This is a genomic window from Streptomyces sp. NPDC002640, assembly GCF_053592575.1.
The window spans coordinates 170690-283348 of the sequence record NZ_JBSFVZ010000009.1; the positions used below are offsets into that span (position 1 = coordinate 170690).

A 112659-nucleotide genomic window follows, 5' to 3' on the forward strand; every position below is an offset into this window, starting at 1 on the left:
ATGCGCATCGACCTGGTCTTCGGCAACCAGGCGTTCGCCAAGGCGGCCAAGGACGCCTACGTGGACCGCGAGGAGCGCAAGGGCAAGGGTGCGTCCGACCACGCCCCGGTCGTGGTGGACCTCGACGTCTGACGGTCCGGCGTCCGCGCGCCCCATGGTCAGGGAGCGGGTGCCGGTGCCAGTCTGGAAGGCATGAACATCCCCTTCCTGGACTACTGGCGCAAGAGGCACGGTCCTTCCCGGGGGACGACGGTGCTGGTGGGGGGCGTGCCGCCCTCCGCCGCGGACGGCACGGACACCGGCTCGGGCGGACCGGGGGCGGCGGCCGGAGGCGTCGCCGAACTGCTCGCCGAGTGCGAGCTGCTGCGGGAGCACGCCGCCGGGGAGGGCGTCGTGCTGGACGACTCCCCGGCCTCGCTCGAGGCACTCGACCAGCTCGCCCCGCGGTGGCGGGACGACGAGGAGACGGTCCTGCGCCTGGGCAACGACGCGGGGCTGTACCTGGGGACCGTGGTGGTGCGCACGGTGCCCGGGGCGCTGTGGGAGATCTGGCCGAACGGCCTGCCGGTGGTACGGCTGGCGTCCGGTCGGGAGATCGACGTGGTCACGGCCGGGCGGGCGTGGGCCGCGGACGGGGCGCCGGAACTCTGCCATGTCTACGCGGAGGCGTCGGAGTCCTGACGGGCTCCCCTCTCGCGGCGGGGGCCGGCACCTGTCCGGCCCGGCGCCTGTCCGGTGTCACCGTCGCGCGTCAGTGGTGTGGTCGTGTGGATGCCGGGGTTCCGGGGGGAGTTCCGCCGGGTCGAGGCCGGGGCCCAGGGCGCTGAGGGCGGCCACCGGGTCGGCGTCGGCGGTGCCGCGCGGCCACCAGTCGTCGGCGCCGGGCTCGGACTCGTAGGCGTACCAGAGGTTGTCCTGGCCGAGGCGTATCTGGGCATGGCCCACCGGGTGGGTGAGGCGGTTGCGCCAGGGACGGAACGGCTCCAGGCCGGCGGCCAGCAGCAGAGGACGGGCGCGGTCGAAGCGACCGGCCGGCGGGTCCCACGGTTCCCCCTCGAGCACCACCAGCCCGGCCGGCCCGCCCTGCCGCCACGCGGCGACCGCGCGGGCAAGTTCCACGGGGGTGCGGCCGGCCGCCGCGGCGAGGGACGAGTACAGGGTGCGGGTCGCCGCCGTGAGCCCGGAGCCGGGGCGGGCCGCCGCGATGTGCACCGCGTCCTGCCAGAGCGTCAGCCCGCCGACCGGGTCCGCGCCGGTGGTGAGCAGCGCGTGGGCGCGGACGGCGGCGTGCGTCGCCAACTGGTCCAGGGCGTAGGGGTCCGGGCCGCCGGGGGCGGCGGGGTAGGCGGGCGGCTGCCCGGGGTGCTCGGGCGGCGGCAGCGGGGCCGGCAGCGGCGGAAGTCCCGCGGCCGCGCGGGCGAGGGCGTCCTTGGCGCGCAGTCCCTCCGGCACTCCCCCGTCCCGTCGGCGGGACGCGCGGGCCTCGGCGGCGGCCCGCGCTGCGTGTGCGGCGTTGCGGCGGGAGAGGGCGTCGAGGATTTCCCGCTCGCCCCGGCCGCGCAGCAGGAGCAGCGCGAAGGGGTCGGCGTCGAGGAAACGTGCGGTCTGGTAGCAGAGCGCGGCGGCGTGCTTGCAGGGGCGGCCGGTGTCCGGGCAGCCGCAGAACGGCAGCAGGTCGCCCCGGCGGGGCAGCAGCGGTGCGCCGACGCCTCCGTCGAGCAGCGCCTCGGGCAGCCGGCGGTCCAGCAGGGCGGCGATGTGAGCCGGGCGCTCCGCCACGGCGTCCAGGAACGCCTCCCACTCGGCGTCGTCCAGGGTGCGGACGCGGACCTGGGCGCGGTAGGGACGGGGGCGGCTGCCGTGCACGTAGGCGATGGCCAGTCCGGGGGTGACGGTGATGGCGTCGACCCGGCCGCCCTCGGCGTAGCGCCGGCCGCGGGCCAGCCGGGCGGGGTCCAGCGCGCGCTCGGTGAGCGCGGTCAGCCAGGCGTCGCCCCACGGCGTCTCGGCGAGGGCCGCGCCCTCCTCCCGCGGGGGCAGACGGTCGAACGTCTTGCGGTGGTCGTCGCCGACGCCGCGCGGCCGGGTGGAGGGCGGCGCGGGCGGGTCGTGCGGGAGGGCGTCCTGGACGGGACGGGTCTCGCGGGGCGGCGTGCCGCGGTGCCGGGCGGTGCCGTTCACGTCGGCCGGCTGGGACCGGGCCGCCTCCGACTCGGCCGCCTCGGCGTCGGCCGCATCGGCGTCGGCCGGGGCCGGGCTCCGGTCCGAAGCCGGGCCCCGACCGGCAGCAGGGCTTCGGTCCGCGGCCGGGGCCGGGGCCGGGGCCGCCGCCTTCCGCGCCCACGCCGCGGGGGTGGACGCCCGCGCAGCCGGTGCGGGGTCCGCGTCGTCGCTCTGGTCCGCCACGGCGGGGGCGTCCGCGGAGGGGGCTCCGGCGGGTGCGGTCGCTCCGGGGGCGTGGCCCGGATCGGCGGCGGCGCGGGCCGCGCGGAGCGCCTCGCGGGCGCGTTCCGCGGGGGACGGTTCGTCGGTCCGCGGCGTCGACTGCTCGGTGCTCTCCGCCGGACCCGCGCCTCGGGCGACGCCCGGTGCAGCGTCCGCGTCCGGCGGGGCGGCCCCGGCGTCCTCCTCCGGCCTGGTGCTCCCCGGTTCGGTCTCCGCCACGGGTCCCCGGCGGCGGATGGCGGCGCGGGCGGCGGCGGACGGACGGGCTCCGGCCGGTCCGGCGGCCGACGCGGGGTCCGTGGGCCTGTGCGCGGCAAAGGGGCTGGTGCCGGAGGCCGCCGGGTCGCGCTCGCCAGGCGTGGCGGGGCGCGCCAGGGCGCGAGCCACCCGCAGCGCTCGCCGCGCCGCCTCGGCGGGACTCTCGTTTCCGGCGGGCCCGCCGACGCCGTGAGGCGTGTCGTCTCCGCCCTCGGCTGCCCGGTCGTGCGGCGAGTGTCCGCCGGGGGCCTCCCCCGTGCCCGTGCCGGTCAGCCGCGCGTCCGACACGGTGCCGGTGACACCGCCGTCCTCCCGGCCCGCAGCCTGCGCACCGGCTTCCTCGGAGTCACCGGAGACGGCCCCCGACCCGTCCGCGGTGGAGTCCGGCCGAACCGGCTCACCCGAGCCGGGCCGACCCGCACGGGGCGGTTCCCCTCCCGGGCGATGCTCGTCCGGCCCCCGCGCGGCTTCCGGGGCGGCGGCATCCGGCGCGGCGGCGCCCGGCGCGGCGGCGCCCGGCGCGGCGGCGTCCCGTTCCGGTTTCGCGGGCTGGGGCGGGGTCATGCGGGCCTCCGGAGGGAGACGAGGTCGGTGAGTTCGCGGTCGGTGAGTTCGGTGAGGGCCGCCTCGCCGGAGCCCAGGATCGCGTCCGCGAGCGCCCGCTTCGCCTCCAGCATCTCGGCGATCCGGTCCTCCACCGTGCCCTCGGTGATCAGCCGGTGCACCTGCACCGGCTGGGTCTGCCCGATGCGGTAGGCGCGGTCGGTGGCCTGTTCCTCCACCGCCGGGTTCCACCAGCGGTCGAAGTGCACGACGTGTCCGGCCCGGGTGAGGTTGAGCCCGGTGCCGGCGGCCTTGAGGGAGAGCACCAGCACGGGGGTCGCGCCGTCCTGGAAGCGGTCGACCATGCGCTCGCGCTCGGGGACGGGCGTGCCCCCGTGGAGCATCTCGGCGGGGACGGAACGGGCGGCGAGGTGGTGGGTGATCAGGCGGGCCATGCCGACGTACTGGGTGAAGACCAGCATCGACCCGTCCTCGGCGAGGACCGTGTCCAGGAGCTCGTCGAGCAGGGCGAGCTTCCCGGAACGGTCGGCCCGCGTCCGGTCCGGGGAGAAGCCTTCCTTGAGGTACAGCGCGGGGTGGTCGCAGATCTGCTTGAGCGCGGTCAGCAGCTTCAGGACGAGGCCACGGCGGGCGATGCCCTCGCTGCCCTCGATGACCAGCATGGACTCGCGGACCACCGCCTCGTACAGCGACGCCTGTTCCCTGGTGAGCGGCACCGGGCGGTCCGTCTCCGTCTTCGGCGGGAGTTCCGGCACGATGCCCGGGTCGGACTTGCGGCGTCGCAGCAGGAACGGGCGGACCAGGCGGGCGAGCCGCTCGGCGGCCTCCGGGTCCTCCCCGCCCTCGACGGCGCGGGCGTGCCGGGCGCGGAAGGACTTCAGCGGGCCGAGGAGGCCCGGCGTGGTCCAGTCGAGGAGGGCCCACAGCTCGGAGAGGTTGTTCTCGACCGGGGTGCCGGTGAGGGCGACCCTGGCGGGCGTGGGGATGGTGCGCAGGGCGCGGGCGGTCGCCGAGTACGGGTTCTTGATGTGCTGCGCCTCGTCAGCGACGACCATGCCCCACTCCACTCCGGCCAGTTCCTCGGCGGCGGAGCGCATGGTGCCGTAGGTGGTGAGGACGAAGCCGCCGTCGACGTCGGCGAGGGTGCGGCCCGCGCCGTGGAAGCGGCGGACGGGCACTCCGGGGGCGAACCGCTGGACCTCGCGCTGCCAGTTGCCGAGCAGGGATGCAGGGCAGACCACCAGGGTGGGCCGCCCGGCGGGACCGCGTTCGGCGCGCCGGAGGTGGAGGGCGATCAGGGTGATGGTCTTGCCGAGCCCCATGTCGTCGGCGAGGCAGCCGCCGAGGCCGAGGGAGGTCATCAGGTCGAGCCAGGCCAGGCCCCGGAGCTGGTAGTCGCGCAGCTCGGCCCGCAGGCCGGCCGGCGGGGCCGCGGGCCGTGGCCCGGCGACCAGGCGGTCCCGGAGGGTGGCGAGGGCGCCGGACGGCACCGCCTCGACCGTCTCGCCGTCGACCTCGGCCGCGCCGGTGAGGGCGACGGCGAGGGCGTCGACGGGGTCGAGCAGCCCCAGGTCGCGCTTGCGGGCCTTGCGGACCAGCGCGGGGTCGACGACCACCCACCGGTCGCGCAGGCGCACCACGGGACGGTGGGCCTCGGCGAGGGCGTCCATCTCGGCCTCGGTGAGCGGTTCGCCGCCGAGGGCGAGCTGCCACTCGAAGCGGAGCAGGTCCTCGCTCTCGAAGAAGCCGGTGCCGTCGGTGGCCGAGCCCGGGGCGGAGCGGACCACGGCGGTGGCGGCGAGATCCTGGGCGAGATCGCGCGGCCAGTGGACGGTGACCCCGGCGGCGGCCAGCCGGGTGGCGGCGGCCCCGAGCAGGTCGGCGACCTCCTCCTCGCCGAGCGCCATCACGTCGGGCACGTCCTGTTCGGCGAGGCGTTCCAGCGGGGGCCAGACGCGGGCGGCGCGGCGGACGGCCAGGGCGGCGTCGATCCGGGCGCGGGGACCGAACGCGTCGGGGGCCTGGCCGGCCCAGAGGGCGGCGGCGTCGACCATCAGCGTGGGGTCGGCGAGGCTGTGCACCTGGACGACGGCCGCCCCCGCCCGGCGGGTCACGGCGCCGGCCGCGCCGCCGGTCCCGGCCGGGGCGGTGACGCCGTCGCGGGCGTCCTCGCTGTCGAACAGGCTGAAGGCGGAGAGGTCGAGGCGGAGCGAGATCCGCACGCCGGCGTCCATCCCGGAGGCGACCTCGGCGGCCCACTCGTGGGCACCGGGCAGGTGCTGGGCCTCGGGCGCGGCGAAGGGTCCGCCGACGGCGTGGGGGGCGGCGGGCGTGCGCGGCAGGGCGTCGGCCACGGCGTCCAGGAAGGCGCGGACCAGGGTCTCCGGGCCGGGCAACCGCAGCGGGGCGGGGCCGGGCAGCGGGTGGGCGTGGCCCTCCGGGGGCAGGGCGGCGGCGACCGCGCGCAGGTGCGCGGCGTCCTCCGGGTCCAGCGGGCCGGCCCGCCAGGCGTCGTACCCCTCGGCGGTGAGGCCGGGGAGGAGGCGGCCGCGGGCGACCAGCCGGAGCGCGTGCAGCGCGGCTGCGCCCCAGCAGGCGGTGGCCGGGTGGGCGGTGGGGTCGTGACGGGCACGGACCAGCAGGGGCAGGGCGGCCACGACCGGCAGGACCACCGCGGGGACGGTACGGCGGCGGACGCCCTGGCCGTGCGCCCGCACCACGGTGAGCTCGGTGGTGGTGGAGCCCCCGGGCGGCGGGTGTCCGGCCGGGTCCCAGAAGGCGACGCGGCCCTCGCGGGGAAGGGCGGAGGGGAGGAACACGGCGGCCAGGCGCGCCAGTGCGGTACCGCCGGTGTCGTTCATGCGCCTGTCCTCCTCGTCCTCGCTCGTCACTCCCGACTGTTTTCGACTCTACGTTCGGCTTCCGACAACGGGAGCGGCCGGGGCCTCCCCGGACGGACGGAGGGCCGCCCACGGCCCCGGAACGGGCGGCGAGCGGCCCTCTGCTGCCGACGACGTCGCAGGTCAGGGAGTTGTCCGGGAAACCACGTACACCATCGGGTTAGCCGGGTCCGACATGTTGACGACCACGTTCTGGGTGGGCAGCGGGTTCTCCTGGGTGCGGGTGAGCCCGTACCAGGGACCGGGCCCGCGGAACTCCCACCCGGCGGTGCGCCGGTCGCGCTCGCCGATGGCGATCTCGTCCTTCTTCAGGTCGTCGCGCGTGACGCCCATGGAGCGCAGGAAGGTGTCCAGGCCCGCCTCGGTGGTGAGGAACTGGACGTGCAGCCGGCTGGTGCGCCAGTTGTTGGTCTCGTACTGGGCGACCAGCTCGGCCGGGTGCGGGATGGGCACCTGGTAGATGCGGCGCTGCACCTTGGAGGGCCAGCCCCAGGTGAGGCCGGTGGCGGAGTAGCGCGCCTCCTTGTCCTTGCCGCTGTCCCGGCTCTGGGCTCCGGAGATCACCAGGTAGCCGGCCGGGATGCCGATGAGCAGCACGATGGTCAGCAGCGTCAGCGCACGCCGCCGGATCACCCGGCGCCGGGCCTCCCGGTCGTCGCCGGCCAGCAGCAGGGGGTCCTGGTGGGCGTATTTGCGGGACTGCTCGCCGTTCCCGCCGGGCCCAGGAGGTCGGACGTCGGTCACAGGCCGTCCCCGGAGGTGCGGGCGGCGGGGTCCGGGACGCGCTCGAAGCGCTCGTACCGCTCGGTGCGGCGGCGCTTGGCGCGGCGGAAACGCCGGGCGACCAGGCGGGACAGGTCGGCGGCGCCCACCATGCCGGCCTCGGGGCCGAGCTGGGCGCGCGCGATGCGGGCCTCGGGGCGGTAGCCGCGACCGGTGAGGTGCCGCCGGAAGGCGTCCCGGGCGGGACCGATCAGCAGGTCGTCGGCGGCCGAGACGCCGCCGCCGATCACGAAGCAGGACGGGTCCAGGGCGGCCGCCAGGTTGGCGATGCCGACGCCCAGCCACTGGCCGATGTCCTGGAGCAGTTCGACGCACATGGCGTCGCCCTCGCGGGCCAGCTCGGTGATCATCGGACCGGTGATGGCGGAGATGTCGCCCTTGACGTGCTCGATGATGCCGAACGCGACCGGCGAGTCCGCGGCGGCCAGCTCGCGGGCCTCGCGGACCAGGGCGTTGCCGGAGCTGTACTGCTCCCAGCAGCCGCGGTTGCCGCAGGGGCAGCGGTGGCCGCCGGGGACGACCTGCATGTGGCCGAACTCGCCGGCCACCCCGAACTTGCCGCGCTTGACGCGCCCCTCCTCGAGGATGGCGCCGCCGATGCCGGTGCCGAGCGTGATCATGACGAGGTGGTCCTCGCCCTTGCCGGCGCCGAACCGCCACTCGGCCCAGGCGGCCGCGTTGGCGTCGTTGTCGACCAGCACGGGCACCGCGAGCCGCTCCGCCAGCCGGTCGCGCAGCGGTTCGTTGCGCCAGGACAGGTGCGGGGCGAACAGGACCCGGTTCATGTCGGCGTCGATCCAGCCGGCCGCGCCGATGCCGACGGCGTGCACGTCGTGCCGGTCGGAGAGGTCCAGCACCAGTTCGGCGATGGTGTCCTCGACGACCTTGGGGCTCTTGGACTTGTCCGGGGTCTCGGCCCGGAGCTTCTCCAGGATGTTGCCGTCGGCGTCGACGACGCCGGCCATCACCTTGGTACCGCCGATGTCGATGCCGACCGTGGGCACGCGGGGCGCCGACAGGTGCGAACGGCGCTCCCGGGAACCCACCGTTCTCAGGACGGGGGCACGGCGCGAGCCGATCGGGGCTCCGGCCGTCCTGGCCGGGTTCAGCGCCCGGGGCAGTGCGAGGTCGCGGTAGGTGCTCATCGCGCCGATTCTGCCTCAATCCGGTGAGCCGCCGCATGGCGGCGCCCCACCCGGCCCGTCCGTGCCGTCCGGCCCGTGTGTCCCGCGGCCCGGGCCGGAGCCGTCCCCGCTGTCGTCGCGCTCACGACCGCGGCCGCTCCTCGTCCGCCTCGGTGGCCCCGAGGGGAGCGGCCGGTTCCGCGCGCTCCAACTCGTGGCGCAGGTCGTCCAGCTCGTCCCCGCCGGCCATCTGCCGGGTCAGCTCGTCGAGGGTGATGCCGTCGCGGGTGTGGTGGCCCGCCATGGTGCCCCGCTTGAGCAGGACGAACCGGTCGCCGACCAGGTAGGCGTGGTGCGGGTTGTGGGTGATGAACACAACAGCCAGTCCGGCGTCACGGGCGGCGGCCACGTATTTGAGGACCACACCCGACTGCTTGACGCCCAGGGCGGCGGTCGGCTCGTCGAGGACCAGCACCTTGGCGCCGAAGTACACGGCCCGGGCGATGGCCACGCACTGGCGCTCGCCGCCGGAGAGGGTCCCGATGGGCTGGTCCACGTCGCGCAGGTCGATGCCCATGCGCAGCAGTTCGGCGTGGGTGGTGCGGCGCATGAGGTCGACGTCCATGCGCCGGAACGGGCCGCGGCCCGTGGTGGGCTCCGAGCCGAGGAAGAAGTTCCGCCAGACCGGCATCAGCGGGACGACCGCCAGGTCCTGGTAGACGGTGGCGATCCCGCGGTCCAGTGCCTGGCGCGGGCCGGCCAGGGTGGTCTCCTCGCCGTCGATGCGGAAGGTGCCCGCGTCGTGGCCGTGCAGGCCGGAGATGATCTTGATCAGGGTGGACTTGCCCGCGCCGTTGTCGCCCAGCACGCAGGTGATCTCGCCCGCGTGGGCCTCGAGGGAGACGCCCTCCAGGGCGCGGACGTTGCCGTAGTACTTGCTGACGCGCTCCAGCTCGACCAGCGGGGCCGCCCCGGGGGTCTGCTCGGCGGTCGGTTCGGTCGCCGTGGTCACGTGGTCGCCTCCGCGCGCTTGCGGACCCAGTGGTTGAGCAGGGTCGCCAGGAGCAGCATCGCTCCGAGGAAGAACTTGAACCAGTCGGGGTCCCACTCGGCGAACACGATGCCCTTGCTGGTCATGCCGAAGATGAGCGCGCCGACCGCCGAGCCGACGGCGGAGCCGTAGCCGCCGGTGATCAGGCAGCCGCCGATGACCGCCGCGATGATGTAGATCAGCTCGTTGCCGACGCCCTCGCCGGACTGGACGACGTCGTAGCTGAAGAGCAGGTGCTGGCCGGAGATCCAGGCGGCCAGGCCCACGCCCATGTAGAGGCCGATCTTGGTGGCCCGCACCGGCACGCCCACCGCCCGGGCCGCCGTCTCGTTGCCGCCGACGGCGAAGATCCAGTTGCCCACGCGGGTGCGCAGCAGGATCCAGGAGGCGACGGCGATCAGCAGCAGCCACCAGAGGATCGTGATCTTGAAGTCGATCCCGCCGACGGTGAAGGTGGAGGCGAAGACCGCCTTGGCCTGGTCGAAGCCGTCCATGTCGGCGATCGTCCTGGTGGAGACCGTGCCGCTGATCAGCTTGGTGAAGCCCAGGTTCATGCCGATGAGCATCAGGTAGGTGCCCAGCGTGATGATGAAGCTGGGCAGCTTGGTGCGGGTCAGCATGAACCCGTTGAAGGCCCCGACGCCCAGCGTGACCAGCAGCGAGACGCCGACGCCGACCCAGACGTTGGCCGTCATCCGGTAGCTGAACATCGACGAGATCAGCGCGGACGTGGTGACCAGCACGCCGGCGGAGAGGTCGAACTCGCCGCCGATCATGAGGAGCGCCACGGGCACGGCCATGATGCCGATGGTGGACGCGGCGTACAGGACGGTGCTGAGGCTGGAGCCGCGCAGGAAGCTATCGGCGACGACGGCGAAGAAGACGAAGACGGCGACCGCGCCGACCACCGCGCCCAGCTCGGGTCTGCCGAGCAGCCGTCGCAGGGGCGAGGTGCGCAGCAGCCGTTCGTCCGCCGTGGCGGCCGCGGCCGGTGCGGTGGTGCTCATCGGGTGCCTCGTTCCGCGTACTCGGCCAGCTCGCCGGCCTGCTCCTCGGTGACGATCTGCGGGCCGGTCAGCACGGGCTCGCCACCACCGAGCACGTCGGCGTTGTACTTGTACAGCCACAGCAGGTCGACGGCCTGGTAGCCCTGCAGGTAGGGCTGCTGGTCGACGGCGAAGCCGAGGGTGCCGTCCGCGAGGCCGGCGGCCACCTTGGCGTTGAGGTCGAAGGTGTCGATCTCGGCCTTGCTGCCGGTCTCCTCCTTCGCCTTCGCCGCGGTGTCCGCGAAGGGGGCGCCCAGGGTGACGATCGCGTCGACCTGCTTGTCGGTCTGCAGCTTGGCCCCGATGGACGCCTGCACGTCGGGCATGTTGGTGCCCTCGACGTACAGGTTCTCGACCTTGCCGTCGAAGGTCTCCTTGATGCCGTCGCAGCGCTGCTCGTGGCCGACGTTGCCCTGCTCGTGCAGGATGCAGAGCGCCTTCTTCTTCCCGCGGGCGTTGAGCTCCTCGCCGACGGCGCGGCCGGCCACGGTCTCGTCCTGGCCGATGTGGGTGAGGGCGCCGAAGTCCTTGGAGACGTCCGAACCGGAGTTCACCGTGATCACCGGGATGCCGGCCTTCACGGCGCGGGCCACGGCGGCCTTCATCGCCTCCGGCTTGGCAAGGGTGACGATGATGCCGTCGACCCTCTTGTCCACGGCGGCGTCCACCAACTGGGCCTGCTGCTGCGCCTCGGCGTCGTGGGAGTAGAGGAAGTTGATGTTGTCCTTCACGGCGGCCTGCTCGGCGCCGTTCTGGACGATGTCCCAGAAGGTGTCGCCGTCACCGGAGTGGGTGATCATGGCGAAGGTCCAGCGGGGGGTGTTCACCGCCGCCTTCCCCTGGGCGGCCGAGGCCTTCCGGGCGTCCTCGGCGCGCTTGCCGCCGGTGCTGCTGCAGCCCGCGACCGAGACGCAGAGCGCCCCCGCCACCGCGATACCCACCCAGGTCCGAAACCGTCCCACGAGGCCTGACCTACTTCCTTCTCGGCTTCCGCGGATCCTTTCCGCGCTTCCCGGCTCGGGGGTGACGGCCACCGGCCATCACCCCCGAACGCAGCATTATCGAACATCCGGGGGGCGGGAAGGTCGGCGGGGTGACGCGTGGCGGCGACGACGGACGGGGATGCGAGATGCGTCACTCCGCCCGTCGGAGCCCCGGCTCGCGTGCTCCACGGCGCGCTGCGCGGCCCCCGCACCGGGCGCCTGAGGCCCCGCCGCCCCGCGCGACGGGCGACACGGACCAGCGCCACGAGCCCGACCCGCCGCCACGTGAGGGACGCGACGGCGCGGCCTGCCGCCGCGGGCGCGGGCCCGGTCCGCCGGGCGGTGACCCGCGAGGCCCCGGGCCGCCCGGCGGTTCTCGGCAACCCCGGCCAGCCGGGCAGCCGGGCGGCCGGCCGCGGCGGCGGGTACGTGCGGGGGCGTCGCCCTACCCCGCGCGGTGGCGGGGGGCGGGGTGGTGGCTCGGAGTGGGGCGCGGGCGGCCGGCGGCAGGTAGGTGCTGGTCGACGGCGGGAAGGTGTGCCCCGCCACCACGTTCCGCCCCCCGTCGGGGGGCGAGGGACGCGCCCGGTCGGGGGAAGTGGAACCGCATGTCCGGTCAAACGGACATGCGCTTTGACATCGCGTCAGGCGAAGACCAAGTTGTGTCCTCATGCGCATCGGAGTCATCGGTACGGGACGGATCGGGGCCCTGCACGCCCATGTCCTCAGCCGTCACAGTGAGGTGGGGTCCCTCGTCGTCACCGACACGGACCAGGGCCGGGCCCACGAGATCGGCCAGCGGTTGGGGGCGACGGTGGCGCCCGGTGTGAACGAGGTCTTCAACTGGGGCGTCGACGCGGTGGTGATCACCGCGGCGACCTCGGCGCACTCCGACCTGATCCGGCGCGCGGCCCGCTACGGCCTGCCCGCGTTCTGCGAGAAGCCCATAGCGCTGGACCTGCGCTCCACGCTGGAGGCCATCGCCGACGTGGAGGCGGCGGGCACCGTGCTGCAGATGGGCTTCCAGCGCCGGTTCGACGCCGCCCACGTCGCCGCCCAGGAGGCGGTGTGGAGCGGCCGGCTGGGGCGGCTGCACACGGTGAGGGCGCTGTCGTCCGAGCCCGCGCCGCCGCCCGCCGAGCACCTGGCGCTGTCCGGCGGTCTCTACCGGGACGTGCTGATCCACGACTTCGACACGCTGCGCTGGGTCACCGGCCGGGAGGTGGCCGAGGTGTACGCCGCCGGGTCGGCCGCCGGTCCCGAGATGTTCCGGGCCGCCGGAGAGGTCGACACGGGTGCCGTGCTGATCACCCTGGAGGACGGCACGCTCGCCACCGTGACCGGGACCCGGCTCAACGGCTCGGGCTACGACCAGCGGATGGAGCTGGCCGGGGAGCTGGACCAGATGGTGGTGGGCCTGGACGAGCGGACGCCGTTCTTCTCCGCGGGGCCGGGCGGGCCGGTCGCCGCGGAGAAGCCGTGGTCCGGTTTCCTGGAGCGGTTCGCCCCGGCGTACCAGGCCGAGCTGTACACCTTCCTGGACGTGGTGCGGGGCGCGCGGCCCAACCCGTGCGACGGCCGGCAGGCGCTGGAGGCGCTCAGGATCGCGGAGGCGTGCGAGCTGTCCCGCCGCGAGCGCCGGCCCGTGCACATGGGCGAGATCCCGCAGAGCCTGTACTGACCACCGGGCCGGGCGACGTGCCGGTCGCCCGGCGCACCACCGCGTCCCCGTCGGGTCACCACCGCAGGGGCAGGCTGCGCAGGCCGCGGACGAGCACGCCGGGCAGCCACTCGCCGGGCGGGCCGTCGAGGGCGAGCCCGGGGGCCCGCCGCAGCAGGGAGCCGATGGCGATGCGGGCCTCCAGCCGGGCCAGCGGCGCGCCCAGGCAGAAGTGGATACCGTGCCCGAAGGCCAGGTGGCCCGTGTTCCGGCGGCGTATGTCGAAGCGGTGCGGGTCGGCGTGCCGGGCGGGGTCGCGGTTGGCCGCCGTGAGGCCGATCATCACCTGCTCGCCGCGCTCGACCCGGACGCCGCCCAGCTCCAGCGGCTCGGCGGCGAACCGGAAGGTGGCCGTCTCCACCGGGCCCTCGAAGCGGAGCGTCTCCTCCACGGCGCCGTCCAGCAGCGACATGTCGGCGCGGAGCAGCGCCAGTTGGTCGGGGTGGGTGAGCAGGGCGTGGACCGCGCCGGTGATCAGGTTGACCGTGGTCTCGTGGCCGGCCAGCAGCAGCAGGAAGGACATGCCGACGAGTTCACGCTGCGAGAGGCGGTCGTGGTCCCCCGCGGCCGGGTGGACGAGCCGGCTCAGGAGGTCGTCGCCCGGACCGGCGCACCGCTTGTCCTCCACGAGTTCGGTGAGGTACTCGGTGAACGCCGTGGCCGCCTTCAGCCCGTCGGCGCCGGTGGCGGGGGCGACGGCGTCGGTGGAGATGGCGCGGAACTTCGCGCGCTGTTCCTCGGGGACACCGAGCAGTTCGCAGATCACCGCCATGGGCAGCGGGTAGGAGAGCGACTCGACCAGGTCGCCGCGGCCGGCGGGGAGCATCCGGTCGAGCAGTCCGTCGGTGATCTCCTGGATCCTCGGGCGCAGCGCCTCGACCCGGCGGGGCGTGAACGCCTTGGAGACCAGTTGCCGGAGCCGGGTGTGGTCGGGCGGGTCGGCGAAGAGCAGGTGCTTGCCGATGGGATCCGCCTCGAAGCCGCCGCCCAGCTTCTCCGGGTCCTTGGCGAGGCGCGGGTCGCCGAGCGCGGCGCGCGCCTCCTGATGGCCGACGACCAGCCAGGTCTCGTACTCGTCGGGCGGGGGCAGCAGCACCCGGTGCACCGGCCCGTCGCGCCTCAGCTCCGCGTAGACCGGATGCGGGTCCGCGCGGAAGCCGTCGCCGTACCGCCGTAGGTCCACCACGTCGGCCATGGGATCCCCCTGTCCGTCCCCTGGGGGACGCCCTGTCCCCCACTCCCGCAACGGGCGGGGCGCGCGGCGGGTTCCGGCTCCGGCGTGTCGCGGCCCGGTACCGCCCGGCGGCCGGGCGCCTGGCGGGGCGCCGAGCCCGGCAGGGCGCCTCGCCCCGTTGGCCGCCGAGCCCGGCAGGCCGCCTCGCCCGGCAGGCCGCCTCGCCCGGCAGGCCGCCTCGCCCGGCAGGCCGCCTCGCCCGGCAGGGCGCCTCGCCCGGTGGGGCGCCGAGCCCGGCAGGGCGCCTCGCCCGGTGGGACGCGGAGGCTGGTGAGCCGCCGTCAGCCGCCCAGTTCGCGGAGCCGGACGGTGAGTGCCTGGAGGCCCGCCGGGGTGAGGGCTCCGTGCAGGCGCAGCCGGGAGACGCCCCCGTCGGGGTACACGTCGAGCCGGGCGTGGGTACCGGTGGCGGCCGCGGGCAGCACGAACCGGTGGTTGGTGTCCGGCTGCAGGCGGGTGCGGGGGACGACCTCGGTCCACGCGCCCGCGTCGCCGTCCCTGAGCGACACCGACGCCCAGCCCGCGCTGTTGCCCTTGAGGCAGGCGGTGTCGATCTCGACGGCCGTGACCGAGGCCTGGGCGGCGAGCCGGTAGGTGATCCAGTCGTGGCCGCGGTCGCGTCGCCGCCTGGTCTCCCAGCCCTCGTCCATCCGGGCCGACCGGCCGGGCAGGATGGTGTGCGAGGCCGGGGAGTAGAAGCGGTCCGAGGCGTCCTCCACCGTGCCGCCGTTGGCGAGGGCCACGACGTCCAGGACGCCCAGGGCCGCCGCCCACGCGGGGTCGGGCACCACCTCGCCGTGGACCCGGAGCCGGGCGATGCCCCCGTCCGGGTACTGGCGGACCCTCAGGTGGGTGAGGCGGCGTTCCGCCGTCACCTCGAAGCCGTTGGCCGCGTGTCCACCGACCTCGGTGCGGGGCACCAGCGGAGTCCACTTCACGTCGTCGGCGAGCAGTTCCTCCGGTGACGGCGTGCCCGGAACGGCGGTGCCCTCGACGGAGACCGCCTGGGGGTGGTTGCCGCGGAAGTGGGCGGTGTCGACGACGATGCCGCGCACCACGCCGGGGGCTCCGAGGCGGACGAGCGCCCAGTCGTGGTCGTCGTCGGCCGGCCACGGGTCGGCCGCGGTGGCGCCGCGCCTGCGGCGGGTCTCCCAGCCGTCCATCACCTTGCCCTTGTGGCCGAAGGTCTCCGGCTCGAAGACGGCCGGTCCGGGGAGCAGCAGGTTCTCCCGCGGGGCGAAGAACTCGTCGTTGGCGGCGATCACCGCTCCGCCGAGCCGGCGGTCGGCGAGGTCGGGCAGGGCTGCGAAGGGGAACGGGGCCGTGCGGTGGTCGGCGTACGGGTCGCCGCCGCGGTAGGGCTGGGCGGGGCCGGTGAAGCGGGGGATCGCCGTCACGGGTGGGTGTCCTGCCTTTCGGGGTGGGGCCGGCGGTCCGGCGTGGTCGGCGGGTGGCGTCCCCCGGCCGACGGCGGAAGGGGCCGGCCGGAGGGACGGCCTCGGGAACGGCCGGAGGGATTCGGCCGCAGGGGTCAGCGGTGCAGCAGGCGGCCGGACGGTTCGGTGAACGCGCCGTCCAGGTAGATCCTCCGCCCGCGCAGCCAGGTGGCGCGGACGACGCCCTGGAGGGTGCGGCCCGCGTAGGCGGTGACGGGGTTGCGGTGGTGGAGCCCGGCGGGGTCGACGGTGAACGAGGCGTCCGGGTCGAAGACCACGAGGTCGGCGTCGCGGCCGGGGGCGACGGCGCCCTTCCGGTCCAGCCCGGCGAGGGCGGCGGTGCCCTCGGCCATCCAGCGCACGACGTCCCGCAGGCCGTGTCCGCGGCGGCGGGCCTCGGTCCAGACGGCGGGCAGGCTGAGCTGGAGTCCGGAGATGCCGCCCCAGGCGGTGGCGAAGTCCTTGGTCTTGAGGTCGGCGGTGGACGGGGAGTGGTCGGTGACGACGCAGTCGATCACGCCGTCGACGAGCCCCTTCCAGAGCAGGTCCTGGTTGGCGGCCTCCCGGATGGGCGGGCAGCACTTGAACTCGCTGGCGCCGTCGGGGACTTCCTCGGCGGTCAGGGTGAGGTAGTGCGGGCAGGTCTCGACGGTGACGCGCACGCCGTCGGCCCGCGCCCGCGCGATCAGCGGGAGCGCGTCGCAGGAGGAGAGGTGCAGGATGTGCACCCGCGTGCCGTGCTCCCGTGCCAGGCCGAGGACCAGGGCGATCGCGCCGTCCTCGGCGTGCCGGGGCCGGGAGGCCAGGAAGTCGGCGTACCGGGGGCCGCCGCGCTGGGGGGCCTCGGCGAGGCGGTGGGGATCCTCGGCGTGCAGGATCAGCAGCCCGTCGAACGCGGCGATCTCCGCCATGGCGCGGGCCAGTTGCCGCGCGTCCAGTTCGGGGAACTCCTCGACGCCGGACGGCGAGAGGAAGGCCTTGAACCCGAAGACGCCGGCCTCGTGGAGCGGGCGGAGCCGTCCGCCGTTGTCCGGGACGGCGCCGCCCCAGAACCCCACGTCCACGTGGACCCGGCCGCGCGCCGCGGTCCGCTTGACCTCGAGGTGGTCCGTGGTGGTGGTCGGCGGAAGGGAGTTGAGGGGCATGTCGACCAGGGTGGTGATCCCGCCGGCCGCCGCGGCGCGGGTGGCGGACCGGAAGCCCTCCCAGTGCTCCCTGCCGGGGTCGTTGACGTGGACGTGGGTGTCGACCAGTCCGGGCAGCACCACCAGGTCCCCGACGTCCTCGAGTCCGGCTCCCGCCGGGACGGGGGCGTCGTGGTCGAGGACCGCGTCGATGACGCCCTCGGTGACGACGACGGAGGCGGGGCGGATGCCGCCCGGGGTGACCACGCGGGTGGAGCGCACCACCCGATTCCCGCTGTGATCCGGCAGTTCGGCCTCGGGCACGAGGACGGCCCTCCTCTGGCTTCAACGATTTGTTGAAGGATTCCCCTCTGGCATTCCCGCGTCAAGAGCGACCTGGCCGGACGCCCGTTCGGTCGGCTGGGGCTACGCTTCCCCCGTTCCAGCCTCAGGCCGAAAGGACCACGCCCGTGCCGACGCCCAGCTCCCCGAGTGGATCGGTCCAGTCCCTCGAGCGCGCCTTCGACCTGCTCGAGCGGATGGCGGACGCGGGCGGCGAGGTGGGCCTGAGCGAACTGGCGGCGGGCAGCGGGTTGCCGCTGCCGACCATCCACCGGCTGATGCGCACGCTGGTGACGTGCGGGTACGCCCGCCAGCAGCCGAGCCGCCGCTACGCGCTGGGGCCCCGGCTGATCCGGCTGGGCGAGTCCGCCTCACGGCTGCTGGGGTCGTGGGCGCGGCCGTACCTGGCGCGGCTGGTCGACGAGACCGGCGAGACCGCCAACATGGCGCTGCTGGACGGCGACGAGGCGGTGTACGTGGCGCAGGTCCCGTCCCGGCACTCGATGCGGATGTTCACGGAGGTCGGGCGCCGGGTGCTCCCGCACTCCACCGGCGTGGGCAAGGCGCTGCTGGCGGACTCCTCGCCGGAGGAGGTGCGCGCGTTGCTGGCCCGGACCGGGATGCCGGCGGCCACGGACCGGACCATCACCACGCCGGACGCGTTCCTGGCGGCACTGGAGGAGGTCCGGCGGAACGGGTACGCGGTGGACGACAACGAGCAGGAACTGGGCGTGCGGTGCCTGGCCGTGGTGGTGCCGGGGTCACCGACGCGGGCGGCACTGTCGGTCTCGGGGCCCGCGGGACGGGTCACCGACGAGGCGACGGCGCGGATCGTGCCGGTGCTGCGGGCGGTCGCGGCGGAACTCGGCGAAACCCTCCAGGGCGCCGCCCCCACAGCCTGACGAGCCGCCGCGCTTTCACGGGCCTTGCCTGGCCGGCGCGCGCCAACCCCGGGTGAGCCGCCCGTCTCCGCAGGAGCCGCCCCGGGTGCTCCGTGACGTCCACGCGGCTTCCGATCGCTGGTCACGTCCGCACGACCAATCCGACGGTCACGTCTCCGAGGCCGCGGCCGGACCGCCGCACCCGCACTGCGCGGTGGCCGTCAGTCACTGCCGAGTGGCCAAGTGACGGGCAGTCGATGTCGCACGCACACCGCGGGACAGCCCGGCGAGCAGCACCCCCGCCCGCGGACAGCCCGGCGAGCAGCACTCCCAGCCGCGCCCGCGACCGGGCCCGCGAACCCGCCCCGAGGCCGCGCCGGTGCGGGACGACCGCCCCTCGCGGCAGCCGCAGAACGGGACGGGCCGTCAGACCGCCGGGGCCGGGGAGTCGAACTCCTCCACCGCGCGGCGGACCTCGCCCATCCCGCCGGCCAGCGCGGAGACGGACCCGACCGCTCCGGCGATCAGCAGCAGCGAGCGCCGCAGCCGCGCGGGGTCGGGCAGCGGCTCCGCCGCCAGCGCGGCGAGACCCGCGATCTCCTCCTCGGCCACCGCCCGGTCGGTGAACTCCACCCGGTAGGACGCCAGTTCACGCCCCAGCCGGGCAACCGCGGCCCGCAGGCCCGTCACCCGCGGGTCCTCACCCCGACCTTCGGCCGGCGGACGTTCCAAGCTCCGCAGCACCGCACTCCCCCTCACGTCGTCGGCCGGGCACCGTGTGTCGCACGTCGACTCCCCTGGGAACCAGGGGCACGAGCCGGCTCGCGGATCATGCTCTCCCTCATGCGCAACCCCTCCCGCCCACGGCGCTGGTCGGGCGCTGCGGAGGCGGGGGAGCCAGTAAACGCCACCCCGTGGCGGTCGCGCCACTCCATGGCGACAAATTCCACCCATAGGGTTCACTCCAGGCAACGAAACTGCCGGTCGTCCACAGCCCCACGACGCCGTTCTTCCAGGTCAGGTATGCAGGACCCATGACAACACCTGTGAGGCACGCGACCACCCCCGGGATCGCCGGTCTGCTGCTCGCCGCGGGCGGCGGGCGGCGCCTCGGCGGGCGCCCCAAGGCCCTGCTGGAACACGACGGTGCCCTGCTGGTCGAGCGGGCCTCCGCCGCCCTGCGCACGGGCGGCTGCGCGCGCGTCCACGTGGTGCTCGGCGCCGGCGCCGACCGGGTGCGCGAACGGGCCCGGCTGCCCGGCTGCGTGCTGGTGGACAACCCCGACTGGGAGCGGGGCATGGGCTCCTCGCTGCGGGCTGGTCTGGCCTCGCTGGAGGGCAGCGGGTCCCGGGCCGCGCTGGTGCTGCTGGTGGACCAGCCCGGGATCGGCGAGGAGGCCGTGCGGAGGGTGGCGGAGGCCGGCCTGGCCCGGGGTCCGGACCGTCTTCCCGCCGCCCTGGTGTCGGCGGCGTACGCGGGCGTGCGCGGACATCCGGTGCTGTTCGGCGCCGCGCACTGGCCGGGGATCACCGCGCGTGCGGAGGGCGACCAGGGGGCACGCGGTTACCTGAGGACGCGTCAGGCGGAGATCGCGCTGGTGGAGTGCGCGGACGTGGCCGACCCGTACGACGTCGACACCCCGGCGGATCTGGCCCGTCTGCGCCCGGGGCGTTGAACTCCCCTTTCCACCATGAGGAAACTGGTGTCCACTGTCCAGAAGTACGCGAGCGCCGACGTGGTACGGAGGCGCCGGCGTACGGGTAGTACCGAGTAGCGAAAGTGCCTCTGCTGAAGGAGTCCGCATGTCCGCACCCGCCTCGTCCCCGGCCGTCGTCGTCGACGCCGAGCCCCTGTCGCGGCAGGAGGAGGTCCTGACCGGTGAGGCGCTCGCCTTCGTGGCCGAGCTGCACCGCCGCTTCACCCCGCGACGGGACGAACTTCTCGAGCGCCGTGCGCGGCGCCGGGAAGCGATCGCCCGCAGTGCCGCGCTCGACTTCCTGCCCGAGACGGCGGCGATCCGGGCGGACGACACCTGGCGGGTGGCCCCGTGTCCCGAGGCGCTGCAGGACCGCCGGGTCGAGATCACCGGTCCCACCGACCGCAAGATGACGATCAACGCGCTCAACTCGGGCGCCCGGATCTGGCTCGCCGACTTCGAGGACGCCCTCTCCCCCACCTGGGAGAACGTGCTGCTCGGTCAGCTCAACCTGATCGACGCCTACACGCGGAAGATCGACTTCACCGACCCGGCGTCCGGCAAGTCGTACGCGCTGCGCCCGGACGGGGAACTGGCGACCGTCGTGATGCGGCCGCGCGGCTGGCACCTGGACGAGCGTCACCTGGAGGTCGACGGCGAGAAGGTGCCGGGCGCCCTGGTCGACTTCGGGCTGTACTTCTTCCACAACGCCCGGCGGCTGCTGGACATGGGCAAGGGGCCGTACTTCTACCTGCCCAAGCTGGAGTCGCACCTGGAGGCCCGGCTCTGGAACGACGTGTTCGTCCACGCCCAGGACGCACTGGGCGTTCCGCAGGGCTCGGTGCGGGCGACGGTGCTGATCGAGACGATCACCGCCGCGTACGAGATGGAGGAGATCCTCTACGAGCTGCGCGAGCACGCCTCCGGCCTGAACGCCGGCCGCTGGGACTACCTGTTCTCCATCGTGAAGAACTTCCGTGACTGCGGTCCCGCGTTCGTGCTGCCGGACCGCAACTCGGTCACGATGACGGCCCCGTTCATGCGGGCCTACACCGAGCTGCTGGTCCGCACCTGCCACAAGCGGGGCGCGCACGCCATCGGCGGCATGGCGGCGTTCATCCCGTCGCGGCGGGACGAGGAGGTCAACAAGGTCGCGCTGGAGAAGGTGCGGGCCGACAAGGACCGCGAGGCGGGCGACGGGTTCGACGGCTCGTGGGTCGCGCACCCCGACCTGGTGCCGCTGTGCGAGGCGTCCTTCGACGCGGTGCTGGGCGACCGGCCGCACCAGAAGGACCGGCTGCGCGAGGAAGTGGACGTGCGCGCCGCCGACCTGCTCGCCGTCGACTCGCTGGAGGCGCGGCCCACCTTCGCCGGTCTGGTGAACGCGGTGCAGGTCGGGATGCGGTACATCGAGGCGTGGTTGCGCGGTCTGGGCGCGGTGGCCATCTTCAACCTGATGGAGGACGCGGCCACGGCGGAGATTTCCCGCTCGCAGATCTGGCAGTGGATCAACGCGGGCGTCGAGTTCGAGAACGGCGAGAAGGCCACGCCGGAGCTGGCCCGCCGGGTCGCCGCGGAGGAGCTGGAGAACCTGCGGGCCGAGCTGGGCGAGGAGGCGTTCGCCGCGGGGCGCTGGCAGGAGGCGCACGACCTGCTGCTGAAGGTGGCGCTCGACGAGCGGTACGAGGAGTTCCTCACCCTCCCGGCCTACCGCAGCCTGATGAGCTGACACCGCCGCCGCGGCCCCCCGGGTGGCGGCACCGCCTCCCCGGCCCCGGGTGGCGGCACCGCCCCCGGGGTCAGTCGGTGCCGGCGTCGCCGAGGTGGACGGACCAGTCCTGCGCGGCGGCGGGCTTGCCGTGCAGGTCGGGGACGCGCTGGAGCCAGCCGGGACGGCCCCGGCGGCTCTTCTCGCGGCGGGCGTCCTCCTCCGCGGCGAGTTGCTCGGCGCCGGGGAAGTCGGTCGGCAGCCACGCGGCCGAACAGGCGGCCCTCGCGGCCAGCCAGCCGACGTAGGCCTCCCGGACCGCCTCGGGGGTGTCGAGACCGGCCTCCTCGGTCAGCCACTCGTCGGGGACCTCGGCGACCACTTCGCGCAGCAGCGCCTCGGTGACCCGGGGCGCCAGCTCGGCGTCCGCGGCGCGGGTGTCCGGGGCGTACCGGCCGAGGGCGTGGTGCCGGAAGTCGTACGTCTTGTCGGGCGCGGTGCCGTCCCAGCGGTGGTGGAACACCAGGGCGGCCCCGTGGTCGATCAGCCAGAGGCGGGCCGGGGCGGTGCCGCGGGTGGGCCAGACCATCAGGTTGGAGCTGTGCACCGTGCGGTCGACGTTGGCGGTGAGGGCGTCCAGCCAGACGACCCGTCCGGCCTCCAGCGGATCCACGCGGAAGGTCTCGGCCAGCTCCGGGGTGAGGTCGACGCCGCCGGAGAGGTAGTCCATGCCGAGGTTCAGCCCCGCGCTGGCGTTCAGCAGGTCACGGACCTCCTGGTGGGGTTCGTGCGCGCCGAGCGCGGGGTCGAACTGGGCCCGTACCAGTTCCGGGACCCGCAGTCCGAGGCGCCGGCCCAGTTCGCCGACGATCACCTCGGCGACCAGCGCCTTGCGGCCCTGCGCCGACCCGGTGAACTTCAGGACGTAGGTGCCGAGGTCGTCGGCCTCCACGACGCCGGGCACGGACCCGCCGGAGCGCAGGGGCATGATGTAGCGAGTCGCCACGACGTTTCTCATCAACTTCCAGAGCCCCTACCGGTTACCTACCCTGCGTCCGAGGCTGTTTTTCCGACGGCGCCACCTTGGCGGATCATCCGATCAGCCGTGGGGAGCTTCCGTCCCTCGGGCATGAAGTGAGCATAGTAACCGAGGGTGATCGACGGCGAGGAGTGCGGTGCGGCGACGGCAGCGTGGTGCGCACGGGGAACACGTGTGCACCACGGAAGGCCGCCGGCCGGTCAGGCCGGGGCGAGGGTGAACGACTCCCCGGGGCCGATCGAGGTGCGGTCGGCGATCAGCGGGGAGGCGCCGCCGTCCGCTGCGCCGACGTACCGGTCGTTCGCCCGTGCGCGCAGGCTGACGGTGCCGTCGGCGTTGTCGACCCGGCGGAACGTCTCCCAGCTGCCCGCGCTGGTGCGGTTGGCGATCAGCGGGGAGGCCCCGGCGTTGTCGGCGCAGACGAAGCGGCCGTTGGCGTGGGACCGCAGGGCGACGTCGCCGCCGCAGAGGTCGACGATGTCGAAGGTCTCCCAGACGCCGGCGCCGGTGCGGTTGGCGATCAGCGGGGAGGCCCCGGCGTTCTCGGCGCAGACGTAGCGGTCGTTCACCCGGGCCCGGAGGCGGACGGCGGAGGCGGGCGCGGAGACGGTCCCCGGAGTCAGTTCGAAGCGCTCGACGCGGACGGAGCCGCCGAGCGCGACGGTGGCGTAGTTGAAGATGCCGAAGCGGTAGCCCATGAAGAACTGCCACTCGTTCTTGAGGGTGAGGGCCGGCCCCAGTGGGGAGAAGGTGACGCCGTCGGTGCTGTAGGAGAAGTGTCCCTGGCGCCCGCTGCCCGGACGGATGTCGGCGGTGGCGCGCAGCCAGATCCTGCTGCCCGTGACGGACGCCCCGGCGGCCTCGGCTCCTGTGCTGCTGGTGTTCCAGTTGCTGTCCATGGTGATGCCGTTGACCATCACCACACGGGTCGTGCCGTTGTCGCGCTTGAGACCGATCCAGGCCGAGGAGTCGCGCAGGAGGGCGAGTCCGCTGCGGTCGCCGTCCCGCATGCCGGAGTGGTCGAGGACGATCGTCGCGGTCGAGGTGGGGCCCTGGATGCGGTGGGTGAGCGTGTTGCGGGCGGAGTACAGGTCGAAGGTGGTGGTGGCGGTCCGCAGCGTGAGCCCGCCGCCGACGGTGAACCGGCTGGTGTCCGGGTTGTGGTTCCACTCCCACCGGGGGCCGAGCGCGGGCCCCTGGAAGGTGTCGACGCCGGTGAGCGGCCTGGTCGCGCGGGGCGGGGGCGGCAGTTGGGGGGCGGGGTACGAGGCTCCCCAGGCGCCGTCGACCAGTTGCAGGACGGGCCAGCCGTCGGAGGTCCAGGTGACGGGTGCGAGGGCCGGCACGCGGCCGCCGGGGTAGGCGTCCACGAAGGCCATGTAGTACCACTGGCCCTGCGGGGAGCTGACCAGTCCTCCCTGGTGCGGGACTCCTCCGCCGGGTATCGGCCCCCGCAGGTCCAGCAGCAACTGCTTCATCGTGTGGGGGCCGAACGGACCGGAGTCCGACTTCAGGACGTACTGGCCGTTCGCCGGACGGGTGACGAAGATGTAGTAGCGGCCGTTGATCTTGTAGAAGCGGGCCCCCTCCAGCGTCCCGACGGAGGAGGGGGTGACGAACACCTCCTGTGCCCGGACCTGGCTGCGGGCGTCGCCGGAGAGCTGGGCGACGCTGAGACGGGTGTTGCCGTAGGCCACGTACAGGGTGTCGTCGTCGTCCACGAGCAGCCCCGCGTCGTAGTAGACCTGCGGCAGCTCCGCACGCCGCGTCCACGGACCCTCGACGGTCCTGGCGGTGTACACGTACGTCCGCGCGAAGTCGATCTGACCGATCCAGTAGAAGGTGTCGTCGCTGCGGCGGTGGTTGAGCGAGGACGCCCAGATGCCGCGCACGTATCCGCGGCCGCCGGACAGGTCGTACTTGGCGCCGAAGTCGAGCACCGGCACCGAGTGGCCCGCGAGCTCCCAGTCGACCAGGTTCCACGAGCGCAGGACGGGGGCCCCTGGTGAGTAGTGCATGGTGGACGCCGACATGTAGTAGGTGTCGGCGACCCGGATGATGTCGACGTCCGCGAAGTCCTGCCAGACGACGGGGTTGGTGTAGGCGCCCGCGGCCAGGGCGCTCGCCGCGGGGGTGGCCGCGGCCAGGGCGCTCGCCGCGGGGGTGGCCGCGCCGGGGACGGGAGCCGCCTGGGCGCGGGGCGCGGCAGCGGCGAGGGCGGCGCCGGTGGCCGCCGTGAAGACGGTTCGGCGGCTCAGGGGGTGGTGGAGCCAGGACATGGGGGGGGGTGCTCCTTCGTGACGGTGGGGGCGAGGGGCAGAGGAAGAGCCGGCCGCCTCCCTGCCGGACGGACCGTCCGGCAGGGAGCGTGCACGGGCGACAACGGCGACGGGCGCCGACCGGGGCGGGGGCGGCGTCGGGCCGCGCGCCGCCGGGAGGACCGGTCGGCGCGGGCGCCCCGCGGCGGTCACCTCGTCAGCTGCGGCTCCACTTCTGGTTGCTCTGCCCGTTGCAGGTCCACAGGACGAGCCGGCTTCCGTTGGCCGTGGCGGCCCCCTCGACGTCCAGGCAGAGGCCGGAGAGGGTGTTGCGGATCGACCCGTCGGAGGCCAGGGTCCACTTCTGGTTGTCCTGGCCGTTGCACGGCCAGGTGATCACCCGGGTGCCGTTGGCGGTGCCCCGCTCGTGGGCGTCGAGGCACTTGTCGCCGAACACCCGGATCTCGCCGCCCGCCCACGTCGTCCACAACTGGTTGGCGGCGGAGTGGCAGTCCCAGACGAGGACGGTCGCGCCCGAGGCGGTGGAGGCGTCGTCCACGTCCACGCAGCGGCCGGAGCCGGTGCCGCGCAGCCGCGAGGTCTGGTGGGACAGCGGGGTGCCGCCGGACACCCGGAACACCGCGATGCCGTGGGAGGGGACCGAGGCCGAGATCTGGCCGCCGCTCGTCGAGTTGGCACCGGTCCACAGGTCGGTCAGGGTGAACGAGCTGCCGGACAGCCCGATCTGGGCCGCGGTGGTGCTCACGGTCGCGGTGGAGCCGCCGCGGTTGAACAGCCCCACGGCCACCGAGCCGTCGGACAGCTCCTTCGCGAAGACCTCGGTGTTCCCGTCGTCGCGCACCCGCCGTCCGCCGGCGCCCAGAGGGTCCTGGTCGACCGCGATCAGCCGCGGATTGCGCAGCACGGCGCTGACGTCGGCGGACATAGACCGCACGTCGTTGCCCGCCATCAACGGCGAGCCCATGAGCGCCCACAGCGCGAAGTGCGAGCGCGACTGGTGCAGGGTGAGTCCGGGCCGTCCGACCACCAGCATGTCCGGGTCGTTCCAGTGCCCGGGGCCGGACTGGGCGGCCAGGGGCGCCGTGACGTCCAGGACGTTGCCCACGCCCATCGGGTAGCTGTTGGTGTTGCCGTTCTGCCAGATGTCCAGCAGGTCCTCGGTGGTGCGCCACATGTCGGCGACCTGGCCCCAGTTGTACTTGTCGCCGGTGATGGCGTGGTAGCTGTTGGGGTTGACGCTGTAGACGATCGGACGCCCCGTGGCGCGCAGCGCGTCACGCATGATGCCGAACCGGGCGACCTGCTCGTCGCGGGTGCCGTTGCCGGAGCACCAGTCGTACTTGAGGTAGTCCACACCCCAGGAGGCGAAGGTGCGGGCGTCCTGTGCCTCGTGGCCGAGGCTTCCGGTGGCTCCGGGGAAGGCGCCGCTGCCCTGGGCGCAGGTCTTCTCGTTCGGCGCCTGGTAGATGCCGAACTTCAGGCCCAGGGAGTGGATGTGGTCCCCGAGCGCCTTCATGCCACTGGGGAACTTGGTGGGGTGGGCGCGCAGGTTGCCCTGGGCGTCACGCTGCGGGTCGAACCAGCAGTCGTCGACGACCACGTACTGGTAGCCCGCGGCCCGCATCCCGGAGGAGACCATCGCCTCGGCGGCCTGGCGGACCTGTGTCTCGGTGATCTGGCAGCCGAAGCTGTTCCAGCTGTTCCACCCCATGGGCGGCGTGAGGGCCGGGCTGCCGGGTGCGGCGGCCTGCACCTCGGGCGCGGCCTGCGCCTCGGGCGCCTGGAGCGTGGCCACCAGGAGAGCCGGCACCGCGGCCGCGGCGGTGAGGAGGCATGACAGTCGCCTGGGTAATCGTGCGGTCATCGTCGTCCCTTCGACATCGGGTTCAGGCTGCGTTCGGGCCAGCAGATCGTGGAGGATCGGCGGGCGGACCTGGATCTCCTGCGAGACGGCCCCGTCCGCCCGGCACCCTCCGGCCCGCGCGCCGGGGAAGGAACCCCGGCCGACATGCGGCCGGGGTTCCTCGACGTGGTGCGCGTCAGCGCTGCAGGGTGAGGATGCCCGGCCGGTACGGGAGGGCGTTGTAGTCGCCTCCCGAGTTCGGGGCCTTGCCCTGGTAGAGGAGCTGGAGGTTGCAGGGGTCGATGGTCATGGTCTGGTCGGGGTTGTTGCGGACCAGGTCACCGTGGCTGATGTCGTTGGTCCAGGTGGCGCCGCTGTTGGCCTTGCCCGCGAACGGGTTGCTCTCACTGGCCGCCTGCGGTGTCCAGGAGCCGTTCAGGCTGGAGGACGTGAACGAGCGGAAGTAGCGGCCGTTGGCGCCCATCGCCTCGACGATCATGAGGTACTGGTTCTGGCCCTGGACCTTGTAGACCTGGACGGCCTCGAACAGGTTGGCCTTGGTGTCGCTCATGATGGTCGTGTACGACGAGCCGAAGCTGCTGGGGAAGTTCCCGATCGGCATGCTCGCCCGGTAGATCTTCCCGTTGTCACCGGCGAAGAACAGGTACATGTTCTGGCCGTCCGCGATCAGCGTCTGGTCGATCGGACCCGTGTCCGAACCGGAGATGCTGCCGGTGAACAGCGGCTGCGGGGAGGACCAGCCGTTGGCGTTGGTGGGGTCGCTCGAGGTGCGGTACATGAAGGCCGCCGGGCCCCACTGGTAGGCGAGCACCCAGATGTTCTTCGGCGCGAAGTAGAAGAGCGTCGGCGCGACCGCGGCCTGGCTCATCCCGTTCTGGCCGGTCGAGGCCATGTCGGACCAGTTGGTGAACGGCGTGAACGCCATCGAGCCGTAGGAGGAGCCCGTCGAGTAGGACCCGTAGACCAGGTACTTGCCGTTGTGCTTGACGGCGGAGAAGTCCTTCAGCGACACCCAGCCGCTCTTCGGCTGCGCCAGCGCACCCGTGGAGGACCACCGGTACGTCGACGGGAGGGAACACGAGCCCGAAGGCGGAGGCGTGGTCGGGGTCGGCCCGCCGCCACCGGTCAGACCGCTCCACTTCTGGTTGTTGCTGCCGGTGCACGTCCACAGCTGCACCCGAGTGCCGTTGGCCGTGCCGTTGTCCTTCGCGTCCAGGCACAGTCCTGACTGCACGCCGACGATCGTGCCGTCGGAGTTCACCCGCCACTGCTGGTTGGCGCCGCCGCTGCACGCATAGATCTGCAGCTGGACACCGGCCGTGGTCGAGTGCCCCGGAACGTCCAGGCACCGGCCGAGGACGGTCAGCTGGTTGCTGTCCGTCAGCGTCCACTGCTGGTTGGACTGCCCGTTGCAGTCGTAGATCTGCAGGTACGTGCCGTTGGCGGTGTTGGAGTTGGGCAGGTCGAGACAGCGGCCGGAGGCGGCGTGACGCAAGGCGCCGCTACTGGCCGCCTGGGCCGGTTCGGCCACCAGCATCGCCGCCAGCGCGGCGAGCACCGCGACCGCGGCGGAGAACACCGCGGACAGATGCCTGCGGTGGAGATTCTCTCTGCGCATGAGGACTTCCTCGTCTTGGGCAAAGGGTTCCGGCCCGACCCGTGGGGACCGTCCGGACTGTCGGTGTGACGCTGTGCGTCCACGGACCGTTCGCACTCGACGCACACCGTGCCCCACCTCCGGAAGGAGGTCGAGTGCCATCGAGCGAGAGGGAACGGATGGGACTGTGACGCTGTCGATTGTTACCGCTAACACCACGGGGAGGCCAGGCTCGTGCAACGGAAATCACCGCCGGGCCGACGAAGACGGCCGGACGACCGTCGGGGGTGAGGGTCGGTGGATCACGCCCGCGCGCGTGCCCCCGGCGTGCCGCAGCACGGCACTGAACAGCGGTTTGTCGATCTTTCAGGGCATCCGGCAACGTGCCGGACGGATGACTGCGGGGATACGGACCGACCACGGGTGAGCACGTCGCACACGCCGCTCGGCCGGCCCGGGTCGCTTCCACCCCGGCCGCACGCCTCGGCGAGCAGGGCGACGGGTACAAGCCACGGGCCGAGTTGTTATCGCTAACACCGAATGCGCACGTCCCCGGGCTCCCGCCCTGGGCGTCGCGCTCCCGGCATCGCCGTCAGGCGCTGGCGCGGACGACCAGCCGGGTGGGCAGGATCAGCGCGGTGGGATCCTGCCCGTTGACGAGGGCGGCGAGCATGCGCGCCATCTCCCGGCCGAGGGCCTGTATGGGCTGGTGCACGGTGGTGAGCGGCGGGTCCGACATCCGCGCGACGGCCAGGTCGTCGAAGCCCACCACGGCGACGTCGTCCGGGACTCTCCGGCCGGCCTCGCGCAGCGCGCGCAGCGCTCCCACTCCCATGTTGTCGTTGGCGGCGAACACCGCGTCGACGTCGGGGTGTTCGGCGAGCAGCTCGGACATGGCGGCGGCCCCGCCGCTCTCGGTGAAGTCCCCCTCCCGGGGCGGGAACGGGTCGAGTCCGGCCGCCAGCACGGCGTCCCGGTACCCGCGGTACCGGGCGCGTCCGGCCTCGGTGTCCAGCCGGCCGCAGAGGGCGGCCACGCGCGTGCGACCGCGCGAGATCAGGTACTCGGTCGCCTCGCGCGCACCCCCCGCGTTGTCGACGTCCACGTACCAGCGCGGCACCGAGCCGACCGGCCGGCCGCCGAACACGACGGGCATCGTCGCCCTCTCGGCCATCCGGGCAAGCGGGTCGTCCTGGCGCAGCGCCATCAGCATCACGCCGTCCGCGCCGTTGGACCGGAGGAGTTCCTCCACCCTCCTGCGACCCCGGTCGGACGCGGCCAGACACAGCATCAGGTGCAGGTCCGCCTCCTCCAGGGCGGCCGACGCGCCGACGATCACCTGGGCGAAGAACGGGTCCGCGAAGATCGACGGGTCCTCCCCGGAGACGACCAGGGCGGCCGCGCCCGTCTGCCGGGTGGCCAGCGCCCGAGCTGTCGAGTTGGGCACGTACCCGAGGCGGCGCACGGCCCGTTCGACCGCCTCGCGTTTGACGCGGGCGACGTGCGGGGCGTTGTTGAGGGCGCGGGAGGCCACCGAGCGTGACACGCCTGCCAGTTCGGCCACCTCGTCGAGCGTCGGCTGCCGGCGGGGCGCATCCTGTGCCATGAAACGCGTTCCTCTCCTGTCGACCGGACGGCACCATCCTCACCCATGGCGCCGCTCCCCCGGAGGGGCGGGGCCGTGGACCGGGGGACGACGTCACGGGCACCGCCAGGAGAGCTCCGCGATCGGACTCCGAGATCGGGCCGGGATCGGACTCCGCGATCGGGCTGGGATCGGACTCCGCGATCGGGCTGGGATCGCTTCCAGTCAAACGCGGCCCGTTCCCGTCGGTTCGACGACCGGGCTCACCCGGAGCCTTGACAGCGAAAGCGGAACGCCACAACCTTACCGATGGCATCCCTGAACTCAGGGCTGGAAGCGGTTCCAGTTTGGGAGCGCTCCCTCGAGGTCAGTTCGAGTTCCTGCCCGTGTCGTCCCTCCGAAGGACGGCATCGCACGGGGACGTCGCACCGCCCGCACTTCCTTCAGCGCGTCGCCCGCTCGGGACGAGGTCCGGCGGCGCGTCATCGCCAGGAAACCGAGGTACCCACATGCGCCGCAATGTCCGCACCCTGCTGGCAGCGCTCTGCGCCCTGCCGCTCGCGTTCACCGCCGCCCCGTCCGCCCACGCCGCCGACCCGACCACCATGACCAGCGGGTTCTACGTGGACCCCGACTCCAGCGCCAAGCGGTGGGCCGCCGCGAACCCCGGCGACGGCCGGGCCGCGGCGATCAACTCCTCGATAGCCAACACGCCCATGGCCCGCTGGTTCGGCTCGTGGAGCGGCACCATCGGCACGGCCACCGGGGCGTACGCGGGTGCCGCGGACAGCAGGGACAAGCTGCCCGTCATGGTCGCCTACAACATCTACCACCGCGACTACTGCGGCGGACACTCCGCGGGCGGAGCCTCCTCGCCGTCCGCCTACGCGAGCTGGGTGGCCCAGTTCGCCGGAGGGATCGGCAGTCGTCCCGCCGTCGTCATCCTGGAGCCGGACTCCCTCGGGGACTACGGGTGCATGAACCAGGCGCAGATCGACGAGCGCGAGGCCATGCTCACCGGCGCCCTCTCGGAGTTCAGCCGCCAGGCCCCCAACACCTGGGTGTACATGGACGCCGGCAACCCGGGCTGGGCCGACGCGGCCACCATGGCCCGCCGTCTCCACGAGGCCGGCCTCCGGCAGGCCCACGGATTCTCGCTGAACGTCTCCAACTACTTCACCACGCAGCAGAACACGGCCTACGGCAACGCGATCAACAGCGCGCTGAGCTCCCGCTACGGCTACACCAAGCCGTTCGTGGTGGACACCAGCCGCAACGGCAACGGCTCCAACGGCCAGTGGTGCAATCCCTCCGGCCGCCGGATCGGCACGCCCACCCAGCTGGGCGGGGGCGCCGAGATGCTGCTGTGGATCAAGACGCCGGGTGAGTCCGACGGCAACTGCGGCGTCGGAGGCGGCTCTTCGGCCGGCCAGTTCCTCCCCGAGGTCGCCTACAAGATGATCTACGGCTACTGAGCACGGGGGACGCGGCGCGGCCGGCCCCGCCGACGGCGCGTCCCTCGTTCCTCCCCCCTCACACCCCTCACCCCTCTCCCCCGATGACCACCCTGGAGGCACATCCATGGGCTCCTCAGCCCTTCCCGGACTCCCTGTCCGACGGAAGATCCGCAGCCTGTTACTGGCCCTGCTCGTCGGCGCCGTCGGCCTGGCCACCGCACTGGTCGGGCCGCCGACCGCGAGCGCCGCCGAGAGCACGCTCGGCGCCGCCGCGGCGCAGAGCGGCCGGTACTTCGGCACCGCGATCGCCTCGGGCAGGCTCGGCGACTCGGCGTACACGACGATCGCGAACCGCGAGTTCAACTCGGTGACGGCCGAGAACGAGATGAAGATCGACGCGACCCAGCCGCAGCGGGGTCAGTTCAACTTCACCTCCGCCGACCGCGTCTTCAACTGGGCGGTGCAGAACGGCAAGCAGGTGCGCGGCCACACCCTGGCCTGGCACTCCCAGCAGCCCGCCTGGATGCAGGGCCTCAGCGGCAGCACGCTGCGCCAGGCGATGATCGACCACATCAACGGCGTGATGGGCCACTACAAGGGCAAGATCGCCCAGTGGGACGTCGTGAACGAGGCTTTCCAGGACGGCAGTTCCGGAGCCCGGCGCGACTCCAACCTGCAGCGCACCGGCAACGACTGGATCGAGGTCGCCTTCCGCACCGCACGCGCCGCCGACCCGGCCGCCAAGCTCTGCTACAACGACTACAACGTCGAGAACTGGACCTGGGCCAAGACCCAGGCCATGTACAACATGGTCCGCGACTTCAAGCAGCGCGGCGTGCCGATCGACTGCGTCGGCTTCCAGGCCCACTTCAACAGCGGCAGCCCCTACAACAGCAACTTCCGCACCACGCTGCAGAACTTCGCCGCCCTCGGCGTCGACGTGGCCGTCACCGAGCTCGACATCCAGGGCGCCTCCGCCACGACCTACGCCAACGTGGTCAACGACTGCCTGGCCGTGCCGCGCTGCCTCGGCATCACCGTGTGGGGCGTGCGCGACAGCGACTCCTGGCGGTCCGGGGACACTCCGCTGCTGTTCAACAACGACGGCAGCAAGAAGCCCGCGTACACCGCGGTCCTCAACGCCCTCAACAACGCCTCGTCCGACCCCGGCCCCACGCCGACCCCGACTCCGCCCTCCGGTGCCGGTCAGATCAAGGGCGTGGGCTCGGGCCGCTGCCTGGACGTGCCCAACGCCACCACCACGGACGGGACCCAGGTCCAGCTGTGGGACTGCAACAACGGCTCCAACCAGCAGTGGTCGTTCACCGCGGCGGGTGAGCTCAGGGTCTACGGCAACAAGTGCCTGGACGCCGGAGGCACCGGCAACGGCACCCGGGTCCAGATCTACAGCTGCTGGGGCGGCGACAACCAGAAGTGGCGCCTGAACTCCGACGGTTCGATCGTCGGCGTCCAGTCCGGCCTCTGCCTCGACGCCGTCGGAGCCGGCACCGCCAACGGCACCCTGATCCAGCTCTACTCCTGCTCGAACGGCAGCAACCAGCGCTGGACCCGCACCTGACGGACCCGTCTCGGGGAGTTCCACCGGTGCCCTCGGCCGCGATCGCGGCCGAGGGCACCGAGGCAGCGGTGGATGCCGCCCCCTCTTCGAGGCGGGTTCGACGCCCGGCAGCCGGTTCGACCGCACCCGCGCCGGTCAGGCCAGCGGGTCGTGGCCCCAGTTCATGAGCGAGTGCCTCCAGCGGCTGTCGCGCACGTCGCCCGAGGGCCGCTGGGCGAGGTGCCGCCGGACGTATCCGACCACCTTCCGCATGTGCGCGTAGTCGTCGTCGGAGAGGTCGCCCTTCTTGGCGCCCAGGATCTCCACGATCCGGCGGCCCGAGGCGTGGCCGGTGGACTCGCCGCCGTCCTTGTGCTGCCCGGCCTCCTGCGACTCGGGGGTGGCGAGCCATTTCTCCAGGTCGGCCGGTTTCATGTTCACCACCTCCCGGAAGTCGTCCCAGGTCTCCTTCCGGTCGTCCTCGTCCACGCCGGTCACTTGCCCTTCTTCTTCAGCGCCGACGGCTTGTGCACGGCGGACTTCCCGGACTTCTCGCTGCGGACCTGGTACTGCGGGTCGTCGGAGGAGGCGTCGACGGTGCGTCCGGCCGCCTCGGTCCGTTCGGTGATCTTCTTCTCCACCGTGCCCTCGGTCTCGCTGCCGTGGCTCTTCCAGGCGACCTCGTCGCCCTTCTTCAGCTTCTTGGGCCCGTCGTCCTTGGCCATGGACCGCTCCCTTCGCCGGTGCCGACGCGTCGCGCCTCTCGCGGGCGTCCCTTCCCAGGGTGAGCGCTCCCGCCGCGGGCCGCAGCCCGGACCCGCCGCGGGCCGCACCCCCGGACCGGCCACCCCGGCCACCCCGGCCGCACCGGCCGCACCGGCCGTGCGGCGGTCCCGGCCCTCCTCCCGCGCTCACCGCCCCCCGCGGCGTCCTCGGCCCGCTCCCACCAGCGGGTTCGGCAGCGGCAGGTAGCGGGCGTCCGCGCCGTCCGCCCCGGCCCAGCGCAGCAGCAGGTTGGTCTTGCCGGGCAGCGTGGGCCGGCCGAGCAGCCGCCGGACCTCCGGGATGTCGTGCCGGGCGAGCTCGCGGCGGACCGCGGACCACGGGTCCAGCCCGGGATGCCGTTCCCGGAGGGCCTCGGCCAGTTCGCCCAGATGGTTCACGACCAGGCAGTAGACCAGGCGTTCCCAGCCCGCCTCCCGGGCGGTGGGCGGCACGGTCTTCACCCCCTCGGCGTCGCGGAACAGGGCCCGTACCGGCGTTCCGGTCCGGTCCACGGCGATCAGGCAGTTCTGCAGGTGGGCCTCGAGGACCACCCCGTGCCGGTGGAAGAGGTACAGCGCGGGCGGGACCACGCGGCGGAGGTACGCCGTCCACCAGGTTCCGGGGTCGGTGATCCGGTCGAGCGGGTTGCCGTCGAAGCCCTCGGCGAGGGCCGCGGCCAGCAACGCGGTGGAGCCCTGCGGCAGGTGGGCGGTGAGGCCGTCGCGGACCAGGACGGCCAGTTCCTCGAAGGCGAAGGCCGCCGTCCGGTACCCGCGGTCGCTCAGCCAGGCGGCCCCGGCCGACTCCTCGGCGGGCAGGGCCGCCAGGGCGGTGGTGACGACCTCGTCGGTGCCGCGCAGGCGCAGCAGGTCGTGGCGCCACAGGCGCCGGATGTCGTTGGTGATCCGCACGTCCAGGCTGAACTTGGCGAAGAGGTCCGCCCGCGGCAGGTGGACGGTGCGTACGGCCGCGGTCGGGCCGGCGGACTCGGTGGTCGTCCCCAGGCGCAGCAGCCGGCCGTCGGCGAAGGCCTGGCGGATCTCGGGGTTGCCGGCCACCAGTGCCAGTTGCCACGGGTGGGCGGGCAGCAGCCGGTATCCGGGCGGCGCCTCGCCCAGGCCGTCCAGGGCGGTCGGGTCACCCTCATGGACGACGGTGTCCTCCCGCACCGCGAGCAGGGTCAGCGGGAAGCGGGCGTGTGCCTCCGGCGCGTACGGCAGCCAGGCCGCGGCGGGGCCGCCGCCGCGGGCCTTGGGGGCGGGATGGAAGGGGTGCCCGGTGATCAGGGCCTGTTCGGAGCGCAGGTACGGGTCGTCCGGCGCGGTGGCCGTGGCGCGGGCGGCGAGCAGGGCGGCGACCGCGTCGCGGCTGTCGAGCATCTCGCCGGGCAGTTCGTCGTTGGTGAGGCCGGTGTGCAGGCGCAGTTCCTCGGCGGCGAGTTTGACCAGTTCCGTGTGGTCCAGCCGCCGCCAGCCGTGTTCCCCGCGGACCTCGGGCTCGGCCGGGCGGCGGGTTCCCCGTACGCGCAGCAGTCGTCCGCTGCCCGCGAGCCGGTGGACGTGCCGGCCGGCGTCGTCCTGGTTCCCGCCGTCCTCGGGGTGTGCCACCTCGCGCAGCAGGCAGTTGAGGAGGGGGGTGCCGGCGTAGGCGTCGGCGCTCTCGCCGAGGTCCGCGATGGGGGGCATGTGCGGTGGTGGTCCGTTCGTCCGGCGGCGCGGTCGCGGTCAGTATCTCCGGCATCGGCACGGGGGCGAAGTGGGCCTCGGCGGGAGGGGCGCGGGACGGCCACGTGCGCGGGACGCCCTGGACAAGAGGCGCTCCGGGCTGAAAGATCTTGGTGCGGCTCTCGGAGTCGCGAGAGCCACGACAGGGGCGGGAGGCCGTCGGCCGTCCTCGCCGGAGCGTTCGGACCACCGGCGTGAGGACACCACATGGATCACCGGCACCAGCTCGACTGGAACGACGCCACCTGGCTCAACCCGCCGCCCGCCACCGCCGTGGAGGGCTCGGACCTGGTGGTCACCGCCCGGGAGGGCTCCGACTTCTGGCGCACCACCAGCTACGGCTTCGTCCGCGACGACGGTCACGCGCTGCTCACGGGCTTCCCGGAGGGGGCGGCCGTGGAGGTGACGTTCCTGGCGCGCTTCGACGCGCTGTACGACCAGGCGGGGCTCATGGTCCGGGTGGACGGGAGTACGTGGATCAAGGCGGGCGTGGAGATGAACGACGGTGTCCCGCACCTCGGCGCGGTGGTCACCCGTGGCCTGTCGGACTGGTCCCTGGCGCCGGTGCCCGACTGGCGGGACCGGCCGGTCACCGTCCGGGCCAGCCGGTCGGGTGACGCGGTCACGGTCCGTGCCCGGGTTCCGGAGGAGCCCTGGCGCATGGTCCGCCTCGCGCCGCTGGAGCCCGGTGCGGCGGCCACGGCGGGCCCGTTCTGCTGCTCCCCGCAGCGGGGCGGACTCGAGGTCCGCTTCACCCGCTTCACCCTGGGGCCCGCGGACGCCGGCCTGCACGAGGAGCCCGCCGTCTGACCCGTCCGGGGGAAGTGCGACCGCCCGGGGCGAAGCCCGACCCGTCACGGGCAGTCCGACCCGTCACGGGAAGGGCCGGACTCGACCGCGAGCCCCGAGGAGGCCGTACGTGCCGCGTGCAGCAGGCGAGGAGAACGAGGTCGCGCGCGAGCTGGCGGCCGTGCGCCCGGACCTGGTGGAGCCGTTCCGGGCGGCGCTGCCCGGGGCGCGGGCGGCGGTGCTGTCCCGGCTGTGGCGGGCCCTGGCCTTCGAGCCGCTGCCGTGGGTCACCGGCCGTGAGCACGCCGCGGACGGCCTGACCGTGCGGCTGGCGGACGGCCGGGCCCTGCACGGACCGCCCGCCGACCCGTTCGCGGTGGACGGGACGGTGACGGAGGTCCGGCTCGCGGGCGCGGCGTACCGGGATCCCGCCGCGCTGATGACGGACCTGGGCGTCCCCCACGGCGGCGCGTTCGCCGCCGAGCTGGCGGGCAGTGTGGCCTCGTCGGCCCTCTCGCGCGCCGACGCGGTGCCGCTTCCGGGCCGGGCGGCGTGGGAGTGGGAGCAGCGGGTGGTGGACGGTCACCCGTACCACCCGGGCTGCCGCTCCCGGCCCGGTTTCACGGTGGCCGAGGAGCTGGCCTACGCGCCCGAACACCGGCCGGTGGTGCGGCTGGGTCTGGTGCCGGTGGACCGGGAGGACTGCCTGGTGTCGGGCGACTGGCCGGCCGCCTGGCGCGACGGGGGGCGTCTGCTGCTGCCCGTGCACCCCTGGCAGGCGCGGCACGTCCTGCGGCTGCCGGGCCGGAGGGGGCGGGAGGAGGACGGCGTCGCCGCGCACCCCCTGATGGCGCTGCGCACCCTCGCGGTACCCGGCGGTCCGCAGGTGAAGACGGCCCTCTCCACCCGGCTGACCTCCTCGGTCCGGGACATCTCCCCGGGCTCGGTCGCGTCCTCGGCGGCGGTCTCCGCCTTCGCCGAGTCGCTGACCCCGCGTCTGGACGGCCTGCTCCACGTCACCCGCACCCTGGGAGCCGCCTGCGACGGCACGCCGGATCTCGCGGCGGTGGTGCGGGAGGACCCGGAGACCTGTGCGGGGCCCGGCGAGCGCGTGCTTCCGGTGGCCGCTCTCGGCGCGGCCGGACTGACCTCCTCAGCTGCCTGGCTGGACGGTTTCGCCGCCCTGGCGCTGTCGGTGGGCCTGCGGCTGCTGGAGCTGGGGGTGGCCCTGGAGGCCCACGGCCAGAACCTCCTCGTCGTCCTCGCCGCGGACGGGCGGCCGGCCCGGCTGGTCTACCGGGACCTCGCGGACATCCGGGTGAGTCCCGCCCGCCTGGCCCGGCACGGGCTGCGGCTGCCCGAGGGGGTGCCGGCGCGGATCGTCACCGACGACGCGACGGCCCTGCGCCGCAAGCTCTTCGGGTCGCTGGTCGCGGGGGCGCTGGGGGCGGCGGCGGGTTCGGCGGAGGCCCTGGCCGGGCTGCTGCGGCGGGCGGCGGCGCGGCTGCCGCCCACCGCGGACCGGGAGGCGCTGCTCCGCGATCCGCTGCCGGTCAAGGCGCTGACCCTGATGCGTCTCTCCCCGGACAGGCCGGGCGACCGGTGGGCCGACCTCCCCAACCCGCTGGCCGACACCGGGAGATGACCCCGGCTCCATTGCGGGCCGGTGGGCAGCGGCCGTGGACGGCACGCCGGCCGAACCGCCGATCCCCGGCATCGCCCTGCGCGCGCCCCCCGACGACACGGCCGACCGCCCTCGGAACCGTGGCGCGGACGCGGGGCACGTGCTGCGGGTCCCGCCCCCGCCGCCCCACTGACCTCAGGCCCGTGCCGGCAGCGCCGTCGCGTCCAACTCCCCCCGGGCCAGCGCCAGGCAGGCCTCCGCGTCCAGCGCGAGCCTGTGGTCGGGCTCGACGGGCGCCGGTCCGATGCCGTACACCGGCCCCTCCGTGGCGCCCGCGTACAGGTGGAACTCCCCCTCCTCCAGCGACACCTGGACCACCCCCCGCACTCCCGCGCCCTCCAGCGCGCGCAGCAGGGGCAGCGCGAACCAGTGGGCCCGGATCGCGTCGGTCGGCGCGCGCTCCCCCAGCCCGCCGGTCCCCCACTCCCCCAGGGCGTGCAACACGCCCGTCAACTCACGGCCGCTAGGCGTGAGTTCGTACACCGACGCGTTCCCGGGCGGGGCCAGCCGGCGCCGGACGAGGAGCCCGTCCCGCTCCATGTCCCGCAGCCGCGTGGCCAGCATGTCGGTGCTGACGCCGGGCAGGTCGGCGTGCAGGTCGGTGTAGCGGCGGGGACCGGCGAGCAGCTCCCGGACGATCAGCAGGGTCCACCGGTCGCCCACGAGGTCGAGCGCCCGCGCGGCGGAGCAGTACTGGTCGTAGCTTCGGCGAGGTGACATGACAGGCAGTCTAGACAACAGGTTGGACTTTCCAAGTGCCCGCTTGGTAAAACCAAGCAACACCACGAATCCGAGGGGCACACGATGGAGTTCCGCCAGTCGAGCAAGCTCAGCGAGGTCTGTTACGAGATCCGCGGCCCGGTGATCGAGCACGCCGACGCGCTGGAGGAGGCCGGCCACAGCGTGCTGCGGCTGAACACCGGCAACCCGGCGCTCTTCGGGTTCGAGGCCCCGGAGGAGATCGTCCAGGACATGATCCGGATGCTGCCGCGGGCGCACGGCTACACCGACTCCCGCGGTGTCCTCCCGGCCCGCCGCGCCGTGGCGCAGCGCTACCAGGCCCGTGGTGTCGAGGTCGGCGTGGACGACGTCTTCCTCGGCAACGGCGTCTCCGAGCTGGTCTCCATGGCGGTGCAGGCCCTCGTCGAGAACGGCGACGAGATCCTGATCCCGGCCCCGGACTTCCCGCTCTGGACCGCGGTCACCACGCTGGCCGGCGGCAAGGCCGTGCACTACCTCTGCGACGAGCGCTCCGACTGGTACCCCGACCTCGCCGACATGGCCTCGAAGATCACCGACCGCACCAAGGCCGTCGTGATCATCAACCCCAACAACCCCACCGGCGCCGTGTATCCGAAGGAGATCCTGGAGGGCATCCTCGATCTCGCCCGCCGCCACGGGCTGATGGTGTTCGCCGACGAGATCTACGACGAGATCCTGTACGACGACGCCGTCCACCATCCGGCCGCGGCCCTCGCCCCCGACCTGGTGGTGCTCACCTTCTGCGGGCTCTCCAAGACCTACCGGGTGGCCGGCTTCCGCAGCGGCTGGCTGGTCGTCTCGGGGCCGCGCGAGCACGCCCGTGACTACTTGGAAGGCCTCACGATGCTGGCCTCCATGCGGCTGTGCGCCAACGCGCCCGCCCAGTACGCCATCCAGGCCGCGCTCGGCGGCCGGCAGTCCATCCGTGAACTGACCGCACCGGGCGGCCGGTTGCGCGAGCAGCGGGACCGGGCCTGGGAGCGGCTCAACGAGATCCCCGGCGTCTCCTGCGTGAAGCCCCAAGGCGCCCTCTACGCCTTCCCGCGCATCGACCCGAAGGTCCACCCGATCCTGGACGACGAGAAGTTCGTGCTCGACCTGCTGCTGCGGGAGAAGATCCAGGTCGTGCAGGGAACCGGCTTCAACTGGCCCTCCCCGGACCACTTCCGCATCCTCACCCTCCCGCACGCCGACGTGCTGGACACCGCGATCAGCCGCATCGGCCGTTTCCTGTCCGGGTATCGCCAGTGACCCGGCCCGCGGATGGGTAGCACTCCGGCATGAGCGACCGCCCGCTGCTGCTCCTGGACGTCGACGGCCCCCTCAATCCGTTCGGCGCACGGTTCGCCCGCCATCGGGGCTATGTGACGCACCGGATGCTGCCCGACTGCCGGTCTCCGCTGCCCCACGCGAGCCGGCGGCGGGCGGCGCGGGAGGCCCGGGTGCGGCTCCATCCCGGGCACGGCGCGCGGCTGCTGGCGCTGCCGTACCAGCTGACCTGGGCCACGGCGTGGTGCCGGCAGGCCAATGAACTGGTGGCGCCCGCCATAGGGCTGCCCGGCGACCTGCCGGTGGTCGAGTGGCCGTCGGCCCGCTGCGGGCGGCAGGCCGACGGCGTGCACTGGAAGACCCGGACGCTGCTGGAGTGGGCGGCGGGCCGTCCGTTCGCCTGGGTCGACGACGAACTCACCGGGCGGGACGCCGACCACGTGGCCACCCACCATCCGGGCAGTGCGCTGCTGCTGCGGATAGATCCCCGCAAGGGGCTTCGGGAGCGGGACTTCGGCCAACTCGAGCGCTGGGCGCGGGCCCTGGGCTGACCGCGGGCGCGGCGTGCAGCCGGTCGCCGTCCGCGTGCGGGAGGCGGCGGGCGCCGCGGGGAGCCGTCCGTCGCCCGCGTGCGGGAGCCGCGCGCCGTCTGCGATGCTCGGACCATGGCCGACTTCGACGATCTCCTCACCGAGGGCGCCTCCGTGCCGACCGACGGCTGGGACTTCTCCTGGTTCGAGGGCCGGGCCACCGAGCAGCGGCCCTCCTGGGGGTACGCGCGGCTCCTCGGCGAGCGGATGGCCCGCTCGCGGGCGGCGCTCGACGTGCAGACCGGCGGTGGCGAGGTCCTCGCCTCCGTCCACCGGGCGCCGCCGCTGCTCGCCGCGACCGAGGCCTGGCCGCCGAACGTGGCCATCGCCCGCCGCACCCTGGCGCCGCTCGGCGGGACGGTGGTGCAGGTCGGGGAGAGCGACGGGCTGCCGTTCCGTGACGGCGCCTTCGACCTGGTGGTGAGCCGCCACCCGGTGGTCACCCGCTGGGACGAGGTGCGCCGGGTGCTGCGGCCCGGCGGGGTGTACCTGTCGCAGCAGGTGGGGGCGGCGACGGTGCGGGAGCTGGCCGAGTTCCTGCGGGAGGGACGCCCGGAGGACCGCCCCGCGGGCGCTCGCGGACCGGCGGACCCGCTCACCACCCGCTCCGGGAGCACGCCCCTCGCCACGGTGACCGCGGCCGAGGCGGCCGGCCTGGAGGTGACCGGCCTGCGTCAGGAGGCGCTGCGGATGGAGTTCCACGACGTCGCCGCGGTCGTGCACTTCCTGCGCAAGGTGATCTGGATCGTGCCCGGCTTCACCGTCGAGGAGTACCGCGACCGGCTGGCCGTGCTGCACGACTTCATGGAACGGCACGGCCCCTTCGTCGCGCACTCCCAGCGCCACCTGATCGAGGCGAGGAGGCCGGACCGTGGCTGACCGCGCGGCAGCCGGCCCGACGGCGGCGCAGCGGCGGATCGTCGAGGCGGCGGACCCGGCGACGGGACGTGTGAAGGGCGGTTCCGCCCCACTCGCCGCCCTCGTCCGCCTCGGGCTCGCCTTCCGGCATCCGAGGCCGCCGCACGACTGCTACCTCACCCCGGCGGGCCGCCGCCTGCGCGACGCGGCCACGGCGGAGCGCGCCTCCGAACCCGCCCCGGACCCGGCGCCGCGGGCCGCGGAGCCGCCGGTCGCCAAGCCGCGCGCGGGGGTGTTCGCCGCGCGTCTCGGCGGCGAGAGCGACGCCCCGGCCCGCACGGCCGAGGTCCGCGGCGCCTGGCAGGGGCTGGTGGAGCTCCGGCGGATGACCAACCAGGACGCCGCGGTGGACCGCCCGTGCGCCTGGGAGCGCTCGCACCTGCCCCAGGCGGCGGCGATCGCGCTGGAGGCGGCGGGCTGCCGCCCGGCCGGCCCGAGCACCGACGGCTACCGGGTGGAAACCACACCGCAGCCCGAGGCGGTCGCGGTCCGCGCCCCCGACCCCGGCCTGCTGCGCGCCTGCGAGGACGCCCTGAACGCCTCCGGCTGGCACGCCGGCCCCCACACCGAACCCCGCACCGGCATCCGCTACCTCCTCGCCTCACCCCGCCGCCGGTAGGTCCCGTCCGACGGCGAGGACGGCACGGCGTCCGGCCGAGGCGTTGCCGGCGGCCCCGGGGGCGTGGTCCCGCCGCGGTGGATCCACAGGAGGGCTCCCGCGAGCATCACGGCGCCTCCCAGCAGCCAGGGCAGCGGGCCTGACGGGAGCACACCGATGATCAGGCCGGTGAGGCCTGCCACCAGTTGCAGGGTGAGGGACTGGACGGACAGCGCGGTGGCCCGGCCGGAACGCGCGACACGGCGGTGCAGGAGGTCGTTCTCGTTCGGCCCCGCGGCGCCGAGCCCGAGGTGGACCAGGCCGAAGCCGACGGCCGCGAGGACCAGGGAGCCCACGCCGGCGAACGCCGCGGTGGCGCCGAGCAGCAGCAGGCCGCTCGCGCCCGTCCCGAGGCTCGCCATCACGGCTCGCTCGCCGCTGCCCGCGAGCCGGGCGGTCAGTGGTGCGAGGTGGCTGCCGACCGCCGCGCAGACGAAGCCGGCGCAGGCGAGGGCGGCGAAGAGCACCGCCCCCGAGGCCGACGCGCCCGTGAGGGCCGCGGCACGGCCGGGCGTGAGCAGTTCGACCGCGGCCAGGGCACTGCCGGCGGCTCCCGCGCCGAGGAACACCCGGCGGACCAGTGCGTCGCGGCCCCCGAGACGCAGCCCGCCCGCGACGGTGGCCGGGATGCCGCGGAGTACGTCGCGCAGGGTGGCTGCCGGCCGGGGCGGCTCCGGCAGGGCGGTCAGGACGTACAGCACGAAGGCGATCTCGACCGCCGCGCCGAGCAGGACCGAGAGGGAGAGGGGCAGCACCAGTCCGGAGGTCGACGCGCTCAGGCGGGCGCCGACGCCGGAGCCGAGGTCGAGCAGCCAGGGAAGGGCACCGCCGAGCAGGGTGCCCGTGGCGAGCGCGGCGGACGTCGCGGAGGAGCCGCGGGCCAGTCCGGTGCGTAGTTCGGCGTCGGGGCCGGCGTATGCCTGGACGGTGTCGACGTACCAGGCTTCGGCCGGGCCGCTGGACAGGGCACGGCCCGCGCCCATGAGGGCCATGCCGACACCGAGCAGCCAGGGTGTGGTGCCGAGCCCCACGAGGGTCAGGGCGGCCAGGTTCAGCCCGCCCGCGGCGGCCAGGACCGTGCGGCGTCCGAGGACGTCGGACAGTCCTCCGGTGGGCAGCTCCAGCGCGGCGGCGGTGACGGAGTGCGCGGCGAAGAAGCCCGCGATGACCGCCAGGGTCATGCCGCGCTCGGTGAACAGCAGGATCAGGGGAGCGATGGTCAGTCCCAGCGGCAGCCAGAACAGGACGCAGACCGTGACGTAGCGGCGGCGCGCGGTGCGCGTGTCGGGTGTCCGGGTCATGACGCGCCTGCGCCGACGGCCGCGAGTTCACTCACGTTGCGCGGAGGCTGCGTGAGGGCCTGCGGAGGTGCCGCGTCCCGCTGGGGACCGCCTACGCGTTCGCGCTCTTCGCCGGCCACGACGGGAGGGTAGAGCAGTGCGGAGTTCCGCAGAACTCCATTTCGGGAGTTGGCTGAACAGCGGATGATGGCCGCATGGTGTTCTCGTCCTCGATGCGGTGGTGGGTGCTGCCCAATGTCGTCCTGCTCGCCGTGATGGCGGCGTGGGGGGTGCTGCGGTATCCGGATCTGCCGGGGCGGATCCCGAGGCACATCGGGCCGGGTGGCGTGGACGCCTGGGCGGACAAGTCGGTGGGGAGCGCCCTGGGGCTGGTGTTCGTGTTCGCCGGGGTGACGTTGCTGATGGCCGGGGGCGCGGAACTGACCCTGCGGGTGACACCGCGTGGGGAGCTGCGGCCCGACGCCGTCCCGTACGCGGTGACGCCGGCGGAGTCCCTGCTCAACAGGCCGGCCGACCGGGCTTCGGCCCGCCGGATCGCCCGGTCCCTGCTGCTGCTCAACGGGTGCGTCGGGCTCGCCCTCCTCGCCGGATGCTGGACGCTCTGGCGCTCCGAGCCGGAGGCGGACGTGCCGCCCTGGGTGTTCGCGGCCATGCTGCTGCCCCTGCTCGTCGGGATCGCGGCGACGCTCGTGGCGGCCGTCGCCGACCGGCGGCGGTGAGGAACGCCCGACGGGGTGACGGGCGTGCGTTCCGCTAGTGACCTGCGTCGTCCTCCGTGAGCCACTCGGCGAGGACCGCGGTGTGGCTGATCTCCACGTCGCGCGTGGCCGTCAGGAGGGCCACCGGGCCCTCGGCGGCGAGGGAGCGCAGGCGGGCGGCGGCCTCGCGGTGGGCGTCGTCCTCAAGTTCGGCGCGGTAGCGGTCGCGGAACTCCGCGTACCGTTCCGGGTCGTGGCCGTACCAGCGGCGCAGCTCGTCGGAGGGGGCGACCTCGCGCAGCCACGCGTCGAGCCGCGCCGCCTCCTTGCTGACGCCGCGTGGCCAGAGACGGTCGACGAGGATCCGCGCCCCGTCGTCGGGAGAAGTGTCGTAGATCCGGTGCTGGGTGATCCGCCTGTCCATGGCTCCACTCTGGCGGCCGGAGCCCGCCCGCGCCGGTCGGAAACTCCGGTGCGGTGGGCGGCGGGCTGCTGCGACCATGCCGCCATGCGTCACGTTTTCGAACAGATGGTCGTCCGACACACCTTCCGCCTGCCCGCCCCCACCGGCCCGGCCGGGGACGGGAGCGGGCCGGCCCGGCAGCTGGACTCCGCGCTGCTGTCCGTCGGTTTCACCCTGTCGGGCGAGCTGCTGCGGCATCTGTCGGCGCTGGCGCCCGAGGTGGTGCTGCGGGTGGGCCGGCGCACCCTGGACACGGTCCGGGAACTGGTCGGCGACCACGTGCGGCACAACGTGTACTTCAAGGCGTTCCCGGACGGCGTTCCGGAGACCGTGGAGTTCTGGCACCGGTGCCTGCTGGAGGCGCTGGACGACGAGCGGGTCCGGCCGGGCGTCCTCGCGCGCCTGCGCGACGGCGTCCTGGACCTGCTCACGCTGCCGTCGTACGGCCGCTACCGGCACACCTACGAGGAGATGCTCGCCGTACACGACGAGCTGATCGCCGCGGCCGGGGACCGCGTCACCGTGCTCCACCTCGGGGGGCCGCAGGAGGAGGAGACGACCGCCCTCTACCGGTCGCTGGCGGGCAGTCGCACACCGCTCGGCGAGGACGGGCTCGAGGACCTCCGGGTGCTGGCGCGCCACTGCGCGGCCGGGCCCGGGCCGGAGACGATCCCGCTCCGCGAGAACCGGGCGGTGGTGAACGCCGCGCGGGTCACCGCGGGCGCGGAGCCGCTGCTGGACACCGTCACCGACGTGCTGCGGCTGGCCTGCGCGCTGTCCGGCGCGCCGGTCACCCTGGAACAGCCGGTGCGGTTCCGCTCGCTGCCGCGCGCCGAGCGCCGCGTGCTGCTCGCCGGTCTGGACGCGGTGGTCGCGGCGGCCCCGGCCAAGCTGGCCGACGTGCGGCGGCACCGGGAGGCGTGGAAGCGGCTCGGGGAGCGCCTCCATCCGCACGAGTATCCCCGGTGGCCGCACGCCGCCGCGGTGTTCGAGGTTGCGCGCGGGGAGCGGCGGGCGACCTCCTTCGACGGCCGCGTCGACGAGCTGCTGGCCGCCGGGGACGTCGCCGGGGCCGCGCGGCTGCTGGAGGCGGCTCCGGGACGGCTGTTCCGGGCGCTGGACCGGCTGGTGCTGGCGGCGCCGGACGAGGCCGGGCGGGAGGCGGTGCGAGCGGCCGCCGAGCGGGCCGCGCCCCAGGTCTCCGGCCGGGTCCTGCTGTCCGTGCGCGGGCATCTCGCGGCCCGCGCTGGGCGCTTCGGCGAGCAGCGGCTGTTCCTGAACCGGTCGGGACGCGCCTGGGTCACCCCGGACACCCGGCCCGGCCTGCCCGCCGACGTGCGGGACGGGCTGGGCCGGGTCGTCGACGACGAGCTGCGGCGCCGTCTGCCGGACCCGGGTCCGGTGCTGGTGGAGCCCGTGTTCCTGGACGTCGCGCTGCCGCTGAGCGGGAAGAACGTGTCGTCCGGCCTGGGCGTGCTGCCGCGCGGCTCGGTGTCGGCCGTCGAGGGCGGACTGCTGCGGTTCTTCGTGCACTGGCGGCAGGCCCGCCGCACGACCGACTTCGACCTCTCGGCGCTGATGCTCGACGAGGAGTACCGGACGGTCTCCTGGCTGGACTGGACGGCGCTGACCGCGGTCGGCGGCGCGCACTCCGGCGACATCACCGAAGCACCGCACGGCGCCTCGGAGTTCATCGACCTGCGGCTCGACGCCGTCCAGGGCGCGTTCCTGGTGCCGATGGTGCACGTCTACAGCGGCGAGGGCTTCGACGAGGTCGCCGAGTCGTTCTTCGGTTTCATGCTGCGCGACGCCGAGCAGGCGGGACGGCCCTTCGAGCCGCGGACCGTGCGGATGAAGTCGGAGCTGCGCGGTCCCGGACGGGTCGCGCTGCCGCTGGTGTTCGTCCGCGGCGAGGACGGCGTCTGGCACGCGCGGTGGACGCACCTCCACCTGCGGGGCACGCCCTCGCACAACCAGGTGTCGGAGCATCAGGTGTCGGTGGCCACCCTGGTGCGCGGCGTCGTCGCGCGCCGGCAGCCGACCGTGGGGCACCTGGTCGGGCTGATGGCGGACAACGGGGTGAGCGTGACGGTCTGGGACGGCAGGACGGTGCCCGAGGGGCCGGTGACCTTCCTGGGTCTGCAGCGGCCCGAGGGGCTGCACCCGGAGTCGCGGGTGATCACCCCGGAAAATCTCCGTGACCTGATCCCCGGCTGACGGTTAGGGTGGGGGCACGGCGAGGCCATGACGGGGCTTCCTTCTGATCGCCTGCACAGCGAATGAGACTAGCCCTGTCGCTTTCCTCGCCGTTCTTCTTGCCCTCAGGCGCGCAGGGCCGTCGCCGGCCTGGCCTCCTCCCCCTGTGCGGCGTCGTAGGCCACCCGGCTCCGGGCGATGGTGCCGCGGTGGCGTTCCGCCCACGCGGTGAGCTGGAGCAGCGTCTCGTACAGTTCCCGCGCCACCGGGGTGATCGCGTACTCCACCCGGGGCGGCACGGTCGGGTACACGGTGCGGGTGACCAGGCCGTCGCGCTCCAGGTTGCGCAGCGTGAGGGTCAGCATCCGGCGACTGATGCCGGTGACGGCGCGCTCCAACTCCGTGAACCTAATGGGTCCTTGGGCGGCCGCGACCAGGATGCCGACGCTCCACTTGCCCGAGACCCGGTCGAGGACCTCTTGAACCGGGCAGGCCTCCGCGGTCACTGCCTGCGAGGTAACACCGGTGTTCCGCTGGGACATGAAAGTGCCTCCTTACGCCGGGCCTTCATGGTCACCCACGATGTACTCCGTTACAAGTCGTGCACCATGGCCCGTACAGGGGAGTTCCTGCCATGCCGTCGCTCAAGAGCCCTTCCCGCGAGGCGTCCGATCCGGCTTCGCCGCACGCCCGTTCCCGTTCGCTGTCGCTGCTGATCCTGTGCGCCGGCGCGCTGATGACCATCCTGGACGGCAACATCGTCACGGTGGCCATGCCCGCGATCCAGCGCGACCTCGGCTTCTCCGCGCCGGGCCTGGCGTGGGTGGTGAACGCCTACCTGATCCCGTTCGGCGGGCTGCTGCTCCTGGCCGGGCGGCTGGGTGACCTGCTGGGCCGCAAGCGGATGTTCACCGCCGGGCTGGCCGTCTTCACGGTGGCGTCGGTGCTGTGCGGCGTGGCCGACGGGCAGGTGCTGCTGGTCGCGGCGCGCGCCCTGCAGGGCGCCGGCGGGGCGATGACCATGGCGGTGGTGCTCGGCATGATCGTGGCGCTCTACCCGGAGCAGCGTGAACAGGGCCGCGCCATCGCGGTGTTCAGCGCCGTGGGGGCGACCGGTGCGGCGCTCGGCACGTTCCTGGGCGGGGCGCTCACCCAGGCCGCCGGGTGGCACTGGATCTTCCTGATCAACCTGCCCATCGGGCTGGTGGCCTGGGTCGCGGCGGTCCGGGTGCTGCCTTCCGACCAGGGGGCCGGGCTCGGGCGCTCGGCGGACTGGGCGGGGGCGGTGCTGGTCACGGGCGCGCTGATGACCACCGTCTACGCCATCGTCGGCGCGGGCGGGCGGGAGGCCGACGGCACGGTCGCCCTCGCCGCCCTGGCCGTCGCCCTGTTCGCCGGGTTCGCCGTGCGGCAGGTTCGGGCGGCCCATCCCCTGCTGCGCCTGGGCATCCTGCGCTCCCGCGTTCTCGCCGGGGCCAACGGCACGCAGATCCTGATGCTGGGGACCATGTACGGCTTCCAGTACATCGGCACGCTCTACCTGCAACGCGTCCTCGGCCACGACGAGTTGACCACCTCCTTCGCCTTCCTCCCGGCGCCGCTGCTGATCGGCGCGCTGACCCTGGGCCTGGCCGCGCGGCTCGTGCAGCGATTCGGGCCGTACCGGGTGCTGCTGGCGGGGCTGGTGCTCGCCACCGCCGGCATGGCGCTGCTGAGCACGGCTCCGGCGGACGGCTCGTACCCGGTGGACGTGCTGCCGCCGCTGCTGATGCTGTCGGCCGGGTTCGCGGTGGCCATGCCGGCGCTGACCGGTCTGGCGATGTCGGGGGCGGCGGCGGAGGACGCGGGACTGGCCTCCGGACTGTTCAACACGACGCAGGTGGTGGGCGGTTCGCTGGGTCTGGCGGTGCTCACCACCCTGGCGGCGAGCCGCACCGAGGGGCTGACCGGAGCGGGGGTGCCCCTGGTGGAGGCCACGGCGGACGGCTACCGGCTGGCGTTCACGGTGGCCGCGGGGCTGGGCGCGGCGGCCCTCGCGCTGGCCGCGGCGGTGCTCCGACCGGGGCGCCCGCGGGGCTGACGACGGCGGGGTGGGTCCCGGAACGGCGGAGCGGAGGTGCCGCCGGCCCGGGGCCCACCCCCGCGCGCGCCGACACGTGCCCCGTCCGCGTCGCCGGAAATTCGCTACCGGGACCGCGGCGGCGCCTGGGACCCTCCGGCCATGAGCCCGCGCCCTGTCAGACCCAGCGTGTACATCTCCGTGGACATCGAGGCGGACGGCCCGATCCCCGGCCCCTACTCGATGATCAGCTTCGGCGCCGCCGTGGCCGGACGGCAGGACGCGGACGGCTTCACGGCGGCCGGCCCGGAGGAGCACACCTTCTACCGCGAACTGCGGCCGATCTCGGACGCGTTCGATCCCCAGGCGCTGGCCGTCAGCGGCCTCGACCGGGACCGTCTGCGCCGGGAGGGCGCGGACCCCGCCACGGCCCTGACCGAGTTCACGGCCTGGGTGGGCGAGGTCTCCACCGGCGCGCAACCCGTGGTCTGCGGCTACCCGGTGGCCTTCGACTGGATGTTCCTGTACTGGTACCTGATCCGCTTCACCGGGAGCAGCCCGTTCGGCCACTCGGGCTGCATGGACATGAAGACGCTGTACGCGACGAAGGCCGGCCTGCCGCTGCGCGCGGTGGTCAAGGGGACCATGCCCCGGCAGCTGCTCTCGCGCCGCCCGCACACCCATCACGCGCTGGACGACGCGGTCGAGCAGGCGGAGCTCTTCGCCAACCTCATGCGCTGGGAGGGCCCCGCCTCCTGACCTGTCCCCGCCTCCCCGCCTCCCCGCCTGTGCCTGCTGATCAGTCCCCGGCGGCGATCCGCGCCAGCCGCCGCGCCTCCTCGCGGGTGGAGCGGGCGACGGCGTCCTCGTCGACGGTGAGCAGCCGTCCGTCCTCGACCACCGGCACCCCGCCCACCAGCGACAGCGTGACCGGCGCGGCCGCGCCCAGGACCAGCGCGGCGACGGGGTCGGCGATCGAGGCGTGGGCGAGGGTGTCCATCCGCCACAGCACCAGGTCGGCCAGCTTGCCGGGCTCGAGGGAGCCGATCTCCGCCTCCCGGCCCAGCACCCGCGCGCCGCCGTGGGTGCCCAGCCGCAGGGCCTGCCGGGCGGTGAGGGCGGCCTCGCGGTGCGGGCCGAGGCGGTTGACCAGGAGGGCGTTGCGGAGCTCGGTGTGCAGTTCGCCGGACTCGTTGGAGGCGGTCCCGTCGACGCCGAGGCCGACCGGGATCCCGGCGGCGAGCATGTCGGGGACCCGGGCGATCCCTGCGGCCAGGCGGGCGTTGGAGGACGGGCAGTGGGCGACGCCGGTGCCGGTGCGGGCGAACGCGGCGATGTCGGCGTCGTTCATGTGCACGCAGTGCGCCATCCACACGTCCTCGCCGAGCCAGCCGGTGGACTCGAAGTAGGCGGTGGGGCCCATGCCGAAGAGCTCGTGGCAGAACTTCTCCTCCTCCACGGTCTCCGAGCCGTGGGTGTGCAGCCGGACCCCGAGCCGACGCGCCAACTCCGCGCCCTGCCGCATCAGTTCGGTGGAGACGGAGAACGGCGAACAGGGCGCGACGGCCACCTGTGTCATCGCCCCGAACGAGGCGTCGTGGTGCGCGGCGACGGTCTCCTCGGTGGCCGCGAGGGCCCCGTCGAGGGTCTCCACCGCGAAGTCCGGCGGCAGCCCGCCGTCGGACTCGCCCCGGTCCATGGAGCCGCGGGCCAGGGTGAACCGGACGCCGGTCTCCCGGGCGGCGCGGACGATGGCGCCCGACAGGTCGCCGGTGCCGCGCGGGAAGACGTAGTGGTGGTCCATGGCGGTGGTGACGCCGCCGCGCGCCATCATCGCCAGCGATCCCCGGGCCGCGGCGTGCACCATCGGTTCGTCGATCCGCGCCCAGGTCGGGTAGAGGGCGACCAGCCAGTCGAAGAGGTTGTGGTCGGTGGCCAGCCCGCGGGTGAGCCACTGGTAGAAGTGGTGGTGGGTGTTGACCAGGCCGGGGGTGACCAGGTGCCCGGTGCCGTCGATCCGGCGCACCACGTTCCGCAGCCCCTCGGGGGCCTTCCCCTCCCCCACGGACTCGATCACCGGGCCGGCGATCACCACGTGTCCCGAGGCGTACTCGGTGTCGTGGGCGTCGACGGTGGCGACGGCGCAGTTCTCGATGACGATGCGGGCGGGCTGTTCGGCGGGGGACGCCATGGTCGGTCTCCGGTGGATCGGCGGTGTCGCGAACGGGCGGGGTCAGGTGTCGCGAACGGGCGGGTCAGAGGTTGGTGAGGTCCACCGGGATCCTGGCCTCGGCGCCCTCGCGCAGGACGGTGGCCTCGATCAGGCCGTAGGGCCGGTCGGCGGCGAAGTACACCTCGTTGTCGTTCTCCAGCCCGAACGGCTCGAGGTCGACGAGGAAGTGGTGCTTGTTCGGCAGCGAGAGCCGTATCTCGTCGATCTCCGGCCGGTTCTCGATCACCCCGGCGCCCATCCGGTGGAGGGTCTGCTGGAGGGAGTACGAGTAGGTGTGCGCGAACGCGTCCAGCAGCAGGCGCCGGGCCTCCGCGTAGGAGGCGTCCCAGTCCGGCGCGGTCTCCCCCTCGGCGCCGGTCCAGGCGTAGCGCCAGCGGGTGGAGACGTCGGTGGCCAGGATCCGGTCGTAGGCCTCGGGCAGGGTGGTGTACCGGTCCTTGCGGTAGCCCCAGAACTCGGAGTCGGTGGAGTTGAGGACGGTGAGGTCCGTCAGCCCGGAGACCACCTCGCTCCGCTCCCCGTCGTGGACGACCTGGGTGACGCGGGTGCCGCCGCCGGTCCGGGCGAAGGAGTGCCGCGCGCCGGGGCCGCCGATGCGTTCCCAGGCGTACTCCTCGATCCGGATCCGCGCCCGGTGGATGGGTTCCTGGGAGCTGACGAAGTGCCGGGCCAGCAGCAGGCCGAACTCCTCGGGCGAGGCGATGCCGTGCTCCTTGGCGAAGGCGTACACCGTGTTCTTGGTGGTGTCCGTCGGCAGCACGTGGGCGTTGGAGCCGGAGTAGTGCACGTCGTCCATGTCGCCGGAGAGCGAGACGGACACGTTGAGGTCCCTGATGTGGTGGCGCTCGCCGTCGCGGGTGATCCGGACGACACGGGTCTCGGCCTTGCCGTACTGGTTCTGCCCCAGCACGGCGACGCGGGCGGGGGTCTCGTTCTCGGCCATGGGCGCTAGCTCCCTCGGTATACGGAGTAGCCGAACGGGTTGAGGAGCAACGGAACGTGGTGGTGCTCGCCCGGCGCGACGGCGAAGGCGACGGTCACCTCGGGGAAGAACGCGGTGTCGCCGCGGCCCCCGTGGTAGGCGCCGACGTCGAAGACGAGGCGGACGTGGGTGGTGCCGGCGGGCGGGCCGGGCAGGTCCTTGCAGCGGCCGTCCGCGTCGGTGACGGACCCGCCGAGCTCCTGCCAGGGCTCCTCGGGCCCGGTGCGGGCGGCCAGGGAGACGGCCACGCCGGTGGCGGGGCGGCCGACGCTGGTGTCGAGGACGTGGGTGGACACGGTGGCGGGGGCGCCGGTCGTCATGGGCGTGCGTCCTCCTCGGGCGGGCCCTCCTCGGCGAGGCGGGCGAGACGGATGCGGTTGATCATGCCCAGTTCGACGCGGACCACTTCGCGTTCGCGTTCCGGCGTGTTGCCGAGCCGGGCGCGGGCGGCGTCCCGCATCTCCTGGGCGCCGCGACCGGTGGCGCAGATCAGGAAGACGTGCCCGAACCGCTCCTGGTAGGCCAGGTTGAGTTCGAGCATCTCGGCCTTGAGCGCCTCGGAGGCGCCGGCCATGCCGCGCTGCTCCCGGGCGGAGACGGGGTCGCCGGGCCGGGGCCGGCCGATCGGCGGGTGCCCGGCCATGGCCTCGGCGAGGCCGTCGTCGGTCAGGGCCGCCGTGGCGGCGTCGTTGGCGGCGTACAGCGCCTCGGCGTCCGGGTACGGGCGCCGGGCGAGCAGGTGCTCCGCCCAGGAGGCGGAGGCGCAGATCTCCCGCAGGACCGCCCGGGCGCGGGGCTCGTCCAGGGAGTTGAACCGGGCCAGGCCGCGGGGAGGCGGCGTCGAGGGGCTCGCTGTCACATCAGGCAGCCAACCCCACCGGACCGCCGGGCGTCAACATTTTGTTGAAGTTGCCCCTGGGGGTTCTGGTTCCGGGCCCGCGAGGGGGAAGCGGTCCCGTTCCCGCCAGCGGCGCCCGTCGTACACCACCAGGTCGACGGCGTCCACGCGTTCCGTCAGCGGCAGGGAGCGGGCGAGCGCCGTCTCGATGGCGTCGTGCTGGGCGGCGTCGCCGCTGTTGGCCACCGTGACGTGCGGGTCGAGGTCCCCGAACAGGCCGCCGTACGGGGCCAGTCCGGGCCACCGGGCGGTGACGGCCGCGGTGAGGGCGCGCAGCGGGGCGTCCGGTTCGGGGCGCAGCCACAGGACGCCGGGGAAGCGTGCGCAGCGGGCGAACCGGAGCGGGAAGGCGGGGTGCGCGGCGAACACCTCGGCGAGGTCGGCGCGCACGGTCGCGTCGACCCGGTCGTGCGGCAGGAAGGGGAAGAGGACGGTGGCGTGCGCCCTGCCGCCGTGGCGGGCCGCGGTGTCCCAGGCGCGGCGCCAGGGGGCGACGAGCCGGTCGAGGCGGGGCAGCGCGACGCTCAGCGAGGTGGTCCCGACGGGGACCGGCCACCCCTCGTCCTCACGCCCGCCAGCCGCCGCACCCGGCTCCGCCTCCACGCCGGCCGCCGTCACCGGCTCTGCCTCCATGCGGGCCACCGTCACCGGCTCCGCCTCCACGCCGGCCGCCCCGCGTGGCTCCGTCACACCGGACTCCCGCCCCGCCGCCGCCCCTCACCGACGGCGCCCTCACCGGCGGGCTTTCCCCCGGCCGGGGTCTCGCCGGCCGGCCTGGCATCGGCGGGGTCCGCTTCGTCAGGGGCGGCTTCGGCGCGGTCGGCCTCGGCGCGACCGGCGTCGGCGCGGTTCTCGTTCGCGCGGTTCTCGTTCGCGCGGTTCTCGTTCGCGCGGTTCAGGTAGTTGTAGACGGTGAACCGGCTGACGCCGAGCGCGCCCGCCACCGTCTCGACGCCGTGCCGGACGGCGAAGGCGCCACGGGCCTCCAGGGTGCGCACGGCCTCCTGCTTGGCCTTGCGGTCGAGCTCGGCGAGCGGTCTGCCCGCGGTGCGTTCCATGGCGGCCAGGACGTGGTCCAGCGAGTCGGCGAGCTGCGGCAGCCGCACGGCGACCGCCTCGGCTCCGTCCCAGCTCAGCACGACGTCGTCCGGCCCGGCCTCCCCCGGGGGCAGCAGCACCGCGCCCATGGCGTCGGCCAGCGGCCTCACCGCGGCGACGAACTCCTCGCGCCCGCCCTCGGCGGCGCCCTCCGCGGCACTCATCCGGCGTCCCGCCCGCCGTCGTCCACCACGCTGACCTGGAACGTCACCCGCGTGGCCCCCGCCTCCAGCGAGCGGCGCAGTACGGCGTCGACCGCGGCCAGCACGGCCGGGGAACCGCCCTCGGCGGTGGTGCCGAAGGGGCCGACGTCGACCGAGTCCAGCCCGTCCGCCGTCTCCACGGCCTCCCGGGCCGCGACCGCGTGCCCGGGCACCTCGTCGAGGTCGAAGGGCTCGGTCGTGAACTCCACCCGCAAACGCATTCCTGCCCCCCAGCGCACCTGAGCACCGGGCCGCCTCCGCCGCGCGGCCCGGCGGCGACTCTAACGGACGGCCACCGAGGCCGGTCAGATGCGGTCGTACACCCCGCACGCGTCGTCCTCGCCGACCGGACCGGTGCGGTCGTACGGATCGACCGTCGGGCCCCCGGCGGGCCCGCGTCCCGTGAGGTCCGAGGCGAACTCCGGGTGGGCCCAGCCGTCGGTGACCTCGCAGCCGGAGTTGCTCCACTCGCTGCTGTACTTCTTGATCATGAGCCGTCCGGCGGTCGTCCGGTAGCGCGACGGGTCGGGCATCTCCAGCTCCAGCACCCGGCGCACCACCGCACGTGTGACCTCGGTGGAGCCCTTCGCGGCGCGGGTCACCGGATAGACGAAGGTGTAGTCGGCGGTGACGGCGACCGCTCCGTCCGCGCCCTCGCCCACGGTCGTCCGGCCGCGGGTGCGGACCCGGTCGCCGACGACCCGGACCTCCTCGGGGTCGAACCGGCTGAAGAGGGTCAGCGGGTCGTGCTCCTCGTCCGGGGCGCGCAGCGACGCCCTCAGGTCGTCGAGGAGTTCGGGCTGGCGCGGGTCCAGGACGCCGAGGGCCGCCGCGGGGTCCTCGCCGCGCAGGGTGGCGGGGTCGAGGTTGGCGTCGACCAGCAGGGTGCGGGTCCTCTCCAGCGCCTGGCCGACCTGCTGTTCGGAGAAGACGCCGATCGCCCGCGGCTTCGGCATCACGATGCCCTCGGCGCCCTCGGCCCAGGACGCGGCCGGGGACCCGGCGAAGGGGTCGTCGAGGGTGGGCCGGCCCGCGACGGCTCCGGGCGCGGTCGACGGGGCGGCGGTCCCGGGCGGCAGGGTTCCGGCGGAGGCCGCCGTGCCCCCGTCGTCGCCCCACGGGTGTCCCGGGAGCAGCGACGGGTTGAGTGCGAGGACGACCAGGCCGGCGACGACCAGACCCCCGAGGGCGGCCTTGACCCGGCGGCGGCGGCCGGCGCGGCGCCGGTACGCGTCCGGCCCCGTCGGCGCGGTGCGCCAGCCCTGCGGCAGTTCGCCCCGCGCCTCCTGCTCCCTCAGGCGCGCGGTGACCATCCGGGCTCTGGCGGAGGGCTCCTTTGGCGCCTCGCCCGCGATCCCTTCGGCGCTCTCCCGCAGAAACCGGGCCAGTTCCTCGTCGGACAGGTGCTCGGACACGGTTCATCCCCCTCCCTGGCCGCCTCGCTCGCGGCGGCCGACGATCCGAAGCGGCAGGTTAGGGGACCGCCTCCGGCGCGGCGGCAGGGGGGTACACCGTGTCCCGGGTACTTCCGGGCACTCGTCCCGCCCGTCCCGGGGTGCGGACGGGTCCGCCCAGCCGCAGCCTGGGAGCATGAACCGACCCGACATCGTGGTGCACCCGCCGGGCCTCGACGGCTCCCGCCGGGTCACTCTCGGCGAGGAGACGCTGGGCCTCGCCTCCCATCTGGACGACGTCCGCGAGATCCTCCGGCTGTCCGACCTCGACGTGGGCGACGTCGAGTCCGGCGAGGGCATCGACTGGCAGGGCGGGGGGCCCGGGCAGTGGCCCGGGCTGGAGGATCATCCCAACCTCAAATGAAGCTCTGAGAACGCACCCGGGTCTTCAACTGCCGTGCCGCCGGGGCGCATCGTAATGCGCACGGGGTCCGCCGGCACGGGGGCGGCGGACCCTGGGCCCGGCCACGGGGGAGCCACGGGGGAGCCGGGAAGACCACGGGGGAACGCCATGGGGGAACGCGACGAGGGCTTCGGGGGAGGCCCGTTCGACGTGTACCGCATCGCCGTGCTGCGCGGGGGCGACCGCGCCGCGGTGACGGTCGCGGTCGTGGCGATGCGGAGGCGCGGCCTGGTCGGGGCGGCGGAGCCGGGGGTCCTGAGGACCACCGGCCCGCTGGTCGGCCGGGCCGCGCACCCGTTGGAGAAGGCGGTCCACGCCACGCTCCACCGCCCCTGCGCCTTGGGCGAGTTGATGGGACGGGCGCGGGTCCGGGTCTGTGTCGGCGGGATCCGGAGGGCGCTGGCCGGCGAGGGCCTGTGGCGCCGGAGGCCGGGCAGACCGACCCGGGCCGGGCGCCGGCTGCTGCGGGAGTTGCGCCGGAGCCTGCCGCCGCCGGCCACCGCCGACGACGTGGCGGACGACCAGCGGGCCCTGGAGGCGGTGGCGCTCCACGGCGACCGGGCCCTGTTCCTCGCGGAGCCGCACCTCACCCGGGACGCGAGGCTGACCGGGCCGCTGATCCGGCGCCCGGACCTCCTGGCGGACGCGCCCGACGCCCCGGGCAGGCTGACCACCGCGATGTACCGCGATCTGCACGAGGACGAGAGCCGTGGCGGCGCGGACTCCGACAGCGGCGGCTCCGGCGCGCACCACGGGTGCGGCGGGGGTTCCGGCTGCGGCGGAGGCACCTGAGGGGCGGACGGCCGACTTCCGTGGCCCGGAACCCGACTCCTGCGGTACGGAATCGTCGAAACATCGCCGAAAGCCCGTCAAGGGACGGACAGGGGGCCGTCGGCAGGAGCACCATGGGATGTCCGACCGCAACACGTCCTGGAGTGGCCATGTCCGAAAAGGTTCCGGTGCGTTGCCCGGCCTGCCGGCGGGAGCACGTCTACCGGGTACCGGCGTTCCCCTGCGCCTGCGGCACGCCCGTGGCGCCTGCGCTGGACGTCTCGGCCGAACCCACCCAGCTGACCCGGCGCGTGTGGCACGAGAGCTGGGTGACGGTGCCCTGCCCGACCTGCTCGCTGCGCACCCAGTGGCCGTGGCCGGAACTCGGCTGCCCCTGCGGGGTCGTCCTCCGGCTCCCGGTGCTCACCCCGGGCGCCACGGGAGCCCCTTCGGCGGGACGGCCCGCCTTCCAGCCGGTGACCATCCGCACGCCGCTGGACGCGGTCACCGCGGCGGCGCTGTACCTGCGGTGGCTGGGCTACCCGGACGTGCGCCGGTCCGACCGGCGGCCGCCCACCGGCGTCGGGCTGGCGGCGCGCGGGCTGATCGCCCATGTCGACCCGGGGTCGCGGGTCTCCTCCACCCGGGAGGTGGAGTGCCTGTGGCTGACCGCGATGAGCGAGTCGGCGCTGGGCGTGCACTTCTCCCTGGCCGGCTACGACGCGGCGGCCATGGAGCTGGCCGAGCGGCTGGTCACGCCGCTCTTCGTCCTGGACCGCACGGGCACCCCGCAGGCCGTGAACGACGCCGCCGACGCGATGGCCGAGGGCTGACCCGCCCACGGGAACCGGGGTGATGCCATCACGGGGCCCGGGGTGATGCCGTCACGGGAAGAGCGCCGCGGCCAGGCGCGGCATCCACCCCGGCGGCGTCCCCGGCTCGGCGGGCCACGCGGCCACGGCCTCGGCGGTGAGCGGCTCCGGCACGACCTTGCGGATCAGCACGTGGTCACCGGCACCCCGCTCGGCCAGCAGCATCGCGTCGTACACGTCCTTGCCGCGCACGCGTCCCCGCTCGGCGTGGTCCCGTCGCATCCACTTGAGCTTCCACGCCAGGGAGAGCCCGGGGCTCGCGGTGCGCACCGGGACGGGGCCCCGGCCGCCGCCGCGCGGAACCGGCGTCCAGACCGGGGAATCGGGCATCACCTCGTCCCGCGCGAAGTCCAACTGCACTGTGCCCGACGGCACTCCGTCGGCGTGCCAGGGCACCAGCAGGCGGATCCCCGGCCTTCCGATGTAGGCGTAGGCCCAACTCCCGTCCTGGCGGGCTCCGTCGGCGTCGAGCACCACCCCGTCACCCGCCGAGGGGTCCTGCCGTATCCGGTCCAGCAGGTCGTGGTAGGGCGGTACTTCGTCATCGGCCGGACCCGGGTCCCACTCGGCCACCCAGCGCAGTCCTTCCGGCGCGACCAGGGGGCGCTGCCCGAACGTGCCGAACTCCTCGTCCCGCCACATCTCGTAACGGGCCGCGCCGTCGGCGGCTTCCGGCCACTGCTGGACCACCGCCAGTTCGTCGACGTACGGGAAGGGGTCCAGCCGGTCGACCTGGCCCTGGTCCTCCAGGACCACCCAGTCCAGGTCGGCGGGTTCCCGGGCGGCCTCCCCCAGCCAGGCGGGCAGGGTGGCGCTGCCGCGCAGCACCAGTGCGTCGCTCCACGGGGCGTCGGCGATCAGCCACAGCAGGCGGTCCAGCGCCGCCCGGTGCGCCCCGGCCCGCCCCGCCTGCGGCTTCGGTCTCTCCACGGCGGTGCACACTAGCCGCCGGATCCGACACCGCTCCACCGGCGGCGCCGTCAACACCGGCCTTCCGCAAGGCCGTTGCCGTGCTCTCGAATGCGGCCCGGATCCGCCTTTTCCTTTTCCGGTCCCCGAATGACACTTCGGCCGTCGGAAGGTGTGGAGAAGGCCCGGTCGTGTTCCGCCCGATTGGCCGGGACCCCTTGCCTATTATTGGCCAGGACACGACATGTGAGAGGAGCGGTGACCGTGCCCCATGACGTCCAGGAAGCTGCCGGCCACCGCTCCGGCCGGACGAACGAGCAGGTCGTCGGCCGGGAGGACCTGCTCGCCGACGCCCGGCGCCGACTCGGCCAGGGCGGGGGCGTGCTGCTCCACGGACCGGCCGGAATCGGCAAATCGACGGTCCTGCGGGCACTGGCGGCCGAATACGCCGGAAAGTCACGGACGGTGCTGCGCTGTTCGGCGACGGAGTCGGAATCCCATCTCCCCTTCCTGGCCATCGCCGATCTCCTCGGCCCCCATCTCGACCGGTTCGCCGACCGGCTGCCGCCCACCCAGCGCACCGCGCTGGAGGCCGCGCTCACCGGGCACGGCGGGACGGCGCTGCAGCCGGACGGGCAGCACGGACTGGCCCTGCGGCTGGCCGTACTGGCCGCCTTCCGGGCGCTGGCCGCCGACGGGCCGGTCCTGGTGGTCGCGGACGACCTGCAGTGGCTGGACCGCGCCAGCACCGAACTGCTGGGCTTCGCCGCCCGCCGGAGCAACGGCACCCGGGTGCGGATGCTGTGCGCGCTGCGCACCGGGACCCCCGACGGGCCGGACGTCAACGTCCACCTGCGCGGCCTGCCCCACGACTCGGAGGCGCTGCGGGTCGCCCCGCTGGACCGCGCCCACATCTCCGCCCTGCTCGCCCGCCGCGGCCTGGCGGGACTGCCCCGTTCCACCGTGCGCGCCATCGGGGCGGCCAGCGACGGCAACCCGATGTTCGCGCTGGAGCTGGGCCGCGCACTGGCGGAGAGCCCGACGCCGCCCCGGCCGGGAGAGCCGCTGCCGGTGCCGACCTCACTGCGCGCCCTGCTCCTCGGGCGGCTGGACCGGCTGCCCGCCGGGACCCGGCGGACCCTGCTGGTCGCCGCCGCCGGCGCCCGCCCCACCCTGGAGCTGCTGCGCGCGGCCGGGCGTGCCGACGCCGAGGAGGACGTCGCCCGGGCCTGCGCGCTGGGGGTGCTGGTCGCCGACGACCCGGAGAACCACACGATCCGGTTCACGCACCCGCTGGTGCCGTCCGCGCTCTACGCCGCCGCCGACGGCCCCGAGCGGCGGGCCGTGCACGCGGCGCTCTCCCGGGCGGCCCTCGACCCGATCGAACGCGCCCGGCACCTCGCACTCGCCACCGCGGGGGCCGATCCGGAGGTCGCCGCCCGGCTCTCCGAGGCGGCCGGGCTCGCCCGTGACCGGGGCGCGCCGTCGGTGGCGGCCTCCCTGGGCCTGCTGGCCGCGCGCCACACCCCGGAGCCCGCCCCGCACTCCCCCGGCACCGGCTCCCCCGACGCGCACCGGCTGCGCGCCGCCGAGGACGCGCTGACCGCGGGCGAGGCCGACCTGGCCCGCGACATCGCCCACGACGTGCTGGGCCGCGCCACCGGGGCGGCCGAGCGGGTGCGGGCGTGGACGGTGGTGATCGACGCGGCCGGACAGGCGATGACCGAGGTGGACGCCGTCTTCCCGCAGGCACTGGCCGACGCCGGCGACGATCCGCGCCTGCTCGGCCTGGTCCACCACCGGCTGGCCTGGCAGGCGCTGCTGGTCGAGGGCGACAGCCGCCGCGCCCACCAGGAGGCGGCGCGCGCCGCGCGGCTCGCCGCCGCGGGCGGGGACCGCCGCACCGAACTGCTCTCGCTGGCCTTCCAGGCCCACATGGAGGTGCTGCGCGGCCATCCGGACGCCCCCGCCACCATCGCGCGGGCGCTGGAGGAGGCCCCGCAGGACGAGGCGGAGGCCTGCGACCACAACGGCGCGGGCGCGGTGCAGTGCCGCTGGATGCTGATGGGCGACCGCCTGGACGAGGCGCGGTCCACCGTCACCGCCCTGCTGCGGGGCGCGCGGCGGCGCGGCATGGTCGAGGCGGAGGTGCAGTACCTGCGGCTGCTGGCGGAGACCGAGCTGCGCTCCGGGCACTGCGGACGCGCCGTCGACCTGGCCCGGGAGTCCCTGCGGCTGGCCCGGGACACCGGGATCGGCGAGGCCGCGGCCGGGGCGCTGGCCGCCCGCGCGGAGGCGTCCGGCGGCGACCCCGCCCTGGCCGTGGAGCTGGCCCGGGAGGCGGTGCGGGCGGCGGAGCGCGACGGCGACCACCTCTTCCTCGCGCACGCCCTCTCCGCGCTGGGCCACGTCCTGCTGGCCACGGGCGACCACGGCGGGGCGGTGGAGGCACTGGGCCGGGTACGGGCGCTGGAGCGGCGGGTGGGCATCGACGACCCGGCCGACGGGCGGTGGCACGGCGACCTCGCGGAGGCCCTGGTGCGCACCGGAGAGACCGCGGAGGCGCGGCGTCTCGTGGCGGAGACCCGGGTGCGCGCCGAGCGGCTGGGCCGGGAGGGCGTGCTGGCGGTGCTGGACCGGGCCGAGGCGCTGGTGCTGGCGGCGGAGGGCGACCACGCCGGGGCGGAGCGGCTGCTGGCACGGTCCCGGGAGCGGTTCGCCCGGGTGGGGCGGCGGCTGTCCGAGGGGCGGACGCTGCTGGCGCTGGCCGAGGTGCGGACCCAGCGCGGAGCGAGCGGGGCGGAGCCGCGGGAGGAGGCCCTGCGGCTGTTCCGGCGGTGCCGGGCCCTGCCCTGGCTGCGGCGGGCGGAGACGGCGGAGGCGGCTCCGGCCCCACCGGCCGCGCCCACGGCTACCGTCGCGCCGGACGCCGCGTCAGGGCGGGCCGCCACGGGCGGGGCGGCGGTCCTGCAGGGGCTCGCGGCGATGGAACGGCAGGTCGCGGGACTGGTGATGGAGGGGGCCACCAACCGGGAGATCGCCGGGCGGCTGTTCGTCAGCGTGAAGACGGTCGAGGCGACCCTGACCCGCGTGTACCGCAAGCTGGGGATCCGCTCCCGCGTCGACATCGTCCGCCTCGCCGCCGGAGGCTGACGCGCCGCCGGAGGCTTACGCGCCGTCCGGGAGGCCGGCTCGCCGCAGGAGGCCGACCCGCCGTCCGGGAGTCCGGCCCCCTGCAACGGGACGGGGGCGGGCCGAGAGGGAAAACCCTCGGTCCGCCCCCGCAGGGCAGTCCCTCATGTGCGCCGGGTGGGCATCCTCCTAGGCTGACCTTGACCCCAGGGGGCCGAAGACCGGGGGGCGTTGCGGACGACCACGAGCGACCCGTAGCGCCCCCCATCCACGTCGTGCGGAAGGACGGTCACCTGCCCTTCCGGTGCCGGCCGCGTCCACCGCTCTCGCCGAAGTCGCCGGCGTCCACGCCCGACGAGGACTCCGTGCCGGGGGCGTCCAAGCCCTCCGTCTCGATCCGCTCCCTGCGGACCCGGCCGGTGACGGTCTTGTTCTGGACGCGCTCCTCCGTGGTGAGCCGCACCCGTTCGACCGGGACCACCTCGGTCTCGACCACGGGCCGCTCGGCGTGGAGCGTCACCTCGTACTCGGCCTCCTTCAGCGGCTCTCCGGAGAGCGCCGAGGAACGGTTGGCCTCGGTGATCGGCTCGCGGACGACGCGGACCTCCTCGTACCGCAGCGGAACGCTCTGCTGCACCTCTTCGGTGTCGACGTACTTGTGCAGCCTGGCCCGGCCGCTCTCCTGACGTTCGACCCGGACGTGCATGCGCTCCTCGGAACGCGTCATGGCGTTCTCGGCCGTCTCCTGGCCGACGTCGCCGGAACGCGCGCGGGACTCGGCGGCCTTGCCGCGTCCCTCCATGCCCACGGTGCGGCCCTCCGCGCCGGTGCCGCCCGCGTAGGCCCGGCCGGACTCGTCGGCGTCCCCGGCCTTGCGGCCCCGTGCGGACGCCTTGCCGGCGATGCCTCCGGCCACACCCCCGGCCGCCCCGGCGGCGCCGGCCGCACCGGCCGTGCCCGCGTCCATGCCGGTCCGGCCGGACGTGGAGGCCGGGCCCTGACCCTGGCCCTTGCCCGTGGACTGCTCCCAGGGCTCGTTCCAGTCGACGCCGTAGTAGTCGTAGAGGCGGTGCTCCTCCTCGCGGGAGAGGTGACCGCCGCTGTCGACCACGACGTCGGGGGCGTCCTTGACCTTGTCCTTGGTGTACGGCACCTCGAGGTGGTCCTCCACCAGCGTGGCGTCGCGGATCGGAACGAACGTCTCGCTGCCGCCGAAGAGGCCGGTCTTGACGCTCACCCACTCCGGGCGGCCGGTCGCGTCGTCGAGGAACACGTGCTTGGCCTCGCCGATCTTCGCGCCCGTGCCGTCGTACACCGGATGGTCGAGGACGGCGGGGATCTGGTCTCGGGTGATCATTTCATCACCCTCCTTCCACACTCGGCTCGCCCAACGGGTAGACCCGGACAAACAGCGTGAAACGGTCTTTTCTCCATCAACTCACACGATCTCGGTGGATTAGCCGGGTATTGCGTGCGTGAGGCGGCGTGGAAGGGGGACCCGGATCGCACTGTGGACACGAGCGACGACAGCGCGTGCGCGGTCCCGCCGGCGGACGGCGGGACGGTACGGCGGATCCTGGTGACCGGGTGGTTCAGCTTCCTGCACGGGGAGGCCACCGCCGGGGACGTGCTGGCCCTGGAACGGGTCCGTCAGGTCCTCGACGCGGCGGACCTGCCGTACGACGTGGCCTGGAGCCCCGGGTTCCGGCCCGGGGAGCTCTCGCCGGAGTCCGCCGACCCGGCCGCCTACTCCCACCTGGTCTTCGTCTGCGGCCCGCTGCACGGGTGGCAGATCGAGCAGCTCCACCGGCGGTTCGCCGACTGCGTGCGGGTGGCGGTGGGGGTGTCGGTGATCGATCCGTCCTCGGCGGCGGTGCGCGGCTTCCACCGGGTGCTGGCACGGGACTCCGGTCGGGTCGCCGCCCCCGATCTGGCGGCTCGGGCGCCCGCCGCCTCCCCGGTGCCGGTCGTGGGGGTGGTGCTCACCCACGGGCAGCAGGAGTACGGCGGGCGGCGGCTGCACGAGGCCGTCGGCGCGACGGTGACCGACTGGCTGGGCGGCACGGACTGCGCGCGGGTGGAGCTGGAGACGCGGCTCGACACCCGCGACTGGCGGCTGGCGGCGACCCCGGGTCAGCTGGAGTCGCTGCTGCGGCGGCTCGACGTGGTGGTCACGACCCGCCTGCACGGGCTGGTGCTGGGGCTGCGGTGCGGGGTGCCGGTGCTCGCGGTGGACCCCGTGGCCGGGGGCGCGAAGGTCTCGGCGCAGGGGCGGGTGTGGGGGTGGCCGGCGGTGGTGCCGGGCGAGCACGTGTCCGCGGACGCGCTCGAGCGGTGGCTCCACTGGTGCCTGGGCGCGGAGGCCCGCGCGGCCGCCGCCGCCGTCGCCGCCGCCACCCCCTGCGACCCCGCCGACACCCTCCTCACCGCCCTCCACCACGGGACCTGAGCGGCGACCTCCGCCCGACCCCCACGGCCGAGGCCCCCGCACCCCACAGCTGGCCACCGCCCAGCCCGGCCACCTCACGCTCCACAGCCCCACAGCCCCACAGCCCGGCCGCCGGGCCCACGCCCCCCTGCCGTCGCGATGCCGGGGAGGCGATGCGGGGGGGAGTCGATGCGTGGCAGGCCGCAGGCCGGTGGGCAGGCCGCAGATCGGCGGGCCGGGGACAGCGGGTCGGGGCTCGGGCCGGTGGGGCAGGGCACAGGTCGGCGGGCCGGGCCGCTGATCGGTCGGCCGGGCCGCGCCGGTGGGGCCGGGCCGTGGGGTGGTGGGGGAAGGGGGGCCGCGTACGATGGCGGCGTGATCGGGAGGCCGGGGACAGCGTGGCGCCGCCCTGCGGGGTGGCTGTTCGCGTTGCTCGTGCCGGCCGTGCTCGCCGGGCTGCTGGGGATGCACGGGCTGGCTCCCGGCGGCGCGGTGACCCCGCCGCACGGAGCCCACACCGCACACCCGCCCGCGGCGGCGACCGCCGGGGCCCACGCATGCCCGGACACCGGCGGCGGACACGGTCACCCGGCCCACGCGGACGACTTGTGCGCCGCGGCCGGCGTGGCGTCGGCCTACACGCCGCCCCCGCTCGCCGACGCCGGCCCCGCCGCCGTGACGGCCTCCCCGGCCGTCACCCCCGCCCCCGCGTCGGCCACACCCACCCGCGCCCCGCCCGACCTGGCGGAACTGCAACTCCTGCGGATCTAGAGCGGCCCGCACGACACCCGCGCGCATACCCCCACATACCCCCCGGGGGTTGCGGCGGCGTGCCGTGCCGTCACACCGCTCAGGACACATCACCGGAACTCACCGGAACTCTCCGCAGGAGGAGTCGCACAGCCATGCACGACAACCGTTCACCGATCCGCCGTACCGCCGCCTTGCTCGCCGCCGGAGCGGCCGCCCTGGTCCTCGCGGCCTGCGGAGGCGGCACCGGCCAGGGCTCCGCCGGCCACGACGGCCACTCCCCCGCCTCGACGCCCGCCCCGGCACCCACCTCGGCGCCCGCCTCCGCCGGCGCCCCGAACGCCGCCGACCGGGCCTTCGCGACGGGGATGATCCCCCACCACCGTCAAGCCGTGGAAATGGCCGACCTGGCGCCCGGCCGGGCGGAGTCGGCCGAGGTGAAGGAGCTCGCCGCGCAGATCAAGAAGGCACAGGGCCCGGAGATCACCACCCTGACCGGCTGGCTGGAGGCGTGGGGCGAGGAGGTGCCGGGCGAGGACGCCACGCACCACTCGGCGCACGGCTCCGGCGGGATGATGTCCGCCGAGGACATGGACGAGCTCCGCGCGGCCTCCGGCGCCGCGTTCGACGAGGCGTTCCTCCGCATGATGATCGAGCACCACGAGGGCGCCGTCGCCATGGCCGAGGAGGAACTGGCCGGCGGTTCCCACGGCCCGGCCCGGCGGATGGCCGAGGACATCGTCGCCTCGCAGTCCGCCGAGATCGACCGGATGCGGGAGCTCCTCGGGCGCGACTGACCCGTCCCGGCAGGACGAACCCGACAGGACAACCCCGGTGGGGCGGGTGCCGCAGTGCGCGGCGCCCGCCCCACCGGCGCGTCCACCGCCTTCCGGAATACCCCTGGGGGGTATATGGTTCGGTGGTGCGGGGACCCCCGGAGGTCCCACCTGACACGACATCGGGGAGACGGGGAGAGCGGTCATGGACCACACCACGCACCACCACGGCGGGCACGACCACCACGCGGGCCACCACGACACCCCGGGGCATGACCACGGCGCCGGGTCCGGGGCGTCGTGGTCCATGGCCGCCAAGGCGACGCTGCACTGCCTCGTCGGCTGCGCCATCGGCGAGATCCTCGGCATGGTCATCGGCACCGCGCTGATGTGGGGGAACGTCCAGACGATGGCGCTGGCGATCACGCTGGCGTTCCTCTTCGGCTACTCCTTCACCCTCTTCGCGGTCCGCCGCTCCGGCCTGGGCCTCAAGGCGGCGATCAAGGTCGCGCTGGCCGCCGACACCGTGTCCATCGCGGTGATGGAGACGGTGGACAACGGGATCATCGCCCTGGTCCCGGGCGCGATGGACGCCCACCTCTCGGACGGCCTGTTCTGGAGTGCCCTGCTCGGCGGCTTCGGGGTGGCCTTCGTGGTCACCACCCCGCTGAACAAGTGGATGATCGGCCGGGGCAAGGGCCACGCCGTGGTCCACGCCCACCACTGAGCCCGCTGACGGCGGCGGTCCCCGGCGGGGCCGCCGCCGTCAGCCTGTGTACTGCCGGGCCCGCGACGCCCGCTGCGACGCCTCCAGCAGGGCGAGCCGCGACTCGACCGCCGGCGGCAGCACCCGCCGCTCCCGCAGCACCCACGGCAGCCCCGTCGCGGCCAGCGCGAACCCCCGCAGCGAGGCGGCGTCCCTGGGCACGGTGCGCGCCAGGTGCAGGGTGCGCCGCAGGGCGACGTGCGCCGGTCGCCGCAGCCAGGTGAACCACAGGGTGTTGCGGATGCCGTGGGTGCGGCGGAGGGTCGAGTCGCGGGCGGTGGAGGCCTGGTGGTGGATGGTGAGGGAGTCGGCGTACACCAGCCACCACCCCGCCGCCGCGAGGTCGGCGGCCAGCAACTCCTCCTCGCCGCCCAGCCACAGCCGCGGGGAGAACCCGCCGGCCGCCCGGAACGCGTCGGCGCGCAGCACGGTCGCGGCCGCCAGGAAGGACCCGAGCGCGGGCCCCGGCAGCCAGTCGGGACCCGGCAGGGGTGATCCGCGCAGTTCCTCGACGATGGGGTCCTCGGCCCCCTGGGGTTCCACCAGGATGCGCGCGGTGACCGCGCCGACGGCCGGGAAGCTGTCCAGCAGGTCGGCGGCCCCGGCCAGCGACCCGGCCTCCCACCAGGTGTCGTCGTCGCAGAACGCCACGTAGGGCGTGGTGACCTGCTCCACCGCGAGGTTGCGGCCGACCGCCCCCAGGTTGCGGCCGGGGCGCAGCAGCCGCACCTCGGGGTGGTGGCGGGCGACCGCGGCGGCGGTGCCGTCCGACGAGGCGTTGTCGGTGACGATCACCGGCGGCCGCTCCGGCAGCGCGGCCAGCCGGCCGAGGGTGCGCAGGAGTTCGTCGCGCCGGTTGTGCGTGATGATCACGACGGTGACGCGCGGGTCCGCCCCGGGGGAGGCGGGTCCGGGGCGGGCCGGTCCGGGCCGGGTCATGCGCGGCCTCCGTCCAGCAGCCGTGCGGCGCGTTCCACGTGCGGGGGCAGCGGCGCGCGGGCCCGCAGGGCGCCGGGAAGGCGCAGCAGGGCCTCGCGCAGGGCGCGCCGGGCGGGGCCGTCGCTCCGGGCCTGGAAGGCGAGTTCGCCGGTGCGGGCCAGGGCGAGCGGCAGCGGGCGGCGCAGCCACGCGGTCAGCACCTCGTTGCGGCGCTGGAGGGCGGTGCGGTGCGGGCGGGGCGCGGTGGCGGGGTGGTGGTGGGCGATCACGTCGGGGCAGTAGGTGACGCCCCAGCCGCGGGCCGCGAGGTCGTAGGCGAGGAGGGTCTCCTCGGCTCCGAAGAACAGGACGCGGTGGTAGCCGCCGGCGTCCAGGTAGGCGCTGCGGCGCGCGACGGCGGCGCAGCCGAGGAAGCCCAGCACCTGGATGCCGGGCAGGTCCGCGGCGGGGCCCAGCGGGGAGGCCGCGAGGACCTCGTTCACCGGGTCGTCGGTCTCGCCGGGACCGACCAGGGTGCGGGCGGCGAGGAGTCCCAGCCGGGGGTGGGCCTCCAGGTGCCGGACGGCGGCGGTGAGCGCCCCGGGCGCCCACCAGGAGTCGTCGTCGCTGAACGCCACGTACGGCGTGCCGAGCACCCGCACGCCGAGGGTGCGGGCGGTGGCGCCCCGGTTCTCGGCCAGGGCGACCACCCTGACCTGCGGGAAGTCGCGGTCCATCATCTCCCGGGTGCCGTCGCGGGAGGCGTTGTCGACGACCACCACGCGGGGGCGTTCCGGCAGGTCGAGGAGGTGGCGCAGGGTGTGGGCGAGGCTGTCGCGGCGGTCGCGGGTGGCGATCACCACGCCGACGGCGGGGTCGTGGCCTGCGGGCTGGGACGGGGGTGGGGGCGTGGGCCGGGTGGTCATGGCGTTCCGGTGGTGGCGGTGACGCTGAGCGGGCCCGTCGGCTCCGCCGGGGGTGCGGGGTCCGCGGCGGGGAGCCGGTCGACGGCGGTGAGGACGTCGTCGGGGGTGATCCGCAGCAGGGCCGGGTCGGGGCGGCGGGCGTGCGGGTCGCCGGGTGCGCCCGCGTGCCAGAGCACCTGGTGCCGGGGGTGGTCGGGCGGTCCCCAGCGGCTGGGCGGGGTGGGCCCGAACAGGGTGACGGAGGGTGTGGCGTGGGCGGCGGCGAGGTGGGCGAGGCCGGTGTCGCCGCTGACGACGGCGCGGGCCCCCGCCACCAGCGCGGAGAGGACGGCGAAGGGCGGTCCTCCGGCGAGCCTGTCGCCGTCGGGCAGTCCGGCGCGGTCGGCGACCTGGGCCACCAGGTCGTCCTCGCCCGGCCCTCCGGTGACGACCACGCGGTGGCCGCGCTCCCTCAGGGCGGTGGCGACGGCGGCGAACCGTTCGGCGGGCCAGCAGCGGGCGGGCGCGCCCGCGCCGGGGTGCAGGACGACCGCGCCGGGGGCCGGTGAGGCGCCGTGCGGGCGGGGCAGCCGCAGGTCGGCGGGGTCGGCGTCGTGGCCGTACCAGGTGAGCAGGCGGCACCAGCGGTCGCGTTCGTGCTCCTCCGCGAACCACTCGGGGCCGTCGATCTCCGGTGTCTCCGGGTGGGCGAAGGCGTAGAGGCGGGCGGGGCGGAGGGCGGCGAGCAGGCGGTGGCTGGGCGGTCCGTTGCCGTGCAGGTCGACGGCGAGGTCGGGGGGCGGGCCGGTCCAGTCCAGGGCGGCGGGCACCGCGCGGCCGGGGGCGGAGGCCGGCAGCAGACGGTCGACCGCGGACGACGCCTCGGCCACGGGGCCGAGTTCCGCGGGCGCGGCGAGGGTGATCTCGGCGTCCGGGTGGGCGTGGCGCAGGGCGCGCAGGGCGGGGATCCCGGCGAGCAGGTCGCCGAGGCCGAGGGCGCGCAGCACCAGGATGCGGTGGGTCACCGGAGCCGTCCTCCCTCGCGCGCGGCGGCCACGGCGGCCGCGGCGCGGGCGGCGAGCCGGGTGGAGGAACGGCCGTCGAGGTAGGGCAGCAGGACGGCCTGGCCGCCCCACTCCTCCAGCAGGGCCGCCTCGGGCAGGTCCGCGCCGGCGTAGTCGCCGCCCTTGACCCACACGTCGGGGCGGAGGCGGGCGAGGAGCTGCTCGGGGGTGTCCTCGTCGAAGACGGCGACGGCGTCCACGCAGGCCAGCGCCTTGAGGACGCGGACGCGGTCGGCGAGGGGGTTGACGGGGCGGCCGTCGCCCTTGCGGCGGCGGACCGAGGAGTCGGAGTTCACGCAGACGACCAGGCAGTCGCCGAGGCGGCGGGCCTCCTCCAGCAGGCCGACGTGGCCGGCGTGGAGCAGGTCGAAGCAGCCGCCGGCGGCGACCACGGTGCCGCCACCGGCGCGGACCCTTTCCGCCAGCCCGCACGGATCCTCCGCCTCGCGGTACCCGCCGGGCGCCCCGCCGGCCCCCAGAACCCCACCACGCCCACCACGCCCACCACCGGCACCGTCCCGGTTCCGGCCCCCCGCGCGCGCCCCGAGCCCGGTCCCGTCCGCGAAGCCCGCCCCGTCCACGGCCCGCGTCCCGGTGCCGTCCCATGCCCGAGCCCCGGCTCCGGCCCGCACACCCGCCGCGTCGCCGTCCCGGCCCTGGTCACCTACGCGAACACCGCGCTCGACACCGTCGGGGAAACCGCCCCCGCCCCGGGCGCCGGTCCCACCCCCGGCTCGGTTCCGCTCCCCCGCGCGACCCTCCGGCTCGGCCTCGGCCAGGGCACCCGCCCCGTGCCCGGCGCGGATCGGGTCCCCCGCGCGGACACCGGGCTCGGCACCGTCACGAGCGCCCGCCCCGTCCCCGGCGCGGATCGGGTCCCCCGCGCGCACCGCGGGTTCGGCCCCGGTCGGGAGGTGCGGCCCGTCAAGGGCGTGGCCGGGCGCGGGCCGGGCCGGGGTGTCGGTGGCCGGGTCGAGGCCGATCGCCCCGGCCGCCCCCGCGGCGACGAACGCCGTGGCGGAGGCGACGGCGTCGGCCACCGCCTCCTCGACCAGCGCCCCGTCGGCCAGGCGTCCCGCGGCCGTGGCGGCGAACCGGTCGCCGGCGCCGCAGGGGTCGCCCTGGTGGGCGGTGGGGGCGGGGAAGAGCAGCGGGTTGTCCCCGTAGGAGAGGAGGGCGCCGCGCGCGCCGAGGGTGACCACCACGGCGGCGGCCCGCCAGGCGCGGACCAGGGCCGCGGCGCCCCGCGAGACGGTGCGCAGGTCGTCGCCCCGGCCGCCCTCGGCGAAGAGGCGGGCCTCCTTCTCGGCGGGGGTCACCAGCCGGGTGCCGGGGACCGGGACCGCCCCGCGCGGGTGCGGGTCCCAGACCTCGGGCGGGCGTTCGGCCAGGACGTCGCGCAGCGCCTCGGCGGCGCCGCGTCCGTAGTCGGAGACGAGCACGGCGTGCGCGGACCGGATCGCCGCCACCGCCTCCTCGGTGGCACCGGCGGCCCGGCCGTCGCCCCGGTCCACCCGGGCCACCGGCAGGTGCTGGGCGAGCAGCCGGGTCTTCTCCGGCAGCGGCCCGGTGACCGGCAGGGCGACGACCCGCACCCGCGGCTCCAGCAGCCGCCGCAGCAGCAGGGCGGCGGGATCGTCGCCGAGGCCGGTGATCAGCGTGACGGCGCGGCCGTCGAGGGCGGCGAGGTGGGCGGCGAGCGCGGCGCCGCCGGGACGCAGCCGCTCCACGCAGTCGGCGATCACCGGGACGGGGGCGTCGGGGGCCAGCCGCTCGGCGGTGCCGGCGAGGTCGCGGTCGAGGAGGGCGTCGCCGACGACGACCAGCGGGGCGGGTCCGTGTGCGGCACGGTCGGTGCGGTCACTCATGCCGGCGGCCTCCCCTCGGCACGTCGTCGGGGGTGCGCCGGATCAGCCCGGCCTGGAGGGCGTGCGGGCCTCCTCCGGCGCCGCGGGCGGGCGCGGGTTCCGGCGTTCCGGCGGTGTCCGCGGGGCGGCGGCGGCCCTTGGCGCCCCAGCCCCGTTCCAGTGCGGCGTCGAAGGCCTCGCAGACCATGTGGACGGCGACCAGGTGGAGTTCCTGCACGGTGGCGGTGGCGGGCGCCTCGACCGCCAGCACCTCGTCGGCGGCGGCGGCCAGCGGGTTGGGGGCCGGGCCGGTGAGAGCCCACACGTGCAGGCCGGACTCGCGGGCGGCCTCGGCGGCGGCCAGCAGGTTGGCGCTGGCGCCGCTGGTGGAGAGCAGCATCAGGATGTCGTCGGGCCGGCCGTGGGCACGGACCTGGCGGGCGAACACCTCGTCGATGCCGTAGTCGTTGGCGATCGCGGTGGTGCTGGAGGTGTCGGCGTGCAGGGCGATCGCGGAGAACGGCGGGCGGTCGTCGCGGTAGCGGCCGACGAGTTCGGCGGTGAGGTGCTGCGCCTGGGCGGCGCTGCCGCCGTTGCCCGCGGCGAGCAGGCGTCCGCCGCCGGTGAGGACGGCGGCGAGCAGCTCGCCCCAGCGGTCGACGCTGTGGGGGGCCGTGGCGCGGAACGCGCCGAGGGCCCGGTCGAGGGCGTCGCAGTGGCCGCCCGAGGCGGAATCCGGTCGCATGTCCATCACGCCACCTCCGAGGAAGAGAGTTCGCGGCCCGCCGCCACCTGGCGGTAGACCTCTTCGACGCCGTCCGCGACGCGACCCCAGGTGAAGCGGTCGAGCACGCGGGCCCGGCCGGCGGCGCCGTAGGCGCGGCGCCGGGCGTCGTCGGCGAGCAGTTCGCGGGCGGCCCGGGCGAGGGCCCCCGGGTCGTCGGGCGGGACCAGCCGGCCGGTGGTCCGGTCGGCGACGCTGTCGCGGTGCCCGCCGACGTCGGTGGCGAGCACCGGGACGGCGCAGGCCATCGCCTCCAGCGGGACGATGCCGAAGGGTTCGTAGGAGGGGGTGCACAGCACCAGGTCGGCGCTGCGCATGAGGGCGGGCATCCGGTCGCGGGAGACCGCGCCGAGCATCCGGACGCGGTCGGCGACGCCGAGGTCCTCGGCGAGCGCGAGCAGCCGGGCGACCTCCGGGACGGCGTCGGCGAGTTCCGGCGCGTTCTCGGTACGGCAGGCGAACGGGCCGCCCACGACGAGGAGTTCGGTGTCGGGGATCTCGGTGAGCGCGCGGACGGCCCGGTCGTAGCCCTTGCGGGGGACGAGGCGGCCGCAGGCCAGCAGCCGGTGCCGGTGGCGGCGGGCGGGCGCGCCGGTGAGGTCGGGGCCGGGCCGGAACTCGGTGGTGTCGACGCCGCAGGGCACCACCGAGACGCGGTCGCCGGGCACGCCCATGGCGGCGAGTTCGGCGACCTCGTCGGAGCAGGTGGCGATCACCCGGTCGCAGGAGCGGGCGAGTTGGCGTTCGAGGGCGAGGCGCTGCACGGGGCTGGTGTCGAGGGCGCCCTGGTGGCGGCGCTTGACGGTGCCGAGGGCGTGGAAGGTCTGGACGACGGGGATGCCGTGCGGCCGGGCGCCGTCGCGGGCGGCGAGTCCGGACATCCAGAAGTGGGCGTGCGCGGCGTCGGGGCGCTCGCGCGCCCAGACCCGGTCCAGGTGTTCCCCGAACTCGGGCATGTGGGCGAGGAGCTCGTCCTTGGGCAGGGGCTCGGCGGGGCCCGCGGGCACATGGTCGACGACGGTGCCGCCGGCCATCCGCACCCGGTCGGGCAGGTCGGGGTCGTCGCGGCGGGTGTGGACGGTGACGTCGTGGCCGCGCCGGGCGAGTTCCTCGGAGAGGCGGGCCACGTACACGTTCTGGCCGCCGGCGTCGGGTCCGCCGAGCGCGGCGAGCGGGCTGGCGTGCTCGGACACCATGGCGATCCTCATCGGGTCACCTCCTTCAGCAGCCGCTCCCAGTCGTCGAGGAAGCGGGGCAGCCCGTAGCGGGAGAGCGCTGCCGCGCGGGCGCGTTCCCCGACGGCCCGGGCGTGGTCCGGGTCGGCGGTGTAGTCCCGTACGGCGTCGGTCAGGACGTCGAGGCGGTTGGAGACGACTCCGGCGCCGCCGGGGACCGCCTCGGCCACCTCGGTGGTGGCGAGGGCCACCACCGGCATCCCCAGGTGCATGGCCTCCAGCAGGGAGAGTCCCAGGGAGGTCCAGCGGACCGGGTGGACGTAGAGGCGGCGCCGGGCCATCTCGGCGTGCAGGTCGCGCTGGACGAGTTCGTGGTCGCGGCAGCGGTCGGGGGCGAGTCCGAGGGCTCCGGCGATGCCGCGGGTGCCCATGCCGAAGACGTCGAGGGGCGCGGCGTGGGCGAAGTGCGGGAGGAGGTCGGTGCCGGTGGTGCGGCCGCGGCGCAGGGGTTCGTTGACGACGACGGCGGCACGCGGGAGTTCGCCCGTCCAGAGCGGTCCGGGGTCGACGATGCCGTGCTCGATCACCGCGGTGGGCGCGGAACCGGCGTCCCACATCAGGCGGTTGAAGTGGGTGACGTGGACCAGGGTGACGCCGGGGAGGTCCGCGGCCGGGTGCCGGGTGTCGGGCACGTCGCCGTCGGGCGCGTTGTGCTCCAGGTACACCAGGGGCGGGCGGCGGCCCAGCCACCGGTCCACCAGCTCGATCTCGTGCGGGCGCTGGAGGACGACGAGGTCGATCTCCGCGTCCCGCAGCCGCTCCGGGGGGACTTCGACCACGGAGTCGGGCCAGTCGAAGGTCCGTGCGCGTCCGAGGCCGTCCGGTCCCCGGTCGGGGGTGACCGGGACGACGTAGGTGTGCGGGCCCTGGACGAACGCGGTCGTCCAGGAGCCGTGCACGTGCCAGATCAGGATCCTCATCGGGACACCATCACTTTCTCCACCGCGGCGAGCACGTCGAGCCCGGTCACCGTGTTCAGGCACGGGTGGCCGGGGAGCGGGCAGGTACGGGCTCTGCTGTCCGCGCAGGGCGACTCCTGGTCGCCGAGCAGGACGTGCGGGACGCCCCAGGGCCGCCAGCGTTCGGCCGGCACCACGGGGGCGAAGAGGGAGACCACGGGCGCGCCGACGGCCGCCGCGAGGTGGGCGGGTCCGGTGTTGCCGGTGACCACGGCGCGGGCGCGGGAGAGCACCCCGGCCAGGGTGGCGGCGTCGGTGCGGCCGCCGAGGTCGAGGCCGTCGCGTCCGGCGACGCGGGCGGTCAGCTCGCGTTCTCCGGGTCCGCCGGTGACGAGGACCCGGTGGCCGGCGGCGGCGAGTTCGCGGACCGCCTCGGCGCAGCGGTCGGGGCTCCAGGCGCGGGCGGGGACGCTGGCGCCGGGGTGGAGGACGACATAGGGCTCGGGCCCGGTGAGGGCGCTGGTGTCCGGCGGCGGCAGGACGGCGAGCCGTCCGTCGTCGTCCTCGGCGGGCGGGAAACCGGCCGCCTCGGCGAGCCGCAGGGCGGCCTCGGCCTCGTGGGCGTGGTCGGGGCGGCGGTGGCGGACGTCGAGCAGCGCGCCGGGGTAGTCCACGCTGTCGGCGGCGATCCGCCGCACCCCGGCCATGCGCAGCAGCAGTGCGGTGGGGAGCGGGGACTGGTGGAAGGAGGTGAGGACCAGGGCGGTGTCCGCGCCGAGGCCGGCGATCCGGTCGACGGTCCGTTCGACGTCCGCGCGGTCCACGGGGGGCGGCTCCAGGCCGACCCAGGGCGAGTCCCAGACGAGGATCCGGTCCACGCCGGGCAGCAGCCGTGCGGCGGGCTCGCCGCGCGGGCCGCAGAGCAGGGCGACCTCGTCGGCGTGCCGGGCGACCGCGCGGACGGCGGGCCCGGCGAGCAGGACGTCACCGAAGCTGTCGAGCCGCACCACCAAGGCTCTCATGCCGGCCTCCCCGCCTCGACCGTCTGCCCCCGGCGGTCGAGGTCGTAGTAGGCGACGACCAGCCGCACCGCGCTCAGCAGGTCGGGGGCGACCACGGGGGCGGCCTCGACCTCCTCGGCGCGGGTGACCGGGGTGGGCACCAGCACCGCCCGGGCGCCGGCGCCGAGGGCGGCCTGCACGTCTGCGCCGATGTCGCCGATGACCACGCACCGTCCGGCGGGGACGCCGAGCCGGTCGGCGGCGGACCGCACCAGCCCGGGTGCGGGTTTGCGGCAGGGGCAGCCGTCGGCGGGGCCGTGCGGGCAGATCTCCCAGACGTCGAACGGGCCGAGGTGCTTCTCCACGCGGGCGTTGACGGCGTCGACCTGGGCGTGGGTGAGCAGGCCGCGGGCGATGCCGGACTGGTTGCTGACCACGCCCACGGCGAGGCCGTGCCGGCGCAGCAGCGCGAGCGCCTCGACGGCGGTGGGCATCGGGCGGACCCGTTCCGGGTCGCCGTTGTAGGGGACGTCCTCAACGAGGGTGCCGTCGCGGTCGAACAGGACGGCCGGCGCGGGGTTCACGGGCCGACCACCTCCGTCCAGGGGCGGGCGTCGCGGTGGCGCCACAGGCCTTCCAGCCGGTGGCGCGTGGCGGCGGGCGGGATGAGGAGGCTGGTGAGCAGCATGGTGACCACCTCGTCGCGGGTGCGCGGGCCGGGGGCGATGCGCGCCCAGGCGAACTCGGCGGTCCCCAGGGCCCAGGCGAGCGCGGCGAGGCAGGCGGTGCGGCGGCGTCCGGCGACGGCGAGCAGGCAGGCCGCGGCGCCGGCGGCGGTGATCGCCGCGTGGCGGCGGATCCGGCCGCGCGGGGCGGCGGCCTCGCGCCACCAGTCGGGGCCGTGCAGCCGCAGCATCAGGGCGTCGTCGGCGTTGCCGCGCTGCTGGCGCAGCGAGACCCAGCGGTCGGCGGGGCGGACCGGGTGGCGGGTGGTGCGGCGGCCGCGGCGGATCTGCCAGCCGGCGTCGAGGACCCGCAGCGCCAGGTCGGCGTCCTCGCGGAAGGCCCGCGGGAACCGCTCGTCGAACCCGCCGACCTGTTTGAGCGCCTCGGTCCGGTACACCATGTCGGCGGTGATCCACAGTGCCTGGGCGAGCCCGGCGGTGGCGCGTTCCCAGTCGGTGGGGCGGCGTTCGCCGGGCAGCGGCACGGCGATCACACCCTGGATGCCTCCGGTGTCGGGGGCGGCGGCGGCCAGGTCGTCGGTGAGCTGGTCGCACCAGTGCGGGCCGACCTGGACGTCGTCGTCGAGGAAGGCGATCCACGGGGCGGCCACCGCCCGGGCACCGGTGTTGCGGGCGGCGGCGGGTCCGCGTCCCCCGCCGGGCAGCACGGTGGTGCGGTGGCGGAGGTCGCCGAGGACGGACAGCGGGTGCTCGAGCGCTTCCCGGTCCTCGTTCGCGGGGGCGGGCCGGTCGTCGACCAGGACGATCTCGGACGGCTTGGGTCCGTGGGCGGCGACCAGCGAGGCCAGGCAGTCGGCGAGCGTGTCGCGGACCAGGGTCGGGACGACCACCGCGTACCCGGGTTCCTCGGCCGTCCCGGGCGTCTCGGCCGGGCCGGTCACGCGAACATCCTGGCGCGGCGGACCGCGAACGGGCCGATGGCCAGCAGGTCGACGGGCGCGGAGCCGAAGCACTCCAGGGCGTCGCGCGGGTCGTCGACCATGGGCCGGCCGGCCGTGTTGAGGCTGGTGTTGACCACCACCGGCAGGCCGGTGCGCCGCTCGAAGGCGTGCAGCATGCGGGCGACCAGCGGTTCGCGGCGTTCCTCGACGGTCTGGATGCGGGCGGTGCCGTCGACGTGGACGACCGCGGGGATGCGGTCGCGCCAGGCGTCGGCGACCTCGTGCACGAACAGCATGTAGGGGCTGGGCAGCTGCCCGGTGAAGATCTCCGCGGCCCGGTCGGCGACGACCATCGGGGCGACGGGGCGGAACTCCTCGCGGCCCTTGACCTTGTTGAGGCGTTCCAGGTTCTCGGCGCGGCCCGGGTGGGCCATCAGGGAGCGGTGGCCGAGGGCGCGCGGGCCGTACTCGCTGCGGCCCTGGAACCAGGCGACGACGCCGTCCCGGGCCAGTTCCTCGGCGACGGTCTCGGCGATGTCCTCGGGCTCCTCGAACGGGACGGCGGCCTCCTGGAGGATGGCGCGCAGTTCGTCGTCGGACCAGCCGCGGCCGAGGTCGGCGCCGGGCATCGGCTCGGGGTGGTCGCTCAGGTGCAGGGCGCCGCCGAGGGCGGTCCCGGCGTCACCGGCGGCGGGCTGCACCCAGACGTCGCGGAAGGGGCCCATCGCGGCGATCTTCGCGTTGGCGACGCAGTTGAGGGCGACGCCGCCGGCCAGGGTGAGCGAGTCCCCGCCGCCTGCGCTGTGCAGCCAGTGGACCAGTTCGAGGAGGACCTCCTCCAGCACCGCCTGGGCGCTGGCGGCGAGGTCGGCGTGGTCCTGGGTCCACGGCTCGTGTCTGCCGCGCGGCGGGGCGTAGGCGGCCCAGTTCACGCCGTGGGCGCGGAAGCCGCCGTCGCCGGTGGCGTGGACGTGTTCGCGCAGCTGATTCAGGAAGCGGGGCCTGCCGTAGGAGGCGAGCGCCATCACCTTGAACTCGTCGCTGCTGCGCAGGAATCCGAGGTGCTCGGTGAGTTCCTCGTAGACCAGGCCCAGGGAGTGCGGGAGCGCCTGGGTGGCGAGGGTGTCCAGCTTGCCCTCGGTGTAGCGGCCGGCCAGGTGGGAGGCGGACTCGCCGCGGCCGTCGAGGACCAGCACGGCGCTGTCCGGGAACGGCGAGGCGGGGCCGGCGGAGGCGGCGTGCGCGACGTGGTGCGGGACGAAGACGACCCGGTCGGGGTCCAGGCCGGGCAGCGCCTCGGCGAGGAACTCCGGTGCGCGGCGCGCGTATTCGAGCCGCAGCGGGTCCCAGGGGTCGTTCAGGCCCATCTGGTCGGCGGGGCGGGCGAGCCGGGGGTCGAAGGAGTAGGCGACGGCGTCGAGTTCCTCGGCGCGCAGGCCGGCGTGCTCCAGGCACCAGCGGGCGGACAGCTCGGGGAGCTCCCAGGCGGAGAAGGGGACCGGGCGCTTGCCGTGCTTGCGTCGGCTGAACCGTTCCTCCTCGGCCGCGGCGACGGTGCGGCCGTCGATCACCAGGGCGGCGGCCGGGTCGTGGAAGAGGGCGTTGATGCCAAGGATGCGCATGGAGGTGCTCCGTCCCGGACGTGCGGTCGGGGTCTGGCTGTTCGCTTCTGTCGGCTGCTGGGTGCCTCCCCGGGCGGGGAGGGCTGGGCGGGTGCCGCGCCGTCGGGGCCCGAAACGCGGGGCGGGCGACGGTCACCCGGTTGGCGCGTCCGGCGGGCGGGTCGCCCGCCGCCGTGCGTGCGGGGCGGGCGGACGCCGTCGCGTCAGGCGGCCTGGGCGGTGCGGGTGAACCAGCCGATGGTCTCGCCGAGTCCCTCGCTCCAGCCGGTCCGCGGCTGCCAGCCGAGGCGTTCGCGGGCCAGGGTGGTGTCGGGGCGGCGGCGCCCGGGGTCGTCGACGGGGCGGTCCACGAAACGGACGCGGGAGCCGGACCCGGTCAGCTCGATCACCCGGCGGGCCAGTTCGAGCATGGTGATCTCCTCGGAGCCGCCGATGTTCATCGGCCCGGTCTCCTGGGACTCCGCCAGCGCGAGGACGCCCTCGACGGTGTCGTCCACGTAGCACAGCGAGCGGGTCTGGCCGCCGTCGCCGGCCACCGTGAGCGGCATGCCGTCCAGCGCCTGCGAGATGAAGGTGGGCACGGCGCGGCCGTCGCCGGTCCGCATGCGCGGCCCGTAGGTGTTGAAGATCCGCACGATGGCGGTGTCGGTGCGGTTCACCTGGCGGTGTGCGGTGGTCAGGGCCTCGGCGAACCGCTTGGACTCGTCGTAGACGCTGCGCGGGCCGATCGGGTTGACGTTCCCCCAGTAGCCCTCGTGCTGCGGGTGCTCCAGGGGGTCGCCGTACACCTCGGAGGTCGAGGCGAGCACGAACCGGGCCTCGTCGACGCCCGCCCGCTCCAGGGCGTGCCGGGTGCCGGTGGAGCCGACCTCCAGGGTCTGCAGCGGCAGGCGGAGGTAGTCGGCGGGCGAGGCCGGGCAGGCGAAGTGCAGCACCAGGTCGAAGCGGCCGGGCAGGGCGGCCAGCAGGCCCGGTTCGGTGACGTCGCCCTGGACGAAGGTGAAGGCGGGGCCTTGTTCGAGGTCCAGGACGTTGGCGCGGGAGCCGGTGCAGAGGTTGTCCACGCACACCACCTCGGTGCCCTCGGCCACGAGGCGGGCACACAGGTGGGATCCCACGAAACCGGCGCCGCCGGTGACCAGGGCGCGGCGCCAGGGGCGTCGGGGTCGGCCGAACCAGTTGGGGCGGCTCATACGCCTCTCCTTCCTCTCGCCTGGGGCGGGGAACTGCCGGGCGCGAGTACCCGGGTCGGCAGGACCATGCAAGACCTCACCCGTCCGGGCGAATGCCGGGGCTGACCTGGAGGGTTCTCTAGGATCGGGGGATGGCGGAATTCCTGTTGGAACGCACGGTGCCGCTGCCCCTCGACGAGGCGTGGCGGCGGGTCACGGACTGGCCCCGGCACGGGGACGTCGTCCCGTTCACCCGCGTGACGTCCGACGGCCGGTTCGTGCGGGCGCGCACCGGGCTGGGGCCGGCCGGCTTCCTCGACCTGATGGAGATCACCGTCTGGTCCCCGCCGGAAGGCGGCGCGGGCGGCCTCTGCCGCCTTGAGAAGCGGGGCCGGGTGGTGCGCGGCTGGGCCGAACTGGAGGTCCTGCCGGGCCCGGGCGGCCGCTCCCGCGTCCGGTGGCGCGAGGACGTCGGCATCCGCTTCCTGCCCCGCCTCGCCGACCCCGTCCTGCGGGCGTCGGGGCGGTACGTGTTCGGCCGCGCCCTGAACCGGCTGCTGCGCGGGCGGTGACGCGGAGGTGCCGGCGTCCGAGGGCCGGGAGCCGGGGGCCGGACGCGCTGGGGGCCGGGCGTTGGGGTCATCCGTTCGGACGACCCCCGGGTCATCCCTTCGGCACGTCCCGATCAGCCTTTCCGCCGACCGGCGAGGTCCCGGTCCGGACCGAGGATCGGAGGAGCGCAAGGCCGCGACCGGCCGAGACGGACACGAAGGGGCTCCCGCCATGCAGCACCACCGCAGCGCCGAACGCGGCGGCTTCGCCGAGACCGCCGCCCTGCCGCGCGGGACCGCCCGGTGAACCGCCGGGCCTTCCTCGGCGCCCTGGCCGTCGCGACGACGGCGGTGGCCTGCACGCCGTCGGGGCGGGAGGAACCGGGCGCGGAGGACCGGACGGAGAACCGGACGGAGAACCGGGCGGAGGACCGGACGGGGACACCCCGCGCGGAGAACGGTCGGGCCACTCCTTCTCCCGCTGCCGAGGGGCTGCTCCTGGTCGCCGACTTCGGCGCCGACACCGTCACCTTCGTCGATCCCGCCACCGGCCCCGTGGCCTCCGTCGAGGCCGGCACCGCCCCCTACGGACTCGCCGTCGGCAAGGACGGCCGGGCCTGGGTCGCGGCCGCCGAGGGCGTGGCGGTGATCGACACCCGCGCCCGCCGCCGCCTGGCCCTGCTCCCGTACCGCACCTCCCCCGCCCGCCTGGGCCCGCCGGCGCACGGCGAGTACCGCGGCGGCGGCATGGGCATCGCCCTGTCCCCGGACGGCCACCACGTCCACGTCGGGGTGAACGTCCCGGGCGGGAACGGGGTACTGGAGACCATCGACACCACCACCTCCCGCACCACCCGCACGGTCCCCGTCGGCCGCCGCCCGTTCGACGTGAACGTCTCCCGGGACGGCTCCGAGGTGTACGTCACCAACCACGACTCCTTCGACGTCACCGTGGTCCCGGCCGAAGGCCGCCCGCGCCGCATCGAGGTCGCGCCCTACGGCACGGAGGGCGGCCTGGGCTCCTGGCTGAAGCCGCACTACGCCGCCGTACGACCGTCCGACGGCCGTCTGCTGCTGCCGTTCGAGGGCGAGAAGCTGGTCGTGCTCGACCCGCGCACCGGCCGGTCGACGATCGAGCCGATGACGGCGAACACCCACCAGCACGGGGTGGCCGTCACCCCGGACGGCACCGTCCTCGTCGTGGGCACCGGCCCCATCGACCCGGCGCGGGACCGGGGCCCGTCCCTGACGCTCCGCGCCCCCACCGGCCGGGAGCGGTTGATCGGCCTGGACGGCCCGCACGAGGACGTCGCCGTCTCCCGGGACGGCCGCACCGCCTACGTCACCGGTGGTTTCACCCGCGACGGCCACTGGGACGGCATCACGGTCGTGGACCTCCCCACCGGCGCCACCCGCCGCCTGCCCGCGGGCCGCCGCCCCCTGGGCATCGCGGTCCTCTGACCCGCGCGGGTGCCGGCCCCGGGCATCCGGCGGGCCTCCGCGGACGGACGGCCCGGCCACCCCCGGCGGCTCGGGCCGTCGCCCGCTACGCGGTGGCGCCGTCGAGGGGCACGACGACGGGCGTGCCGACGTGTTGGTAGATCACCGAGCTGCGGAAGTTGACGATCTCCCGGCGTTGGCTGAAGCGGTCCATCAGGACGGTGTGCAGGTGATCGACGTCCTTGACGGCGACGTGGACCAGGAAGTCCTCGCTGCCCGCGACGACGAACACCGACAGCACCTCGGGCAGGGCTGTCACGTACCCCTTGAACCCCTCGATGACCTCCCGGCTCAGCGGGCGTACCTGGATCGAGAGCAGTGCCTGGACGGGACGGCCCAGGGCGCGCAGGTCGACCGCCGCGTGGAAGCCGGTGATCACCCCGCGCCGGCGTAGCGCGCGTGTGCGTTCCAGGCAGGTGGACGGGGCGATGCCCAGCTTGCGGGCCAGTTCCTTGTTGCTGATCCGTGCATCGCGCTGGAGATGCCGCAGGATCAACGAATCCAGTTCGTCCATGCCCGGGACATGCCCACAACCGCCGAATTTCATTCGGTGACGACCCCAAGGTCCTGCGCACATCCCTACGGTCTCCCCCACCAGCCGAACAAGTGGACCAGGGGGAAGAACTGATGGCAGATCATGAGATTCCGGCCGCGGCCGCCGAGGGGCGGCGTCCGGGGCTCGGCTCCGGTACCGGCGCGGCGTTGTGCGTCGGGGCGGTGCTCGGGCCGGGTGCGCTGACGTTGGCGTCCACCGCCGCGGCGGAGGCGGGGCCGGGGTCGGTGCTGGCCTGGTCGGTGCTGATCGCGGTGAGCCTGCCGATCGCGCGCGTGTTCGCGGCGCTCGGTGCCCGGCATCCCGACGGCGGCGGCGTGTCGGCGTTCGCGGGCAAGGCGTTCGGCCCGTGGCTCGCCCGTCCGGTGGGGTGGTGGTTCTACTGGGCCGTGCCGCTCGGCGTGCCGGCGGCCGCGTTGATCGGCGGTGCGTACACCGCCGCCGCGGCCGGCTGGGGACCCGCGGCCGCGGCGGTGGTCGCGCTGCTGGTGCTGGGCGCGGCCTACGGCGCCAACCTGGTGGGCCTGCGCCTGTCGGGAGGCCTGCAACTGCTGCTGGTGGGGCTCCTGGCGGCCCTGTTGTCCGTCACGATCGCCGTGACCGGCACCCATGTCGACGCGGCCGCCTTCAGTCCCTTCCTGCCGTACGGCTGGTCCTCGGTCGGGACGGCGGCAGGCGTCCTGTTCTTCGCCTTCGCGGGCTGGGAAGCGATCAGCCATCTCTCGGCGGAGTTCCGTGACCCCGAACGCGACCTCCCGCGGGCCACGCTGCTCGCCTGGTGCGTCGTCACCGTCCTCTACCTGGGGCTCGCCGTCGTCACCGTCGGAGTGCTCGGGGCCGCCGCGGGGTCCACGACCACCCCGCTCACCCTGCTGCTGGAGACGGCGTTCGGCGCCCCCGCACGCCCGGTCGCGGCGGCCGTCGCCCTGCTGCTGACGTTCGGCGCCGTCAACGCCTACCTGGCCGGCGGTGCGCGCATGGGCGAGTCGCTGGCGCGGCAGGGTGCCATGCCCGGCCGGCTCGGCACCGGACCGGCCGCGGCACCGGGGGTGCCGCGGCGCAGCCTGGGCGTCCTCACGCTCGCTTCGGCCGCGATGATCGTGGCCGCCGCCGGTGGGTTCGTCGGCTTGGAGACCCTGCTGCGGGCGACGTCTGCGTGCCTGGCCGCGGTCACCCTGACCGGACTGGCCTCGGCCGTCGTCCTGTTGCGGGACCGGCCCTCCTTGCGCGCCGGTGCCGCCGTCGGCTGCGCCGTGATCCTCGCCGTGCTGTCCTTCGGCGGGGCGTTCCTGCTGGTGCCCGCCGTACTGGCCGCGGCCGCCGTGGCCTACCGTCTCGTCGGCTCCCCCCGAAGGCTCCGCACCCGGGCATCGGCGGGAGACCGCGCCGCGTGAGCGTCGTTCCCGGTCCCGCGACCCGGTCCCACGCCTGACCGGCTCCGGCGCGGTGACGCCGCCCGTCCGTCGTGTTCGCCTCCATGGCCGTCCCGCAGCGGGAGCCGCCCTAGCGGTGGATCGGCATCGTCGCGCCGGTGAGCGGGACGCCGGTGCCCCCGCGGCGGCGGGCGACGATCTCGGCGGCGATGGACAGCGCGGTCTCCTCGGGGGTGCGGGCGCCCAGGTCGAGGCCGATCGGCGACCTGAGCCGGGCCAGGGCCTTCTCCTCCACCCCTTCTTCGCGCAGGCGTTCCAGCCGCTCCCCGTGGGTGCGGCGGGAGCCCATCGCGCCGACGTAGGCGACGTCCAGGTCCAGCGCCGCCTTCAGCAGCGGAATGTCGAACTTGGGGTCGTGGGTAAGGACGCACAGGACGGTGCGGGCGTCCACGGCGGTCTTCTCCAGGTAGCGGTGGGGCCACTCGACGACCACCTCGTCCGCCTCCGGGAAGCGGCGCTCCGTCGCGAAGACCGGGCGCGCGTCGCAGACGGTGACGTGGAAGCCGAGGAACCGGCCGGCCCGCACCAGGGCGGCCGCGAAGTCCACCGCGCCGAAGACGATCATGCGGGGCGGCGGCGCCGACGTCTCCACCAGCAACGAGAGCGGTGCTCCGCAACGCGAGCCCTGCTCGTCGATCTCCAAGGGGCCCGTGCGCCCGGCGTCCAGCAGCGCCGCCGCCTCGGCGGCGACGGTCCGGTCCAGTTGGGGGTCGCGGCCGAAGCCTCCGGACACCGCCCCGTCGGCCCCCACCAGCAGCGCCCGTCCCAGCAGGTCGGCGGGGCCGTCGACGATCCGCGCCACCGCGAGCGGTTCCCGCCGCGCCGCCGCGGCGAGGGCGGCGGCGTACGGCTCGCGCACCGGGTCTCCGGCCCGCACCGGCACGACCAGCACCTCGACGGTCCCGCCGCAGGTGAGTCCGACCGCGAAGCCCTCGGCGTCGGCGTAGCCGAACCGTTCGCGGACCGGCCGGCCGTCGTCGAGCGCCCGCATGCACAGGTCGTGGACCGCGCCCTCGACGCAGCCGCCGGAGACCGATCCGAGGGCCTCGCCGTCGGCGTCGACGGCGAGCGCGGCCCCGGGCAGCCGGGGGGCGCTGCCGCCGACGGCGACCACGGTGGCCACGGCGAAGTCACGGCCTTCCAGGACCCACCCGTGCAGCTCCTGTGCGATGTCCAGCATGGCCGCGCTCCTTTCCGCCCGGACCAGTCCTACACGCCCCCGGGGGTCCTCCACCACCCACGGGTCCCGCACACCCGCAGGCCGGCACACCCGCAGGGGACCCGCACAGCCGCAGGCCGGCACGCCCACGGGGGTCCCGCACACCCGCAGGGGTCCCGCACACCCGCAGGTCCTACCCGTCCACGCGATCCCCGGCCGGCAGGTCCTCCTCCGGCAGGGCCGCGTCCATGAGGTGTTCGGGCCGCACCGGCGTCCGGCGCAGGTCCAGGCCGGTCGCCGCCCGGACCGCGGCGAGGACGGCGGGTGTCGAGGAGAGCGTGGGCGCCTCCCCGACCCCGCGCAGCCCGTACGGCGCGTTCTCGTCGGCGAGCTCCAGCACCTCCACCGGCATGGGCGGGGTGTCGAGGATGGTGGGGATGAGGTAGTCGGTGAAGGAGGGGTTGCGGACCAGCCCGGTGGTCCGGTCCACGACGATCTCCTCCATGAGCGCCACCCCGAGCCCCTGGGTGCTGCCGCCCTGGATCTGGCCGACCACCGCGAGCGGGTTCACCGCCTTGCCCACGTCCTGGGCGCAGGCCAGCTCCACCACCTTCACCAGGCCCAGTTCGACGTCGACGTCGACCACCGCCCGGTGCGCGGCGAAGGAGTACTGGACGTGGCCGTCGCCCTGCCCGGTGCGGCGGTCGAACGGCTCGGTCGGCCGGTGGCGCCACTCGGTCTCCACCTCGACCGCCTCGTCGCCGAGGATCTCCGCCAGCCCGGCCAGCACCACGCCGTCGCCGGCGACCACCTTGCCGCCCTCGAGCCGCAGCTCCCGCGACGCCCAGCCGGGGTCGGCGGCCCCGAACCTGGCGCGTCCGAGCTCCAGCACGCGTTCGCGCACCAGCTCGCAGGCCCGCTTGACGGCGCCGCCGGTGACGTAGGTCTGCCGGGACGCGGAGGTCGAACCGGCGCTGCCCACGCGGGTGTCGGCGGGCTGGATGGTGACCTGGCCGACGCCCAGCTCGGTGCGGGCGATCTGGGCGTGCACGGTGACGCCGCCCTGGCCGACCTCCGCCATGGCGGTGTGCACCGAGGCGACGGCCTCCCCTCCGGCGACCTCCAGCCGCACCCGGGCGGTGGAGTAGTCGTCGAACCCCTCGGAGAAGCCCACGTTCTTGATGCCCACCGCGTACCCGACCCCGCGCACCACCCCTTCGCCGTGGCTGGTGTTGGACAGGCCGCCGGGCAGCGCCCGCACGTCGACCCGGCCGTCGCCGGTCTCCCACGCCCTCTCCTGCGGCAGCGGCAACTCCTTGACGCGGCGCAGCAGTTCGGCGACCGGCGCGGGAGCGTCGACGACCTGCCCGGTGGGCAGCACCGAGCCCTGGGACATGGCGTTGCGCTGCCGGAACTCGACCCGGTCCATGCCGACGGCGTCGGCCAGCCGGTCCATCTGGGCCTCGTAGGCGAAGCAGGCCTGGACGGCGCCGAAGCCGCGCATCGCGCCGCAGGGCGGGTTGTTGGTGTAGAGGGCGATCGCCTCCACCTCCACCGCGTCCACCTCGTACGGTCCCACGCCGAGCGAGGCGGCGTTGCCGACCACGGCCGGGGAGGACGAGGCGTAGGCGCCGCCGTCGAGGACGATCCGGGCGCGGACGTGGGTGAGCCGGCCGTCCTTGGTGGCGCCGTGCTCGTAGACCAGCTTCGCGGGGTGGCGGTGGACGTGGCCGAAGAAGGACTCGAAGCGGTTGAAGACCATCTTCACCGGCCGCCCCGTGCGCAGGGCCAGCAGGCAGGCGTGGATCTGCATGGAGAGGTCCTCGCGCCCGCCGAACGCCCCCCCGACGCCGGCCAGGGTCATCCGCACCTTGTCCTCGGGCAGGCCGAGGACGGGGGCGATCTGCCGCAGGTCGGCGTGGAGCCACTGGGTGGCGACGTAGAGATCGACGCCGCCGTCCTCGGCGGGGACGGCCAGGCCCGACTCGGGGCCGAGGAAGGCCTGGTCCTGCATCCCGAACTCGTACTCGCCGCGCACCACGTGGTCGGCGCGGGCGGCGGCCTCCTCGACGTCGCCGCGGACGATGGGCTGGCGGTGCACGACGTTGGGGTGGGGGACGTGCGGCGCGTGGTGGTCGGCGCGGTTCTCGTGGAGCACCGGCGCGTCGGGCGCGGTGGCGCTCTCCTCGTCGGTGACGACGGGCAGTTGGCGGTACTCGACCTTGATCTTCTCGGCGGCGCGCCGGGCGATCTCCGGATGGTCGGCGGCGACGGCGGCGATCGGCTCGCCGTGGTGGCGGATCCGGCGGTGGGCGAGGACGGGGGTGTCCTGGATCTCCAGCCCGTAGTGCCGCACCTCGGTGGGCAGGTCGTCGTAGGTGAGGACGGCGTGCACGCCCGGGGTGGCCAGCGCCTCGGACACGTCGACGGAGAGGATCTCGGCGTGGGCGGTGGCGGAGCGCAGCAGGTGGCCCCAGAGCATGTGTTCGTGCCACAGGTCGGAGGAGTAGGCGAACTCCCCGGTGACCTTGAGGATGCCGTCGGGGCGCAGCACCGACTCCCCGACGCCGCCGGCGTTCCCGGCGCGCTGGGCGAACCGGGTGGGCAGGCCGGAGGTCCCGGTGCGGGGCGTCAGGTCGGAGCGGACGCCGGGGACGACGGGCGTGGCGGGCCGCGCGGCGGGGTCGGTCATGCCCGGTCTCCTTCCGGCTCGGCGGAGCGCCGGGCGGCGGCCAGGCGGACCGCGTCCATGATCTTCTCGTATCCGGTGCAGCGGCACAGGTTGCCGGAGAGCGCCTCGCGGATGTCGGCGTCGGACGGCGTGGGCTCCCGGTCCAGCAGTTCGTCGGCGGCGACCAGCAGGCCGGGGGTGCAGAACCCGCACTGGACGGCTCCCGCGTCGACGAACGCCCGCTGCACGGTGGACAGTTCGCCTTCCGCGGCGAGTCCTTCCACGGTGACCACCTCGCGCCCCTCGGCCTGGCCTGCGGCGACCAGGCAGGCGCAGACCGGCACGCCGTCCAGGCGCACCGTGCAGGAGCCGCACTCGCCCTGTTCGCAGGCGTTCTTGGAGCCGGGCAGCCCGAGCCGCTCGCGCAGTACGAACAGGAGCGACTCGCCCTCCCAGACGTCGTCGGCCTCCCGGGCACGGCCGTTGACCGTCAGCCGGACGCGCATCATGCGGCTCCTTCCGTGGCGCGGGCGCTCCCGCGGTACTCCTGCCAGGTCCAGCCCAGGGTGCGGCGGGCCAGTACGCCCACCGCGCGGCGGCGGTAGGCGGCGGTGCCGCGGACGTCGTCGATCGGGGAGCAGGCGGCGGCGCACAGGTCGGCGAAGTGCCGCGCGGCCGCGGGGGCGGGGGCGCGGCCGGTGTCCCAGCAGCGCTCCTCCTCCAGCACCCCTTCCAGGAAGGCCTCGGCCTCCCGGGCGCGGACCGGGGTGGGGGCGGCGGAGCCGATGCCGGTGCGGACCGTGCGGCTCTCCGGGTGCAGGGCGACGGCGAAGGCGCACACCGCGATCACCATGGCGTTGCGGGTGCCCACCTTGGCGAACTGCTGCGGCCCGTCGGCACGCCGGATCCGCACCGCGCGGATCAGCTCGTCGGGCGCCAGGGCGTTGCGCTTGGGCCCGAGGTAGAAGTCGTCGACGGGGACCAGGCGGGTGCCGCGCGTGGAGACCGCCTCGACCTCCGCCCCGGCCGCGAGGAGCGCGGGGTGGGCGTCGCCGGCCGGGGAGGCGGTGCCGAGGTTGCCGCCGACGCCGCCGCGGTTGCGGATCTGCGGGGAGGCGACGGTGTGCGCGGCCAGGGCGAGGCCGGGCAGTTCGGGCCGCAGCCCTTCCATGATCCGGGTGTAGGGCACGGAGGCGCCCAGCCGCACGACGGGGCCGTCGGTCTGCCACTCCTGGAGCTCGGCGATCCGGCCGAGGTCGAGCAGCCGTTCCGGACGGCGGTGGCCGAAGTTGAGCTCGACCATCACATCGGTGCCGCCGGCGAGGGGCACCGCGTCGGGGTGCTCGGCCTTCGCCGCCAGCGCCTCCTCCCAGCTGGCCGGTCGTAGGAATTCCATGCCTGGGGCCGCTCCTCCCGGACTGCGGTGCACGTGCCGCGTCCGGTGGGCCCGGGACGCGTGAAAGAGGTGGTCCGATACGTGTAGACGCTCGGTGCGCCCAGTACACCGCTCCGTCACCCGCCCGGGTCAGTCGCCGAAAACACGAAGGAATTCGTTGGCCAGGACGTCCATCTTGTAGATTCGTATGAAAGAGGCAGGCGTGACATCTGGGTGTTTCCATCCGGAAACACCGCCACCTCGTTCCCCGAAGATCTCGAGACTCGAACGGCGGCGACTGGAATGCGGCTCCGCGCACTGCTGGACACCCCCGGGCTCGGCCTGCGGCTGCTCGGCGGCGAGGACGAGCTGGACCGCGCCGTGCGCGGCGTGATGACCACCGACCTGAAGGACCCCAGCCGGTACATCAGCGGTGGTGAGCTGGTGCTGACCAGCCTGCTCTGGCGCCACGGGCCGGCCGACTCGGAGCGTTTCGTGCGCATCCTCGCCGAGGCCGGCGTGGCCGCCCTGGCGGCCGGTGAGGCGGAGCTCGCGGGCATCCCCGACGACCTGGTCGAGGCCTGTGCCAAGCACCGGCTGCCGCTGTTCGCGGTGGACGTGTCCGTCGCGTTCGCGAGCATCACCGAGCACGTGGTGCGGCAGGTGTCGGGCGAGCGGGCCGGGGACCTGGCCGCGGTGGTCGACCGGCACCGCCGGATGATGGCGGGCGGCACCGCGGGCGGCGGCCCGGACGTGGTCCTGGAGCTGCTGGGCTCGGACCTGGACCTGCGCGCCTGGGTGCTCTCCCCCGCCGGCCGCTTGGTCGCCGGGCCCAAGGGCGCGGGCTCCGAGCTCTCCCCCGAGGTGCGGGCCCGTCTCGCCGCGGAACACCTGGCCGCCCAGCGCGCGGGCCGCCGGGCGCCGTTCCGGGTGACGGCCGGCGGGACGACGTACTCGCTCTTCCCGGTCCGCCCCGCCGCCCGGCCGGAGCGCCCCGGACGGCCGCCGCGCGAGCGGCGGGAGACCGCCCCGGCGGGCCCGGTCCTGTCCGACTGGCTGCTCGCCGTCCAGGCGGACGCCGCCGAGTGGCCGGAGGCGAGACTGGACCTGGTGCACGGGGTGACCCAGCTGGTGGCGGTGGAGCGCGAGCGCCGGGACGCCGCCCGGACCGTGCGCCGGCGGCTGGCTCAGGAGCTGCTGGAGCTGGTGCAGGCGGGCGCCGCGCCCGGCGAGATCGCCGCCCGGCTGCGGATCGCCGCCCCGGTGCTGCTGCCGGGCGTGGACGCCGCCCCGGACTGGCAGGTGGTGGTGGCCCGCGTGGAGTGGCAGGGCGCCGAGGACCGTGCCGCGGGCGGACGGGCCGCGCAGGCGCTGCTGGAGGAGCTGCTCGTCGACCCGACGGTGTCCGGCCCCGACCCCTCGGACCGGCTGGCGGTGGCGGTCTCCGGCGAGGAGGCCGTCGCCCTGGTGCCGCTTCCCCCGGCCGGGGAGGACGACACCGCCGGGCCGGCCGGCGAGGGCGACGCGGCGCCGCGGCCGGAGGGCCTGTCGGCCGAGTCGCTGCTCGCCGCCGTGCGGGAGCCGCTGGCCGCCGGCCTCGGCGACGAGGGCCGGGTCACGCTGGGCGTCAGCGCCGCCGTGCACTCGGCGGACGGGCTCCGCGGCGCGCTGGAGGAGGCCCGGCACGCCCGCCGGGTGGCCGCGGCCCGTCCCGGCGCGGTCTGCGTGGCCGGCCACCAGGAGCTGGCCTCGCACGTGCTGCTGCTGCCGTTCGTCCCGGACGACGTGCGCCGCGCCTTCACCGCCCGGCTGCTGGACCCGCTGCGCGACTACGACGGCCGCCACCGCGCCGAGCTGATCCCGACCCTGGAGGCCTTCCTGGAGGCCGACGGTTCCTGGACGCGGTGCGCCGCGCGGCTCCACCTGCACGTCAACACCCTGCGCTACCGGGTGGGCCGCATCGAACAACTGACGGGCCGTGACCTTTCGCGGCTCGAGGACAAGCTCGATTTCTTCCTCGCGCTGCGGATGAGCTGACCCTGGCGCGCCTCCGCCGGGGGCGTACGCCGCCCGGCCACTTTGTGAAATGTTTCACCCGACCTCTTGGCCGGAACATCTGAATCGTGCTGAGATTCCGCCACCACCACATCCGGCTCGATGACGGCGTGCTCGGGGAGGGCAACGTGGCGTACTCCGCCATGTCCGGTTCCGCAACGGCCAGCGCAACGACCGCAGGCGAGGAGTCCGTCCGGAGCGCCGTGTGGCGTCTGAGGTCCCGGGGGTGCTGGACCGACGCCGCCGCCCTGCTTCCCCACGACACACCCGAGGACGCCCTGCAGCGGGCGGCACTGCTGGCGGAGCGCTGCCTCTACACCGAGCAGGGCTGGGACGACGCCGAGGACGCCCTGCGCACGGCGGAGGCCGCGGCCGGCACCGGCGAGGAGCGCGGCGCGGCCGCCTGCGAGCGGGGCTACCTCGCCTACGCGGCCACCCTGCACGGGGTGCGCGACCGGGCGGACGAGGCACGGTCCGCGCTCGGCCGGGCGGCGGCGCTGATCCCGCCCGGGACGCCGCGGCGGGCCCTGCTGGACTTCCGGCGCGGCCTGGTCGCCCAGAACCTCGCCCACGCCCCGCAGGCCGCCCGGGCCGCCTACCGCAGGGCGCACGCCGGGGCCACCGCCCACCCGGACCCGCTGCTGCTGTCCTGCACCTGGCGGCACCTGGCCGCGCTGGCGCTGAGCGAGGGGGACGTCGCCGAGGCGCGGCACGGCTTCGCCGAGTCCCTGCGGCTGCGGGAGGAGATCGGCTACCTGGTGGGGACGGCGCCCGCGCTGGTCTCCCTCGCCCAGACGGAGACGGCGCCCAAGGCCCGCCGCCTGCGCGCCGAGGCCCGCCGTCTGCACCGGCTGCTGGGCGGGGTCCCGACCTGGCTGGCCCCCCATCTGGAGGCGGACGGCACCGCCCCCGCCGAGGAGCCGGCCGCGACCGACGGCGCGGCCTGAGCGGCAGACGGCGCGGCCTGGGGGGCGGGCGACGCGGCCTGGGCGGCGGGCGGCGCGGCCTGAGCGGCAGGCGACGCGGCCTGGGCGGCAGGCGACGCTGCCTGAGCGGCGGGCGGCGCGACCGGAGCGGCGGGCGGCGCGACCGGAGCGGCAGGCGCGGTCGGACCGCCGGGGCAGTGGCGGGACGGACAGGCGCGGTCGGACCGCCGAGGCGTGGCGGGACCGGCGGCTACAGGTCGTCCGCGCCCACGAAGTGCTCCCGCACCAGCCGCCGCACGACGTCCAGGTCCCGCGCCGCCAGGGCGTCCAGCAGCGCGCCGTGCTCCGCGGCGTCGGCGACCAGGTCGCCCTGGCCGCGCGCCGGGGAGCCGTCGCGGGACGGCGGCCACTGGGAGCGGCGGTGCAGGTCGTCCGCGATCCGCACCAGTTCGGCGTTGCCGGCGAGGGCGAGCAGGGCGCGGTGGAAGGCGCGGTCGGCCTCCGCGTAGGTCGCCGGGCAGCCGGCCGACGCGGCCAGCATCGTCCGCTCGGCCAGCGGCCGCAGTTCGTCCCACCGTTCGGCCGGGACCGTGCGGGCCAGCCGCAGCACCACCGGCACCTCGAGCAGGGCCCGCACCTCGGCCAGTTCCGCGAGTTCCCGCGCGCCGCGCTCGGCCACCCGGAACCCGCGGTTGGGAACCACCTCGACGGCCCCCTCCGTCACGAGCCGCTGCATCGCCTCGCGCACCGGCGTCGCCGACACACCGAGCCGCTCGCCCAGCACCGGGGCGGAGTACACCTCGCCGGGTGCGAGCTCCCCGGAGAGCAGCGCGGCCCGCAGCGCCCGGAGGACCTGCTCGCGCACCGAGGCGTGCCGGACCACGGGCCGCCGGTGCGCCTCCCGCTGCCCGGGCAGCGGCGGTCCGCCGGGCCGGTCCGCCCCGCCGTGGGTGTGTTCCCCGCGCGCGACGGCGCCCTCCGCGGCGCGCTCCTCCGCGGCGTCACGCCACGGCCGCGCCGCGTCGTCCGCCCGCGCGCGCGGACGTGCCTGCTCCACGGGGACCTCCTGTACGTGGCGTGGTGTCGGTTTCCGGTGCCTTTCCGGGCTCCCAGAACGATAGGTGCAGCACGCCGGTGTTCCCAGCCCCGATCTCTATGAGTAAGGTAAGGCTTACCTGCCATCGCATCCACGCTCACGGGAACGGGAGTCCGTCGTGCCCTCTGCCACCTCGGCCTTTCAGGACGCGTACGACCGCCTCGCCGAGGTGGTCCCCAGCCTGACCGTGACGGAAGTCGCGCCCGGCGACCCGCTGCCCTCCGAGCTCCCCGACGCCGAACCCGGCTGGGCCCTGTCCGCCCGGTTCACCGAGGACGGCCCCGTGGTCGCGGAGCTGCTCTCGAGGGACGGGGCGCGGATCGAGGAGTACTACGGCCGGCCGCCGCGCCCCGACGTGGGCGCCACCCTGGCCCTGCACCGGTACGCCTGGCCGGTCTGCGCCCTGTTCACCGTCCCCGCCTTCCTGACCCGCCGGGTGCCGCGGCTCACCGTGGACGACGTGGCGGTGAACCTGGCGGCGGGCCGGATCGCGGTGCGTCCGCGCAGCTTCGCCTGTCTGCCGGGCGACCCGGCGGCCTCGCTGCCCGGTGCCGTGGTCGTGCCCGACGAGGACGCGCTGCGGGCCGAGGTGCGGGCGGCCGCCGCCGAGCACCTGGGGCCGGTCCTGGGCGTCTTCGGCCCGCGCATGCGCCGCCGCGGCCGTGCCCTGTGGGGCATGGTGACCGACGAGCTGGTCGAGGGCCTGTGGTACGTGGGCAACCTGCTGGGCGAGGAGCGGCGGGCCATCGAGGAGCTGGGCCGGATGCTGCCCGGCGCGACCCTTCCGCTGCCCGGCGCGGCGAGCTTCCGCGAGCTGCCCGGCCCCGGCGGCGAGCCGCTGACCACCCGTGACCGGGTCTCCTGCTGCCTGGCCTACACCCTGGCCGAGAACAGCACCTGCGTCACCTGCCCGCGCACCTGCGACACCGACCGCATCGCCAAGCTGACGGCGGTCCAGGCCGCCTGACATCCGACCTGACATCTGATCGGATGTGCGCCCGGCCGCCCGTCAGCCGGGCCTCCGCCGCGTCACCCCGGCGAGTACATCTCGTTCGAACACAACTCCCGCTGTTTGCACGGTAGTTCGACCTCGGGGCGGCCAACCCGCCCCCCACCACCACTCCCTCGGTTCCTCTTGACCCGAAACCCCCTTACGGGTCACGTCGGTTGGGCCAACATGGCCGGCAGTTACGCCCTCCCACGCAAGCCCGACGCAAGGGACACCGATGAGATTGACCGACGTTTCGCTGGATTGGCTGCTTCCGGGCGCCGTGCTCCTCCTCGGCGTGCTGGCGGCGGTGGCGGTGCTCGCGCGCGGCCGGAAGGCGTCGACGGCGGGCTCGGCCTCCTCGGACGACTCCTGGGAGCGCAGCGAGGAACGACGGCGACGCAAGGAGGCGGTCTACGGGACGGCGTCGTACGTCCTGCTGTTCTGCTGCGCCGCGGTGGCCGCGGCGCTCTCCTTCCACGGCCTGGTCGGCTTCGGCCGCCAGAACCTGGGCCTGTCCGGCGGCTGGGAGTACCTGGTGCCGTTCGGCCTGGACGGGGCGGCGATGTTCTGCTCGGTGCTGGCGGTGCGCGAGGCCAGCCACGGCGACGCGGCCCTGGGGTCGCGGATGCTGGTGTGGCTGTTCGCCGGCGCGGCGGCCTGGTTCAACTGGGTGCATGCCCCGCGCGGCCTGGGGCACGACGGGGCGCCGCACTTCTTCGCGGGCATGTCGTTGTCCGCGGCCATCCTCTTCGACCGCGCGCTCAAGCAGACCCGCCGCGCCGCGCTGCGCGAACAGGGCCTGATCCCCCGGCCGTTGCCGCAGATCCGGGCGGTGCGCTGGCTCCGGGCGCCGCGCGAGACCTACCGCGCCTGGTCGCTGATGCTGCTGGAGGGCGTGCGGAGCCTGGACGAGGCGGTGGAGGAGGTCCGCGAGGACAAGCGCGTGCGCGAGGAGACACGGCGGCGGCGGCGCGAGCAGAAGCGGGTGGAGCGGGCTCACCTGAAGGCGGTCAGCCGCGGCCGCGCTCCCGCCGCCCTGCCGGAGCGGACCCCGCAGGTGGAGCTGGAACGCGCCGACGGCGCCGGCCCGGCAGCAACCGCCTCGGAGCCCGAACAACTGCCCCTGCGCAGCCGCCCGTCCCTCCCCGCCCCGGAGGAGGACACCATGGCGCTGCGGCAGTTGGACACCCTGGAGCGCAAACTGAAGGACCTGGAGCAGCAGTTCGGGTGATCTGCACCTCCGGACCTCCGTTCATCCGGGCCGCGGGCCACGCGGGTGCCGAGGTCCCGGTGTCGTCCCGGGCCCCGGCGGCCCGCGGCGGCCCGGTACCGGTGCCGTCACCGGGCCCCGGCACCGTAGGTCAGCTCGAACCACACCGACTTGCCCAGTGCGTGCCCCCGGACCCCCCACGCGTCGGCGAGGGTGGCGACCAGGAGCAGGCCTCTGCCGCCCGTGGCGTCGTCGTCGGCCACCCGGTCACCGGAGAGACACGAGGGCCGGTGGCGGACGAAGTCCCGCACCTCCACCCGTAGTCGACGCCCGGTGACGGTCACCTTCAGCACCGCGCCCCGGCCGGTGTGCACCAGCGCGTTGGTGACCAGCTCGGTGGTGAGCAGCTCCGCCGTCTCCAGCACCTCGCCGTCCAGCGGCCGACCCGGCACCTCGCACCGCATCAGTTCCCGTAAAGCCCGCCGGGCCCGTGGCACCGCGCCCAGGTCGGCGCGGCGCAGGCGCTGCCTGAGCCGGGGCCGCCGTATGCGGAGCCGTGGCCGGGGCCGGGCGCCCGGTGCGGGGCGGGTGGCCCGTTCGTCCGGTCGCGCTCCCGCCGGTCCGGTGGACGGCTCCGCCGCGTCGGCGACGGCGGAGACGCCCGCCTCTCCTGCCTGCCTCTTCATGACCCCCCGTTCGGCGCTTCGTCGCGCCCGTCCTCGAACACGCTCACGGGATGCATGCCCGCGTCCGGAACGCGGCACTCATCCCGTTCCGGCGCGGGACCGGGCAGCGACCGGGAAATGTCAGGGACGCGGCACGTTGCGGAGGTTGGAGCGCGCCATCTGGAGCATCCGTCCCACTCCGCCGTCCAGCACCACCTTGGACGCCGAGAGCGCGAAGCCGGTGACCATGTCCTTCTTGATCTTCGGCGGGATGGAGAGCGCGTTGGGGTCGGTCACCACGTCGACCAGGGCGGGGCCCTTGTGCCGGAAGGCGGCCTTGAGCGCGCCCGGCAGATCCTTGGGCTTCTCCACCCGCACGCCGAAGGCCCCGCACGCCTCGGCGACGGCGGCGAAGTCGGGGTTGGTGTTGGCGGTGCCGTGCGAGGGAAGTCCACCGACCAGCATCTCCAACTCCACCATTCCTAGAGAGGAGTTGTTGAAGAGCACGACCTTCACCGGCAGGTCGTGCTGCACCAGGGTGAGGAACTCGCCCATCAGCATGGCGAATCCGCCGTCGCCGGACATCGAGACGACCTGCCGCCGGCGGTCGGTGAACTGCGCCCCGATCGCCATCGGCAGCGCGTTGGCCATCGAGCCGTGGGAGAACGAACCGATCACCCGGCGCCGCCCGTTGGGAGTGATGTAGCGGGCCGCCCAGACGTTGCACATGCCGGTGTCGACGGTGAACACGGCGTCGTCGTCCGCGAGTTCGTCGAGGACCGCGGCCACGTACTCGGGGTGGATCGGGACGTGCTTGTCCACCTTGCGGGTGTAGGCCTTCACCACGCCCTCCAGGGCGTCGGCGTGCTTCTTCAGCATCTTGTCGAGGAACCGGCGGTTCTTCTTCGGCTTCACCCGCGGGATCAGGCACCGCAGGGTCTCCTGGACGTCGCCCCACACCGCGAGGTCCAGCCGGGAGCGGCGTCCGAGGTGCTCGGGGCGCACGTCGACCTGGGCGATCTGCACGTCGTCGGGAAGGAAGGCGTTGTACGGGAAGTCGGTGCCGAGCAGGATCAGCAGGTCGCACTCGTGGGTGGCCTCGTAGGCGGCGCCGTAGCCGAGCAGGCCGCTCATGCCGACGTCGTAGGGGTTGTCGTACTGGATCCACTCCTTGCCGCGCAGGGCGTGCCCCACGGGCGACTTGAGCAGCTCGGCGAGCCGCATGACCTCCTCGTGCGAGCCCTTGCACCCCGCGCCGCAGAAGAGGGTGACCTTGTCCGCCTTGTCGATCATCTCGACCAGCGCGTCGAGTTCGGTGTCACCGGGCCGGACCGACGGCCGGCTGGTGACCAGCGCCGTGTCGTACGCGCCCTCCGGAGCGGGCTCGTCGGCGATGTCGCCCGGCAGGGTCACGACGCTGACGCCGCCGCGGCCCACCGCGTGCTGCACGGCGGTGTTCAGCAGCCGCGGCATCTGCGCCGGGCTGGAGATCATCTCGCTGTAGTGGCTGCAGTCGCGGAACAGCCGGTCGGGGTGGGTCTCCTGGAAGAAGCCGAGGCCGATCTCCGAGGAGGGGATGTGGGAGGCGAGCGCCAGCACCGGCGCCATGGAACGGTGGGCGTCGTAGAGGCCGTTGATCAGGTGCAGGTTGCCGGGACCGCAGGAACCGGCGCAGGCGGTGAGCTGCCCGGTGATCTGCGCCTCGGCGCCGGCCGCGAAGGCGGCGGCCTCCTCGTGCCGCACGTGCACCCAGTCGATGCCCTTGTGGCGGCGCACGGCGTCCACGACGGGGTTCAGGCTGTCGCCGACCACCCCGTACATCCGCCGCACCCCGGCGCGGGTGAGGATGTCGACGAACTGTTCGGCGACGTTCTGCTTGGCCATGGGTCGGCGTGCCCCTTCGCTGCGTGCTGACGATCCGTGTCCGGACCGCTCGGGTCCCCCGCCTGGGGACCATCAATCCACGCGGCGCCGGATCACGCCTCCCAGACGGCCACCGCCGTACGGTCGTCGGCGTAACCCTTCACCCTCACCCGCACGTCCGTCAGGAAGTCGGCGACCCCCGGTGGCTCCGGCGCGGACCACCGCCGCCCCAGGTGGGCGAGGAGGGCCGGTTCCCCGGCCAGCGGCTCGGCGAGGCCCGCTCCGCACATCAGCAGCCGGTCACCCGGCCGGGCGACACAGGTCCGGAACCGGAACGGCTCGCGCGGCGGCTCGGGGGCGGGCCGGTAGGGGCTGGGGGGTGTCGCTATGCCGAGGTCCAGGGTCAGCTCCGCGGGCTTGGCGCCGGGTGCGGCGGCCGGTCGGGGTTCGAGGTCCTCCCACGCGCCGTCGCGCAGCCGCAGGAGTCCGCCGTCGCCGACGCCGAAGAACACGCGGGTGCGGCAGTCCGGGTCGGCGGGCAGCAGCAGGCAGCGCAGCGACGCCTCGTCCACGGCGGGGTCCCGGCCCTCCTCGGCGGCGGCCGCGCGCAGCCGGCCGAGGGTACGGTCGGTGAGCCGCTGGAGCCCCGCCCTGAGGTCGGCGCCGCGGCTCTCGCGGATGTCCTCGGCGAGCCGGGCCGCGCTGCGGCCCACGGCCTGCCCGACCCAGCGGCACGCGGCGGCCGCGGCCCGCTGTCCCTCCGGCGTGGCCCGGGCGCCAGTGGCCTGGGCGACCAGCACGAGCGCGCGGTCGCCGACGCCGAACCGGGCGGTGAGCAGCGCGTCCCGCCGTACCTCGCCCCGGTAGCGGGCCGAGTCCCCGCGCACCGAGGCGGCGCGGAGGGTCAGCGCGCCGTACCGTGCGCCGTCCAGCACGGTGTCCGGCACCAGGTCCTCCAGCGCGGCCGGATCCGCCATCGGCAGGGAGGTCGGCTCCGGGTCGTAGCTCGGCGGCTCCTCCCCCACGTAGGTGACGGCTCCGCCGCCCCGGCCGCCGAAGAGGTCCACGGTCTCCCGGTCGGGCGGCGGCGCGGCGTCCTCGTCGCCGTCCCCGGACCGGCCGCCTGCCGTGGTGTCCGCGCCCGCACGGCCGTCCCGGCGGGCGCCCGCGACCCCGGCCTCGAACCACCCGCCCGCACGCCCCTCACCACCCTCGGCACCGGCCCCACCACGTCCACCCCGCGGCACGGCAGCCGTCCCGGCCTCCGCACGGCCGGGCGGCACGGCTCCCCCGCTGCCGTGCGGCACGGCGTCCCCACGGCTGGGCGGCACCGCGTCCCCACCGCCCGACGGCACCGCGTCCCCACGGCCGGGCGGCACCGTGTCCGCACGGCTGGACGGCACCGCGTCCCCACCGCCGGGCGGCTCACCGCCCGCCTCCCGCCCAGGTGCCGGATCCCAGCCGGAGCCCGCGTTCGGTTCGGTGCCCGCCGCCGGCTCGGGCGCCGTGTCCTGCGGGGCGCCGGGCCCCCGCTCGGGGCGCTCGTCCCGTTCGAGGTCCGACGTCCGCTCGAAGCCCGCCTCCCGCCCAGGTCCCAGGTCCCGATCGGACGCCGTGTCGCCCACGGGGCCCGCCCCCCACTCGGCACCCGCTCCCCGCCCGGGCGCCGACTCGCGCTCCGGTGCCGCCTCACGCGTCGCGTCCTCGCGCCCCTGCGGCTCGGTCCCGTCACCGGACCCGGTCCCGTCGCCGCGCCCGGACCCGGCGCGGCCCGGGTCGGACGGCGGGCGCGTGTCCTCCGGCTCCCCGGCCGCGTGCCGCGCGGGCTCGGGGCCCTCGCCGTCGCGGGGCCCCGTGGCCGCGGAGGGCGTGAACCCGCCCCACTCCGCCCCCGCGGGCGGCGCTGACGGCGCCTGCGCCCCCGGTTCCGGGCGCGGCGCGGGAACGCCCGGCCCGTCCGCCGGGTCCTGGCCACCCACCGTTCCGGCCACCGAGGCGAACCGGTCGTCCAGGGAGTCCGGCGCCGCCGCGGGCCCCGTGTCACCGGCGGTGTCGTCGTACAACTGGCCCCACCAGTCGTCCTCGTACGCGGCCTCGTACGCGTCCTCGTACGCGTCTTCGTCCCGGCGGCCGGTGGGCGTCTCCCCCTGTTGGCTCATGCTCCTAATCTTCGACCGCGCCACGCGTCTGAAACCGGCGCCACCGCATCCGTGCGGGCCCCCGCCGCCGGAACACATGGCCGGTCGACAACCCGAACATCCGGCCGAGGTCGGCGTGAAGGCGGACAGCCGCGCCGAACCCTGCACACACCGGCGGACTCCGGCACCCTGGAGGAATGGGAGCGTGGGAACTCCTGCTGGCCGGAGCGGTCGTCCTGCTCGGCGTCTGCGGGGTCTTGACGCCCGGGGTCCCCGGGTCCTGGCTCGTGTGGGCCGGCGTGCTGTGGTGGGCGCTCAACGATCCGCGCCCCGCCGCCTGGGCCGTCCTGGTCGGCGCGACCCTGCTGCTCCTGCTGGCCCAGTTGCTGCGCGCCCAGCTCACCCACCGGCAGGATCCGCGCACCACCGCCCTGGGCCACCGGCCTTCCCTGCGCGGCTGGGCGGGAGCGGGCGCGTTCCTCGGCTTCTTCCTGGTGCCGGTCCTCGGCGCGGCCCCCGGCTTCCTGACCGGCCTCTACCTGCACGAACGCTTCGGCGAACGCCGCCGCCCCCGCGAGGCGAGGGCGGCGGTACGGAGCCTGATGCGCTCCGGCGGCACCGCCCTGCTGATCGAGCTGTACGCCGCCCTCCTGGTCCTCGGCGCCTGGCTCGTCACCGTCCTGGTGCGATGACCGTACTGCCGGAGTGAACAGCCTGGAATGCGCACGTCCGCGTGGGGTGAACCCGCTCCGCGTCAGCCCCTGAGCTTCTTCAGGTCCACCGCCCGGGCCAGCGCCAGCATCCCCGCGTCGTTGAAGTGCAGGTGGTCCCCCGGATCGAACGCCGGCCGGATCCGGTCCGGCCGCTTCGGGTCGCGGACCGCCGCGTCGAAGTCGACCACAGCGTCGAACGGCGCCTCCTCACGGATGTACCGGTTGACCTGCTGCCGCAACGCCTCCCGCCGCGCGGTGTGGGCCAGGTGCCCCCCGTACGGCGTGAGGGTGGCTCCGATGACGCGGATGCCCTTGGCGCGCGCCCGTTCGGCGATCGTCCGGTAGGCCTTCCGGTAGGCCTTGATCCCGTCCCGGCCGGCGGCGTCGGTCATCACGTCGTTGATGCCCTCCAGCACGATCACCGCGCGCACCCCGCTGCGCCGCAGCACGTCGGCGTCGAGACGTTCGAGCGCGCTCGGTCCGGACCGGTCGTTGAGGACGCGGTTGCCGGAGATGCCCGCGTTCAGGACGCCGAGCCGGTGCCGGGGCGGCAGGGCGGCGAGGCGGTCGGCGAGGCGGTCGGGCCAGCGCCGGTTGCTGTCGGGGGTGGTGCCGACGCCGTCGGTCAGGCTGTCCCCGAGGGCCACGACGCTCCCGGCGGCCCGCGCGGTCCGCACGTCGACGCCGGTGACGTAGTACCAGGACCGCACCGTCGAGGTGTAGTGCGCGCCGCCGACGTCCGCGGTGCGGTCTGCGCCGTAGGCGAGGAAGTTGGTCTGCTTGGCGATCCGGTGGTAGGTGGCCGGCCCGTCGTCGTGGGGGGTGTGGACGGTCACCAGCAGGTTGGCGTCACCGGGCACCTGGAGGCGCACCGGGTCGCTGACGATCTCCTTCCCCGCCGGGACGACCGCCGTGGGTCTGCCGTCGAAGAGCACCTGGCGCATGGTCCCCGGGACGGCGTCCGGACGGGGGAAGTAGCCGTGCTCCTGCAGTGCGAGGGTGACCGAGCCTAGGTGGAGCGGACGGATGCCGAGCCGGTTCGACAACCGGACGCGGGCCGTCGTCCCGCCGACGCTGGTGTGCACCACGTTGCGGATGGACGCGCCCGGCAGCGGCAGTGCGGTACCGGAGGCGGCGGCCGCCCAGGTCCCGGTCCATTTCTCCGTCGCCCCCCGGCGGTCGGGCGTCGCCGCGTGGGCCGGCGCGGTGCCCAGCAGGAGCAGCAGCAGCGCCACGATGACCCGTACCGCCTTGACCATGTGTTCCGTCCTCCGCACTGTTCAGTTGGCCATGCGTCAGGTGCGCCGGGCACACGGCAGCCGTGCGCCGGGCGCACCCGAAGGTCCCACAACGTAACGCGGCCGACACGGAGCGTGTCGGCCGAGTCGTCGAGATACACCCGCACGAGGGGTGGTCGCGGAGGTTTAGCCCGAAGTCGGCGGGGTGACGGTAGCCCGTTCGGCCGCCGCCGCCCCGCCCCGGCCGGGGCCGTGCGACTACCGCGCCCGGCCCCGCTTGGCCTCCATCGCGGCCCGCCCCTCGGCCCCGCGGCGCTTCCACTCCCGCCGCATCTCGGCCCGGGCCCGGGCGTCGGTCTTGGCCACGATGTACTGGTTCTCGCGGAGCAGCTTGCGGTAGCTCTCCAGCCGCCGCTCGGGCAGTTCGCCCGAGTCGAGCGCGTCGAGCACCGCGCATCCGGGCTCGGCGACGTGCGCGCAGTCCTGGAACCGGCAGTCGGCGGCCAGCTCCTCGATCTCCGCGAACACCTGCCCGACGCCTCGTCCGGCGTCCCAGAGGCCGACACCGCGCAGGCCGGGGGTGTCGATCAGCACGCCGCCGCCGGGCAGCGCGAACAGGTTGCGGGTGGTCGTGGTGTGCCGCCCCTTCCCGTCCACGTCGCGTGCGGCCTGCACGGTCATCGCGTCCTCGCCGAGGAGCGTGTTGGCGAGGGTCGACTTCCCGGCGCCCGACTGCCCGAGCAGCACGGTGGTCCCGCCGGCCACGCTCGCGGCGAGGACGTCGACGCCCTCCCCGGTCTCGGCGCTGACCGCGAGGACCTGCACCCCGGGCGCCGTCCCCTGGACGTCCTGCACCAGGTGCCCGAGCGTCACCGGGTCGGGCACCAGGTCTGCCTTGGTCAGCACCACCAGCGGCTGCGCCCCCGATTCCCAGGCAAGCGCCAGGAACCGCTCGATGCGGGCGTACTCGACCTCCACGGCCATCGACACGGCGACGACCACGTGGTCCACGTTCGCGGCGAGGACCTGGCCCTCGGACCGCTTCGACGAGGTGGACCGCACGAACGCGGTCCGCCGCGGCAGGTACTCCCGCACGTACCGCGGCTCCCCGCCGACCGGGTCGACGGCGGCCCAGTCGCCGGTGCAGATCACCCGCAGCGGGTCGTGCGGCGTGACGAACGCGGTGTCCGCGCGCACCACACCTTCCGACGTGACCACGTCGCACTGCCCGCGGTCCACCCGGATCACCCGCCCGGGCACCAGCCCCTGCGCGGCGTGGGGAGCGAACTCGGCCTCCCACCCCTCGTCCCAGCCGAAGCGGGCGAGCGGGTGCGACGAAACCGAGGAAGGAGAAGAGAGATTCAAGGGAAACCCTTCGAAGGGCGGCCCCGGCACGGCGCGTCCGTCGACGCGCGAGGAAGGAGTGAGGTCAGCCGGAGGCCACGGAGGTGAACGGAACGAACTGCTGGACGCGGGCAAGGCCCATCACAGAGACAGCCATCGGTCACACCTCCCGGAAATCCTCGACTCGAACGAACAGCACTCACCGAGTGCCTCGCGAACACGGCAGAGTCTAGACCCGCCGACGACCGCGCGCATCAGGTTTTACCGCCCCGCAGATTCCGCACCGGGACAGGTGAATGCCGAGGAGGCGATGCTCCTCGGCATTCGGCGTGGGGCGTTGTGCACCCGGTGAATCAGGCGGACGTTCTCCAGCCGTCGGGGCGCTTGCCCGGGTGTACGAGGAGCGCGGCGAACCGGACCGGGCTGGCCGCCTGATCCTGTACGGCCTGACCTCTGATGGCGCCCCCGCGGACCCCTGGCTGCCCCGGCGCGAAGGCCACGAGCCGGGCGGAGGCCATAACGCGATCGGCGGCTGAAGCACGGTCGTTCGCGGCGGGTGCCGCGACCCGCTACGTTGACGGCTGTGCCGACGTACCTCGACGACATGGGGACACCCGTGGGGCTCCCCCGGCCGCCGCGGCGCGTGGTGTCCCTGGTGCCGTCCCTCACGGAGGCGGTGGCCGAGAGCGTTCCGGAGGTCCTGGTCGGGGCGACCCTGTGGTGCACCCGGCCGGCCGGTCTCGACGTCGCGCGGGTGCGGGGCACCAAGAACCCCGACCGGGCGGCGATTGCGCGGCTCCGGCCGGACCTCGTGATCGCCAACAAGGAGGAGAACCGGGAGTTGGACGTGGCCCGGTTGCGCGCGGCGGGCATCCCGGTGTGGGTGACCGTCGTCGAGACCGTCCCCCAGGCCCTCGACTCGCTCGGACGGTTGTTCACCGAGGCGCTCTCCGTGCCCGTTCCCGGCTGGCTGACGACGGCCCGGTCGGTGTGGGGCGGCCCGCTCCCGCCCGTGGCCGCGACGGTGGCGGTGCCGGTCTGGCGCGATCCCTGGATGGTGGTCGGGCGGTCCACCTTCGCCGGCGACCTGCTGCGCCGGGCCGGCCTCGCCAACGCCTTCGCCGGCCACCCGGACCGCTATCCGCACACGAGCCCGGAGGAGATCGACCGGCTCGGCCCGGACGCCGTCCTCCTGCCGGACGAGCCGTACGTGTTCACGGCAGAGGACGGGCCGGAGGTCTTCCACCGCACGCCGACCCGCCTGGTCTGCGGCCGGCTGCTCACCTGGTACGGGCCGTCGCTGCCTCGGGCGCACACCGTGCTGGCCGACCTCGTCTCCGCGCTCGGCCCACCGGCCGCGCGGTCCTGACGGGGCGTCGGGCGGGAAGTCGACGGAGCGGTGAGGGCACAGGACGTGCCCCCGCGGGCCGGGGTTCAGCCGGGGGACGCCGCCGTGATGTGGCTCAGGACGCACTGCCACCGGCCGTCGCGCCGAACGAACACGTCCGTCGTCCACTCGTCGGCGTCGAAGCGCGTGCCCAGGTGGTGGGCGGTGTTGGTCACCCTGCCCGTGAGGACCGCGGTGTCGCCGTACACGCGGATCCGCGGCCGGCCGGCGGCGGCCATCGCCGAGTGCCGCAGGGTCCCGGTGGCGACGAGGGAGAGGAAGTGGTCCTTGGTGGTGAGGCCCGACTCGGAGACGATGACCCACTCGTCGGCCATGAAGCGGCCGATGCGGGCGGGGTCGTTGGAGACGATGGCCTCCGCCCAGTCCTCGGAGACCGCGCGGAGCCGCGCGTGGACGGGGTCCTCCCCGGAGACGGAGACGGGGTCCTGCGGGGGTGTTCCGGTGTTGTCGCCCATCGTCCGACGGTAGGGCTCCGGGGCCGCCGGTTCACGGAGGCGGGCAGGCAGGTCGCCCACCGGACGGCTCTCGTTCGCCGCCCTCGGGCGGGCCGGGGAGCGGTGACCGGCCATCACTCTGGCCGGATGTGGCCTCCGTGTTCCCCCGTCCCCTCGCGCACACTGGTGACTCCCACCACCCCCACACCGAGCATCGGTGTCCCGCGCTCCGGGAGGCCCAGGATGCCGCGAGAGACGACGCCGGACGGCGGCCGCGCGACACTCCGGCCCTCCCCCGGGACCGGGACCCGCACGACCCGCACCCGGGCGGCGGAAGTCGGGGACCGGGTCGAGGACTGGGTCGGAGACCGGGTCGGGGACCGGAAGCGGCCGGGCCGTGCGCGGCGATCCGCCTAGCCGATTACGCCGCCCGGCCGGAGGGCTGCTCCACGCCGGCGCCTCCGTCCTGTTCGGCGTGGCGGGGCACGCGGCCGCCGGGGGCGGGCTGCCCGGCCCCGGGGTGCTGGCGGGCACGGCGGCCGCGACGGCGGCGCTGAGCTGCGCCTTCACCGTCCGGACCGGGCGGCGCCGGTTCGAGGCCGCGGTGCTGGGGACCGGGGCGCAGCAGGTGTTCCTGCACCTGGCTCTGCACCTCCTGTCCCGGCGGGCGGGCCATCCCGGCCCGCATGCGGCGGGCACCGGGCCGGTGCGGCACGCGTCGTCGGCTCCCGCCCCGGTGCACGAGCACGCCGGCCCCGCCGCCGTGACCGTGACGGGGATGGGTGCGGCCCACCTGCTGGCCACGTTCGGGGCCGTGCTGGTCCTGCTGCGCGGGGAGCGGCTGCTGCGGCTCCTGGTGCGGCTGCTGGCCCACGGGCTCCGTCTTCCGCCCGGCGCCGCGGCCGTCCCGTGTCCGGAGACGGCTTCCGTGCCGGCCCCCGTCGGCCCGCCTCCGTTGTCCTTCGGGGCCCGTCTGGCGCGTGCGCGCACCAGGCGCGGCCCTCCCCCGGTGGTCCCGGCCGCCCGCCCCGTGCGGGTCCGGCCGGACCGTTCCCGTCCGGACCGGGTCCGGGCGGGACGTCGTCCTGTCCACCTTTCGCAGCGCGCCGCGTCGCGGCGTGCCGGACAAGGGATCACCCATGACCACCACGGACACCGGCCCGGTCGCGGAGCCGGGCATCCCGGGCGTGCCCGGCGGGCGCCGCCCCACCCGTTCGCGCCAAGGCCTGCGCGCCCTGATCGCGCGGTTGCACTTCTACGCCGGCGTGCTCGTCGCGCCGTTCCTGTTCCTCGCCGCCCTGACCGGGCTGCTGTACGCCTTCACCCCGCAGTTCGACCAGCTCCTGTACGGCGACCGGCTCACCGTGGAGGCGGTCGGCGACGCTCCCCGTCCGCTGGCCGAGCAGATCGAGGCCGCCCGTGCGGCCCATCCCGAGGGGACGATCGCCTCGGTGGTGACCCCGCCGGGCCCGGAGGACACCACGCGGGTCGTGCTGTCGCTGCCGGAGCTCGGGGAGAACCAGCGCACCGTGTTCGTCGACCCGTACACCGCCGAGGTGCAGGGCGAGTTGACGACCTGGTGGGGCGCCACGCCGCTGACCGCCTGGCTCGACGAGTTCCACCGGAGCCTGCACCTGGGCGACCTCGGCACCCTCTACTCGGAGCTGGCGGCGAGCTGGCTGTGGGTGGTGGCCCTGGGCGGGCTGGTGCTGTGGATCGGGCGCTCCCGGGGGCGCCGCGCGACCTCGGTCCGCGGGGTCCTGCTGCCCGACCGCTCGGCCTCCGGCGTCCGCCGGACCCGGAGCCTGCACGCGGCGACCGGGGTGTGGCTGGCGCTGGGCCTGTTCTTCCTCAGCGCCACCGGGCTGACCTGGTCCGAGCACGCGGGCGCGCGCTTCGACCGGGCGGTGGACGTCGTCCGGGGCCAGGCGCCGGTGCTGGACACGAGCCTGCCCGGCTCGGGGCCGGGCGACGGCGGCGGCGAACACGCGGGCCACACCGGCGGGGGCGGTGAGGCCGCCTCCGGGACGGATCCCGCGGACTTCGGGACCGCGCTGGACACGGCCCGCGCGGCGGGTCTCGGCGGAACCGTGGTGGTCACCCCTCCGGCGCGGGAGGGCACGGCCTGGACGGTGGCGCAGAACGACAACACCTGGCCGGTCCGCTACGACAGCGTCGCCGTCGACGTCGGCGCGGGCGAGGTCACCGACCGCACCCGGTGGGCCGATCATCCGCTCGCGGCGAAGCTGAGCAAGCTCGGCGTGCAGGGCCACATGGGCGTGCTGTTCGGCCCGGCCAACCAGATCGTGCTGGCGGCGGTCGCGGTCGGCCTGATCTACGTGCTGGTCTGGGGCTACCGCATGTGGTGGCAGCGCCGGCCCACCCGGGACGGCGACCGCGCGCCTGTCGGCAGACCCCCGGTGCGGGGGGCGTGGCGGAGCGTGCCGCTGCCGGTGCTCGTCGTCGGCGTCCCGGTCGTCGCGGCGGTGGGCTGGGCGGTGCCGCTGTTGGGCGTGACGCTGCTGGCGTTCCTGCTCGTGGACGCCGCCGTGGGCGTCTTCCGCCGACGCCGTAGTTGACCGTCGTGGGGCGCGGGGCCCGCGGGCCCCTCGCCTCCTCAGCCAGAGCTCTGTGCGGCCTCGGGTGCCTCAGAAGAGGTCGTCGCCGGGCAGGCCGGCGGCCTGGCGGATCCAGCTCACCAGGAGTTCCTCGTCGGGCTCCTGGTCCTCGCGGATGTCGAGGTAGCGCACCTGCTCGTGCTTCGAGACGCCCGGCGGGAGCGGGTCCAGCGACCGTCCGTTGAGCCAGGTGACCTTCACGTACTTGTCGAAGCAGTGGAAGCTGAGGAACCAGCCGTTGCCCTCGACGCCGTAGAACGGCGAGTTCCACCGCACCGCCTTGCGCACGGCGGGCACGGTGCGGACGACGAGGTCGTCCAGGAGCCGGCCCACGTCCTGCTTCCAGCCCGGCATGGCGTCGAGGTACGCCTGGACCGGGCCGTCTCCGTCACCCTTGGGGATGCGCGGATTGCCGCCCGACAGCAGCGGCGGTGTCCCTGATGCGCCGTCGTCCATGCGGGGATCGTAACTGCCACCCACGGGCCCCGCGCGGCCGACGGATCCGGCCGCCGCGCCGGGCGGTGGTCAGACGACGGTGGCGCCGCTGTCCGGTTCGGGGTCCGGCTCGCTCAGCTGCTCGCGGACGTAGTTCCACACGACGGCGATCAGCGCGGCGGCCGGCACGGCGAGGAGGCTGCCGACGATGCCGGCCAGGCTGCCGCCCAGCGTGACCGCCAGCAGGATCACCGCCGCGTGCAGTCCGAGGCCCCGGCTCTGGATCATGGGCTGGAAGACGTTGCCCTCCAGCTGCTGCACGCCGACGATGATCGCCAGCACGATCAGCGCGTCGGTCAGGCCGTTGGAGACGAGGGCGATGAGGACGGCCACGAAGCCGGCGAAGAGGGCGCCGATGACCGGCACGAAGGCCGAGACGAAGGTCAGCACCGACAGCGGCAGCACCAGCGGCACGTCGAGGATCCACAGGCCGATGCCGATGAGGACCGCGTCGATCAGCCCGACCAGCGCCTGCGAGCGGATGAACGACCCCAGCGTGTCCCAGCCGCGCTCGGCGACGGCGGGCACGTGGACGGAGAGGCGGCCGGGCAGCTGCCGGGTGAGCCAGGGCAGGAAGCGCGGGCCGTCCTTGAGGAAGAAGAACATCAGGAAGACGGCGAGCACGGCGGTGACGACACCGTTGATCACGGTGCCCACGCCGGTGACGACGGCGGACACCGCGGACCCCATGCTGTCCTGGACGCGCTCGACCGCGGAGTCGAGCGCCTGGGTGATCTCCGCGTCCTCGATGTTCAGCGGAGGCCCCGCGGCCCACTCGCGCAGGTGCTTGAGGCCCGCGACCACGCCGTCCACCAGTTCCTCGGACTGCGAGGTCACCGGCACGGCGATCAGGGCCACCACACCGGCCGCGATCACCAGCGACAGCACGGTCACCACCGAGGCCGCCAGGGCGGCGGGCCAGCGGTGCTGCCGCAGGAAGCGGGCCATGGGCCAGGTGAGGGTGGTGAGGAAGAGGGCGACGACCAGCGGCCACAGCACCGGCCACATGCGGCCCAGGAGCCACAGCGCCGCTGTGAGCACCAGGCCGATCAACAGAAGGTCGGCGGAGGTCCGCGCCGACGTGTGCAGCGCTGTACGGGTCCGCGTGGCACTCAACCTGGCAGGCATGGGATCACTCTAAGGGGTTGGTCCGGCGGGGTGTTGGGGGGTTCCTCTGTTACCGAGTCGGTCACTGCCTCGGTTACCGCCCCGGTCACTCGTGCCGCCCGCCGGCCAGGAGCGCGTCGAGGAGACGCAGCAGTTCGCCGGTGCGGCCGCCGCCCGCCGGGGCCGCCGGGTAGCGGCGCAGGACGTCGACGACGGCGGGGGTGGCCCGCTGCGCCGCCCGCCGCACGTGGTCCTCGCCGACGCCGCGGTCGTCACCGGCGAGGAGTTCGGCGGCCCGCGCGGCGTGGGCGGCCGAGCCGAGGATGTGCTTGACCTGCGTGGCCTTGGCCAGCGGGTGCAGATAGGCGGCCCCGGCCGCGGCCATGGCCGCCCGCGCCGCCTCGCGCGCGGCGGGTCCTTCCGCCTCCCCGGCGGCCTTGAGCGCGGCCCAGGCGGTGTCGCGCAACGCCTTGCCGCGTTCCCCGCCGCCGGCGAACTCCCCGGCGGTCTCGATGGCCCGGCGCGGGCGCGGGTCGTCCGGCCGTTCCTCCTCGAAGACCGCGAGGACGGTCCGCGCGCAGGCGGCGGCGAAGCCGGTCACCTCGCGGAGGTCCTGCCGGGTGAGCTCGATCTCGGTCTCGTCCGCCTTCCGCGTCATGACGCCATCCTCGGGCATCGCCCCGCGGCGCGGCCCGCCGGGTGACGACGTCACGGCGGGACCGCCCCGGAGCGGCGGGCCCGCCCCGATGCCGGGGCGGGCCCGCCGTGGGCGTCAGTGCACCTCGGTGACCGTCCCCGCGGCGACGGTCCGGCCGCCCTCACGGACGGCGAAGCCGAGGCCCGGCTCGAGCGGGACGGCGGTGCCGAGCTCGACCGTCATGTCGACGGTCTCCCCGGGCCCGGCGGTGCCCGCCTCGCCCAGGTCGACGTCGCCCACCACGTCCGCGGTGCGGATGTAGAACTGCGGGCGGTAGCCGGTGGACACCGGGGTGCGGCGCCCGCCCTCGCGCGTCGACAGCAGCCGCGCCCGCGCGGTGAACCGGTGGCTCGGCGTGACGCTGCCCGGCGCGGCGACGACGTGGCCGCGGCGCACCGCGTCCCGGGCCACGCCCCGCAGCAGCAGCGCCACGTTGTCGCCCGCCTGCGCCGACTCCATGGGCCGGCCGAAGGTCTCCAGCCCGGTGACCACCGACTCCAGCCCCGCGCCGAGGACTTCGACCCGGTCACCCGTGCGCACCGTGCCCCGCTCGACCGCGCCGGTGACCACGGTGCCGCGCCCGGTGATGGTGAGGACGTTCTCCACCGGCAGCAGGAACGGCGCCTCCAGGTGCAGCTCGGGCATCGGCACGTACGAGTCGACGGCGTCCAGCAGCGCCTCGACGGCCTCCACCCAACGCGGCTCCCCGGCCAGGGCCTTGAGCCCCGAGACCCGCACGACCGGCAGCGACTCGCCGGGGTAGCCGTGTGCGCTCAGCAGCTCGCGGACCTCCAGCTCCACCAGGTCGGTGAGTTCCGGGTCGCCCGCGTCGGCCTTGTTCAGGGCGACGACGATGTGCTCGACGCCCACCTGCCGGGCGAGCAGGACGTGTTCGGCGGTCTGCGGCATCACCCCGTCGAGCGCGGAGACCACCAGCACCGCGCCGTCGAGCTGGGCGGCGCCGGTGACCATGTTCTTCACGTAGTCGGCGTGGCCGGGCATGTCGACGTGCGCGTAGTGCCGGGTGCCGGTCTCGTACTCGACGTGCGCGATGTTGATGGTGATGCCGCGCGCGGCCTCCTCCGGGGCCCGGTCGATGCGCTCGAACGGGACGTAGCGGGAGGCGCCGCGGTCGGCGAGGACCTTGGTGATCGCGGCGGTGAGGGTGGTCTTGCCGTGGTCGACGTGCCCCATGGTGCCGATGTTCAGGTGCGGCTTGGTGCGCACGAATGCCGTCTTGGGCATGGCTGTTCCTCGCGATGGCGTGCGATGGCGTGAACGTCCCGGCCCGCCGCCCGTCCGACGGGCGCGGGCCGGCCGGACCCCGGGAGGTGGTTCTCCGACCCTCCCCCTACGGGGTCCGCCGGAGGTTCTGTCCGGGGAGGGTCACCCTCGGGCGCCGTCGGCGGCCGCGAGGGGCAGGGCCGCGGGGAACGTCGCGGCAGCCTTCGGAGCATCCGCGACCGCGGATGCTGCGACGAGGGCGAAGGCGTGCCGGTTCATGCCGGGGAGCATGACGGAGGCGGGCGTCGGGCGTCGACCGGTTTTCCGCGGGGCTGTCGCCGCGGTGGCCGTGAGGGCGGCACCCGGAGGTTATTCAGGTGCCCGGCACTTGCCGGTGGTGCAGACTCGCGCGCATGGCGGAGATGACGACGTTCCGGGACGCGGTCGCGGGCTGGGCGGCCGGCGGATCCGCCGGGGCGGTGCCCGAGTTGGCGGCCCGGCTGCGGCTGCGGACGGCGGTGCTGCTGGAGGGGCCGAGCGACCTGGCCGCCGTCGAGGCGCTGGCTGCCCGGCGCGGCCGTGACCTGGCGGCCGAGGGGGTGTGCGCGCTGTCGATGAACGGCGCGATGAACGCGGGCCACTTCGCCCGGGTCCTCGGTCCTCCCGGCCTGGGTCTGCGGCTGACCGGCCTCTGCGACGAGCGTGAACAGCCCTACTACCGGCGCGGCCTGGAGCGGGCGGGCGCGCCGGGACGGGACGTCTTCGTGTGCACGGCGGACCTCGAGGAGGAGCTGATCCGCGCGCTGGGCGCCGAACGGGTCGAGGAGACGGTGCGGGCCGAGGGCGAGGTGCGCGCCTGGCAGACCTTCCGGAGCCAGCCCGCGCAGCAGGGCCGCCCGGTGGAGGGGCAGTTGCGGCGCTTCCTCGGCACCCGGAAGGGCCGCAAGATCCACTACGGCCGTGTCCTGACCGAGGCCTTGGGCCCCGGCGACGTGCCCGCCCCGCTCGATGACCTCTTCTCGAGTCTGTGACCTTCCCGAACGGAGATGGACGAGGAATGACCTCCCACCTGCACGCGCTCACCTTCGACGCGCTCGACCCCTCCCGCCTCGCGGGCTTCTGGGCCGGCCTCTTGGGCCGCGGACTCCGCGAGGACGCCGACGGCGCGGTCGTGGTGCTCCCCGCGGACCCGACCGGCGTGCCACTCCGCTTCGTCGCGACGCGGGAGCCCAAGTCGGCGCAGAACCGGCTGCACTTCGACCTGACGAGCGAGTCGGCGGCGGGGCAGAAGGCGACCCTGGCCCGGGTGTTGGAGCTCGGCGGACGCCACGCCGACGTGGGCCAGCTCCCGGAGGAGGGGCACGTGGTGCTGGCCGATCCGGAGGGCAACGAGTTCTGCGTCATCGAGCCCGGCAACGGCTTCCTGGCGGGCTGCGGCCCCGTCGGCGCGCTGGCCTGCGACGGTTCGCAGGCGGTCGGCCACTTCTGGAGCCGGGCGCTGGAGTGGCCGCTGGTCTGGGACGAGAACGAGGAGACGGCGGTCCAGCATCCCGCCGGGGGGATGAAGATCACCTGGGGCGGCCCGCCGCTGATGCCGCGGTCCGGCCGGGACCGGATCCGCTTCGACCTCGCCGTCGCCGCCGGCGGCGACGGCGACCTGGAGGCGGAGGCCGCCCGCCTGGTCGCCCTCGGCGCGAGCCGCAGCGCGGCGGAGGGCGACGGCCGGACGGTGTCGCTGACCGATCCGGACGGCAACGACTTCACCCTCCGCGCGACCCGCTAGGCCTGTCCGGCGGCGGGGGGCGGGGGGGGGGGGGGGGGGGGCCCGCGCGCCGCGGCCGCCCCGCCGGCCCCCGCCGGCGCGCAGGACCTCGAACAAAAACACAACACCCCCA

98 protein-coding genes and 2 pseudogenes (1 of these 100 running past the window's edge) are annotated in these 112659 nt (G+C 75.0%); 38 read left to right on the forward strand and 62 right to left on the reverse strand.

The genetic code is table 11. From position 1 onward, the window contains the following. Together ACWD3O_RS14725 and ACWD3O_RS14730 are read left to right on the forward strand one after the other, a co-directional pair. Positions 1 to 132, forward strand: the end of a protein-coding gene (locus ACWD3O_RS14725; protein WP_451416091.1) for an exodeoxyribonuclease III. The gene continues 648 nt to the left of window position 1, outside the view; only the last 132 of its 780 coding nucleotides appear in the window; the start codon falls outside the window, past its left edge; its stop codon occupies positions 130 to 132. A 60-nt stretch (positions 133 to 192) separates the two neighbouring features. Continuing rightward, on the forward strand, positions 193 to 681 hold the full coding sequence (locus ACWD3O_RS14730; protein ID WP_451416092.1) for a DUF6278 family protein: 489 nt from the start codon (positions 193 to 195) through the stop codon (positions 679 to 681). 57 nt (positions 682 to 738) lie between these two features. On the opposite strand, the gene ACWD3O_RS14735 is transcribed toward ACWD3O_RS14730, so the two are convergent. From ACWD3O_RS14735 to ACWD3O_RS14765, 7 genes are all read right to left on the reverse strand, one after another. After that, positions 739 to 2664, reverse strand: a complete 1926-nt coding sequence (locus ACWD3O_RS14735) for an SWIM zinc finger family protein (protein WP_451416093.1) — start codon at positions 2662 to 2664, stop codon at positions 739 to 741. 599 nt (positions 2665 to 3263) lie between these two features. Continuing rightward, entirely contained in the window at positions 3264 to 6128 is a 2865-nt protein-coding gene (locus ACWD3O_RS14740) for a DEAD/DEAH box helicase (RefSeq protein WP_451416094.1), read from the reverse strand. A 162-nt stretch (positions 6129 to 6290) separates the two neighbouring features. Beyond that, the gene (locus ACWD3O_RS14745; RefSeq protein WP_451411434.1) at positions 6291 to 6839 is read right to left on the reverse strand and encodes a sugar kinase; all 549 of its coding nucleotides are present in this window, start codon (positions 6837 to 6839) and stop codon (positions 6291 to 6293) included. 68 nt (positions 6840 to 6907) lie between these two features. After that, on the reverse strand, positions 6908 to 8095 hold the full coding sequence (locus tag ACWD3O_RS14750) for an ROK family glucokinase (protein ID WP_451411405.1): 1188 nt from the start codon (positions 8093 to 8095) through the stop codon (positions 6908 to 6910). Positions 8096 to 8216: 121 nt separating this feature from the next. Continuing rightward, positions 8217 to 9086 carry an ATP-binding cassette domain-containing protein gene (locus ACWD3O_RS14755; protein ID WP_451416095.1) on the reverse strand — a complete coding sequence of 290 codons (870 nt, stop codon included), beginning with the start codon at positions 9084 to 9086 and terminating at the stop codon, positions 8217 to 8219. Then, complete coding sequence (locus ACWD3O_RS14760; RefSeq protein WP_451416096.1) at positions 9083 to 10132, reverse strand: ABC transporter permease; 1050 nt, start codon at positions 10130 to 10132, stop codon at positions 9083 to 9085. The genes ACWD3O_RS14755 and ACWD3O_RS14760 overlap by 4 nt, the downstream gene beginning before the upstream one ends. Next, on the reverse strand, positions 10129 to 11133 hold the full coding sequence (locus ACWD3O_RS14765; RefSeq protein WP_451416097.1) for a sugar ABC transporter substrate-binding protein: 1005 nt from the start codon (positions 11131 to 11133) through the stop codon (positions 10129 to 10131). The genes ACWD3O_RS14760 and ACWD3O_RS14765 overlap by 4 nt, the downstream gene beginning before the upstream one ends. A 691-nt stretch (positions 11134 to 11824) precedes the next feature. Between ACWD3O_RS14765 and ACWD3O_RS14770 the strand changes: the two genes are divergently transcribed. Further along, a complete protein-coding gene (locus ACWD3O_RS14770) occupies positions 11825 to 12835 on the forward strand; it encodes a Gfo/Idh/MocA family protein (RefSeq protein ID WP_451411409.1) in 1011 nt (336 codons plus the stop codon). 55 nt (positions 12836 to 12890) lie between these two features. Here the strand turns inward: ACWD3O_RS14770 and ACWD3O_RS14775 are convergent, their stop codons facing one another. The 3 genes from ACWD3O_RS14775 to allB all read right to left on the reverse strand — a co-directional run bounded on the left by ACWD3O_RS14775 (position 12891) and on the right by allB (position 16992). After that, positions 12891 to 14069 carry a cytochrome P450 family protein gene (locus ACWD3O_RS14775; protein WP_451416098.1) on the reverse strand — a complete coding sequence of 393 codons (1179 nt, stop codon included), beginning with the start codon at positions 14067 to 14069 and terminating at the stop codon, positions 12891 to 12893. Positions 14070 to 14389: 320 nt separating this feature from the next. Further along, a complete protein-coding gene (gene alc / locus ACWD3O_RS14780; protein ID WP_451416099.1) occupies positions 14390 to 15505 on the reverse strand; it encodes an allantoicase in 1116 nt (371 codons plus the stop codon). A 134-nt stretch (positions 15506 to 15639) separates the two neighbouring features. Further along, complete coding sequence (gene allB / locus ACWD3O_RS14785; RefSeq protein ID WP_451411412.1) at positions 15640 to 16992, reverse strand: allantoinase AllB; 1353 nt, start codon at positions 16990 to 16992, stop codon at positions 15640 to 15642. Positions 16993 to 17138: 146 nt separating this feature from the next. Between allB and ACWD3O_RS14790 the strand changes: the two genes are divergently transcribed. Next, entirely contained in the window at positions 17139 to 17912 is a 774-nt protein-coding gene (locus ACWD3O_RS14790; protein ID WP_451411413.1) for an IclR family transcriptional regulator, read from the forward strand. Between the two features lie 405 nt (positions 17913 to 18317). On the opposite strand, the gene ACWD3O_RS14795 is transcribed toward ACWD3O_RS14790, so the two are convergent. Further along, the gene (locus ACWD3O_RS14795) at positions 18318 to 18635 is read right to left on the reverse strand and encodes a DUF5955 family protein (RefSeq protein ID WP_451411414.1); all 318 of its coding nucleotides are present in this window, start codon (positions 18633 to 18635) and stop codon (positions 18318 to 18320) included. Between the two features lie 290 nt (positions 18636 to 18925). On the opposite strand from ACWD3O_RS14795, the gene ACWD3O_RS14800 reads away from it, so the two are divergent. Next, positions 18926 to 19567 carry a nucleotidyltransferase family protein gene (locus tag ACWD3O_RS14800; RefSeq protein WP_451416100.1) on the forward strand — a complete coding sequence of 214 codons (642 nt, stop codon included), beginning with the start codon at positions 18926 to 18928 and terminating at the stop codon, positions 19565 to 19567. A 127-nt stretch (positions 19568 to 19694) separates the two neighbouring features. Beyond that, positions 19695 to 21317, forward strand: coding sequence for a malate synthase A (gene aceB / locus ACWD3O_RS14805; protein WP_451416101.1), 1623 nt, complete (start codon positions 19695 to 19697; stop codon positions 21315 to 21317). A 70-nt stretch (positions 21318 to 21387) separates the two neighbouring features. Here the strand turns inward: aceB and ACWD3O_RS14810 are convergent, their stop codons facing one another. From ACWD3O_RS14810 to ACWD3O_RS14830, 5 genes and pseudogenes are all read right to left on the reverse strand, one after another. After that, positions 21388 to 22314 (reverse strand): HipA family kinase, encoded by a 927-nt coding sequence (locus tag ACWD3O_RS14810; RefSeq protein WP_451416102.1) that lies wholly within the window; start codon positions 22312 to 22314, stop codon positions 21388 to 21390. A 638-nt stretch (positions 22315 to 22952) separates the two neighbouring features. Continuing rightward, positions 22953 to 24614: pseudogene (locus tag ACWD3O_RS14815) on the reverse strand (glycoside hydrolase family 43 protein); the annotation flags it as partial. Positions 24615 to 24810: 196 nt separating this feature from the next. Then, entirely contained in the window at positions 24811 to 26478 is a 1668-nt protein-coding gene (locus tag ACWD3O_RS14820; RefSeq protein WP_451416103.1) for a glycoside hydrolase family 27 protein, read from the reverse strand. A gap of 175 nt (positions 26479 to 26653) precedes the next feature. Then, positions 26654 to 28096 carry a non-reducing end alpha-L-arabinofuranosidase family hydrolase gene (locus tag ACWD3O_RS14825; RefSeq protein ID WP_451411419.1) on the reverse strand — a complete coding sequence of 481 codons (1443 nt, stop codon included), beginning with the start codon at positions 28094 to 28096 and terminating at the stop codon, positions 26654 to 26656. Between the two features lie 571 nt (positions 28097 to 28667). Beyond that, positions 28668 to 29681, reverse strand: a complete 1014-nt coding sequence (locus ACWD3O_RS14830; RefSeq protein ID WP_451416104.1) for a LacI family DNA-binding transcriptional regulator — start codon at positions 29679 to 29681, stop codon at positions 28668 to 28670. Between the two features lie 488 nt (positions 29682 to 30169). On the opposite strand from ACWD3O_RS14830, the gene ACWD3O_RS14835 reads away from it, so the two are divergent. Continuing rightward, positions 30170 to 31135, forward strand: a complete 966-nt coding sequence (locus ACWD3O_RS14835) for a glycoside hydrolase family 6 protein (protein WP_451411421.1) — start codon at positions 30170 to 30172, stop codon at positions 31133 to 31135. A 106-nt stretch (positions 31136 to 31241) separates the two neighbouring features. Next, positions 31242 to 32696, forward strand: a complete 1455-nt coding sequence (locus tag ACWD3O_RS14840) for an endo-1,4-beta-xylanase (protein WP_451416105.1) — start codon at positions 31242 to 31244, stop codon at positions 32694 to 32696. Positions 32697 to 32831: 135 nt separating this feature from the next. Here the strand turns inward: ACWD3O_RS14840 and ACWD3O_RS14845 are convergent, their stop codons facing one another. The 3 genes from ACWD3O_RS14845 to ACWD3O_RS14855 form a co-directional block, all read right to left on the reverse strand. Then, positions 32832 to 33164 carry a DUF3140 domain-containing protein gene (locus tag ACWD3O_RS14845; RefSeq protein WP_356135107.1) on the reverse strand — a complete coding sequence of 111 codons (333 nt, stop codon included), beginning with the start codon at positions 33162 to 33164 and terminating at the stop codon, positions 32832 to 32834. 5 nt (positions 33165 to 33169) lie between these two features. Then, entirely contained in the window at positions 33170 to 33400 is a 231-nt protein-coding gene (locus tag ACWD3O_RS14850) for a DUF2945 domain-containing protein (RefSeq protein WP_451413394.1), read from the reverse strand. Between the two features lie 186 nt (positions 33401 to 33586). Next, positions 33587 to 35125, reverse strand: a complete 1539-nt coding sequence (locus tag ACWD3O_RS14855; protein WP_451416106.1) for an IucA/IucC family protein — start codon at positions 35123 to 35125, stop codon at positions 33587 to 33589. Between the two features lie 246 nt (positions 35126 to 35371). On the opposite strand from ACWD3O_RS14855, the gene ACWD3O_RS14860 reads away from it, so the two are divergent. Continuing rightward, a complete protein-coding gene (locus tag ACWD3O_RS14860; protein WP_451416107.1) occupies positions 35372 to 35974 on the forward strand; it encodes a DUF1349 domain-containing protein in 603 nt (200 codons plus the stop codon). A gap of 109 nt (positions 35975 to 36083) precedes the next feature. Then, positions 36084 to 37598, forward strand: a complete 1515-nt coding sequence (locus ACWD3O_RS14865) for an IucA/IucC family protein (protein ID WP_451416108.1) — start codon at positions 36084 to 36086, stop codon at positions 37596 to 37598. Between the two features lie 174 nt (positions 37599 to 37772). On the opposite strand, the gene ACWD3O_RS14870 is transcribed toward ACWD3O_RS14865, so the two are convergent. Beyond that, complete coding sequence (locus ACWD3O_RS14870; protein ID WP_451416109.1) at positions 37773 to 38357, reverse strand: winged helix-turn-helix transcriptional regulator; 585 nt, start codon at positions 38355 to 38357, stop codon at positions 37773 to 37775. Between the two features lie 84 nt (positions 38358 to 38441). Here ACWD3O_RS14870 and ACWD3O_RS14875 point away from each other — a divergent pair, with 84 nt between their 5' ends. The 4 genes from ACWD3O_RS14875 (at position 38442) to ACWD3O_RS14890 (ending at position 41795) form a co-directional block, all read left to right on the forward strand. Beyond that, positions 38442 to 39650, forward strand: coding sequence for a pyridoxal phosphate-dependent aminotransferase (locus tag ACWD3O_RS14875; protein ID WP_451416110.1), 1209 nt, complete (start codon positions 38442 to 38444; stop codon positions 39648 to 39650). Positions 39651 to 39679: 29 nt separating this feature from the next. Further along, on the forward strand, positions 39680 to 40219 hold the full coding sequence (locus ACWD3O_RS14880) for a hypothetical protein (protein ID WP_451413388.1): 540 nt from the start codon (positions 39680 to 39682) through the stop codon (positions 40217 to 40219). A 114-nt stretch (positions 40220 to 40333) separates the two neighbouring features. Further along, positions 40334 to 41137 (forward strand): class I SAM-dependent methyltransferase, encoded by an 804-nt coding sequence (locus tag ACWD3O_RS14885; protein ID WP_451413387.1) that lies wholly within the window; start codon positions 40334 to 40336, stop codon positions 41135 to 41137. Then, positions 41130 to 41795 (forward strand): hypothetical protein, encoded by a 666-nt coding sequence (locus ACWD3O_RS14890; RefSeq protein ID WP_451416111.1) that lies wholly within the window; start codon positions 41130 to 41132, stop codon positions 41793 to 41795. The genes ACWD3O_RS14885 and ACWD3O_RS14890 overlap by 8 nt, the downstream gene beginning before the upstream one ends. Here the strand turns inward: ACWD3O_RS14890 and ACWD3O_RS14895 are convergent. Continuing rightward, positions 41765 to 43135, reverse strand: a complete 1371-nt coding sequence (locus ACWD3O_RS14895; RefSeq protein WP_451416112.1) for an MFS transporter — start codon at positions 43133 to 43135, stop codon at positions 41765 to 41767. The two genes, ACWD3O_RS14890 and ACWD3O_RS14895, sit on opposite strands and share 31 nt — an antisense overlap. Positions 43136 to 43329: 194 nt before the next feature. Here ACWD3O_RS14895 and ACWD3O_RS14900 point away from each other — a divergent pair, with 194 nt between their 5' ends. Then, positions 43330 to 43854, forward strand: coding sequence for a DUF1648 domain-containing protein (locus tag ACWD3O_RS14900; RefSeq protein WP_451416113.1), 525 nt, complete (start codon positions 43330 to 43332; stop codon positions 43852 to 43854). 34 nt (positions 43855 to 43888) lie between these two features. On the opposite strand, the gene ACWD3O_RS14905 is transcribed toward ACWD3O_RS14900, so the two are convergent. Further along, the gene (locus ACWD3O_RS14905; RefSeq protein WP_451416114.1) at positions 43889 to 44257 is read right to left on the reverse strand and encodes a DUF488 domain-containing protein; all 369 of its coding nucleotides are present in this window, start codon (positions 44255 to 44257) and stop codon (positions 43889 to 43891) included. Between the two features lie 84 nt (positions 44258 to 44341). On the opposite strand from ACWD3O_RS14905, the gene ACWD3O_RS14910 reads away from it, so the two are divergent. Then, the gene (locus ACWD3O_RS14910) at positions 44342 to 46513 is read left to right on the forward strand and encodes a hypothetical protein (RefSeq protein ID WP_451416115.1); all 2172 of its coding nucleotides are present in this window, start codon (positions 44342 to 44344) and stop codon (positions 46511 to 46513) included. 104 nt (positions 46514 to 46617) lie between these two features. Here the strand turns inward: ACWD3O_RS14910 and ACWD3O_RS14915 are convergent, their stop codons facing one another. Beyond that, positions 46618 to 47034, reverse strand: a complete 417-nt coding sequence (locus ACWD3O_RS14915) for a winged helix-turn-helix transcriptional regulator (protein ID WP_451416116.1) — start codon at positions 47032 to 47034, stop codon at positions 46618 to 46620. A 92-nt stretch (positions 47035 to 47126) separates the two neighbouring features. Between ACWD3O_RS14915 and ACWD3O_RS14920 the strand changes: the two genes are divergently transcribed. Together ACWD3O_RS14920 and ACWD3O_RS14925 are read left to right on the forward strand one after the other, a co-directional pair. After that, on the forward strand, positions 47127 to 48572 hold the full coding sequence (locus ACWD3O_RS14920; protein WP_451416117.1) for an MFS transporter: 1446 nt from the start codon (positions 47127 to 47129) through the stop codon (positions 48570 to 48572). A 141-nt stretch (positions 48573 to 48713) separates the two neighbouring features. After that, a complete protein-coding gene (locus tag ACWD3O_RS14925; protein WP_451413379.1) occupies positions 48714 to 49310 on the forward strand; it encodes a 3'-5' exonuclease in 597 nt (198 codons plus the stop codon). 40 nt (positions 49311 to 49350) lie between these two features. Here the strand turns inward: ACWD3O_RS14925 and ACWD3O_RS14930 are convergent, their stop codons facing one another. The 8 genes and pseudogenes from ACWD3O_RS14930 to ACWD3O_RS14965 form a co-directional block, all read right to left on the reverse strand. After that, entirely contained in the window at positions 49351 to 50742 is a 1392-nt protein-coding gene (locus ACWD3O_RS14930) for an 8-oxoguanine deaminase (protein WP_451413378.1), read from the reverse strand. Between the two features lie 64 nt (positions 50743 to 50806). Continuing rightward, positions 50807 to 51727: a factor-independent urate hydroxylase gene (pucL, locus tag ACWD3O_RS14935; RefSeq protein WP_451413377.1), complete on the reverse strand. Its 921-nt coding sequence runs from the start codon at positions 51725 to 51727 to the stop codon at positions 50807 to 50809. 5 nt (positions 51728 to 51732) lie between these two features. Next, the gene (gene uraH / locus ACWD3O_RS14940) at positions 51733 to 52086 is read right to left on the reverse strand and encodes a hydroxyisourate hydrolase (RefSeq protein WP_451413376.1); all 354 of its coding nucleotides are present in this window, start codon (positions 52084 to 52086) and stop codon (positions 51733 to 51735) included. Next, a complete protein-coding gene (gene uraD / locus ACWD3O_RS14945; RefSeq protein WP_451413375.1) occupies positions 52083 to 52625 on the reverse strand; it encodes a 2-oxo-4-hydroxy-4-carboxy-5-ureidoimidazoline decarboxylase in 543 nt (180 codons plus the stop codon). The genes uraH and uraD overlap by 4 nt, the downstream gene beginning before the upstream one ends. 33 nt (positions 52626 to 52658) lie before the next feature. Continuing rightward, the gene (locus tag ACWD3O_RS14950; RefSeq protein ID WP_451416160.1) at positions 52659 to 53297 is read right to left on the reverse strand and encodes a 2'-5' RNA ligase family protein; all 639 of its coding nucleotides are present in this window, start codon (positions 53295 to 53297) and stop codon (positions 52659 to 52661) included. Positions 53298 to 53545: 248 nt separating this feature from the next. Further along, a pseudogene (locus ACWD3O_RS14955) lies at positions 53546 to 53926 on the reverse strand (helix-turn-helix domain-containing protein); the annotation flags it as partial. Then, on the reverse strand, positions 53923 to 54186 hold the full coding sequence (locus ACWD3O_RS14960) for a hypothetical protein (protein ID WP_451413373.1): 264 nt from the start codon (positions 54184 to 54186) through the stop codon (positions 53923 to 53925). The pseudogene ACWD3O_RS14955 and the gene ACWD3O_RS14960, both read right to left, overlap by 4 nt. An 84-nt stretch (positions 54187 to 54270) precedes the next feature. Beyond that, complete coding sequence (locus tag ACWD3O_RS14965; RefSeq protein WP_451416118.1) at positions 54271 to 55380, reverse strand: hypothetical protein; 1110 nt, start codon at positions 55378 to 55380, stop codon at positions 54271 to 54273. A 175-nt stretch (positions 55381 to 55555) separates the two neighbouring features. Here ACWD3O_RS14965 and ACWD3O_RS14970 point away from each other — a divergent pair, with 175 nt between their 5' ends. The 3 genes from ACWD3O_RS14970 (at position 55556) to ACWD3O_RS14980 (ending at position 57426) form a co-directional block, all read left to right on the forward strand. Further along, on the forward strand, positions 55556 to 55783 hold the full coding sequence (locus tag ACWD3O_RS14970; protein WP_451413371.1) for a hypothetical protein: 228 nt from the start codon (positions 55556 to 55558) through the stop codon (positions 55781 to 55783). Between the two features lie 147 nt (positions 55784 to 55930). Beyond that, on the forward strand, positions 55931 to 56614 hold the full coding sequence (locus ACWD3O_RS14975) for a TIGR04222 domain-containing membrane protein (protein WP_451416119.1): 684 nt from the start codon (positions 55931 to 55933) through the stop codon (positions 56612 to 56614). A 149-nt stretch (positions 56615 to 56763) separates the two neighbouring features. Further along, complete coding sequence (locus ACWD3O_RS14980) at positions 56764 to 57426, forward strand: hypothetical protein (RefSeq protein WP_451413369.1); 663 nt, start codon at positions 56764 to 56766, stop codon at positions 57424 to 57426. A gap of 51 nt (positions 57427 to 57477) precedes the next feature. Here ACWD3O_RS14980 and ACWD3O_RS14985 read toward each other — a convergent pair whose 3' ends face one another. After that, the gene (locus ACWD3O_RS14985; RefSeq protein WP_451416120.1) at positions 57478 to 58395 is read right to left on the reverse strand and encodes a nucleotidyl transferase AbiEii/AbiGii toxin family protein; all 918 of its coding nucleotides are present in this window, start codon (positions 58393 to 58395) and stop codon (positions 57478 to 57480) included. 237 nt (positions 58396 to 58632) lie between these two features. Here ACWD3O_RS14985 and ACWD3O_RS14990 point away from each other — a divergent pair, with 237 nt between their 5' ends. Further along, the gene (locus ACWD3O_RS14990; RefSeq protein ID WP_451416121.1) at positions 58633 to 61527 is read left to right on the forward strand and encodes an ATP-binding protein; all 2895 of its coding nucleotides are present in this window, start codon (positions 58633 to 58635) and stop codon (positions 61525 to 61527) included. A 268-nt stretch (positions 61528 to 61795) separates the two neighbouring features. Here ACWD3O_RS14990 and ACWD3O_RS14995 read toward each other — a convergent pair whose 3' ends face one another. Next, positions 61796 to 62863 (reverse strand): DUF2382 domain-containing protein, encoded by a 1068-nt coding sequence (locus ACWD3O_RS14995; RefSeq protein WP_451413366.1) that lies wholly within the window; start codon positions 62861 to 62863, stop codon positions 61796 to 61798. Between the two features lie 222 nt (positions 62864 to 63085). Between ACWD3O_RS14995 and ACWD3O_RS15000 the strand changes: the two genes are divergently transcribed. The 4 genes from ACWD3O_RS15000 (at position 63086) to ACWD3O_RS15015 (ending at position 66187) form a co-directional block, all read left to right on the forward strand. Next, complete coding sequence (locus ACWD3O_RS15000; RefSeq protein ID WP_451413399.1) at positions 63086 to 63955, forward strand: polysaccharide pyruvyl transferase family protein; 870 nt, start codon at positions 63086 to 63088, stop codon at positions 63953 to 63955. A 357-nt stretch (positions 63956 to 64312) separates the two neighbouring features. Next, a complete protein-coding gene (locus ACWD3O_RS15005; protein ID WP_451416161.1) occupies positions 64313 to 64705 on the forward strand; it encodes a DUF6153 family protein in 393 nt (130 codons plus the stop codon). 134 nt (positions 64706 to 64839) lie between these two features. Continuing rightward, positions 64840 to 65481 carry a DUF305 domain-containing protein gene (locus ACWD3O_RS15010; protein ID WP_451416122.1) on the forward strand — a complete coding sequence of 214 codons (642 nt, stop codon included), beginning with the start codon at positions 64840 to 64842 and terminating at the stop codon, positions 65479 to 65481. 184 nt (positions 65482 to 65665) lie between these two features. After that, positions 65666 to 66187 carry a DUF4396 domain-containing protein gene (locus tag ACWD3O_RS15015; protein ID WP_451416123.1) on the forward strand — a complete coding sequence of 174 codons (522 nt, stop codon included), beginning with the start codon at positions 65666 to 65668 and terminating at the stop codon, positions 66185 to 66187. A 39-nt stretch (positions 66188 to 66226) separates the two neighbouring features. Here the strand turns inward: ACWD3O_RS15015 and ACWD3O_RS15020 are convergent, their stop codons facing one another. The 12 genes from ACWD3O_RS15020 to ACWD3O_RS15075 form a co-directional block, all read right to left on the reverse strand. Then, positions 66227 to 67165, reverse strand: coding sequence for a glycosyltransferase family 2 protein (locus ACWD3O_RS15020; RefSeq protein ID WP_451416124.1), 939 nt, complete (start codon positions 67163 to 67165; stop codon positions 66227 to 66229). After that, the gene (locus tag ACWD3O_RS15025; RefSeq protein ID WP_451416125.1) at positions 67162 to 68070 is read right to left on the reverse strand and encodes a glycosyltransferase family 2 protein; all 909 of its coding nucleotides are present in this window, start codon (positions 68068 to 68070) and stop codon (positions 67162 to 67164) included. Before ACWD3O_RS15025 ends, ACWD3O_RS15020 begins: the two co-directional genes overlap by 4 nt. Further along, positions 68067 to 69074, reverse strand: coding sequence for a glycosyltransferase family 9 protein (locus tag ACWD3O_RS15030; RefSeq protein WP_451416126.1), 1008 nt, complete (start codon positions 69072 to 69074; stop codon positions 68067 to 68069). Before ACWD3O_RS15030 ends, ACWD3O_RS15025 begins: the two co-directional genes overlap by 4 nt. Continuing rightward, positions 69071 to 70981, reverse strand: a complete 1911-nt coding sequence (gene rfaE2 / locus ACWD3O_RS15035) for a D-glycero-beta-D-manno-heptose 1-phosphate adenylyltransferase (RefSeq protein ID WP_451416127.1) — start codon at positions 70979 to 70981, stop codon at positions 69071 to 69073. Before rfaE2 ends, ACWD3O_RS15030 begins: the two co-directional genes overlap by 4 nt. After that, complete coding sequence (locus tag ACWD3O_RS15040; RefSeq protein ID WP_451416128.1) at positions 70974 to 71711, reverse strand: D-sedoheptulose-7-phosphate isomerase; 738 nt, start codon at positions 71709 to 71711, stop codon at positions 70974 to 70976. The genes rfaE2 and ACWD3O_RS15040 overlap by 8 nt, the downstream gene beginning before the upstream one ends. Beyond that, positions 71711 to 72952, reverse strand: a complete 1242-nt coding sequence (locus ACWD3O_RS15045) for a glycosyltransferase (RefSeq protein ID WP_451416129.1) — start codon at positions 72950 to 72952, stop codon at positions 71711 to 71713. Before ACWD3O_RS15045 ends, ACWD3O_RS15040 begins: the two co-directional genes overlap by 1 nt. Continuing rightward, a complete protein-coding gene (locus ACWD3O_RS15050; RefSeq protein ID WP_451416130.1) occupies positions 72949 to 73899 on the reverse strand; it encodes a glycosyltransferase in 951 nt (316 codons plus the stop codon). Before ACWD3O_RS15050 ends, ACWD3O_RS15045 begins: the two co-directional genes overlap by 4 nt. Beyond that, on the reverse strand, positions 73896 to 74900 hold the full coding sequence (locus ACWD3O_RS15055; protein ID WP_451416131.1) for a glycosyltransferase family 9 protein: 1005 nt from the start codon (positions 74898 to 74900) through the stop codon (positions 73896 to 73898). Before ACWD3O_RS15055 ends, ACWD3O_RS15050 begins: the two co-directional genes overlap by 4 nt. Beyond that, a complete protein-coding gene (locus ACWD3O_RS15060; RefSeq protein ID WP_451416132.1) occupies positions 74897 to 75463 on the reverse strand; it encodes a D-glycero-alpha-D-manno-heptose-1,7-bisphosphate 7-phosphatase in 567 nt (188 codons plus the stop codon). The genes ACWD3O_RS15055 and ACWD3O_RS15060 overlap by 4 nt, the downstream gene beginning before the upstream one ends. Then, positions 75460 to 76506, reverse strand: coding sequence for a glycosyltransferase family 2 protein (locus ACWD3O_RS15065; RefSeq protein WP_451416133.1), 1047 nt, complete (start codon positions 76504 to 76506; stop codon positions 75460 to 75462). Before ACWD3O_RS15065 ends, ACWD3O_RS15060 begins: the two co-directional genes overlap by 4 nt. Continuing rightward, the gene (locus ACWD3O_RS15070) at positions 76503 to 78128 is read right to left on the reverse strand and encodes a carbamoyltransferase family protein (protein WP_451416134.1); all 1626 of its coding nucleotides are present in this window, start codon (positions 78126 to 78128) and stop codon (positions 76503 to 76505) included. The genes ACWD3O_RS15065 and ACWD3O_RS15070 overlap by 4 nt, the downstream gene beginning before the upstream one ends. A gap of 203 nt (positions 78129 to 78331) precedes the next feature. Then, positions 78332 to 79321: an NAD-dependent epimerase/dehydratase family protein gene (locus ACWD3O_RS15075; protein WP_451413352.1), complete on the reverse strand. Its 990-nt coding sequence runs from the start codon at positions 79319 to 79321 to the stop codon at positions 78332 to 78334. Between the two features lie 131 nt (positions 79322 to 79452). Between ACWD3O_RS15075 and ACWD3O_RS15080 the strand changes: the two genes are divergently transcribed. Then, complete coding sequence (locus ACWD3O_RS15080; protein WP_451416135.1) at positions 79453 to 79872, forward strand: SRPBCC family protein; 420 nt, start codon at positions 79453 to 79455, stop codon at positions 79870 to 79872. A gap of 282 nt (positions 79873 to 80154) precedes the next feature. Then, a complete protein-coding gene (locus ACWD3O_RS15085) occupies positions 80155 to 81312 on the forward strand; it encodes a YncE family protein (protein WP_451416136.1) in 1158 nt (385 codons plus the stop codon). An 85-nt stretch (positions 81313 to 81397) separates the two neighbouring features. On the opposite strand, the gene ACWD3O_RS15090 is transcribed toward ACWD3O_RS15085, so the two are convergent. Further along, positions 81398 to 81865 carry an Lrp/AsnC family transcriptional regulator gene (locus ACWD3O_RS15090; protein WP_451413349.1) on the reverse strand — a complete coding sequence of 156 codons (468 nt, stop codon included), beginning with the start codon at positions 81863 to 81865 and terminating at the stop codon, positions 81398 to 81400. A 113-nt stretch (positions 81866 to 81978) separates the two neighbouring features. Between ACWD3O_RS15090 and ACWD3O_RS15095 the strand changes: the two genes are divergently transcribed. Continuing rightward, a complete protein-coding gene (locus ACWD3O_RS15095) occupies positions 81979 to 83298 on the forward strand; it encodes an APC family permease (protein WP_451416137.1) in 1320 nt (439 codons plus the stop codon). A gap of 109 nt (positions 83299 to 83407) precedes the next feature. Here ACWD3O_RS15095 and ACWD3O_RS15100 read toward each other — a convergent pair whose 3' ends face one another. The 4 genes from ACWD3O_RS15100 to ACWD3O_RS15115 form a co-directional block, all read right to left on the reverse strand. Then, entirely contained in the window at positions 83408 to 84517 is a 1110-nt protein-coding gene (locus ACWD3O_RS15100; protein ID WP_451416138.1) for an XdhC family protein, read from the reverse strand. Positions 84518 to 84689: 172 nt separating this feature from the next. Continuing rightward, positions 84690 to 87188, reverse strand: a complete 2499-nt coding sequence (pucD, locus tag ACWD3O_RS15105; protein WP_451416139.1) for a xanthine dehydrogenase subunit D — start codon at positions 87186 to 87188, stop codon at positions 84690 to 84692. Then, a complete protein-coding gene (locus ACWD3O_RS15110; protein WP_451413397.1) occupies positions 87185 to 87673 on the reverse strand; it encodes a (2Fe-2S)-binding protein in 489 nt (162 codons plus the stop codon). Before ACWD3O_RS15110 ends, pucD begins: the two co-directional genes overlap by 4 nt. Next, positions 87673 to 88563 (reverse strand): FAD binding domain-containing protein, encoded by an 891-nt coding sequence (locus ACWD3O_RS15115; protein ID WP_451416140.1) that lies wholly within the window; start codon positions 88561 to 88563, stop codon positions 87673 to 87675. The genes ACWD3O_RS15110 and ACWD3O_RS15115 overlap by 1 nt, the downstream gene beginning before the upstream one ends. A 282-nt stretch (positions 88564 to 88845) precedes the next feature. On the opposite strand from ACWD3O_RS15115, the gene ACWD3O_RS15120 reads away from it, so the two are divergent. Both ACWD3O_RS15120 and ACWD3O_RS15125 read left to right on the forward strand, forming a co-directional pair. Then, positions 88846 to 90579 carry a PucR family transcriptional regulator ligand-binding domain-containing protein gene (locus tag ACWD3O_RS15120; protein WP_451413344.1) on the forward strand — a complete coding sequence of 578 codons (1734 nt, stop codon included), beginning with the start codon at positions 88846 to 88848 and terminating at the stop codon, positions 90577 to 90579. A 161-nt stretch (positions 90580 to 90740) separates the two neighbouring features. Then, positions 90741 to 91544 (forward strand): hypothetical protein, encoded by an 804-nt coding sequence (locus tag ACWD3O_RS15125; protein WP_451416162.1) that lies wholly within the window; start codon positions 90741 to 90743, stop codon positions 91542 to 91544. 229 nt (positions 91545 to 91773) lie between these two features. Here ACWD3O_RS15125 and ACWD3O_RS15130 read toward each other — a convergent pair whose 3' ends face one another. Beyond that, complete coding sequence (locus ACWD3O_RS15130) at positions 91774 to 92580, reverse strand: GntR family transcriptional regulator (protein WP_451416141.1); 807 nt, start codon at positions 92578 to 92580, stop codon at positions 91774 to 91776. A gap of 157 nt (positions 92581 to 92737) precedes the next feature. Here ACWD3O_RS15130 and ACWD3O_RS15135 point away from each other — a divergent pair, with 157 nt between their 5' ends. Further along, complete coding sequence (locus tag ACWD3O_RS15135) at positions 92738 to 93586, forward strand: (2Fe-2S)-binding protein (RefSeq protein WP_451413342.1); 849 nt, start codon at positions 92738 to 92740, stop codon at positions 93584 to 93586. A gap of 259 nt (positions 93587 to 93845) precedes the next feature. Further along, the gene (locus ACWD3O_RS15140) at positions 93846 to 94841 is read left to right on the forward strand and encodes a DUF2637 domain-containing protein (RefSeq protein WP_451416142.1); all 996 of its coding nucleotides are present in this window, start codon (positions 93846 to 93848) and stop codon (positions 94839 to 94841) included. A 107-nt stretch (positions 94842 to 94948) separates the two neighbouring features. Here the strand turns inward: ACWD3O_RS15140 and ACWD3O_RS15145 are convergent, their stop codons facing one another. The 3 genes from ACWD3O_RS15145 to ACWD3O_RS15155 all read right to left on the reverse strand — a co-directional run bounded on the left by ACWD3O_RS15145 (position 94949) and on the right by ACWD3O_RS15155 (position 99507). Next, entirely contained in the window at positions 94949 to 95506 is a 558-nt protein-coding gene (locus ACWD3O_RS15145; RefSeq protein WP_451416143.1) for an ATP-binding protein, read from the reverse strand. Between the two features lie 120 nt (positions 95507 to 95626). Continuing rightward, positions 95627 to 97369, reverse strand: a complete 1743-nt coding sequence (locus ACWD3O_RS15150; RefSeq protein ID WP_451416144.1) for a pyruvate dehydrogenase — start codon at positions 97367 to 97369, stop codon at positions 95627 to 95629. Between the two features lie 92 nt (positions 97370 to 97461). Next, the gene (locus ACWD3O_RS15155) at positions 97462 to 99507 is read right to left on the reverse strand and encodes a protein phosphatase 2C domain-containing protein (protein ID WP_451416145.1); all 2046 of its coding nucleotides are present in this window, start codon (positions 99505 to 99507) and stop codon (positions 97462 to 97464) included. A gap of 176 nt (positions 99508 to 99683) precedes the next feature. Here ACWD3O_RS15155 and ACWD3O_RS15160 point away from each other — a divergent pair, with 176 nt between their 5' ends. Next, positions 99684 to 100178: a DUF456 domain-containing protein gene (locus tag ACWD3O_RS15160; protein ID WP_451413337.1), complete on the forward strand. Its 495-nt coding sequence runs from the start codon at positions 99684 to 99686 to the stop codon at positions 100176 to 100178. Between the two features lie 62 nt (positions 100179 to 100240). Here ACWD3O_RS15160 and ACWD3O_RS15165 read toward each other — a convergent pair whose 3' ends face one another. Beyond that, entirely contained in the window at positions 100241 to 101458 is a 1218-nt protein-coding gene (locus ACWD3O_RS15165; protein WP_451413336.1) for an SGNH/GDSL hydrolase family protein, read from the reverse strand. A gap of 237 nt (positions 101459 to 101695) precedes the next feature. After that, on the reverse strand, positions 101696 to 102802 hold the full coding sequence (gene rsgA / locus ACWD3O_RS15170; protein ID WP_451413335.1) for a ribosome small subunit-dependent GTPase A: 1107 nt from the start codon (positions 102800 to 102802) through the stop codon (positions 101696 to 101698). 562 nt (positions 102803 to 103364) lie between these two features. Between rsgA and ACWD3O_RS15175 the strand changes: the two genes are divergently transcribed. Further along, positions 103365 to 104150 (forward strand): helical backbone metal receptor, encoded by a 786-nt coding sequence (locus ACWD3O_RS15175; protein WP_451413334.1) that lies wholly within the window; start codon positions 103365 to 103367, stop codon positions 104148 to 104150. 65 nt (positions 104151 to 104215) lie between these two features. Here the strand turns inward: ACWD3O_RS15175 and ACWD3O_RS15180 are convergent, their stop codons facing one another. Both ACWD3O_RS15180 and ACWD3O_RS15185 read right to left on the reverse strand, forming a co-directional pair. After that, positions 104216 to 104644, reverse strand: a complete 429-nt coding sequence (locus ACWD3O_RS15180) for a nuclear transport factor 2 family protein (protein ID WP_451413333.1) — start codon at positions 104642 to 104644, stop codon at positions 104216 to 104218. Positions 104645 to 105044: 400 nt separating this feature from the next. Beyond that, positions 105045 to 105497 carry a hypothetical protein gene (locus tag ACWD3O_RS15185; protein ID WP_451416146.1) on the reverse strand — a complete coding sequence of 151 codons (453 nt, stop codon included), beginning with the start codon at positions 105495 to 105497 and terminating at the stop codon, positions 105045 to 105047. Between the two features lie 265 nt (positions 105498 to 105762). On the opposite strand from ACWD3O_RS15185, the gene ACWD3O_RS15190 reads away from it, so the two are divergent. Next, positions 105763 to 107202, forward strand: coding sequence for a PepSY-associated TM helix domain-containing protein (locus ACWD3O_RS15190; protein ID WP_451416147.1), 1440 nt, complete (start codon positions 105763 to 105765; stop codon positions 107200 to 107202). A gap of 69 nt (positions 107203 to 107271) precedes the next feature. On the opposite strand, the gene ACWD3O_RS15195 is transcribed toward ACWD3O_RS15190, so the two are convergent. The 4 genes from ACWD3O_RS15195 to tuf form a co-directional block, all read right to left on the reverse strand. Then, positions 107272 to 107697: a DUF1801 domain-containing protein gene (locus ACWD3O_RS15195; RefSeq protein WP_451416148.1), complete on the reverse strand. Its 426-nt coding sequence runs from the start codon at positions 107695 to 107697 to the stop codon at positions 107272 to 107274. A gap of 69 nt (positions 107698 to 107766) precedes the next feature. Further along, a complete protein-coding gene (locus ACWD3O_RS15200) occupies positions 107767 to 108864 on the reverse strand; it encodes an AI-2E family transporter (RefSeq protein ID WP_451416149.1) in 1098 nt (365 codons plus the stop codon). Positions 108865 to 108949: 85 nt separating this feature from the next. Then, complete coding sequence (locus tag ACWD3O_RS15205) at positions 108950 to 109501, reverse strand: putative immunity protein (RefSeq protein WP_451416150.1); 552 nt, start codon at positions 109499 to 109501, stop codon at positions 108950 to 108952. A gap of 114 nt (positions 109502 to 109615) precedes the next feature. Beyond that, complete coding sequence (gene tuf, locus ACWD3O_RS15210; RefSeq protein ID WP_451416151.1) at positions 109616 to 110785, reverse strand: elongation factor Tu; 1170 nt, start codon at positions 110783 to 110785, stop codon at positions 109616 to 109618. Between the two features lie 392 nt (positions 110786 to 111177). Here tuf and ACWD3O_RS15215 point away from each other — a divergent pair, with 392 nt between their 5' ends. After that, complete coding sequence (locus ACWD3O_RS15215) at positions 111178 to 111795, forward strand: TOPRIM nucleotidyl transferase/hydrolase domain-containing protein (protein ID WP_451416152.1); 618 nt, start codon at positions 111178 to 111180, stop codon at positions 111793 to 111795. A 26-nt stretch (positions 111796 to 111821) separates the two neighbouring features. Then, positions 111822 to 112547 carry a VOC family protein gene (locus ACWD3O_RS15220; protein ID WP_451416153.1) on the forward strand — a complete coding sequence of 242 codons (726 nt, stop codon included), beginning with the start codon at positions 111822 to 111824 and terminating at the stop codon, positions 112545 to 112547. Positions 112548 to 112659: the final 112 nt, after the last annotated feature.

Coding starts and splice junctions, on each gene's coding strand:
- ACWD3O_RS15180 (WP_451413333.1), bottom strand. CDS start 104,644: ATGGGCGACAACACCGGAACACCCCCGCAGGACCCCGTCTCCGTCTCC.
- ACWD3O_RS14905 (WP_451416114.1), bottom strand. CDS start 44,257: ATGGACAGGCGGATCACCCAGCACCGGATCTACGACACTTCTCCCGAC.
- ACWD3O_RS14825 (WP_451411419.1), bottom strand. CDS start 28,096: ATGCGCAGAGAGAATCTCCACCGCAGGCATCTGTCCGCGGTGTTCTCC.
- ACWD3O_RS14840 (WP_451416105.1), top strand. CDS start 31,242: ATGGGCTCCTCAGCCCTTCCCGGACTCCCTGTCCGACGGAAGATCCGC.
- ACWD3O_RS14850 (WP_451413394.1), bottom strand. CDS start 33,400: ATGGCCAAGGACGACGGGCCCAAGAAGCTGAAGAAGGGCGACGAGGTC.
- aceB (WP_451416101.1), top strand. CDS start 19,695: ATGTCCGCACCCGCCTCGTCCCCGGCCGTCGTCGTCGACGCCGAGCCC.
- ACWD3O_RS15040 (WP_451416128.1), bottom strand. CDS start 71,711: ATGGACATGCGACCGGATTCCGCCTCGGGCGGCCACTGCGACGCCCTC.
- ACWD3O_RS15020 (WP_451416124.1), bottom strand. CDS start 67,165: ATGACCCGGCCCGGACCGGCCCGCCCCGGACCCGCCTCCCCCGGGGCG.
- ACWD3O_RS15200 (WP_451416149.1), bottom strand. CDS start 108,864: ATGCCTGCCAGGTTGAGTGCCACGCGGACCCGTACAGCGCTGCACACG.
- ACWD3O_RS15205 (WP_451416150.1), bottom strand. CDS start 109,501: ATGACGCGGAAGGCGGACGAGACCGAGATCGAGCTCACCCGGCAGGAC.
- ACWD3O_RS15120 (WP_451413344.1), top strand. CDS start 88,846: ATGCGGCTCCGCGCACTGCTGGACACCCCCGGGCTCGGCCTGCGGCTG.
- ACWD3O_RS15050 (WP_451416130.1), bottom strand. CDS start 73,899: ATGAGGATCCTGATCTGGCACGTGCACGGCTCCTGGACGACCGCGTTC.
- ACWD3O_RS14770 (WP_451411409.1), top strand. CDS start 11,825: ATGCGCATCGGAGTCATCGGTACGGGACGGATCGGGGCCCTGCACGCC.
- ACWD3O_RS14835 (WP_451411421.1), top strand. CDS start 30,170: ATGCGCCGCAATGTCCGCACCCTGCTGGCAGCGCTCTGCGCCCTGCCG.
- ACWD3O_RS15010 (WP_451416122.1), top strand. CDS start 64,840: ATGCACGACAACCGTTCACCGATCCGCCGTACCGCCGCCTTGCTCGCC.
- ACWD3O_RS14875 (WP_451416110.1), top strand. CDS start 38,442: ATGGAGTTCCGCCAGTCGAGCAAGCTCAGCGAGGTCTGTTACGAGATC.
- ACWD3O_RS14885 (WP_451413387.1), top strand. CDS start 40,334: ATGGCCGACTTCGACGATCTCCTCACCGAGGGCGCCTCCGTGCCGACC.
- ACWD3O_RS15025 (WP_451416125.1), bottom strand. CDS start 68,070: ATGACCACCCGGCCCACGCCCCCACCCCCGTCCCAGCCCGCAGGCCAC.
- ACWD3O_RS14925 (WP_451413379.1), top strand. CDS start 48,714: ATGAGCCCGCGCCCTGTCAGACCCAGCGTGTACATCTCCGTGGACATC.
- ACWD3O_RS14750 (WP_451411405.1), bottom strand. CDS start 8,095: ATGAGCACCTACCGCGACCTCGCACTGCCCCGGGCGCTGAACCCGGCC.
- ACWD3O_RS15055 (WP_451416131.1), bottom strand. CDS start 74,900: ATGAGAGCCTTGGTGGTGCGGCTCGACAGCTTCGGTGACGTCCTGCTC.
- ACWD3O_RS14830 (WP_451416104.1), bottom strand. CDS start 29,681: ATGGCACAGGATGCGCCCCGCCGGCAGCCGACGCTCGACGAGGTGGCC.
- ACWD3O_RS15045 (WP_451416129.1), bottom strand. CDS start 72,952: ATGAGGATCGCCATGGTGTCCGAGCACGCCAGCCCGCTCGCCGCGCTC.
- ACWD3O_RS14920 (WP_451416117.1), top strand. CDS start 47,127: ATGCCGTCGCTCAAGAGCCCTTCCCGCGAGGCGTCCGATCCGGCTTCG.
- ACWD3O_RS14950 (WP_451416160.1), bottom strand. CDS start 53,297: ATGGAGGCAGAGCCGGTGACGGCGGCCGGCGTGGAGGCGGAGCCGGGT.
- ACWD3O_RS15195 (WP_451416148.1), bottom strand. CDS start 107,697: ATGGACGACGGCGCATCAGGGACACCGCCGCTGCTGTCGGGCGGCAAT.
- ACWD3O_RS14930 (WP_451413378.1), bottom strand. CDS start 50,742: ATGGCGTCCCCCGCCGAACAGCCCGCCCGCATCGTCATCGAGAACTGC.
- pucL (WP_451413377.1), bottom strand. CDS start 51,727: ATGGCCGAGAACGAGACCCCCGCCCGCGTCGCCGTGCTGGGGCAGAAC.
- ACWD3O_RS15165 (WP_451413336.1), bottom strand. CDS start 101,458: ATGGTCAAGGCGGTACGGGTCATCGTGGCGCTGCTGCTGCTCCTGCTG.
- ACWD3O_RS15125 (WP_451416162.1), top strand. CDS start 90,741: ATGTCCGGTTCCGCAACGGCCAGCGCAACGACCGCAGGCGAGGAGTCC.
- ACWD3O_RS14760 (WP_451416096.1), bottom strand. CDS start 10,132: ATGAGCACCACCGCACCGGCCGCGGCCGCCACGGCGGACGAACGGCTG.
- ACWD3O_RS15140 (WP_451416142.1), top strand. CDS start 93,846: ATGAGATTGACCGACGTTTCGCTGGATTGGCTGCTTCCGGGCGCCGTG.
- ACWD3O_RS14995 (WP_451413366.1), bottom strand. CDS start 62,863: ATGATCACCCGAGACCAGATCCCCGCCGTCCTCGACCATCCGGTGTAC.
- ACWD3O_RS14960 (WP_451413373.1), bottom strand. CDS start 54,186: ATGCGTTTGCGGGTGGAGTTCACGACCGAGCCCTTCGACCTCGACGAG.
- ACWD3O_RS15220 (WP_451416153.1), top strand. CDS start 111,822: ATGACCTCCCACCTGCACGCGCTCACCTTCGACGCGCTCGACCCCTCC.
- ACWD3O_RS15145 (WP_451416143.1), bottom strand. CDS start 95,506: ATGAAGAGGCAGGCAGGAGAGGCGGGCGTCTCCGCCGTCGCCGACGCG.
- ACWD3O_RS15015 (WP_451416123.1), top strand. CDS start 65,666: ATGGACCACACCACGCACCACCACGGCGGGCACGACCACCACGCGGGC.
- ACWD3O_RS14970 (WP_451413371.1), top strand. CDS start 55,556: ATGAACCGACCCGACATCGTGGTGCACCCGCCGGGCCTCGACGGCTCC.
- ACWD3O_RS14860 (WP_451416107.1), top strand. CDS start 35,372: ATGGATCACCGGCACCAGCTCGACTGGAACGACGCCACCTGGCTCAAC.
- ACWD3O_RS15100 (WP_451416138.1), bottom strand. CDS start 84,517: ATGCTGGACATCGCACAGGAGCTGCACGGGTGGGTCCTGGAAGGCCGT.
- ACWD3O_RS14980 (WP_451413369.1), top strand. CDS start 56,764: ATGTCCGAAAAGGTTCCGGTGCGTTGCCCGGCCTGCCGGCGGGAGCAC.
- ACWD3O_RS14775 (WP_451416098.1), bottom strand. CDS start 14,069: ATGGCCGACGTGGTGGACCTACGGCGGTACGGCGACGGCTTCCGCGCG.
- ACWD3O_RS14740 (WP_451416094.1), bottom strand. CDS start 6,128: ATGAACGACACCGGCGGTACCGCACTGGCGCGCCTGGCCGCCGTGTTC.
- pucD (WP_451416139.1), bottom strand. CDS start 87,188: ATGACCGACCCCGCCGCGCGGCCCGCCACGCCCGTCGTCCCCGGCGTC.
- ACWD3O_RS14800 (WP_451416100.1), top strand. CDS start 18,926: ATGACAACACCTGTGAGGCACGCGACCACCCCCGGGATCGCCGGTCTG.
- ACWD3O_RS15095 (WP_451416137.1), top strand. CDS start 81,979: ATGGCAGATCATGAGATTCCGGCCGCGGCCGCCGAGGGGCGGCGTCCG.
- uraH (WP_451413376.1), bottom strand. CDS start 52,086: ATGACGACCGGCGCCCCCGCCACCGTGTCCACCCACGTCCTCGACACC.
- ACWD3O_RS14915 (WP_451416116.1), bottom strand. CDS start 47,034: ATGTCCCAGCGGAACACCGGTGTTACCTCGCAGGCAGTGACCGCGGAG.
- ACWD3O_RS14810 (WP_451416102.1), bottom strand. CDS start 22,314: ATGAGAAACGTCGTGGCGACTCGCTACATCATGCCCCTGCGCTCCGGC.
- ACWD3O_RS14900 (WP_451416113.1), top strand. CDS start 43,330: ATGGTGTTCTCGTCCTCGATGCGGTGGTGGGTGCTGCCCAATGTCGTC.
- ACWD3O_RS14855 (WP_451416106.1), bottom strand. CDS start 35,125: ATGCCCCCCATCGCGGACCTCGGCGAGAGCGCCGACGCCTACGCCGGC.
- tuf (WP_451416151.1), bottom strand. CDS start 110,785: ATGCCCAAGACGGCATTCGTGCGCACCAAGCCGCACCTGAACATCGGC.
- ACWD3O_RS15155 (WP_451416145.1), bottom strand. CDS start 99,507: ATGAGCCAACAGGGGGAGACGCCCACCGGCCGCCGGGACGAAGACGCG.
- ACWD3O_RS15160 (WP_451413337.1), top strand. CDS start 99,684: ATGGGAGCGTGGGAACTCCTGCTGGCCGGAGCGGTCGTCCTGCTCGGC.
- ACWD3O_RS15110 (WP_451413397.1), bottom strand. CDS start 87,673: ATGCGCGTCCGGCTGACGGTCAACGGCCGTGCCCGGGAGGCCGACGAC.
- ACWD3O_RS15215 (WP_451416152.1), top strand. CDS start 111,178: ATGGCGGAGATGACGACGTTCCGGGACGCGGTCGCGGGCTGGGCGGCC.
- ACWD3O_RS14895 (WP_451416112.1), bottom strand. CDS start 43,135: ATGACCCGGACACCCGACACGCGCACCGCGCGCCGCCGCTACGTCACG.
- ACWD3O_RS14880 (WP_451413388.1), top strand. CDS start 39,680: ATGAGCGACCGCCCGCTGCTGCTCCTGGACGTCGACGGCCCCCTCAAT.
- ACWD3O_RS15150 (WP_451416144.1), bottom strand. CDS start 97,369: ATGGCCAAGCAGAACGTCGCCGAACAGTTCGTCGACATCCTCACCCGC.
- ACWD3O_RS15075 (WP_451413352.1), bottom strand. CDS start 79,321: ATGAGCCGCCCCAACTGGTTCGGCCGACCCCGACGCCCCTGGCGCCGC.
- rfaE2 (WP_451416127.1), bottom strand. CDS start 70,981: ATGAGTGACCGCACCGACCGTGCCGCACACGGACCCGCCCCGCTGGTC.
- ACWD3O_RS14975 (WP_451416119.1), top strand. CDS start 55,931: ATGGGGGAACGCGACGAGGGCTTCGGGGGAGGCCCGTTCGACGTGTAC.
- ACWD3O_RS14910 (WP_451416115.1), top strand. CDS start 44,342: ATGCGTCACGTTTTCGAACAGATGGTCGTCCGACACACCTTCCGCCTG.
- ACWD3O_RS15080 (WP_451416135.1), top strand. CDS start 79,453: ATGGCGGAATTCCTGTTGGAACGCACGGTGCCGCTGCCCCTCGACGAG.
- ACWD3O_RS14820 (WP_451416103.1), bottom strand. CDS start 26,478: ATGACCGCACGATTACCCAGGCGACTGTCATGCCTCCTCACCGCCGCG.
- ACWD3O_RS15090 (WP_451413349.1), bottom strand. CDS start 81,865: ATGGACGAACTGGATTCGTTGATCCTGCGGCATCTCCAGCGCGATGCA.
- ACWD3O_RS14730 (WP_451416092.1), top strand. CDS start 193: ATGAACATCCCCTTCCTGGACTACTGGCGCAAGAGGCACGGTCCTTCC.
- ACWD3O_RS14870 (WP_451416109.1), bottom strand. CDS start 38,357: ATGTCACCTCGCCGAAGCTACGACCAGTACTGCTCCGCCGCGCGGGCG.
- ACWD3O_RS15070 (WP_451416134.1), bottom strand. CDS start 78,128: ATGCGCATCCTTGGCATCAACGCCCTCTTCCACGACCCGGCCGCCGCC.
- ACWD3O_RS15190 (WP_451416147.1), top strand. CDS start 105,763: ATGACCACCACGGACACCGGCCCGGTCGCGGAGCCGGGCATCCCGGGC.
- ACWD3O_RS15115 (WP_451416140.1), bottom strand. CDS start 88,563: ATGGAATTCCTACGACCGGCCAGCTGGGAGGAGGCGCTGGCGGCGAAG.